The sequence below is a fragment of the Cellulomonas sp. Root485 genome (genome assembly GCF_001426705.1).
In the GTDB taxonomy this organism is placed as follows: Bacteria; Actinomycetota; Actinomycetes; order Actinomycetales; family Cellulomonadaceae; genus Cellulomonas.
This window is the reverse complement of sequence record NZ_LMFC01000001.1, coordinates 54,782-168,011: the sequence shown is the minus strand read 5'-3', so window position 1 is coordinate 168,011 and position 113,230 is coordinate 54,782. Positions and strand designations below refer to the sequence as shown.

At 73.1% G+C, this 113,230-nt stretch carries 105 protein-coding genes (1 of these 105 only partly in view); 40 read left to right on the top strand and 65 right to left on the bottom strand.

The features are described 5' to 3' along the window. A protein-coding gene (locus ASD16_RS00820; protein WP_235523179.1) for a DEAD/DEAH box helicase crosses the window boundary here: on the top strand, positions 1-472 show its end. 2,234 nt of this gene lie to the left of the window's left edge; only the last 472 of its 2,706 coding nucleotides appear in the window; the start codon falls outside the window, past its left edge; its stop codon occupies positions 470-472. 120 nt (positions 473-592) lie between these two features. Here ASD16_RS00820 and ASD16_RS00815 read toward each other — a convergent pair whose 3' ends face one another. The 5 genes from ASD16_RS00815 to ASD16_RS22125 all read right to left on the bottom strand — a co-directional run bounded on the left by ASD16_RS00815 (position 593) and on the right by ASD16_RS22125 (position 2,936). After that, complete coding sequence (locus ASD16_RS00815; RefSeq protein WP_055911882.1) at positions 593-1,057, bottom strand: GyrI-like domain-containing protein; 465 nt, start codon at positions 1,055-1,057, stop codon at positions 593-595. A 50-nt stretch (positions 1,058-1,107) separates the two neighbouring features. Continuing rightward, the gene (locus ASD16_RS00810) at positions 1,108-1,551 is read right to left on the bottom strand and encodes a hypothetical protein (RefSeq protein WP_157453747.1); all 444 of its coding nucleotides are present in this window, start codon (positions 1,549-1,551) and stop codon (positions 1,108-1,110) included. 535 nt (positions 1,552-2,086) lie between these two features. Continuing rightward, a complete protein-coding gene (locus tag ASD16_RS00805) occupies positions 2,087-2,458 on the bottom strand; it encodes an Rv3654c family TadE-like protein (RefSeq protein ID WP_055911879.1) in 372 nt (123 codons plus the stop codon). Continuing rightward, complete coding sequence (locus ASD16_RS00800) at positions 2,458-2,808, bottom strand: TadE family type IV pilus minor pilin (protein WP_055911877.1); 351 nt, start codon at positions 2,806-2,808, stop codon at positions 2,458-2,460. Before ASD16_RS00800 ends, ASD16_RS00805 begins: the two co-directional genes overlap by 1 nt. Further along, complete coding sequence (locus ASD16_RS22125; RefSeq protein WP_156374122.1) at positions 2,805-2,936, bottom strand: DUF4244 domain-containing protein; 132 nt, start codon at positions 2,934-2,936, stop codon at positions 2,805-2,807. Before ASD16_RS22125 ends, ASD16_RS00800 begins: the two co-directional genes overlap by 4 nt. A 755-nt stretch (positions 2,937-3,691) precedes the next feature. Here ASD16_RS22125 and ASD16_RS00790 point away from each other — a divergent pair. Further along, a complete protein-coding gene (locus tag ASD16_RS00790; RefSeq protein ID WP_235523059.1) occupies positions 3,692-4,867 on the top strand; it encodes a VOC family protein in 1,176 nt (391 codons plus the stop codon). A gap of 230 nt (positions 4,868-5,097) precedes the next feature. Here the strand turns inward: ASD16_RS00790 and ASD16_RS00785 are convergent, their stop codons facing one another. Genes ASD16_RS00785 through ssd form a run of 4 tightly spaced genes read right to left on the bottom strand, consistent with a single transcriptional unit; the run spans position 5,098 to position 8,307 of the window. Further along, complete coding sequence (locus ASD16_RS00785) at positions 5,098-5,649, bottom strand: type II secretion system F family protein (protein WP_055911868.1); 552 nt, start codon at positions 5,647-5,649, stop codon at positions 5,098-5,100. Continuing rightward, positions 5,646-6,350 carry a type II secretion system F family protein gene (locus ASD16_RS00780; RefSeq protein ID WP_157453746.1) on the bottom strand — a complete coding sequence of 235 codons (705 nt, stop codon included), beginning with the start codon at positions 6,348-6,350 and terminating at the stop codon, positions 5,646-5,648. The genes ASD16_RS00785 and ASD16_RS00780 overlap by 4 nt, the downstream gene beginning before the upstream one ends. Beyond that, positions 6,347-7,546: a TadA family conjugal transfer-associated ATPase gene (locus ASD16_RS00775; protein WP_055911865.1), complete on the bottom strand. Its 1,200-nt coding sequence runs from the start codon at positions 7,544-7,546 to the stop codon at positions 6,347-6,349. The genes ASD16_RS00780 and ASD16_RS00775 overlap by 4 nt, the downstream gene beginning before the upstream one ends. Then, complete coding sequence (gene ssd / locus ASD16_RS00770; RefSeq protein ID WP_082570529.1) at positions 7,543-8,307, bottom strand: septum site-determining protein Ssd; 765 nt, start codon at positions 8,305-8,307, stop codon at positions 7,543-7,545. The genes ASD16_RS00775 and ssd overlap by 4 nt, the downstream gene beginning before the upstream one ends. A gap of 339 nt (positions 8,308-8,646) precedes the next feature. Here ssd and ASD16_RS00765 point away from each other — a divergent pair, with 339 nt between their 5' ends. Then, complete coding sequence (locus ASD16_RS00765) at positions 8,647-9,453, top strand: HAD family phosphatase (RefSeq protein WP_055911862.1); 807 nt, start codon at positions 8,647-8,649, stop codon at positions 9,451-9,453. 555 nt (positions 9,454-10,008) lie between these two features. Here ASD16_RS00765 and ASD16_RS00760 read toward each other — a convergent pair. Beyond that, the gene (locus ASD16_RS00760) at positions 10,009-10,845 is read right to left on the bottom strand and encodes a Fic family protein (protein WP_055911859.1); all 837 of its coding nucleotides are present in this window, start codon (positions 10,843-10,845) and stop codon (positions 10,009-10,011) included. A 72-nt stretch (positions 10,846-10,917) separates the two neighbouring features. Here ASD16_RS00760 and ASD16_RS00755 point away from each other — a divergent pair, with 72 nt between their 5' ends. After that, on the top strand, positions 10,918-12,312 hold the full coding sequence (locus tag ASD16_RS00755) for an NAD-dependent malic enzyme (protein WP_055911856.1): 1,395 nt from the start codon (positions 10,918-10,920) through the stop codon (positions 12,310-12,312). On the opposite strand, the gene ASD16_RS00750 is transcribed toward ASD16_RS00755, so the two are convergent. Beyond that, positions 12,309-13,484 (bottom strand): epoxide hydrolase family protein, encoded by a 1,176-nt coding sequence (locus ASD16_RS00750; RefSeq protein ID WP_055911853.1) that lies wholly within the window; start codon positions 13,482-13,484, stop codon positions 12,309-12,311. The genes ASD16_RS00755 and ASD16_RS00750 overlap by 4 nt on opposite strands. An 85-nt stretch (positions 13,485-13,569) precedes the next feature. Between ASD16_RS00750 and ASD16_RS00745 the strand changes: the two genes are divergently transcribed. Further along, positions 13,570-14,160: a TetR/AcrR family transcriptional regulator gene (locus ASD16_RS00745; RefSeq protein ID WP_055911850.1), complete on the top strand. Its 591-nt coding sequence runs from the start codon at positions 13,570-13,572 to the stop codon at positions 14,158-14,160. Positions 14,161-14,182: 22 nt separating this feature from the next. On the opposite strand, the gene ASD16_RS00740 is transcribed toward ASD16_RS00745, so the two are convergent. Further along, the gene (locus tag ASD16_RS00740) at positions 14,183-14,917 is read right to left on the bottom strand and encodes an IclR family transcriptional regulator (protein ID WP_055911847.1); all 735 of its coding nucleotides are present in this window, start codon (positions 14,915-14,917) and stop codon (positions 14,183-14,185) included. 72 nt (positions 14,918-14,989) lie between these two features. Between ASD16_RS00740 and hutH the strand changes: the two genes are divergently transcribed. Genes hutH through hutI form a run of 5 tightly spaced genes read left to right on the top strand, consistent with a single transcriptional unit; the run spans position 14,990 to position 21,834 of the window. Beyond that, entirely contained in the window at positions 14,990-16,516 is a 1,527-nt protein-coding gene (hutH, locus tag ASD16_RS00735; protein ID WP_055911844.1) for a histidine ammonia-lyase, read from the top strand. Next, entirely contained in the window at positions 16,513-18,174 is a 1,662-nt protein-coding gene (gene hutU, locus ASD16_RS00730; protein ID WP_055911840.1) for a urocanate hydratase, read from the top strand. Before hutH ends, hutU begins: the two co-directional genes overlap by 4 nt. Next, positions 18,171-19,382, top strand: a complete 1,212-nt coding sequence (locus ASD16_RS00725) for an allantoate amidohydrolase (RefSeq protein ID WP_055911836.1) — start codon at positions 18,171-18,173, stop codon at positions 19,380-19,382. Before hutU ends, ASD16_RS00725 begins: the two co-directional genes overlap by 4 nt. Then, the gene (locus ASD16_RS00720; protein WP_055911833.1) at positions 19,379-20,695 is read left to right on the top strand and encodes a formimidoylglutamate deiminase; all 1,317 of its coding nucleotides are present in this window, start codon (positions 19,379-19,381) and stop codon (positions 20,693-20,695) included. Before ASD16_RS00725 ends, ASD16_RS00720 begins: the two co-directional genes overlap by 4 nt. Beyond that, the gene (gene hutI / locus ASD16_RS00715; RefSeq protein ID WP_200942791.1) at positions 20,692-21,834 is read left to right on the top strand and encodes an imidazolonepropionase; all 1,143 of its coding nucleotides are present in this window, start codon (positions 20,692-20,694) and stop codon (positions 21,832-21,834) included. Before ASD16_RS00720 ends, hutI begins: the two co-directional genes overlap by 4 nt. Here the strand turns inward: hutI and ASD16_RS00710 are convergent. Further along, positions 21,831-22,901 (bottom strand): NADH:flavin oxidoreductase/NADH oxidase, encoded by a 1,071-nt coding sequence (locus ASD16_RS00710; protein WP_055915508.1) that lies wholly within the window; start codon positions 22,899-22,901, stop codon positions 21,831-21,833. The two genes, hutI and ASD16_RS00710, sit on opposite strands and share 4 nt — an antisense overlap. Positions 22,902-22,988: 87 nt before the next feature. On the opposite strand from ASD16_RS00710, the gene ASD16_RS00705 reads away from it, so the two are divergent. From ASD16_RS00705 to acs, 3 genes are all read left to right on the top strand, one after another. After that, the gene (locus tag ASD16_RS00705) at positions 22,989-23,834 is read left to right on the top strand and encodes a formate/nitrite transporter family protein (protein ID WP_055911828.1); all 846 of its coding nucleotides are present in this window, start codon (positions 22,989-22,991) and stop codon (positions 23,832-23,834) included. A 57-nt stretch (positions 23,835-23,891) separates the two neighbouring features. Then, positions 23,892-24,998: a hypothetical protein gene (locus tag ASD16_RS00700; protein WP_055911825.1), complete on the top strand. Its 1,107-nt coding sequence runs from the start codon at positions 23,892-23,894 to the stop codon at positions 24,996-24,998. Positions 24,999-25,092: 94 nt separating this feature from the next. Further along, positions 25,093-27,093: an acetate--CoA ligase gene (gene acs, locus ASD16_RS00695; protein WP_055911822.1), complete on the top strand. Its 2,001-nt coding sequence runs from the start codon at positions 25,093-25,095 to the stop codon at positions 27,091-27,093. 3 nt (positions 27,094-27,096) lie between these two features. Here the strand turns inward: acs and ASD16_RS00690 are convergent, their stop codons facing one another. Both ASD16_RS00690 and ASD16_RS00685 read right to left on the bottom strand, forming a co-directional pair. Further along, a complete protein-coding gene (locus ASD16_RS00690; RefSeq protein ID WP_055911819.1) occupies positions 27,097-27,387 on the bottom strand; it encodes a hypothetical protein in 291 nt (96 codons plus the stop codon). 540 nt (positions 27,388-27,927) lie between these two features. Continuing rightward, positions 27,928-29,619 (bottom strand): bifunctional lysylphosphatidylglycerol flippase/synthetase MprF, encoded by a 1,692-nt coding sequence (locus ASD16_RS00685; protein ID WP_055911816.1) that lies wholly within the window; start codon positions 29,617-29,619, stop codon positions 27,928-27,930. Between the two features lie 256 nt (positions 29,620-29,875). Here ASD16_RS00685 and ASD16_RS00680 point away from each other — a divergent pair, with 256 nt between their 5' ends. Then, on the top strand, positions 29,876-31,303 hold the full coding sequence (locus ASD16_RS00680) for a cellulase family glycosylhydrolase (protein WP_055911813.1): 1,428 nt from the start codon (positions 29,876-29,878) through the stop codon (positions 31,301-31,303). Between the two features lie 90 nt (positions 31,304-31,393). Here ASD16_RS00680 and ASD16_RS00675 read toward each other — a convergent pair whose 3' ends face one another. Continuing rightward, positions 31,394-32,617 (bottom strand): FAD-dependent oxidoreductase, encoded by a 1,224-nt coding sequence (locus ASD16_RS00675; RefSeq protein ID WP_082570527.1) that lies wholly within the window; start codon positions 32,615-32,617, stop codon positions 31,394-31,396. Between the two features lie 70 nt (positions 32,618-32,687). Between ASD16_RS00675 and mshD the strand changes: the two genes are divergently transcribed. From mshD to ASD16_RS00660, 3 genes are read left to right on the top strand one after another with little or no spacing between them, the layout of a single operon-like run. Continuing rightward, positions 32,688-33,671 (top strand): mycothiol synthase, encoded by a 984-nt coding sequence (gene mshD, locus ASD16_RS00670; protein ID WP_055911807.1) that lies wholly within the window; start codon positions 32,688-32,690, stop codon positions 33,669-33,671. Continuing rightward, on the top strand, positions 33,668-35,905 hold the full coding sequence (locus ASD16_RS00665) for an RNA degradosome polyphosphate kinase (protein WP_055911804.1): 2,238 nt from the start codon (positions 33,668-33,670) through the stop codon (positions 35,903-35,905). The genes mshD and ASD16_RS00665 overlap by 4 nt, the downstream gene beginning before the upstream one ends. Then, the gene (locus ASD16_RS00660; RefSeq protein WP_055911801.1) at positions 35,902-36,879 is read left to right on the top strand and encodes an NUDIX domain-containing protein; all 978 of its coding nucleotides are present in this window, start codon (positions 35,902-35,904) and stop codon (positions 36,877-36,879) included. The genes ASD16_RS00665 and ASD16_RS00660 overlap by 4 nt, the downstream gene beginning before the upstream one ends. A gap of 21 nt (positions 36,880-36,900) precedes the next feature. Here ASD16_RS00660 and ASD16_RS00655 read toward each other — a convergent pair whose 3' ends face one another. From ASD16_RS00655 to ASD16_RS00645, 3 genes are all read right to left on the bottom strand, one after another. Further along, positions 36,901-37,905, bottom strand: a complete 1,005-nt coding sequence (locus ASD16_RS00655) for an inorganic phosphate transporter (RefSeq protein WP_055911798.1) — start codon at positions 37,903-37,905, stop codon at positions 36,901-36,903. 5 nt (positions 37,906-37,910) lie between these two features. Then, positions 37,911-38,531, bottom strand: a complete 621-nt coding sequence (locus ASD16_RS00650; protein WP_055911795.1) for a DUF47 domain-containing protein — start codon at positions 38,529-38,531, stop codon at positions 37,911-37,913. A gap of 350 nt (positions 38,532-38,881) precedes the next feature. After that, positions 38,882-39,481, bottom strand: a complete 600-nt coding sequence (locus tag ASD16_RS00645) for a hypothetical protein (protein WP_055911792.1) — start codon at positions 39,479-39,481, stop codon at positions 38,882-38,884. Between the two features lie 174 nt (positions 39,482-39,655). Between ASD16_RS00645 and ASD16_RS00640 the strand changes: the two genes are divergently transcribed. The 4 genes from ASD16_RS00640 to ASD16_RS22120 all read left to right on the top strand — a co-directional run bounded on the left by ASD16_RS00640 (position 39,656) and on the right by ASD16_RS22120 (position 44,162). Beyond that, the gene (locus ASD16_RS00640; protein ID WP_055915507.1) at positions 39,656-41,137 is read left to right on the top strand and encodes a sugar porter family MFS transporter; all 1,482 of its coding nucleotides are present in this window, start codon (positions 39,656-39,658) and stop codon (positions 41,135-41,137) included. A gap of 132 nt (positions 41,138-41,269) precedes the next feature. Continuing rightward, complete coding sequence (locus tag ASD16_RS00635; protein WP_055911788.1) at positions 41,270-41,758, top strand: MarR family winged helix-turn-helix transcriptional regulator; 489 nt, start codon at positions 41,270-41,272, stop codon at positions 41,756-41,758. Between the two features lie 43 nt (positions 41,759-41,801). Next, the gene (locus tag ASD16_RS00630) at positions 41,802-43,469 is read left to right on the top strand and encodes an MDR family MFS transporter (protein WP_055911783.1); all 1,668 of its coding nucleotides are present in this window, start codon (positions 41,802-41,804) and stop codon (positions 43,467-43,469) included. Between the two features lie 111 nt (positions 43,470-43,580). Continuing rightward, the gene (locus tag ASD16_RS22120) at positions 43,581-44,162 is read left to right on the top strand and encodes a DUF2510 domain-containing protein (RefSeq protein WP_055911779.1); all 582 of its coding nucleotides are present in this window, start codon (positions 43,581-43,583) and stop codon (positions 44,160-44,162) included. A 21-nt stretch (positions 44,163-44,183) separates the two neighbouring features. Here the strand turns inward: ASD16_RS22120 and ASD16_RS00620 are convergent, their stop codons facing one another. The 3 genes from ASD16_RS00620 to msrB form a co-directional block, all read right to left on the bottom strand. Further along, a complete protein-coding gene (locus ASD16_RS00620; protein ID WP_055915506.1) occupies positions 44,184-44,633 on the bottom strand; it encodes a MarR family winged helix-turn-helix transcriptional regulator in 450 nt (149 codons plus the stop codon). Positions 44,634-44,739: 106 nt separating this feature from the next. After that, positions 44,740-45,522 (bottom strand): nuclease-related domain-containing protein, encoded by a 783-nt coding sequence (locus ASD16_RS00615; RefSeq protein ID WP_055911776.1) that lies wholly within the window; start codon positions 45,520-45,522, stop codon positions 44,740-44,742. 169 nt (positions 45,523-45,691) lie between these two features. Then, complete coding sequence (gene msrB / locus ASD16_RS00610; protein ID WP_055911773.1) at positions 45,692-46,105, bottom strand: peptide-methionine (R)-S-oxide reductase MsrB; 414 nt, start codon at positions 46,103-46,105, stop codon at positions 45,692-45,694. Between the two features lie 288 nt (positions 46,106-46,393). Here msrB and ASD16_RS00605 point away from each other — a divergent pair, with 288 nt between their 5' ends. The 4 genes from ASD16_RS00605 (at position 46,394) to ASD16_RS00590 (ending at position 50,110) form a co-directional block, all read left to right on the top strand. Continuing rightward, positions 46,394-48,406 carry a bifunctional diguanylate cyclase/phosphodiesterase gene (locus ASD16_RS00605; protein WP_235523058.1) on the top strand — a complete coding sequence of 671 codons (2,013 nt, stop codon included), beginning with the start codon at positions 46,394-46,396 and terminating at the stop codon, positions 48,404-48,406. A gap of 73 nt (positions 48,407-48,479) precedes the next feature. Then, complete coding sequence (locus ASD16_RS00600; protein ID WP_055911768.1) at positions 48,480-49,178, top strand: TasA family protein; 699 nt, start codon at positions 48,480-48,482, stop codon at positions 49,176-49,178. 4 nt (positions 49,179-49,182) lie between these two features. After that, positions 49,183-49,920: a signal peptidase I gene (locus tag ASD16_RS00595; protein ID WP_082570524.1), complete on the top strand. Its 738-nt coding sequence runs from the start codon at positions 49,183-49,185 to the stop codon at positions 49,918-49,920. Then, positions 49,901-50,110, top strand: coding sequence for a hypothetical protein (locus ASD16_RS00590; protein ID WP_055911764.1), 210 nt, complete (start codon positions 49,901-49,903; stop codon positions 50,108-50,110). The genes ASD16_RS00595 and ASD16_RS00590 overlap by 20 nt, the downstream gene beginning before the upstream one ends. A 39-nt stretch (positions 50,111-50,149) precedes the next feature. Here the strand turns inward: ASD16_RS00590 and ASD16_RS00585 are convergent, their stop codons facing one another. From ASD16_RS00585 to ASD16_RS00550, 8 genes are all read right to left on the bottom strand, one after another. Next, the gene (locus ASD16_RS00585) at positions 50,150-51,553 is read right to left on the bottom strand and encodes an FAD-binding oxidoreductase (RefSeq protein WP_055911761.1); all 1,404 of its coding nucleotides are present in this window, start codon (positions 51,551-51,553) and stop codon (positions 50,150-50,152) included. Positions 51,554-51,684: 131 nt separating this feature from the next. Then, positions 51,685-53,466, bottom strand: a complete 1,782-nt coding sequence (locus ASD16_RS00580) for a cell wall metabolism sensor histidine kinase WalK (protein ID WP_055911759.1) — start codon at positions 53,464-53,466, stop codon at positions 51,685-51,687. Between the two features lie 7 nt (positions 53,467-53,473). Further along, a complete protein-coding gene (locus ASD16_RS00575; protein WP_055911757.1) occupies positions 53,474-53,824 on the bottom strand; it encodes a response regulator in 351 nt (116 codons plus the stop codon). Further along, positions 53,821-54,006, bottom strand: coding sequence for a hypothetical protein (locus ASD16_RS00570; protein ID WP_055911753.1), 186 nt, complete (start codon positions 54,004-54,006; stop codon positions 53,821-53,823). The genes ASD16_RS00575 and ASD16_RS00570 overlap by 4 nt, the downstream gene beginning before the upstream one ends. Beyond that, entirely contained in the window at positions 54,003-55,487 is a 1,485-nt protein-coding gene (locus ASD16_RS00565) for a glycosyltransferase family 2 protein (protein ID WP_055911749.1), read from the bottom strand. Before ASD16_RS00565 ends, ASD16_RS00570 begins: the two co-directional genes overlap by 4 nt. Continuing rightward, the gene (locus ASD16_RS00560) at positions 55,484-56,200 is read right to left on the bottom strand and encodes a PHP domain-containing protein (RefSeq protein WP_055911745.1); all 717 of its coding nucleotides are present in this window, start codon (positions 56,198-56,200) and stop codon (positions 55,484-55,486) included. The genes ASD16_RS00565 and ASD16_RS00560 overlap by 4 nt, the downstream gene beginning before the upstream one ends. After that, entirely contained in the window at positions 56,197-57,165 is a 969-nt protein-coding gene (locus ASD16_RS00555; protein ID WP_055911742.1) for an ATP-grasp domain-containing protein, read from the bottom strand. The genes ASD16_RS00560 and ASD16_RS00555 overlap by 4 nt, the downstream gene beginning before the upstream one ends. Beyond that, positions 57,162-58,241: a response regulator gene (locus tag ASD16_RS00550; protein ID WP_055911740.1), complete on the bottom strand. Its 1,080-nt coding sequence runs from the start codon at positions 58,239-58,241 to the stop codon at positions 57,162-57,164. Before ASD16_RS00550 ends, ASD16_RS00555 begins: the two co-directional genes overlap by 4 nt. Positions 58,242-58,448: 207 nt before the next feature. On the opposite strand from ASD16_RS00550, the gene ASD16_RS00545 reads away from it, so the two are divergent. Both ASD16_RS00545 and ASD16_RS00540 read left to right on the top strand, forming a co-directional pair. Next, a complete protein-coding gene (locus ASD16_RS00545; RefSeq protein ID WP_055911738.1) occupies positions 58,449-59,603 on the top strand; it encodes an LLM class flavin-dependent oxidoreductase in 1,155 nt (384 codons plus the stop codon). Between the two features lie 20 nt (positions 59,604-59,623). Beyond that, positions 59,624-60,244 (top strand): FMN reductase, encoded by a 621-nt coding sequence (locus tag ASD16_RS00540; RefSeq protein ID WP_055911735.1) that lies wholly within the window; start codon positions 59,624-59,626, stop codon positions 60,242-60,244. 139 nt (positions 60,245-60,383) lie between these two features. On the opposite strand, the gene ASD16_RS00535 is transcribed toward ASD16_RS00540, so the two are convergent. Next, positions 60,384-60,734: an adhesin gene (locus ASD16_RS00535; RefSeq protein WP_369817886.1), complete on the bottom strand. Its 351-nt coding sequence runs from the start codon at positions 60,732-60,734 to the stop codon at positions 60,384-60,386. A 115-nt stretch (positions 60,735-60,849) separates the two neighbouring features. Here ASD16_RS00535 and ASD16_RS21630 point away from each other — a divergent pair, with 115 nt between their 5' ends. Both ASD16_RS21630 and ASD16_RS00525 read left to right on the top strand, forming a co-directional pair. Beyond that, a complete protein-coding gene (locus ASD16_RS21630) occupies positions 60,850-61,239 on the top strand; it encodes a nitroreductase family deazaflavin-dependent oxidoreductase (RefSeq protein WP_055911732.1) in 390 nt (129 codons plus the stop codon). Positions 61,240-61,247: 8 nt separating this feature from the next. Next, on the top strand, positions 61,248-61,622 hold the full coding sequence (locus ASD16_RS00525) for an iron chaperone (protein ID WP_055911729.1): 375 nt from the start codon (positions 61,248-61,250) through the stop codon (positions 61,620-61,622). Between the two features lie 9 nt (positions 61,623-61,631). Here ASD16_RS00525 and ASD16_RS00520 read toward each other — a convergent pair whose 3' ends face one another. Both ASD16_RS00520 and ASD16_RS21625 read right to left on the bottom strand, forming a co-directional pair. Next, positions 61,632-62,387, bottom strand: coding sequence for a M15 family metallopeptidase (locus ASD16_RS00520; protein WP_082570523.1), 756 nt, complete (start codon positions 62,385-62,387; stop codon positions 61,632-61,634). A gap of 121 nt (positions 62,388-62,508) precedes the next feature. Continuing rightward, the gene (locus tag ASD16_RS21625) at positions 62,509-62,790 is read right to left on the bottom strand and encodes a hypothetical protein (protein WP_157453744.1); all 282 of its coding nucleotides are present in this window, start codon (positions 62,788-62,790) and stop codon (positions 62,509-62,511) included. Between the two features lie 144 nt (positions 62,791-62,934). On the opposite strand from ASD16_RS21625, the gene ASD16_RS00510 reads away from it, so the two are divergent. Next, positions 62,935-64,416 carry an HNH endonuclease signature motif containing protein gene (locus ASD16_RS00510; protein WP_157453743.1) on the top strand — a complete coding sequence of 494 codons (1,482 nt, stop codon included), beginning with the start codon at positions 62,935-62,937 and terminating at the stop codon, positions 64,414-64,416. Positions 64,417-64,710: 294 nt separating this feature from the next. On the opposite strand, the gene ASD16_RS00505 is transcribed toward ASD16_RS00510, so the two are convergent. After that, entirely contained in the window at positions 64,711-66,060 is a 1,350-nt protein-coding gene (locus tag ASD16_RS00505; RefSeq protein WP_055911720.1) for a ricin-type beta-trefoil lectin domain protein, read from the bottom strand. A gap of 225 nt (positions 66,061-66,285) precedes the next feature. Between ASD16_RS00505 and ASD16_RS00500 the strand changes: the two genes are divergently transcribed. Next, the gene (locus ASD16_RS00500) at positions 66,286-66,639 is read left to right on the top strand and encodes an MmcQ/YjbR family DNA-binding protein (RefSeq protein ID WP_055911717.1); all 354 of its coding nucleotides are present in this window, start codon (positions 66,286-66,288) and stop codon (positions 66,637-66,639) included. A gap of 7 nt (positions 66,640-66,646) precedes the next feature. Here the strand turns inward: ASD16_RS00500 and ASD16_RS00495 are convergent, their stop codons facing one another. Beyond that, positions 66,647-66,988 (bottom strand): YnfA family protein, encoded by a 342-nt coding sequence (locus ASD16_RS00495; protein WP_055911707.1) that lies wholly within the window; start codon positions 66,986-66,988, stop codon positions 66,647-66,649. 269 nt (positions 66,989-67,257) lie between these two features. Here ASD16_RS00495 and ASD16_RS00490 point away from each other — a divergent pair, with 269 nt between their 5' ends. Then, positions 67,258-68,535, top strand: a complete 1,278-nt coding sequence (locus ASD16_RS00490) for an alpha-amylase family glycosyl hydrolase (RefSeq protein WP_055911705.1) — start codon at positions 67,258-67,260, stop codon at positions 68,533-68,535. 92 nt (positions 68,536-68,627) lie between these two features. Here the strand turns inward: ASD16_RS00490 and ASD16_RS00485 are convergent, their stop codons facing one another. After that, positions 68,628-70,655 (bottom strand): glycosyl hydrolase family 28-related protein, encoded by a 2,028-nt coding sequence (locus tag ASD16_RS00485; RefSeq protein WP_055911702.1) that lies wholly within the window; start codon positions 70,653-70,655, stop codon positions 68,628-68,630. Between the two features lie 271 nt (positions 70,656-70,926). Beyond that, on the bottom strand, positions 70,927-72,408 hold the full coding sequence (locus ASD16_RS00480; protein WP_055911699.1) for a glycosyltransferase family 39 protein: 1,482 nt from the start codon (positions 72,406-72,408) through the stop codon (positions 70,927-70,929). 59 nt (positions 72,409-72,467) lie between these two features. Between ASD16_RS00480 and ASD16_RS00475 the strand changes: the two genes are divergently transcribed. After that, positions 72,468-73,244: an aldo/keto reductase gene (locus ASD16_RS00475; RefSeq protein ID WP_200942787.1), complete on the top strand. Its 777-nt coding sequence runs from the start codon at positions 72,468-72,470 to the stop codon at positions 73,242-73,244. A 9-nt stretch (positions 73,245-73,253) separates the two neighbouring features. Here the strand turns inward: ASD16_RS00475 and ASD16_RS00470 are convergent, their stop codons facing one another. The 6 genes from ASD16_RS00470 to ASD16_RS00445 are packed head-to-tail and all read right to left on the bottom strand — an operon-like array spanning position 73,254 to position 80,825. Further along, the gene (locus ASD16_RS00470; protein ID WP_055911697.1) at positions 73,254-74,741 is read right to left on the bottom strand and encodes a PQQ-binding-like beta-propeller repeat protein; all 1,488 of its coding nucleotides are present in this window, start codon (positions 74,739-74,741) and stop codon (positions 73,254-73,256) included. Positions 74,742-74,762: 21 nt separating this feature from the next. After that, positions 74,763-76,247: a PQQ-binding-like beta-propeller repeat protein gene (locus tag ASD16_RS00465; RefSeq protein WP_055911695.1), complete on the bottom strand. Its 1,485-nt coding sequence runs from the start codon at positions 76,245-76,247 to the stop codon at positions 74,763-74,765. 28 nt (positions 76,248-76,275) lie between these two features. After that, positions 76,276-77,733 carry a PQQ-binding-like beta-propeller repeat protein gene (locus ASD16_RS00460; RefSeq protein ID WP_055911691.1) on the bottom strand — a complete coding sequence of 486 codons (1,458 nt, stop codon included), beginning with the start codon at positions 77,731-77,733 and terminating at the stop codon, positions 76,276-76,278. 53 nt (positions 77,734-77,786) lie between these two features. Beyond that, positions 77,787-79,265, bottom strand: coding sequence for a PQQ-binding-like beta-propeller repeat protein (locus ASD16_RS00455; protein WP_055911688.1), 1,479 nt, complete (start codon positions 79,263-79,265; stop codon positions 77,787-77,789). 16 nt (positions 79,266-79,281) lie between these two features. Next, positions 79,282-80,490 (bottom strand): RNA polymerase sigma factor, encoded by a 1,209-nt coding sequence (locus tag ASD16_RS00450; protein ID WP_082570520.1) that lies wholly within the window; start codon positions 80,488-80,490, stop codon positions 79,282-79,284. After that, entirely contained in the window at positions 80,487-80,825 is a 339-nt protein-coding gene (locus ASD16_RS00445) for a YciI family protein (protein WP_055911685.1), read from the bottom strand. Before ASD16_RS00445 ends, ASD16_RS00450 begins: the two co-directional genes overlap by 4 nt. A gap of 141 nt (positions 80,826-80,966) precedes the next feature. Here ASD16_RS00445 and ASD16_RS00440 point away from each other — a divergent pair, with 141 nt between their 5' ends. After that, positions 80,967-81,743, top strand: a complete 777-nt coding sequence (locus ASD16_RS00440; protein ID WP_055911681.1) for an alpha/beta fold hydrolase — start codon at positions 80,967-80,969, stop codon at positions 81,741-81,743. Here the strand turns inward: ASD16_RS00440 and ASD16_RS00435 are convergent, their stop codons facing one another. Together ASD16_RS00435 and ASD16_RS00430 are read right to left on the bottom strand one after the other, a co-directional pair. Beyond that, entirely contained in the window at positions 81,744-82,283 is a 540-nt protein-coding gene (locus ASD16_RS00435) for a hypothetical protein (RefSeq protein ID WP_055911678.1), read from the bottom strand. A gap of 147 nt (positions 82,284-82,430) precedes the next feature. Further along, the gene (locus ASD16_RS00430; protein WP_082570519.1) at positions 82,431-84,086 is read right to left on the bottom strand and encodes a glycosyl hydrolase family 18 protein; all 1,656 of its coding nucleotides are present in this window, start codon (positions 84,084-84,086) and stop codon (positions 82,431-82,433) included. Between the two features lie 386 nt (positions 84,087-84,472). On the opposite strand from ASD16_RS00430, the gene ASD16_RS00425 reads away from it, so the two are divergent. Continuing rightward, entirely contained in the window at positions 84,473-84,724 is a 252-nt protein-coding gene (locus ASD16_RS00425; protein WP_055911675.1) for a hypothetical protein, read from the top strand. Here ASD16_RS00425 and narI read toward each other — a convergent pair. From narI to ASD16_RS00400, 5 genes are read right to left on the bottom strand one after another with little or no spacing between them, the layout of a single operon-like run. Continuing rightward, the gene (gene narI / locus ASD16_RS00420; RefSeq protein ID WP_055911671.1) at positions 84,721-85,464 is read right to left on the bottom strand and encodes a respiratory nitrate reductase subunit gamma; all 744 of its coding nucleotides are present in this window, start codon (positions 85,462-85,464) and stop codon (positions 84,721-84,723) included. The two genes, ASD16_RS00425 and narI, sit on opposite strands and share 4 nt — an antisense overlap. Further along, positions 85,461-86,069: a nitrate reductase molybdenum cofactor assembly chaperone gene (gene narJ / locus ASD16_RS00415; RefSeq protein ID WP_055911668.1), complete on the bottom strand. Its 609-nt coding sequence runs from the start codon at positions 86,067-86,069 to the stop codon at positions 85,461-85,463. Before narJ ends, narI begins: the two co-directional genes overlap by 4 nt. Next, positions 86,066-87,727 (bottom strand): nitrate reductase subunit beta, encoded by a 1,662-nt coding sequence (gene narH / locus ASD16_RS00410; protein WP_055911665.1) that lies wholly within the window; start codon positions 87,725-87,727, stop codon positions 86,066-86,068. The genes narJ and narH overlap by 4 nt, the downstream gene beginning before the upstream one ends. After that, positions 87,727-91,419: a nitrate reductase subunit alpha gene (locus ASD16_RS00405; protein WP_055911662.1), complete on the bottom strand. Its 3,693-nt coding sequence runs from the start codon at positions 91,417-91,419 to the stop codon at positions 87,727-87,729. Before ASD16_RS00405 ends, narH begins: the two co-directional genes overlap by 1 nt. 9 nt (positions 91,420-91,428) lie before the next feature. Next, positions 91,429-92,637 (bottom strand): nitrate/nitrite transporter, encoded by a 1,209-nt coding sequence (locus ASD16_RS00400; protein WP_055911659.1) that lies wholly within the window; start codon positions 92,635-92,637, stop codon positions 91,429-91,431. Positions 92,638-92,768: 131 nt separating this feature from the next. Here ASD16_RS00400 and ASD16_RS00395 point away from each other — a divergent pair, with 131 nt between their 5' ends. Then, entirely contained in the window at positions 92,769-93,455 is a 687-nt protein-coding gene (locus ASD16_RS00395) for a rhomboid-like protein (protein ID WP_157453742.1), read from the top strand. Here ASD16_RS00395 and ASD16_RS00390 read toward each other — a convergent pair whose 3' ends face one another. Genes ASD16_RS00390 through ASD16_RS00345 form a run of 10 tightly spaced genes read right to left on the bottom strand, consistent with a single transcriptional unit; the run spans position 93,456 to position 105,506 of the window. Further along, on the bottom strand, positions 93,456-94,262 hold the full coding sequence (locus ASD16_RS00390; protein WP_055911653.1) for an FHA domain-containing protein: 807 nt from the start codon (positions 94,260-94,262) through the stop codon (positions 93,456-93,458). Beyond that, the gene (locus ASD16_RS00385) at positions 94,259-95,536 is read right to left on the bottom strand and encodes a VWA domain-containing protein (protein ID WP_055911648.1); all 1,278 of its coding nucleotides are present in this window, start codon (positions 95,534-95,536) and stop codon (positions 94,259-94,261) included. The genes ASD16_RS00390 and ASD16_RS00385 overlap by 4 nt, the downstream gene beginning before the upstream one ends. Positions 95,537-95,549: 13 nt before the next feature. After that, on the bottom strand, positions 95,550-96,614 hold the full coding sequence (locus ASD16_RS00380; protein WP_235523057.1) for a PP2C family serine/threonine-protein phosphatase: 1,065 nt from the start codon (positions 96,612-96,614) through the stop codon (positions 95,550-95,552). Continuing rightward, positions 96,599-98,890, bottom strand: coding sequence for a serine/threonine-protein kinase (locus ASD16_RS00375; RefSeq protein ID WP_055911645.1), 2,292 nt, complete (start codon positions 98,888-98,890; stop codon positions 96,599-96,601). The genes ASD16_RS00380 and ASD16_RS00375 overlap by 16 nt, the downstream gene beginning before the upstream one ends. After that, a complete protein-coding gene (locus tag ASD16_RS00370; RefSeq protein WP_055915491.1) occupies positions 98,887-99,996 on the bottom strand; it encodes a hypothetical protein in 1,110 nt (369 codons plus the stop codon). The genes ASD16_RS00375 and ASD16_RS00370 overlap by 4 nt, the downstream gene beginning before the upstream one ends. Continuing rightward, entirely contained in the window at positions 99,993-100,964 is a 972-nt protein-coding gene (locus tag ASD16_RS00365) for a glutamate ABC transporter substrate-binding protein (protein WP_055911642.1), read from the bottom strand. The genes ASD16_RS00370 and ASD16_RS00365 overlap by 4 nt, the downstream gene beginning before the upstream one ends. After that, positions 100,961-102,253: a hypothetical protein gene (locus ASD16_RS00360; protein ID WP_055911639.1), complete on the bottom strand. Its 1,293-nt coding sequence runs from the start codon at positions 102,251-102,253 to the stop codon at positions 100,961-100,963. Before ASD16_RS00360 ends, ASD16_RS00365 begins: the two co-directional genes overlap by 4 nt. Continuing rightward, positions 102,250-103,728: an AAA family ATPase gene (locus ASD16_RS00355; RefSeq protein WP_082570518.1), complete on the bottom strand. Its 1,479-nt coding sequence runs from the start codon at positions 103,726-103,728 to the stop codon at positions 102,250-102,252. Before ASD16_RS00355 ends, ASD16_RS00360 begins: the two co-directional genes overlap by 4 nt. Then, entirely contained in the window at positions 103,725-104,249 is a 525-nt protein-coding gene (locus ASD16_RS00350; RefSeq protein ID WP_055911636.1) for a hypothetical protein, read from the bottom strand. The genes ASD16_RS00355 and ASD16_RS00350 overlap by 4 nt, the downstream gene beginning before the upstream one ends. Before the next feature lie 39 nt (positions 104,250-104,288). Further along, positions 104,289-105,506 (bottom strand): toxic anion resistance protein, encoded by a 1,218-nt coding sequence (locus tag ASD16_RS00345; RefSeq protein WP_055911633.1) that lies wholly within the window; start codon positions 105,504-105,506, stop codon positions 104,289-104,291. 226 nt (positions 105,507-105,732) lie between these two features. On the opposite strand from ASD16_RS00345, the gene ASD16_RS00340 reads away from it, so the two are divergent. After that, on the top strand, positions 105,733-106,164 hold the full coding sequence (locus ASD16_RS00340) for a hypothetical protein (protein WP_055911630.1): 432 nt from the start codon (positions 105,733-105,735) through the stop codon (positions 106,162-106,164). Here ASD16_RS00340 and ASD16_RS00335 read toward each other — a convergent pair. Next, positions 106,161-107,864 carry a SulP family inorganic anion transporter gene (locus ASD16_RS00335; RefSeq protein WP_055911629.1) on the bottom strand — a complete coding sequence of 568 codons (1,704 nt, stop codon included), beginning with the start codon at positions 107,862-107,864 and terminating at the stop codon, positions 106,161-106,163. The genes ASD16_RS00340 and ASD16_RS00335 overlap by 4 nt on opposite strands. Positions 107,865-107,943: 79 nt before the next feature. On the opposite strand from ASD16_RS00335, the gene ASD16_RS00330 reads away from it, so the two are divergent. The 3 genes from ASD16_RS00330 to ASD16_RS00320 are packed head-to-tail and all read left to right on the top strand — an operon-like array spanning position 107,944 to position 110,073. Further along, positions 107,944-108,762 carry a dienelactone hydrolase family protein gene (locus tag ASD16_RS00330; protein WP_055911627.1) on the top strand — a complete coding sequence of 273 codons (819 nt, stop codon included), beginning with the start codon at positions 107,944-107,946 and terminating at the stop codon, positions 108,760-108,762. Beyond that, entirely contained in the window at positions 108,759-109,253 is a 495-nt protein-coding gene (locus tag ASD16_RS00325; RefSeq protein ID WP_055911624.1) for a GNAT family N-acetyltransferase, read from the top strand. The genes ASD16_RS00330 and ASD16_RS00325 overlap by 4 nt, the downstream gene beginning before the upstream one ends. A gap of 4 nt (positions 109,254-109,257) precedes the next feature. After that, entirely contained in the window at positions 109,258-110,073 is an 816-nt protein-coding gene (locus ASD16_RS00320) for a VOC family protein (protein ID WP_055911621.1), read from the top strand. Here the strand turns inward: ASD16_RS00320 and ASD16_RS00315 are convergent. Genes ASD16_RS00315 through ASD16_RS00300 form a run of 4 tightly spaced genes read right to left on the bottom strand, consistent with a single transcriptional unit; the run spans position 110,057 to position 113,089 of the window. Continuing rightward, a complete protein-coding gene (locus ASD16_RS00315) occupies positions 110,057-110,422 on the bottom strand; it encodes an HNH endonuclease (protein ID WP_200942784.1) in 366 nt (121 codons plus the stop codon). The genes ASD16_RS00320 and ASD16_RS00315 overlap by 17 nt on opposite strands. 14 nt (positions 110,423-110,436) lie before the next feature. Continuing rightward, a complete protein-coding gene (locus ASD16_RS00310) occupies positions 110,437-111,984 on the bottom strand; it encodes an AarF/UbiB family protein (RefSeq protein WP_157453741.1) in 1,548 nt (515 codons plus the stop codon). Next, on the bottom strand, positions 111,981-112,679 hold the full coding sequence (locus ASD16_RS00305; RefSeq protein ID WP_235523056.1) for a hypothetical protein: 699 nt from the start codon (positions 112,677-112,679) through the stop codon (positions 111,981-111,983). Before ASD16_RS00305 ends, ASD16_RS00310 begins: the two co-directional genes overlap by 4 nt. 35 nt (positions 112,680-112,714) lie before the next feature. Next, positions 112,715-113,089, bottom strand: a complete 375-nt coding sequence (locus ASD16_RS00300) for a hypothetical protein (protein ID WP_055911608.1) — start codon at positions 113,087-113,089, stop codon at positions 112,715-112,717. Positions 113,090-113,230 lie beyond the last annotated feature (141 nt).

Genomic DNA, 113,230 nt, shown 5'->3' with positions numbered 1-113,230 from the left:
GGTGCTCGGCACCGAGGAGCTCGACCTGCCCGCCCGCACCCTGCGCACGACCGCCGTGTGGTGGACCGCGCCGGCCGAGGTCCTCCTCGCCGCCGGGGTCACCGTCGAGGCCGCCCCGGGTGCCCTGCACGCCGCCGAGCACGCGTCGATCGGCCTCCTCCCGCTGCTCGCGACGTGCGACCGGTGGGACCTCGGCGGGCTGTCGACCGCGCTGCACGTCGACACCGAGCACGCCACCGTGTTCGTCCACGACGCCTATCCCGGCGGGGCCGGCTTCGCAGAGCGCGGCTTCGCGCTCGGAGCGACCTGGTTGCGAGCCACCCGGGACGCCATCGCCGCCTGCCGCTGCTTCGCCGGGTGCCCTGCGTGCGTGCAGTCGCCCAAGTGCGGCAACGCGAACAACCCGCTGGACAAGGCGGCCGCGATCCGCCTGCTCACCGCGGTCCTCGCCCACGCACCGACGGCCTCCTGAACGTCCGAGGGCGGCGGCCCTCGCGCGCCCGGGCCGGTGCGGCGTTCGTGCCTCGCTTCTGCGCGATCGCCCCCCGCGCCACGCGCGACGCCGCGGGCGCCCGCGAGAGCGGCCGTCAGCTCACCGGACGATAGGCAGCACCAGGCGCGTCTCGTTCTGGCTCGCGTCGGCAGCCTCCGCCGGGTCCGTGACGTACACCTCGAGGAAGTCGCCCCGCATCTGGGCGGACTGCTCCGACATCCACGTGCGGAGCTCGTCCCACGCTCCCGCAAGGCCGTCGTAGCTGCCGACATGCATCCCGACCGCCGCCGGGCCGCCCGGCAGCTCGACGACCTCGACCCCGCCCCCCAGCGAGCGGACGCCGTCCGCGCCGACCCAGAAGCCCGCGGCGAGGTCGACCGAGTCCGTCGGCATGTCCCGGTACCAGCCGAACGCGGGGCCGGTGACGGCCAGCCCTGCCGCCGTGACCTCCTCGAGCACCGCGCGGTAGGCGCGGTCGTAGAAGGCTGCCAGGGCGTCCATGGCGACGCGCTCGCGTACGACGGCGACCAGATCGGTCGGCTGGTCCTCGACGGTGATGTCCACGGTGCTCCTCGGGTCGGTCTGGTCTGGTCCCGGTCGACGACGGGCGTGCGTCAGGAGGTGCCGTGGCACCTCGCCACCACCTTCACCGAGCGCGCGTCGTCGGCGTACTCGACGAGGGTGTTCTCGTCCATGATCACGGCGGACACCTCTGCCGCGCCACGGGTGAACTCCGCGGTGCCCGGAGGAGCGCTGACCGGGAGGACGACATGCACCAGGTGCCGACGTCCGTCGCAGACGAGCGGGAGTCCCGCCCAGGCGAAGACGTCACCCTGGGTGGCGTTGACGAAGCCTTCCCACTGCACACCGTCGACCGGCCGGCACCGGACGAGAAGCCGGACCGTGATCGCAGCGCCTCCGTCGGTGAGGTGCGCTGCCGGCAGGACCGTCACCTCAGCGACGGGTTGTCGTGTCGCCGCTGCGGCCGGCTGAGCCGCGAGCCCCGACATCGCTGCCACGAGAAGCGCGATGAATCCGAGAGCCATCTTGCGCAACATCTTCTTCCTCCTTCTCCTTCTCCTTGCTCACTGTCGTGTCCGCGAGCTCCTTGCTCACTGTCGTGTCCGCGAGCCGTCGCAACGCTCGGCGGAGCCTCGGCGCGACGGTGCACGCACGCGGCTCTCACCCGTGGTCGTGGCGAGGGCTGCCGGGACTGCCGGGACCTTCCTGAGTCGACCGCCGAGCGCCTGCCACTCGGGCGACGTCTCCCAGCGTGACCGCTGGCGAACCGCGACTGCGCGCCCTCGATCGGTACCGGCGCGTTGCCTCACGGACCTCGCGCCGTTCAGCTCGCACCGAGTCTGCGGCGGCCAGGTCGTGGACCGCGGGACGAGCGCGCGCCGGCGGCCAGGTCGTGGACCGCGGGACGAGCGCGCGCCGGCGACCTGCTCGTGCCGCGCGGGGTCCGCCCATGGCTCCTCCCAGCTCAACCGTCCGCCGGGCGGGGTCGACGCGCTAGGGACCAAATGCCCTGGTAACCGGTACGCGCGGGCGATCAGGTGCCGTGATCACCAGCAGATCAGGGACCACCCGTCACCGGCGGGCCGACGTCGGACCGGCCCGAGCGGACGCCGTCGCGGAACCGGCTGGTCCCCGCACTGCGACTCGCACGGTGACCACACCGGCTCCCTCGTCCGTGCACGACGAGAGCCTCGCTCCGTTGCGGCGCACGACCTCCGCGGCGGTCGGGCACGGGTCGCCGGGCTGCCCGGCCAGCAGCCGCGACGCTGCGGCGAGCGCGCCGAGGTCGGCCGCCGTCTGCGCGCGGCCCCGACCGAGCTGTGCGGAGCCCAACAGCCCGAGCAGGGCCGCGACGACCAGGGTGACCGCGACGAGCGCGAGCAGCAGCACCGTGCCCGAACCCTGGTCGTCCCCGCGCCCGAGGAACCGGCGGCGCCGGACCATCACGGCTCGACCCGAGCCACCGCGGTCGCCCGGGCCTGCAGCGGTGAGCCGCCCCACGACGCCGGACCCACGGGCGACGACACCGCGACGGTCACCCACTCGTCGGCGCGGGAGACCGCGACCGTCGCATCTGCACCCGCCAGCCGGCGCGCCGTCGTCGTGACCTCGACGTCCGGTTCCCCGAGGGCGGCCGCCCGCGCGCCGGCTCGTGCGGCGTCGGTGCACCGCGTCTGCGCGATCGCCGCCGACGCGACCGTGAGCAGCGCGACCAGCAGGAGGACCACCGCGGGCAGACCGATCGCGAGCTCGGCGGTGACGCTGCCGCGGTCCCACCGGCTCGCGGCGGTCACAGCGACAACGCCTGACGGATGATCCCGAGAAGCAGCCCCTTGACCTCGTTCCCCTTGAGGATCACGACGAGCAGCCCCGCGAAGCCGACCGCCGCGAGCGTCGCGATCGCGTACTCGGCGGTCGCCATCCCCGCATCCGCCAGCCCGGCCCGAGCGCGCCGACCCCGGTCGTGCCACGCCAGGATGGTCCGCGGGAGCCTCCGACGACGTCGACCGGCCGATGTGTGCCGACCGTCAGGCCGTGCGCTCGAAGGCCTCGTCTGGTCGGTCGTGCTCGGCGGATCGGCCTCCTCCGGTGCGGCACCGAGCGGTGGGACCAACCGCAGCGCGGCACCGCCAGGTGTCGGGTCGTCGTCGTGCGGGTGCGTGCGGTCCGCCTCAGGAACCACCGTGTGGTGCGTCATGACCTCTCCTCTCACGTCGCGCCACGGACTGTCCGGCGCCCTGCCAGCGTCGACGGCGGCGTGGGCGCGCAGGGGGCACCCCGACACATCGGTGGGCCGGGCACCGATCGACGGGGCTGTGGACGTCTCGACCGGCGCCGGTTGCCCCGCGAGCGCGTCCGAGTAGCGCTCCGGCAGTTCGGCACGTCGCGAACGACGCGGGCGATCCTGCGCGAGCGCGTCCGAGCCGCGCTCCAGCCGTGCGGCACGTCGCGAACGACGCGGCCGTCCTGCGCGAGCGCGTCCGAGCCGCGCACTCCAGTCGTGCGGCACGTCGCGATCGACGCGGGCCGTCCTGCGCGAGCGCGTCCGCGAGGTGCATCAGTGGCGCGGTTCGGCGGCGGCCCGTCCGCTCGGCAGCGGCGACCTGCCACGGCCCGGTCGGCACAGGAGCACCGACCGGACGGGCGGTGTCCGAGGCGGGTCCTACAGTGCCGGGTATGTCACAGATCGGGGCGGACTGGCGGATGGTCGACGGCGTTGCGACGGCATGGTTCGAGGCGCCGTCGCTGATCGAGGGGGCTGCCCTGGCCGGGCGCGTCGTGGAGCTGTCGGCCGAGATCCTGGTCGACCTGCGCGCGACCGGACTGCGGGTCCGGCTCGACTCCGACGAGCATGCCGAGGCGGTCTCTGCGGCAGCGCGGGAGCTCGGGCTGGCAGCGAACCCTGCGCTGCTGCAGCACCTGAGCGTCGTGCTCGAGTCCGCGGACCCGTCCGTGGTGAGGCCGTTCTGGCAGCGCGCCCTCGACTACACACCTGCCGAGGACGGCGGTCTGGCGGACCCGTTGCGGCGCGACCCCACGATGCGGATCCGGCAGTCGCCGGAGCCGCGGCCCTTGCGCAACCGCATCCACCTCGACGTGGTGCGGCCTGCCGTCGCAGTTGAGCAGGCCGGCCTCGGTGAGGCGTTCGGTGCGTTCGGGGTCTGTCACAGCGACGCCGACGGCAACGAGGTCGACCTGGTGCCGGGGGACGCACTCAGCGAGACGCCCGGGACCGCCGACTGGCAGGCGGTCTTCAGCGCGATGGCGTGCTACCGCGTCACGTCGGTGGCACAGCAGCGTGACCTGACCGTCGCAGCGGCCGCGCTGGCCGCCGACGTGGGCTTTCCGCTGGTGGTCGACCTGCGGCCCGGCCTCGTGATCCTCGACAGCGGCAAGGACCAGTGGGTGGACGACGCACACGGCCTCGATCTCGACTTCACCGTTCTCGCCGGGAGCATCCAGACCGCTGCCCGCGAGCTCGGGGCCACAGCGGACCCGGGGCTGCCGCGCTTCGCGCAGCTCTTCCTCGACGCCGCCGACGTCGTTGCGGTCCGCGCGTTCTGGGCCGCCGCACTCGGCTACGTCCCCGACCGGCGGGCCGAGGCCACCGACATCGTCGATCCGCGCCGGCTGAACCCGGTGCTGCTGTTCCAGGAGCTCGACACGTCAGAGACGGAGCGGCGCCGGCAGCGCAACCGCATCCACGTCGAGCTCGAAGTGCCGTCGGACCTCGCTCCGTCGCACGTCGCCACGACCCTCGCAGCCGGCGGCCGGCTCCTCGACGAGTCCGAGGGTCGCTGGCGGGTCGCCGACCCCGAAGGCAACGAGCTCGTGATCGTCAGCGGGGCGTGAGCGCGTCGTCGACTTGAGCTCCACGCTTGCGTTCAGCCCCACACGTCGCGCACGGCCCGGCCGCAGCCCTGACACCCACGGCGGTGGCGGCGAGAGCGCCAGCGCGGCGGCACGGTTCGCGGCTGCCCGTGCAACAGCCGCCAACTGTGGCAGCGAGAGCGCCGGCAGCGGTGGCACCGTTGGCGGCTGCCCTGCGGACGGACGCGCAGCGGCCGCCCTGGCGGACGTCGTCACCCGAACAGGTCGCCCGCCAGGCTGAGGAGCATCGGCACGAGCCCGAGCAGGACGAACGCGGGCAGGAAGCACAGCCCGAGCGGCAGGACGAGCTGCACCCCGAGCGCGCCCGCAGCGGTGCGGGATCGGGTGCGGCGGTCCCGTCGCAGCTGGTCCGCCCGCCCGCGCAGCGCCGGCCCGGGTGCTGTCCCGGTGGTCCAGCTCGCCTCGAGGGCACTGACGACCTCCGTCAGTGCCGAGCCCGCCCACGCCGACGGCCACGACGCTCCCAGCAGCAACGCGGCGCCACCTCGCGCGAGGTCGTCCCCCTGCTGACCGCCGACGGCCGCACCGACTGCGGACAATGCCCGCGGCAGGGATGCCCCGGTGCCGATCGCGACATCGAGCAGGTCGAGCAGGAGCACCGCGTCCATCGGCCCGGGCGCGAGCGCGGGATCCTCCGGGCGAGACGTCTCTTGCGCGGACGGCGCCCCGGCGACCCACCACCACGGGCTGGTCGCCGCACCGCACGAGAGGGCGACGAGCGCGGCAAGCACGGCGGGGGTCACGACCCGCCCGCCGGGGACCTGCGTGCGCGGTCGTCGCCGGCTCGACCCGCCCTCTTGAGGAGCGTGGCCGTCCACCAGCGCCCCAGCAGGAGCAACGTCACACCGAGCATCGCCGACGCCGTCCCGAGACCGCCCGACAGGACCACCGCGACGGGGTCAGCGCCCAGCAGAGCGCCGAGCGCGACGCCGAGGAGCGGGAGCCACGCGAGCACCTGCGCTGTGGAGCGCGGTCCGGCCAGGGCCGCTCGGCGTTCGCCGTCGGCCTCCTCGTCGGCCGCGACGGCGGACGCGATCCGTTCGAGCACACCCGCGAGCGGTGCGCCGAGCTCGTCGGAGAGCCGGGCCGCCGCCAGCGCCGCACGGACGCGCTGCACCGCTCCCTCGTCGCTGCGCCTGGAGGGGTCAGCGCGCCGACGGAACCGCGACCGAGGTCGGGAGGTTGCCGTGAGCAGCGCGTCGAGGGTCGGCACCGAGCCGACCGGTACTCCTCCGCCCGCTCGGGACCAGGCCTCGCCGGGCGTCGCCCCCGCGCGGAGCTGAGCGCACACACCGAGCAGGACCGCCGACAGGTCGGGCACCGACCGCGCACGCGCCGGCTGGTCGAGCGGTCGTTCCCGCGCGCGGAGTCCGACCGGGCGGCCTCCGCTGCCGGCGGCCGCCAGGACAGCCAACGCCACGAGCGCCCCGACCACACCGCTCACGGCGGCGGCCTGAGCTCGGCGCGGGCGCCCGACAGGCCGAGACGGTCCGCGAGCGCCGACCAGGCCGGTCCGGGCGTGGTGACGCCCGACGGCTCGACGCGGATCGCGCACGCGACCTCGAGCTCGCCCGACACCGCCCGTCGCACGACGCCGACCTCGGAGACGTACCGTCGGTCCGCGCGACGCAGGTGCAGGACCGCGTCGAACGCGCTCGCGGCCTGCGCCGCGACTGCCTCGCGGGACATCCCGGCCAGCGCCGCGAGCGCCTCGAGCCGCGCGGGCACGTCAGCGGCGGTGTTGGCGTGCACGGTGGCGCACCCACCGTCGTGTCCGGTGTTCAGGGCGGCGAGCACCTCCCGGACCTCGGCGCCCCGGCACTCCCCGAGGACGATCCGGTCGGGCCGCATGCGCAGCGCGTGCCGGACCAGGTCGGTCAGGTCCACGCGTCCGGCGCCGTCGACGTTCGCGTGCCGCGCGAGCAGCCGGACGACGTGCGGGTGCGCGGGAGCGAGCTCGCCGGCCTCCTCCACGACCACGAGGCGTTCGTCGTGCGGGACCAGCGAGAGCAGTGCGGCGAGCAGGGTCGTCTTACCCGAACCCGTCGCACCGGAGACCAGGATGTTCGCCCGGGTCGCGACGAGCGCGCGGACCACGGGCACCAACGGCGGTGCGAGCGTCCCGGAGGCGACGAGCTGCTCCACGGTGAACGCGCGGGACCGCACCACCCGCAGGCTGATCAGCGCGCAGGCGCCCGCCACAGGCGGCAGCACCGCGTGCAGCCGGGTGCCGTCCGGCAACCGGGCGTCGACTGCAGGGGACGCGTCGTCGAGTCGCTGCCCACCCGCTGCCGCGAGCCGGACCGCGAGCGCTCGGACGTCGTCGGCGCCGCCGAGGTCCACGTCCGCGCGGCCCAGGCGCCCGGCCCGCTCCACCCAGACGTCGCGGGGACCGTTGACCAGCACGTCGGTGACGTCGGGGTCGTCGAGGAGCACCTGCAGCCGACCGGCCCCGAAGAGCTCGTCACGCACCGTCCGGGTGACCGAGCGCAACGCACTGGAGCCGAGCACCGCCCCCGCGTCGCGCGCCGCCGCCTCGACGGCGACGCCGAGGGAGCCGTCGGGCGCGGCGTGCGAGCCGAGCCGGGCCCGGACCGCGTCGAGGAAGTCGGGCCCGACACCGCGGACCAGGGTGCTCACGTCAGGGTCCTGTGCAGTGCGGCGACGACGCGAGCCGCGTACCGAGCCGTGCGGCCGGCGTCGGGCACCCCGCCGCGCTCGAGGGCGGGCACCAGCCCACGGTCGGCCGGCAGGCTCATCAGGACCGGCAGGTCGACAGCCGCCGACAGCTCGGCCGCACCGAGCCCTCCGGGCGCCGGGCCGCGGACGAGCAGCCAGGTCGGTACGACCGGTGGGCCGAGGTGGGGTCGCATCGCGAGAACGCCGGCGACCGTGCGCAGGTCCGGCGGCGTCACGACGAGCACCGCGTCGCACGCACCCACCAGCGACTCGCCCGCGACGACCGCGGCGCGGTCCAGGTCGAGCACGAGCGCCCCGGCCTCCGCGGTCAGAGCGTGCAGCACGTCGGCGACGACGGCCGGTTCGGGTGCCCCCGGTCGTGCCCGGTCCGCGCTCAGCACCGCGCACGCGCCCCACCGCGGCAGCAGCGCGAGCACGTCGGCACCGGACACCTCGCCCCGCGCGTCCGCCAGGTCCGGCCAGCGCACCCCGTCGGCGGCCTCGAGCCCGAGCAGCACGTCGATGCCCGCGGACGCTCGGTCCAGGTCGACGAGCGCGGTCGCGGTGCGTCGGGCGAGGTGGCGGGCGACGGCTGCGGCGAGGGTCGACGCCCCCGCGCCACCGCGCCCGCCGACGACGCCGACGACGAGCGCGCGCTGCGGGGTCGAGGCGACCGACGGCCAGGTCGGGTGGACGGGACGGGCTCCGGCGAGGGGGGTCATCGGTACCGCCTCTCCGTCGTTGTCCGACCTGACCGCCGGCGCACGACGAACACTGCCCCGGCCCACCGGCGCGACGAGCACGGCCGTGTCGTTCGGTGGACGTCGATGCGGCTCGCTGGGCTGTGGGCGGCTCGGCACGGGCGGCCGGGCACCCCTCCCAGCGCCCGGCCTGCCGGGCACCGGCCCGTCGTCACGCCCCGTCGACCCGTCACGGCGGCCTCATCCGCCCGGCCCGCCCTTCGCCCCCGCACTGTCAGCCTCGCCCACTAGGCTCGCGCCGAGCCGCCAGGCACCCCGACACGGGCCCGCCTCCATCGACGACGACCGCCCCGGAGCAGCATGGACGAGGACCTGACGCAGCACGACGTGCCGCGCGAGGCCGCCTTCTTCGACCTCGACAAGACGATCATCGCGACGTCGTCCGCCACGGCCTTCTCCCGCCCGTTCCTGGCCGAGGGCCTGCTCACGCGGCGGTCCGTCCTGCGCACGGCGTACGCGCAGCTGCTCTACCTCGTGGGTGGGGCCGACGAGGACCAGACGGAGCGCCTGCGCGCGCAGCTGTCCCGCATGGTCGCGGGCTGGGACGTGTCGCTGGTGTCCTCGATCGTCGCCGAGACGTTGCACGAGTCGATCGACCCGACCGTCTACGCGGAGGCCGTCGCGCTCATCGAGGCGCACCACGCCGCGGGCCGGGACGTCGTGGTGGTGTCCGCGTCGGGTGCCGAGGTGGTCGAGCCGATCGCCGCGATCCTCGGAGCGGACCGCGTCATCGCGACCCGGATGAACGTGGTCGACGGCCGGTACACGGGCGAGATCGACTTCTACGCGTACGGGGAGAACAAGGCGTCGGCCATCCGGGACCTCGCGGCGGTCGAGGGCTACGACCTCGAGGCCAGCTACGCGTACTCGGACTCGATCACGGACGCGCCGATGCTCGGCACGGTGGGGCACGCGTTCGCCGTGAACCCGGACCGCGCGCTGCGCCGGCTCGCGGTCGAGCGCGGCTGGGGGACGTTGTCGTTCGTCCGCCCGGTGCCGCTGTTCCCGCGCCGGGCACGCATCGCCACGGCGGGCGTCGTGACGGTCGTCGTGGTGGCCGTGGCGGTCGTCTGGGTCGCCGTGCGACGGCGCCGTCGGAGCCGCTGAGCTCGTCCCGCATCACGGACACTCGTCCCAGCATCCGGCGGGTGGGTGGACGTGGCCTGCGGCGTCGTCGCCCTGGGTTCCGCTCGTCCGGGAACTGCGGTACGACAGGGGTCACAACTGCATGACCGAGAAGGCACCCACGCGCAGGAGAGCCCACCTATGGGCAGGTCGACCGGGCTGGACCCGTCGCGACCGACACCGGTGCACGCTTGATCACCTTCCCGGTCGGCTGTTGGCGACGGCGCCCCCAGGGGCGCCGTCGTTCGTCGTGAGGGGCGACGGACGCGGCCCCGACCAAGCCATGAGTGACGCGCACAGGCGAGGAGACGTCACCCATGGCTTTCGACGCAGAGGACGCGCGGCCCGCGGCCCCGACCAAGCCATGAGTGACGCGCACCGGCGACGAGACGTCACCCATGGCTTGTTCGACGCACGAGGACGCGGGACGCGGGACGTGAGGCGGGGCCGCGGGACGTGAGGCGGGGCCGCGCGACGTGAGGCGGGCCGCGGGGCGACGCCGGACGCGCGATGCGACCTGCGACGACGCCGGCTGGGCTAGGGCGATCCCAGCGATCCCAGCGAGCCCGCCAGCACCCCGTCCGCGATGACGCGTGCCTCGGCCGCACCGGCCTCCACCGCGTTGCCGTAGCCGCGCACCCAGGCGGCCACCCCGTCGGGCGAGCCCGTTGCGAACCCCGCCGCCGCGCCCAGGTACGGGTTCAGGGCCGCGGCCCAGGCGCCCTCGGGAACCAGGGACCCCGTCGGGTCGAGGCCCCGCGCGGTCAGCAGCAACCGCGCCACCGCGCGGGCGACCACCCCGTTCGCGGCGGCGAAGGGCCGCAGGGTGAGGAGCTCGCCGTGCACGACGGCAGCGACGACGAGCGCCGGCGCCGACGACTCCCGCACGGTCCGGCCGAGCAGCTCGACGCGGGCGGCCAGCTCGTCGGCGACGGGTGCGGGACCCAGACCCCGCAGGTCGCCGGGCTGCTCGGTCGACCGCAACCGACCCACCGACTCGTCGGGCAGCCAGCCGCCGGTCGCGGCGGCGTGCACCTGCGCGAGCAGCTGGCCGAGCGGCGGGAGGGCGACGGAGCCGCGGTCGCCGAGCGCCGGCATCCAGCGCTCCACCAGGGCGGTCGCTCGGAGCGCACCGACGACGACGGGCTCGTTCCCGCCCTCGGTGGCCAGCGACCGCACCAGCGACAGCGGCACGCGCACGCCCTCCATCTCGCAGGACGCCCGGGTCGCCCGCAGACCTGCCTCGGCCCGGACCTCGCGCCAGCGGCGCCGGAAGGCCTCGTGCCAGCGCAGCTCCTCGCAGGCGACCCGGGCACGGTCGACGGCGTCGGCCACCCCGGGCAGGTCGAGCAGCGGTGCGAGAGGGTCGGTCACGCCGTGACTCTAGTGAGCCCGCACCCGGCCGCGACGGCCCCTCATCCGCCCGGCACACGTCACAATGTCCGGATGGTGTCCCCCTCCGTCTCCTCGTCCATCACGGCGCGCCTGGAGGTGCAGGCCCGGCCGACCGCCGTCAGCGAGCTCACCACGGCGATCGAGAAGGCCGGCGGCATCGTCACGGCGCTGGACGTCACGGCGTCGGGGCACGAGCAGATGACGGTCGACGTGACGTGCGCGACGCGGGGTGAGCAGCACGCGGCGGACATCGTCGAGGCGCTCAAGGGCCTGCACGGCGTGGTCGTCGAACGGGTCAGCGACCGCACGTTCCTCATGCACATCGGCGGCAAGCTGTCGATCGAGTCGAAGGTGCCGCTGCGCAACCGCGACGACCTGTCGATGGCGTACACACCGGGCGTCGCGCGCGTCTGCGAGGCCATCGCCGCCCACCCGGAGGACGCGCGCCGCCTGACCATCAAGCGCAACACGATCGCGGTGGTCACGGACGGCACGGCGGTGCTGGGCCTCGGCAACATCGGTCCGCTGGCCAGCCTGCCGGTGATGGAGGGCAAGGCGGTGCTGTTCAAGCGGTTCGCGGGGATCGATGCGTTCCCGATCGCGCTGGACACCACGGACGTGGACCAGATCGTGGAGACGATCTGCGCGATCGCGCCGGTGTTCGCGGGGATCAACCTCGAGGACATCTCGGCGCCGCGGTGCTTCGAGATCGAGCGGCGCCTGCGCGAGCGGCTCGACATCCCGGTGTTCCACGACGACCAGCACGGGACCGCGATCGTCGTCGTCGCGGCGCTCACCAACGCGCTGAAGGTCGTCGGCAAGGACCTGGCGACGGTGCGGATCGTGCTGTCGGGCGCGGGTGCGGCAGGTACCGCGGTGCTCAAGCTGCTGCTCGCGGCGGGCGCCAAGGACGTCGTCGTGGCGGACATCGAGGGCGTCGTGCGCGCGGACCGGCCGGGGCTGGACGAGTCCCTGTTCTGGACGGCGTCGATGACGAACCCGCGCGGCATCTCGGGCAGCATCCCCGACGCGCTCCGGGACGCCGACGTGTTCATCGGCGTCTCCGCGCCGGACGTGATCACGGGTCACGACGTCTCGACGATGGCGAAGGACTCGATCGTGTTCGCACTGGCCAACCCCCGGCCCGAGGTCGACCCGGACGACGCGGCCCAGTACGCGGCGGTCGTCGGCACGGGCCGCTCGGACTTCGCCAACCAGATCAACAACGTGCTCGCGTTCCCGGGCGTCTTCCGCGGGCTGCTGGACGCGCAGTCCCACCGGATCACCAGCGCGATGCTGCTGGCGGCGGCGTACGCGCTGGCGTCGGTGGTCACGGACGACGAGCTCAACCCGACGTACATCGTGCCCAGCGTGTTCAACCCGGAGGTCACGACGGTGGTCGCGGCGGCCGTGACGAAGGCGGCGCAGACGCCTCTCGAGGTCTAGCCCGTCCGTCGCTGGACGCGGAGGCCCCGCAGACCGGCACGAAGCTCGTCGACGAGGATCTCCGGCTGCTCGAGCGCGGCGAAGTGCCCGCCACGCTCGGCGTCGCCGAGGTGGACCAGGTTGCTGTAGGCGGCTTCGATCCAGCTTCTCGGCAACCGCGGGATGTCTCGCGGGAAGACGGTCACGGCGACCGGCAGCGTGAGCTTCGGACCGGCCATGGTCGCCGAGCGGTTCTCCCAGTAGATCCGGGCGGACGACGCGGCACTGTTGGTGAACCAGGAGAGCGAGATCGCGTCCAGCATGGTGTCGACGCCGAGGGCGTCCTCGGCGAGCCCGTGGTTGTCCGTCTTGGACTGGAACTTCTCGTAGATCCAGGCTGCCTGACCGGCCGGAGAGTCTGCCAGCGCGAATCCCACGGTCTGCGGCTTCGTGCCCTGCACGTGGTTGGACCCGCCCAGCGGGCCGGCATAGAGGGCCAGCCCGTCCACCGCACGGCGCTCGTCGGGAGTCAGCGTGTCGGGGATCTGCTCCGGGAACGCGTACGGGGTGCTCAGGTGGATCCCGAGGAGACCCTCCGGCTGCATCGCGCCGAGGGCCGTGGTGACAGCCGCCCCCCAGTCGCCGCCGTGGGCCGTCCAGGAGGTGTAGCCGAGCCGGCGCATGAGCTCCGCCCACGCCCCGGCGATGCGGGTGACGTCCCAGCCTGCGGCGGTCGGCTTGCCGGAGAACCCGAATCCCGGGAGGGACGGGATGACGACGTCGAAGGAGTCGGCGACCTCCCCTCCGTGCGCGGCGGGATCCGTGAGCGGTCCGACCAACCGGAGGAAGTCGGCGATCGAGCTCGGCCATCCGTGCGTCATGAGCAGCGGCAGCGCGTCGGGGTTCCTCGACCTGACATGCAGGAAGTGGACGTCGAGACCGTCGATCGCGGTCAGGAACTGCGGCACGGCGTTGAGCTCGGACTCGAAGCGGCGCCAGTCGTACTCCCTCTCCCAGTACGAGACGAGCGATCGTGCGCTCTCCACGCGGACGCCCTGCGACCAGTCGGCGACCGTCTCCGGATCTGGCCAGCGGGTCCTGGCGAGTCGTGCCGTGAGGTCGTCGATCTCCGCGTCCGGGACGGCGACGCGGAACGGGCGGATGTCCTCCGGTGCAGGACTGGATGCGGTCATCGTGTGCTTCCTCTCGTCTCCGGTGCACGTTGCACACCGGTGTGCAGACTAGGCCCATTGCACACTAGTGTGCAATGATGTCGCCGTGCAGAAGGAGTCCTCAGGACCTCGTGGCGGCGACACGCGGGAGCGCCTGCTCGACGTGGCGATCGAGGTGCTCGGGAAGACCCCCGACGCGGGCATGGGCGAGGTGGCCGCGGCTGCCGGCGTGGTCAGACGGACCGTCTACGGGTACTTCCCGTCCCGGTCCGAGCTCGTCGTCGCACTCGCCCGGCGTGCCGTGGACGAGATCACGGCGGTCCTTGCCGAGGCGGCCCCGGTCGACAAGGCGGCCGACGTGGCGTGGACCGACTTCATCGCCCGCCTCTGGCCCTTGACGCACCGCTATCGGGTGCTCGTCGCACTCCGGCGCGGCGAGTTCGGAGCCGACATCCACGCCCTCCTCGGGACGGTCGAGCAGTCGCTCGCCGCCCTGGTCGCACGAGGCCAGGAGAGTGGGGCGTTCGGGCGCCACCTCCCCGCCGGCAGCCTCAGCCAGGCGGCCTGGTCGGCGGTGTTCACCCTCGCCGACGACGACCTGCACCGGACGGAGATCGACGTCTCCGCGGTCATCACGACCAGCCTGCTCATGCTGGGCGTTCCCGGACCGCGCGCGAAGGTCCTGGCCGAACGGTGACCACCCTGCCCGGGCAGGACCTCTAGACCCGGCGCGACAGCTCGGCCGCCGCCCGCTGGGTGGCCCGGACGAACGCGTCGGGCTCGGCGCCCTGCGCGAACGTGACGGCGAGGCCGGCGATCGGGTGCCCGGTGTGATCCCGCACGACCGACGCGACGGACGCGAACCCGGCGGTCACGTCCCCGGACTCGGAGGCCCAGCCGATGCGCCGCACCTCGGTGAGGAGGGTCCGCAGCTCGGACAGCCGCCGCGGCCCCACGCCGGTGCGGTCGACGAACGACTCCCGCCCGGGGAACAGGGCGCGCACCTGTGCCGGAGGCAGTCCGGCGAGGATCGCCCGCCCGCTAGCCGTCAGATGGGCGGGCAGGCGCACGCCGACGTCGGTGACGAGCGCCGGGCGCCCGGCGGCGCGCTCCTCGACGACGTAGAGGACGTCGCGCCCGTGCAGGACGGCCAGGTGCGCGCTCTCGCCGACGTGGTCGACGAGCCGGGCGAGCACCGGGCGAGCGGCGCGAGCGAGCGGCGCCTGCCGGGAGTAGGCGGAGCCCAGCTCGAACGCGCTCAGGCCGAGCCCGTACCGGCGTTCCTCGGGCAGGTGGACGACGAAGCCGTGCTCGGTCAGCACCGTGAGCAGGTGGTAGGTGGTCGAGCGCGGCAGGTCGAGCGCGAGGGCGAGCGCGGCGGCGGGCATCGGACCGGTCCGCGAGAGGTGGTGCAGCAGCCGGAGGGTCGCGTCGGCCGCAGGGACGGAGGTCATGGTGTCTGGGATACCAGACGGAATCGCCCCTAGCACCCTAGGAGCGGCGAGCGAGCGGGGGTGTCATGAACCATGAGCACCACGACCGCCATCGACACCGTCGTCGTCGGCACCGGCCCCGTCTCGATCGCGGACATCGTGGCCGTGGCCCGGCACGGCGCCGGGGTCCGACTGTCCGAGGAAGCGATCGCAGCGCTGTCGCGAGGCCGCGCGGTCGTCGACGAGCTCGCCGCCGACACGAAGCCCCACTACGGCATCTCCACGGGCTTCGGCGCGCTGGCCACGCTGTCGATCCCGCCGGAACGGCGTCGCGACCTGCAACGCAGCCTGGTCCGCTCCCACGCTGCCAGCACCGGCCCGGAGGTCGAGCGCGAGGTGGTCCGCGCGCTCATGCTCCTGCGCCTGTCCACGCTGGCCACGGGCCACACGGGCGTCCGACCGGAGACGGCGAGCGCGTACGCGGCCCTGCTCGACGCGGGCCTGACGCCGGTCGTCCGCGAGTACGGCTCGCTGGGCTGCTCGGGCGACCTGGCGCCGCTGGCCCACTGCGCGCTGGCGCTCATGGGCGAGGGCGAGGTGCGCGACGCCACGGGCGCACTGGTGACTGAGCCCCGAGAGGTGCACACCCTGACCGAGAAGGAGGGCCTGGCCCTCATCAACGGGACCGACGGCATGCTCGGCATGCTCGCGCTGGCGCTGCACGACCTGGTGATCCTCCTGGACACGGCCGACGTCGCTGCGGCGATGAGCGTCGAGTCGCTGCTCGGCACCGACGCGGTGTTCGCCGCCGACCTCCAGGGTCTGCGCCCCCACCCCGGACAGGCCACCTCCGCCGCGAACATCCGTGCGGCCCTGCACGGCTCGGGCATCATGGCCAGCCACCAGACCCCGGAGTGCACCCGCGTGCAGGACGCGTACTCGCTGCGCTGCGCCCCGCAGGTGCACGGCGCGGCCCGGGACACCGCGCAGCACGCGCGGGACGTCGCGGAGCGTGAGCTGGCCGCCGCGATCGACAACCCGGTCATCACCGACGACGGTCGCGTCGAGTCCAACGGCAACTTCCACGGCGCCCCGGTCGGCTACGTGCTCGACTTCCTGGCGATCGCCGTCGCGGACGTCGCAAGCATGTCCGAGCGCCGCACCGACCGGTTCCTCGACGTCGCGCGCAGCAACGGCCTGCCCCCGTTCCTGGCGCACGACCCCGGGGTCGACTCCGGCCTGATGATCGCGCAGTACACGGCTGCCGGGCTGGTCTCCGAGCTCAAGCGGCTCGCGGTGCCGGCCAGCGTCGACTCGATCCCGTCGTCGGCCATGCAGGAGGACCACGTGTCGATGGGGTGGCACGCGGCCCGCAAGCTCCGTCGCGCCCTCGACGGCCTGACCCGGGTGCTCGGCATCGAGATCCTCACGGCCGCGCGCGCGATGGACCTGCGCGCCCCACTGACCCCGTCGCCCGTCACGGGTGCCGTCCGGGACCTGCTCCGCGCGGCGGGGATCCCCGGCCCCGGCCCGGACACGTACCTCTCCCCCGACCTCGAGACCGCGGCGGACGTCGTCCGCGAAGGACAGATCGCCGCAGTGCTAGGAGCCCACCGATGACCGGTCCCCGCCCCGTCCGCGCGCCCCGCGGCACCACGCTCACGGCCCGCAGCTGGCAGACCGAGGCCCCGCTGCGCATGCTCATGAACAACCTCGATCCCGAGGTGGCCGAGCGGCCGGACGACCTGGTCGTCTACGGCGGAACCGGCAAGGCGGCACGGTCGTGGGACGCGTACGACGCGATCGTCCGGACGCTGACCACGCTGGGCGACGACGAGACGCTGCTGGTCCAGTCGGGCAAGCCGGTCGGCGTGCTGAGGACGCACGAGTGGGCGCCGCGCGTCCTGATCGCCAACTCGAACCTCGTGGGCGACTGGGCGACCTGGCCGGAGTTCCGTCGGCTCGAGCAGCTCGGGCTGACCATGTACGGGCAGATGACGGCCGGCTCCTGGATCTACATCGGCACGCAGGGGATCCTCCAGGGCACGTACGAGACGCTCGCCGCCGTCGCCGCGAAGCGGTTCGGCGGGACGCTCGCGGGCACCCTGACCGTCACGGGCGGCTGCGGCGGCATGGGTGGCGCGCAGCCCCTCGCCGTCACGCTCAACGGGGGCGCGTGCCTGATCGTCGACGTCGACGGCGACCGCCTGCACCGCCGGGTCCGCGAGCACTACCTCGACCAGGTGGCGGGGAGTCTCGACGAGGCAGTTGCGCTGGTCAGCGAAGCGAGAGCTCAGAAGACCGCGCTCTCCGTCGGCGTCGTCGGCAACGCGGCCGAGGTCCTCCCCGAGCTCCTGCGCCGCGGCGTCGAGGTCGACGTCGTCACCGACCAGACGTCCGCGCACGACCCGCTGTCCTACCTCCCGGTCGGCGTCGACGTGGCCGACTGGGCGTCCTACGCCGCCGCGAAGCCCGAGGAGTTCACCGACCGCGCGCGCGAGTCGATGGCCCGGCACGTCGAGGCGATGGTCGGGTTCATGGACGCGGGCGCCGAGGTGTTCGACTACGGCAACTCCATCCGCGACGAGGCGCGCCAGGGCGGCTACGACCGGGCGTTCGACTTCCCCGGGTTCGTCCCCGCGTACATCCGGCCGCTGTTCGCCGAGGGCAAGGGGCCGTTCCGCTGGGCCGCGCTGTCGGGCGACCCGCGCGACATCGCCGTCACCGACCAGGCCGTGCTCGACCTGTTCCCCGACGACGACCACCTGCACCGCTGGATCCGTGCGGCGCAGGACCGGGTCGCGTTCCAGGGCCTGCCGGCGCGCATCTGCTGGCTCGGGCACGGCGAGCGCGACCGCGCGGGCCTCCGGTTCAACGACCTCGTCGCGTCCGGCGAGGTCACCGCACCGCTCGTCATCGGTCGCGACCACCTCGACGCCGGGTCGGTCGCGTCGCCGTACCGGGAGACCGAGGGGATGGCCGACGGGTCCGACGCGATCGCCGACTGGCCCCTGCTGAACGCGCTGGTCGCGGCGTCGTCGGGGGCAACGTGGGTGTCGATCCACCACGGCGGGGGCGTCGGGATGGGCCGCTCGATCCACGCGGGGCAGGTGTCCGTCGCCGACGGCACGGAGCTCGCCGCGCGCAAGCTCGCCCGCGTGCTGTCCAACGACCCGGGTATGGGGGTCCTGCGGCACGTGGACGCCGGCTACCCGCGCGCCGAGGAGGTCGCGACGGCCCACGGCCTGCGGGTGCCGATGCGGGAGGGCGGCGCATGACGACGTCCGCGCCGGGCACGCCGAACCTCGCGACGGCCACCGCCACCACGTTCCGCCGCGCCTGGTCCGACCTCGCGCCCGTCGGCCGCGCGTCCGACGGCGGCTACCGCCGGTTCGCCTGGACGCGTGAGGACCACGTCCTGCGTGAGTGGTTCGCGGGCGAGGCGGAGGCGCGCGGGCTCTCGCTGACGACGGACCGTGCGGGCAACCAGTGGGCGTGGTGGGGCGACCCGGACGCGACGCCCGGGATCGTCACCGGCAGCCACCTCGACTCCGTGCCGGGCGGCGGTGCGTTCGACGGGCCGCTCGGCGTGGTCAGCGGCTTCGCCGCGCTGGACGCGCTCCGGGCGAAGGGCGTCGCTCCGAGCAGGCCGCTCGGCATCGCGAGCTTCGTCGACGAGGAGGGCGCCCGGTTCGGCGTCGCCTGCGCCGGCTCACGGCTCATCACAGGCGTCCTCGACCCGGACAGGGCTCGGGGCCTGCGCGACGCGGACGGCACGACGATGGCCGATGCGATGCACGCCGCAGGACGGAACCCCGGGAGTCTCGGCCCCGACCCTGAGACGCTCCGCCGCGTGGCGTCCTTCGTCGAGCTGCACGTCGAGCAGGGTCGCGGTCTGGTGCACACGGGCGACCCGGTGGGCGTCGGCCGGATGATCTGGCCGCACGGCCGCTGGCGGGTCGAGCTCCGCGGCCAGGCCAACCATGCCGGCACCACGCCGCTGGCCGACCGCCGCGACCCGATGCTCGACCTCGCGGCGTTCATCGCGCACGTGCGACGGGCCGCCCACGACGCCGGTGCACTGGCGACCGTGGGCAAGCTGCACGTCGACCCCAACGGCGTCAACGCGATCCCGTCGCAGGTCACGGCGTGGCTGGACGTCCGCGCCGAGGACGAGTCGGCGGTCCGTGCGGTCCTCGCGGCACTCCAGGAGTACGCCCCGACCGAGGAGTCGTGGAGCCCGGTCACGGTCCTCGACACCGACCTCGCCGACGTCGTCGCGGGAGCGCTCGGGAACCCGGCACGCCTCGGCACGGGTGCCGGCCACGACGCCGGGATCCTCGCCGCCGCGGGCATCCCCACCGCGATGCTCTTCGTGCGCAACCCGTCCGGCATCTCGCACGCCCCCGCGGAGGACGCCGACGAGGCGGACTGCCTGGCGGGCATCGACGCGCTGGCCGCCGTGCTGGGACGGTTGCTGACGTGACCACGTACTGGGCGGCGCACGTCTGGCTGCCGGACGGCCTCGCACAGGACGTCCGTATCGGCACCGCCGACGGCCGCATCACGACGGTCACCACGGGGGTGCCCGCCGCCGGAACGGATCACCGCCTGCCGGGCGTGGTCCTGCCCGGGTTCGCCAACACGCACTCCCACGCCTTCCACCGGGCCCTGCGCGGACGCACCCACGACGGCGGCGGCACGTTCTGGACCTGGCGCGAGCGTATGTACGCGCTGGCGGCGACCCTGACCCCCGACACCTACCTGGACCTGGCGCGCGCCACCTACGCCGAGATGGTGCTCGCGGGCGTCACGGCGGTCGGCGAGTTCCACTACCTGCACCACACCCCGGACGGGACCCCGTACGACGACCCGAACGTCATGGCCGAGGCACTGCGCACGGCCGCCCGCGACGCCGGCCTGCGGATCACCCTGCTGGACACGGCCTACCTGACGGGGGGCATCGACGCCCCGCTCGAGGGTGCCCAGCGCCGGTTCGGCGACCATGACGCCGACGCCTGGGCCCACCGGGTTGCCGCGATCCGGCCCGACGACACCCTGACGGTCGGCGCCGCGATCCACTCGGTCCGTGCGGTCCCCCTCGACGCGATCCCGGTCGTCGCCGCGCACGCCACCGGGCGGCCCCTGCACGTGCACCTGTCCGAGCAGCGCCTGGAGAACGAGCAGTCGCTGGCGACGTTCGGGGTCACGCCGACGCGGCTCCTGGAGGATGCGGGCGCGCTCGGCCCGGACACCACCGCGATCCACGCGGTCCACGTATCTCCGGAGGACGTCGCGATCCTGGGCTCCACGCGCACGGGCGTGTGCCTGTGCCCGTCCACCGAGCAGGACCTCGGCGACGGGATCGCGCCGGGTGCGCTGCTGCACGCCGCGGGCGCCCGCCTGAGCGTCGGCAGCGACCAGCACGTCCGCACCGACCTGCTCGCCGAGGCGCGGTCGGTCGAGCTCCATGAGCGGCTGGCGAGCGAGGAGCGCGGCGCCTTCACCCCCGCGCAGCTGCTCGAGCTCCTCACGTCCGGTGGTCACGCCGGCCTGGGCGACCCGACGGGTGGCCGTCTGGAACCCGGCGCGCCGGCCGACCTGGTCGCCGTCCGCACCGACACCCCGCGCACCGCCGGCGCGGACCCCGCGCAGCTGGTGCTGGTCGCGGGCAGCGCCGACGTCGACACGGTCGTGGTCGGCGGTGTCGTGCGGGTCGAGGGCGGCCGGCACGCGCTGGGCGACGTCGGCGCGATGCTGGGGTCCGCTGTCCGCGCAGCATGGGAGGGGGCTCGATGACGTCGCACCTGGTCACGGGGATCGGCGAGCTGGTCACGCACGACCCGCGGTTCGACGGGCCGCTGCGCGACGCGGCACTGGTCGCGCAGGACGGTCTCGTCGTCTGGGTCGGGCCGGCCTGCGAGCAGCCCGCCGCCGACACGCGCACCGATCTCGCCGGCGCCGCGGTGGTCCCCGGCTTCGTCGACTCCCACACGCACCTCGTCTTCGCGGGCGACCGCGCGGCCGAGTTCGAGGCCCGCATGGCGGGCACGGCGTACACGGGCGGCGGCATCGCGACGACGGTCGCAGCGACGCGGGCGGCGTCCGACCAGGACCTCCGCCGGAGCCTCGCGGCCCTCGTGGCCGAGTCGCGCGCCCAGGGCACGACGACGATCGAGGTCAAGAGCGGGTACGGGCTCGACGTCGCCACCGAGGAGCGCCTGCTCCGGCTGGCCGGCGAGGTCACCACCGAGACCACGTTCCTGGGCGCGCACGTCGTCCCGCCCGGCGTCGACCGCGCGGAGTACGTCGCCCTGGTCGTCGGCCCGATGCTCGCGGCCTGCGCACCGCACGCCCGCTGGGCCGACGTCTTCTGCGAGCCCGCCAGCCCGATCGCGTTCGACGGCGACGAGGCCAGGGAGGTGCTCGTGGCCGCCCGCGCGGCGGGTCTCGACCTGCGCGTGCACGCCAACCAGCTCACGCCAGGCCCGGGCGTGCGGCTGGCGGTCGAGCTCGGTGCCGCGAGCGTCGACCACTGCACCTACCTGAGCGGCTCCGACGTCGACGCACTGGCCGGTTCCGGCACGGTCGCCACCCTGCTGCCCGGCGTCGAGTTCTCCACGCGGTCCCCCTACCCCGACGCGCGCCGCCTGCTGGACGCGGACGTCGAGATCGCCCTCGCGAGCGACTGCAACCCCGGCACCTGCTACTCCACGTCGATGCCGCTGATGATCGCGCTCGCCGTCCGCGAGATGCGGATGACCATCACGGAGGCGCTCCGGGCGGCCACGCTCGGCGGCGCCCACGCGCTGCGTCGCGACGACGTCGGCCACCTGCGCCTGGGCGCCCGCGCCGACCTCGCCGTCCTCGACGCCCCGACCCACCGCCATCTGGCCTACCGCCCGGGCGTCCCGATCGCGCGAGCGCTGAGCCTCTAGGCCCAGGTCGCCCGCGCATACTGCGGCTGCCAGGCCGCGTCGTCGGCGACGCCCAGCTCGTGCGCGGCGCGCAGCGGCCAGAACGGGTCGCGCAGGCCCTCGCGGCCCAGCAGGATCGCGTCCGCCGACCCGTCCGCGAGCACGGCCTCCGCCTGCGCCGGGTCCGTGAGGAGCCCCACGGCCGCGACCGGCAGCGCCGACGTCTCGCGCACCTCGCGGGCGGCCGGCACCTGGTAGCCGGGTCCGACGGGGATGTCCGCGGGCGCGTTGCCGCCGGTCGAGACGTCGACCAGGTCCACGCCGTGGCCGCCGAGCTCCTTGGCCACCTGCGCGACCTCGTCGACCGTGAGCCCGCCCTCCACCCAGTCGGTCGCGGACAGCCGGACGAACAGCGGCTTGTGGTCGGGCCAGGCGGCGCGGACGGCGTCGGTCGTCTCGACGAGCAGCCGGGCGCGGTTCTCGAGCGGGCCCCCGTACTCGTCGTCCCGCTCGTTGGACAGCGGCGAGAGGAACTGGTGCAGCAGGTAGCCGTGGGCGGCGTGCAGCTCGACGACGTCGAAGCCGGCGTCGTCGGCCCGTCGGGCGGCCGCCGCGAACGCCGCGGGGATGCCCGCGATCTCGTCGAGCGTGAGCGCGTGGGGTGTCGCGAGGCCGGGGAACGCCGTGGCCGACGGACCGACGGTCGTCCAGCCGCCCTGGTCCGGCGGGACGGAGCCACGTCCGGCGGCGAACGGGGCGAACGTCGACGCCTTGCGGCCCGCGTGCGCCAGCTGCACGCCGATCTGGGTGCCGCGCTCGTGCACGAAGTCCGTGATCCTCCGCCACTCGGCGATGTGCAGGTCGTGCCACAGGCCGGTGTCCTGCGGTGAGATGCGCCCCTCGGGGACCACGGCCGTCGCCTCCGCGATCAGCAGCCCGAAGCCGCCGGCGGCCCGCGAGCCGAGGTGCACCAGGTGCCAGTCGTTCGGGCTGCCGTCGACGGCCGAGTACTGGCACATCGGCGCGAGCCAGGCACGGTTGCGGAACGTGGTGCCGCGCAGGGTCAGCGGCGAGAAGAGGAGGGTCACGTGCGGTCGCAACCGCGGTGAGGCGTCACGGATTCCCTGGGCCCTTCGGCCCTCCACACGGCCGCGGGCCGGCGCGACGATGGACGGGTGCTGAGCATCCCCGACACGGTCGACGCCCAGGCGACCGGCGCGCGCCACAAGGTCGACCTCCTGGACACGCCGGGCCTGTTCCTGGTGCGGACCATGCTCGCCGGGGCGTACATCGGCATCGGCGTCCTCATCATGGCGACCGCGGGCGGCCCCCTGGCCGTCGCAGACTCGCCGTTCACCCCCCTGGTGCAGGGGCTGGTGTTCGGCGTGGCGCTGACCGTGGTCCTGGTCGCCGGGGCCGAGCTGGCCACCTCCGCGATGATGATCCTCACCCAGGGCGCGCTGCGCGGCGTCATCGGCTGGGGCCGCGCCGGGCTGACGCTCCTCGCCTGCCTCGGAGGCAACCTGATCGGCGCGATGCTGTTCGCGTTCCTCGTGCACGTCTCCGGGGTCCTCGCGCCCGGCACCCCCGGCGGGACCGTCCTGGCGGCGATGATCGAGCACAAGGCCGGCGCGACGTCGATGCAGCTGTTCACGCGCGGGATCCTGTGCAACCTGCTCGTCTGCCTGGCCGTCTGGGGAGCGGCGCGGCTGCGCAGCGAGGGTGCGCGGCTGGTCGTCGTGTTCGGCTGCGTGATGGTGTTCATCACGTCCGGCTTCGAGCACGTCGTCGCCAACATGACGACGTTCTCGCTCGGCCTCTACGGCGGTCTGCCCGGTGCCGATCTCCTCGAGATGGCCAGGAACCTCACGCTCGTCGGCCTCGGCAACCTCGTGGGTGGCGCCCTCCTCGTCGGCGCGGCCTACGCGTACGGCAGCAGGCCGGCACCGCGGATGCCGGATGCGGAGGAGTCCGGCTCGGGCGCGCTGCCCAGCGACCGGGTGCCGCTGGCAATACGGTGACTCGGAACAGCGGCGTCACCCGACGCCGCCCGACGTCGCCAGCTTCGAGGAGCACGCATGAGCACCTCCGACCCGCACCGTCCCGGCGGCGCAACCGACCGCCCGGACGACACCGCCGAGACGGACACGACCAGCGAGCCGAGCACGTCCATCGACGAGACGACACCGGCCGTCGACGACTCCGACGCCCACCAGGTCGCGCCGACCGTCGAGACCCTCGACCCGCCGACCCCGACCGAGCCCGAGACGCCCCCCGTCACCGCGGCTGAGCCCGTGAAGGCCCCCGTGGCACCGCCGGCGGAGCACGTCGAGCCGTCCGAGCCCGTCGCAGGCACGGTCGACGCCGAGCTGCCCTCGACCGCGACCGCCGCGGGCGCGGGCGCCGTGGCCGGCGCGGGCGCGGCGACCGCCGCGACCCGGAGGTCGAGCACGAGCGAACCGGCCGCGGACACCGGCCGGCACGCGGTCGTCCGACCGGCTCCCACGCCTCCGGACGAGCCGTCGACGACGGCCGCGGCCCCCGTCGAGACCCCGCCGGACCCGGTCCGGTCCCCGACGCCGACGCCTGAGCCCGCCGCCGCGGCACCCGTCGCACCCGTCGCAGCAGTCGCAGCCGTGCCTGCGCCGACGGAGCCGACGCCCCCCGCCGCCGAGGACGACGACCGGCTCTTCCCGGACCCGAACGCCCCGCGGAGCACGTCGGTCGGGTCCCACATCCTGGGCGTCATCGTCGGTCTGATCCTCGCCCCGATCGGGGTCGCGGTGCTGCTGCTGGGCGAGTCCCGGATCCTGCAGGCGCAGGTCGACGGCTGGGACGCATCCACCGAGGTGCTCGGCATCGTCCTGGTCTCGCTCGGCCTGCTGATCCTCGGGTGCGTGCTGCTGCTGGCGCTCTGGACCCCGGCGGTCCCCATCACGGGCGGTGCGGTGCTGACGCTCGCCGGCATCGTGTACCTGTACGTGCCGTCGATCGCCCGCGAGCAGACGCTCAACATCCTCACGTCGTCCGGCTGGCGGCTCACGGTCACGCAGGTGACCGTCGCGGGGACGTCGGGCATGGTCCTCGCGGTGGGATTCCTGCTCCTGCTGGCGGGCATCGTGGCCGGGTCGGCCCGTCGCCGCGGGGCCCGGCTCGGGGAGTTCCGCGAGCGCCACCGCGTCTGAGCCGAGAGCATGGGCAGGCCGGGTGTCCGGCTAGAGTGCGGTTCCGGACCCCGGTCCACCTGCATCGACGTCGCTGCTCAGGAGGTGGTCCTTCGTGACCGACACCACGCCCGAGACCCACGAGCCCGGGCTCGAGAACCTGCTCACGGAGGACCGCCGGTTCCCACCGAGCCCGCAGTTCGTCGCCCAGGCCAACGCGCAGCGCGGGCTGTACGCGTGGGCCAACGCCGACCGGCCCAGCTTCTGGGCGGAGCAGGCCCGGGAGCTGCTGAGCTGGGAGAAGCCGTTCGAGGAGGTCCTCGACTGGTCGAAGGCGCCCTTCGCCCGCTGGTTCGCCGACGGCACGCTGAACGCGGCCTACAACGCGGTGGACCGGCACGTCGAGGCGGGTAACGGCGACCGGGTCGCGCTGCACTTCGAGGGCGAGGGCGGCGACACCCGCACACTCACCTACGCCGACCTGCAGCGCGAGGTGTCCAAGGCCGCGAACGCGTTCGCGGCGCTGGGTGTCGGCACGGGCGACCGCGTCGCCATCTACCTGCCGCTCATCCCGGAGGCCGTCGTCACGATGCTGGCGTGCGCGCGCATCGGCGCCCCGCACTCGGTCGTCTTCGGCGGGTTCTCCGCGGAGGCGCTGAGCACCCGGATCAACGACGCCGAGGCGAAGCTCGTCGTGACCGCGGACGGCGGGTACCGGCGGGGGTCGGCCAGCGCGCTGAAGCCCGCCGTCGACGAGGCGCTGACCAAGGGCACCCCGTCGGTGAAGCACGTGCTCGTCGTGAAGCGGACCGGTCAGGACGTGGCCTGGAACGACGAGGTCGACGTCTGGTGGTCCGACGTCGTCGACACCGCGAGCGACCAGCACGTGCCGGTCGCGGTCGAGGCGGAGCACCCGCTGTTCATCCTCTACACCTCCGGCACCACCGGGAAGCCCAAGGGCATCTTCCACACCACCGGCGGCTACCTGACCCAGGCGGCGTACACGCACCGCAACGTCTTCGACCTCAAGCCGGAGACGGACGTCTACTGGTGCACGGCCGACGTCGGCTGGATCACCGGCCACACCTACGTCGTCTACGGGCCGCTGATCAACGGCGCCACGCAGGTCATCTACGAGGGCACGCCCGACACCCCGCACCGCGGCCGCTGGTGGGAGATCATCCAGAAGTACAAGGTCTCGATCCTCTACACCGCGCCCACGGCCATCCGGACCTGCATGAAGTGGGGCGAGGAGATCCCGAACCAGTTCGACCTGTCGAGCCTGCGGGTGCTCGGGTCGGTGGGTGAGCCCATCAACCCGGAGGCGTGGATGTGGTACCGCCGGGTCATCGGCGGGGACAGCGCACCGATCGTCGACACGTGGTGGCAGACCGAGACGGGCGCCATCATGATCAGCCCGCTGCCGGGCGTCACGGAGACCAAGCCCGGTTCGGCGCAGGTGCCGCTGCCGGGGATCGCGGCGGACGTCGTCGACGACGAGGCGCACTCCGTGCCCGACGGCGGGGGCGGCTACCTGGTGCTCACCGAGCCGTGGCCGTCGATGCTGCGCGGTATCTGGGGCGACCCGGACCGCTACGTCGACACCTACTGGTCCCGGTTCCAGGGCCTGTACTTCGCCGGCGACGGTGCCAAGAAGGACGCCGACGGCGACATCTGGCTGCTCGGCCGCGTGGACGACGTGATGAACGTGTCGGGCCACCGGCTGTCCACCACGGAGATCGAGTCCGCGCTGGTGTCGCACCCGTGGGTCGCGGAGGCCGCGGTCGTGGGTGCCGCCGACGAGACGACGGGCCGGGCGGTCGTGGCGTTCGTGATCCTGCGCGGCGACGCCGGTGGCGGCGACCAGGACGCCGACGCGGTCCAGACCGAGCTGCGCAACCACGTCGCCAAGGAGATCGGCCCGATCGCGAAGCCGCGGCAGATCCTCGTCGTCGCGGAGCTGCCCAAGACGCGGTCCGGCAAGATCATGCGCCGCCTGCTGCGGGACGTCGCCGAGAACCGCCAGGTCGGCGACGCGACGACGCTCGCGGACTCCTCGGTCATGGACCTGATCGCCCGCGGGCTCTCTGCACCAGGGGCCAAGCAAGAGGACTGAGGTCTACGCGGGAGCCGGCTCCGTGCGCGGAGCCGGCTCCCCCTCTGCCACCTCGTTCGCCGGGCTCATCGCCAGCACCACGCACCCGGTGATCGCCAGGACGAGCCCGACGAGGACGCCGGGCAGCATGCCGTTGGCGACCGTGTCTCCGAGCACCAGCACACCGACGGCGCCGGGCACGACGACCTCGATCACGGACAGGATCGCGGCGCTGGGTCCGACGGCCAGCCGTTCCAGCGCACGCAGGTACCAGAGCGCACCGACGATCCCGCCGACCACGATGCAGACCGTCATGGGCTGCCAGATCGTCTCCCAGATGCCGTCGTGGTGGTGCGATGCCCGGGCTGCGATCGCTGCACCGGAGAAGCCGAGACCGGCGATCGCGGCCAGCAGCCAGCCGGGTCCGGGACCGGTAGGACGCGAGGGCCACGACGACGAGCACGCCGGTCGCGACGAGCATCGCCCGCTCGAACGACTCCGGGGGCGCGACCGCCGGCTGCTCGCCGGAGCCCAGACCGATGAGCACGAGCGCGGCGATCACGACACCGACCGCCGCGACGTCCAGGCGACGCATGCGCGCGTGCAGGAGGAACCGGGCCCCGACGACGACGACCACCAGCATCGACGCCATGATCGACTGGACGACGAACAGCGGCAGGTTGTCCAGCGCCAGCAGAGAGAGCACGAACCCGAGCCCGTCGACCACGAACGCACCGATCACCAGGGGCGTGAGGACGGCGGCGAGCCCCTGGGTGCGTCGCGTCGCTACTGCCTGCATGAGGGTGCTGGCGCCGTACGCCAGCGCCGACCCGATCGCGCACAGCAGCGAGAGGGTCACGACGGTGCGCCGATGTTCCCGAGGAACCGTCCGATCACCGGGATCTCCGTGACCCCTTCCGCGCCGGCCAGCACGAGGGCCTGCGTCGCGACGAGCTCGACCGAGTCGAGCACCACGTACCGCGGCACCCAGCCGGGGTCGAACTTCTCGTTGAACGTGCTGAGCGACCCCATCTGGGTGCCCTGCGAGAGCCGCTGCAGGATGGGCTTGGTCAGCGCCTCGATGCGCGAGGCCTCGGCGGGATCGCCCTCGAGGACCTCGCGCATCATCGCGAAGTTCAGCCCGAGCCCGTGCTGGCCGTCGCCGGCGAGGCGGGTGATCGTGGCGACGATGTTCGCGTCGATGAGGCCGTTGGGCAGCCCTTCGGTGTCGGTGCGCCGCCGCATGACGTCGAGCGACCAGCCGCCGATCGCGGTCGCGGGCACCCACTGGCAGAACGCGTCGACGCGACCGGCCGGATCACGGGTGACCGAGAGCAGCAGGCCGGTGTCCTCGGGCTGGAACAGGCGCGACAGCGTCATCGAGAAGCCGCGTTCCGTCTCGCCGTGCCGGGACTCCTCGCTCATCTCCTCGATCTGCGCGCGCAGCCCGGGCTCGATCGCTGACGGGTCGTGGAAGGTCGTCGTGTAGCCGGCGCGCTGGATGCGGTTCACCGCCTGCCGCAGGGACTTGTGCGACCGGCCCTCCAGGCTGAACGTCGGGCAGTCCACGATGGCCTCGTCGCCCAGGTAGACCGTGCGCAGTCCGCTCGACTCGTAGACGGGGAGCCAGTCGGCGGCTGCTCCGATGACCGCGACCGACCAGCCGAAGTCGTCGGCGAAGTCGAGGAACTCCGCCCACGCGAGCCCGCGCTCCTCGGGCGGGCCGATGGGGTCCGGCGACACCAGGCACACTCCCCCGCGCACCGAGTGCGCGATCACGGTCGCGCCGGTGAAGAACCAGTCCTTGTCGTCCCGCAGCGCGAAGTAGTCGAGCGTGCCGCTGCCGTGCTCCTGCACCACGAGCCGAGCCCGCTCCCGCTCGTCGCGATGATCCGCCGGGCTGAGCGTGCGCGGTCGGCGCGGTGAGAGCAGGGACCAGAGCAGGGCGACGACGAACACCACCGCCAGTGCGTACGTGACGGGCGCCAGGATCTGGCCGAGCCGCTCGACCTGCGCCTCGGTGGCGTCGGCGGCGACCGCCCAGACGGCCAGACCGACGACGAGCACGACGAGGAACACGACGATGGCGACCGTCCAGACGACCGCCCACCGGACGGCGCGGCGCGTGGGCAGCACCGGGAACGCTTCGGCCTGCGCGGCGAGCCACACGATGACGACGGCGATGACGAGGGCAGGCAGGAGGTCGGGGCCCTTGGCGAGATGGATCGCCACGGAGACGCCCAGCGCCGCCAGGGTGCCCAGCCACGCGAGCCGGTTCCCGCGCCGCAGGCCCCGGGCGGTGAGCAGGAGGACCACGGCGACCAGCCCGAGCGCGGGCCGCGCGGTGTGGACCACGAGCTCCGGGGCGATGTCGCGCACCAGGCCCATCCGCTGCCAGAGCGGCTCGATCGTCGCCGACAGGAGGCTCAGCACGGCCAGGATCAGCGCCGCCCGAGAAGCGATCTCCCTGACCCGACCGCGCCGGCGCTGCTCCTCGATCGCCGACGCCCCGGGCGTGCGCGGTGGGCGGGCGCTGCTCGTCGTCATCCGTCCAGTCTGCCCGGTCCCCGGTCGGCCGGGGCGTCGCCACACCCGCCCGGCAACGCGTGAGGTCAGGTGGGGGTTCGCGTGCGGTGTGAAGCGTTTCGGGCCGTGGAGAGCGCCTCCCTGACCTGGTTGTGTGACCACGCACCCGCCCGTCGGCCGGCCGGCGGAACGGCGGGCGGGTGCTTCCACCCACGAGAACCCTCGAGGCCGCCGCGTGCCCGCGGCCGGTCCGATGCCCCAGGAACGAGGAAGTCCCATGAGGTCTCGACTGTCCCTGCTGTCCGGCGCCGCCCTGGCTGCCGCCGTCGTCGCGCTCGGTGCGACGACGCTGATCTCGACGTCCGCGCAGGCCGCGACGCCACCCGGCCTGCACGTGTCCGGCACCCAGCTCGTGGAGAAGGACGGCACGCCGTTCGTCGCCCGCGGCGTCAGCCACGCCCACACCTGGTACACGTCCCAGACCGCGACCGCGATCCCCGCGATCCGCGCAGCCGGCGCGAACGCCCTGCGCGTGGTGCTGTCCGGCGGTGACCGCTGGACCAAGAACGACGCCACCGACGTCGCGAACATCATCAGCCTCTGCAAGGCCAACAAGCTGATCTGCATGCTCGAGAACCACGACACCACCGGCTACGGCGAGCAGAGCGGCGCCGTCACGCTCGACACGGCCGCCAACTACTGGGTGAGCATCGCCTCGGTCCTGCAGGGCCAGGAGGACTACGTCCAGATCAACATCGGCAACGAGCCCTTCGGCAACAACGCGACGACCAACGCGACCTGGGCGTCGGCGAGCTCCGCGGCCATCCAGAAGCTGCGCAACGCCGGGCTGCACCACAACATCGTGATCGACGCCCCCTCGTGGGGTCAGGACTGGGCCGGGATCATGCGGGACAACGCCGCGACCGTCGCCGCGTCCGACCCGGACAAGAACGTCCTGTTCTCCGTCCACATGTACGGCGTCTACAACAACGCCTCGACCATCAACGCCTACCTCGACGCCTTCAAGGCGAAGGGCCTGCCGCTGGTCATCGGCGAGTTCGGCAACATGCACTCCGACGGCGACCCGGACGAGGACACGATCATGTCCGAGTCCGTGAAGCGGGGCCTCGGCTACTACGGCTGGTCCTGGTCGGGCAACGGTGGCGGTGTCGAGTACCTCGACATGGTGACCAGCTTCAACCCGTCGTCCCTGACGTCGTGGGGCACCCGGATCTTCACCGGCACGAACGGCATCAAGTCCACGGCCGTGACCGCGAAGATCTACGGCGGCGTCCAGCCGACCCCCACCCCGACGCCGACCCAGACCTCGACCCCGACGCCGACGGTCACCCCCACCCCCACCGCCACACCGACGCCCACGGTGACCCCCACCACGCCGCCGAACAAGGGTTGCACGGCGGCCCTCGTGGTCAGCAACACGTGGCCCGGTGGCTACCAGGCCGCCGTCACCGTGAAGAACGGCAGCGCGATGATCAGCAGCTGGAAGACCTCCTTCGCCCTCCCCTCGGGCGGCGCGGTCCAGAGCGGCTGGTCCGGCACGTACGCGCAGTCCGGCTCGACCGTGACGGTGTCCAACGCCGCCTGGAACGGGCTGCTGGGTGCCGGGGCGTCCACCACCTACGGCTTCGTGGGCAGCGGCACCGCGCCGAGCTCCTCGACCACGGTGAGCTGCACCGCCGCCTGACGCACTGACGGACGAGGGGCCGGGTCACACGACCCGGCCCTTCGTCGAACCCGCGGGTGTCGGCACCCAGGGCGGGTTCGACGGCGAGAGCTACCCCTCCCAGAGGCTGCGGAGGTTGCGGGTCGCCTCGCGGCCCGCGCGGTTGGCGCCCACCGTCGACGCGCTCGGTCCGTACCCGACGAGCTGGATGCGGGGGTCCGCGACGACCTGCGTGCCGTCCATGACGATGCCCCCGCCGCGGGCGCGCAGGCCCAGGGGTGCGAGGTGGTCGAGCGACGCCCGGAACCCGGTGCACCACAGGATCGTGCGCGCCTCGACGTGAGCGGGCCCGCCGACCCAGCCGTCGCCCGGGCTCTCGGGGGAGTCCCACTCGACACCGTCCGGGGTGATGCGGTCGAACACCGGACGCGCGCGCAGGACCCCGGCGGCGATGCCCGTGCGGGAGGCGGGCGTCAGGGGCAGCCCGGTCACGCTGACGATGCTCTGCGGCGGCAGGCCGGCGCGCGTGCGCTCGTCGACCTGGGCGACCGCGTCGCGGCCGACCTCGGGGGTGAACGTCTCGTCCCGCCAGGCCGGGGGCCGACGGGTGACCCAGGTCGTCGTGGTGACGCGCGCCAGCAGGAGGGTCAGCTGGACGGCCGACGTGCCGCCGCCGACCACCACGACGTGCCCGTCGGCGAGGTCCTCGGGGAGCCGGAAGTCGTGCGAGTGCAGCTGCCGCCCGCGGAACCCGCCACGACCGGGGTAGGCAGGCCAGAAGGGCTTCTTCCACGTGCCGGAGGCGTTGATCAGACCACGGACCCGCCAGACGACGGCCTCCCCGGTGCGGCCGACGCTGCGGGAGCGGACCAGGAGCCGCCCGGAAGGCTCCGACTCGACGCGGTCGACGAGGACGGGACGCTGGACGCGCAGCTCGAACGCGTCCTCGTACTGCGCGAAGTAGTACGGGACGGCGAAGGCCGCGGGCTCGGCGGGGTCCGCCACCACCAGGGGCATCCCGGGCAGCTCGTGCACCCCGTGCGCGTCGGCCATGGTCAGGCCGGGCCACCGGTGCTGCCACGCGCCGCCGGCCTGCGGGTTGTCGTCCAGCACGACGAACGTCGCCGCCGCCCGTTCCCACCCGCGCTCACCGACCGCGACGAGGCCCGCGCGCCGCAGGTGGTAGGCCGCGGACAACCCGGCCTGTCCCGCGCCGATGACGGCCACCGTCACGTCGACCGGGCTCGTCTCCTCCGCCGACCGTCTCGCCCGCCTCGACCGGCGGGTGTCCTGCGGGCGGTCGTCGTGCAACGAGGCGTTCCCAGGGGCATCCATCGCCCGCCAACGTACCCGCTCACCCGACCGGAGCCATCCGCCGCGGGCCTCCCCGTGGTGGGATGGGACCATGCCCGACGACGTGTCCGCGCAGGTCATCCTCAGTGCGACAGCCGGGCCGCTGCCTGCCGGTTCCGCCGACGCCGTGCGCTCCCTCGCGGACCGGGCGGCGGCCGCTGACGGGGTGCCTCCCCTCTCGGAGCAGCCGCTGCTGTGGCTCAGCGCCGCGGAGGCACCGGTGATCCACCTGTGCGCAATGGTCGGGGGCGAGCTCGTCGGCTACGCCCAGCTCGACGTGGGCACGCAGACGTCCACGAAGGCGGAGCTGGTGGTGGACCCGGCGCACCGGCGCGCCGGCGTCGGCCGGGCGCTGCTGACCCGCGCGCTCGCCGAGACCGAGGTCGTCCCCGGGCGCACGCTGCGGGTGTGGGCGCACGGGGACCTGCCGGCGGCCCGACGGTTCGCCGAGGACCAGGACATGGCCGTCGTGCGCGAGCTGCTCCAGATGCGCGTCGACCTCACGGCGCGCCCGACGAGCACGCCCAGCCTGCCGACGGGCGTCACGGTGCGGGCGTTCGAGCCGGGGCGCGACGAGGAAGCGTGGCGCCGCGTGAACTCCCGCGCGTTCGCGTACCACCCGGAGCAGGGGCGCATGACGTCGGCGGACCTGCGCGCCCGGGAGCAGGAGCCGTGGTTCGACCCGGCGGGCTTCCTGCTCGCGGAGCGCGACGGGATCCTGCTGGGCTCGGTGTGGACCAAGGTGCACCCCGCAGGCGCGCAAGCGCCCGGGCAGAGCGCGGAACCGGTCGGCGAGATCTACGTGGTAGGGGTGGACCCGGACGCGCAGGGACTGGGCCTGGGTCGAGCCCTGACGGCGCTCGGCCTCGACCACCTGGCGAGTCTCGGCCTCGGGGCCGCCATCCTCTACACGGGCGCGGAGAACACCGTCGCGGTGCACACGTACGAGCGCGCGGGCTTCGTCCGGTCGGCCGTGGACGTGATGTTCGGTTCAGATACCCCGAGTTCACCTGCGGGTGTCACGATGGGCGCATGACGGACGCCACCGCCCTCGACCCGGCCCTGGCCGCGGCCATCGCCGAGCACATGGCCCAGAGCGAGATCGACGAGCACGTCGACACCGCCGAGCCCCTGCCCGACGGGCGGTTCCTCGACCGTGAGCTCTCCTGGCTCGCCTTCAACCAGCGCGTGCTGGAGCTGGCGGAGGACGGGGACATCCCGCTGCTGGAGCGGGTGCGGTTCCTGGCGATCTTCGCCTCCAACCTCGACGAGTTCTTCATGGTCCGGGTGGCCGGCCTCAAGCGCCGCATCGCGACGGGCATCGCGGTCACGGCCGCGTCGGGGCTGTCCCCGCGGCAGGTCCTGGAGGCGATCAGTGAGGAGGCGCACAGGCTCACGGCCCGCCACGCGGCGGTGTTCGCCGAGCAGGTGCAGCCGGCGCTGGCGCACGAGGGCATCACGCTGGTCCGCTGGGACGAGCTGGGCGAGAGCGAGCAGGACCGGCTGCGCAAGTTCTTCCGCCGGCAGATCTTCCCCGTCCTGACCCCGCTCGCGGTGGACCCGGCGCACCCGTTCCCGTACATCTCGGGGCTCTCGCTGAACCTGGCCGTCGTGGTGACCAACCCCGCGACCGGCAAGGAGCACTTCGCCCGCGTCAAGGTGCCGCCGCTGCTGCCCCGGTTCATCGCGGTCGACGCGTCCGGCCGGCCGAGCGCACCGGACATGCAGGCCGCCTCGCCCGAGAAGGGCCCGATGTCGTTCGTGCCCGTCGAGGACGTCATCTCGGAGCACCTCGAGCAGCTGTTCCCCGGCATGGTCGTCCAGGAGCACCACACGTTCCGGGTGACGCGCAACGAGGACGTGGAGGTCGAGGAGGACGACGCCGAGAACCTCCTCAAGGCGATGGAGAAGGAGCTGCTGCGCCGCCGCTTCGGCCCGCCGGTGCGCCTCGAGATCGCCGACGGCATCAGCCCGCGCATCCGCAACCTGCTCATCCGGGAGCTCGACGTCGCGGAGGACGAGGTGTACCAGCTGCCGGCGCCCCTGGACGCGACCGGACTCAACCTCATCGCCGACCTGGACCGGGCGGCGCTGCAGTTCCCCCGGTTCGTGGCCACCACCCCCCGCCAGCTGGCCGAGGTGGAGAGCGCGACCCCCGCGGACATGTTCGCCAAGATCCGCGAGCGCGACATCCTGCTCCACCACCCGTACGACTCGTTCTCGACCTCCGTGCAGACGTTCCTGCAGCAGGCCGCGGCGGACCCGCAGGTGCTGGCCATCAAGCAGACCCTGTACCGGACGTCGGGCGACTCCCCCATCGTCGACGCCCTCATCGACGCCGCGGAGGCCGGCAAGCAGGTGCTGGCGCTGGTGGAGATCAAGGCGCGGTTCGACGAGCAGAACAACATCTCCTGGGCACGCAAGCTCGAGCAGGCCGGCGTGCACGTCGTCTACGGGATCGTCGGCCTCAAGACGCACTGCAAGCTCTCCCTCGTCGTCCGCCAGGAGTCCGACGGGCTGCGCCGCTACTGCCACATCGGCACGGGCAACTACAACCCGAAGACGGCCCGGCTCTACACCGACCACGGGCTGCTCACCAGCGACCCGGAGGTCGGGCAGGACCTGACGCGCCTGTTCAACCAGCTGTCGGGCTATGCCCCGAAGTCCCGGTTCCACCGGCTGCTCGTGGCGCCGCGCTCGGTGCGGGCGGGTCTCATCGAGCGGATCGACCGGGAGGCCGACGCCGCGCGGATGGGCCAGCCCGCGTGGATCAAGATCAAGGTCAACTCGATGGTCGACGAGGCCACGATCGACGCGCTGTACCGGGCGTCCCAGGCGGGCGTCGCCATCGACATGGTCGTGCGGGGCATCTGCGCGCTGCGGCCCGGGGTCCCAGGCCTGTCCGAGACCATCCGGGTGCGCTCGATCCTCGGCCGCTTCCTCGAGCACTCCCGCATCTTCGCGTTCGCCAACTCGACCGCGCAGGCCGACGCCCCCTTCGAGGGCCCCGAGGTCTACATCGGCTCGGCGGACCTCATGCACCGCAACCTGGACCGCCGCGTCGAGGCCCTGGTCCGCATCGCCGACCCGGACCAGGTCAGCGAGCTCATCGAGCTCATGGACGAGTCGACCGACGACGGCACCTCCTCGTGGCACCTCGAGCAGGACGGGACGTGGCAGCGGCACCACCGCGGCCCGGACGGACCGCTCGTGGACCTGCAGGCCGCCCTGATCTACCGGCAGCGACGCCGGCCGGGCACGGGCCGGTGAGCCCAGTGGCCGCACCGGTCGTCGTCGAGGCGGCCGGGGCCCTCGTGTGGCGCGTCCGGCTGGGCACGCTGCAGGTCGCGCTCGTGCACCGCCCGCGCTACGACGACTGGTCGTGGCCGAAGGGCAAGGTGGACCCCGGCGAGACGATCCTCGCGGCGGCGACCCGTGAGGTCGCCGAGGAGACCGCGCACGACGTGGTCCTCGGGATCCCGCTGCCGGGGCTCGAGTACGCGCTGTCCGACGGCCGCCGCAAGCGCGTCCACTACTGGGCCGCCCAGGTGGCCGGCCGCCCGGACGCCGCCGCCTTGCGAGCCCGCCCGCCCGTCCCGCCGGTGTCGCCGAAGGAGATCGACCAGCTGCGCTGGTTCGACGTGGTGACGGCCGCCAAGCGGCTGACCCGCGACGACGACCGGGCTCCGCTGGCGGAGCTGGTCGAGGCGTACGAGAAGGGCCGTCTGGACACGCGCGCGCTGGTCATCGCCCGGCACGGGACGGCCCGACGGCGGTCGGACTGGAAGGGCACGGAGCTCGACCGGCCGCTGACCCCGGAGGGCCAGCGGCAGGCCCGTGCGCTGGTGCCGGTGCTGTCGACGTTCGGCGTCGCCCGGGTGGTCACCAGCGCGTGGGCGCGCTGCGTGAGCACGGTCGCGCCGTACGCGGCGGCGGCGCAGGTGGCTGCCGAGGTCCTGCCTGTCCTCACCGAGGCGGAGCACTCGACGTCGCCGGCCCGGGTGGCCGCGGAGGTCCTGCAGCTCCTGGAGCAGACGGGGGACGCCGTGCTGTGCACGCACCGGCCGGTGCTCCCGACGGTGGTCGACGTGCTGGCGCAGCACGCCCGCCGCAGCGTGGCCGACGCCCTGCCGGCCGCCGACCCGTTCCTCCACCCGGCGCAGGTGCTCGTCGCGCACGTCGCGCAGACCCCCAAGGGCCCGCGCGTGGTCGCCACGGAGACGCACCGCCCGGGCGAGCACTAGACCGAGAGCGGCCAGGAGCGCTCAGGTCAGGATCGGGTTGAGGATCCAGTAGACGCAGGCGGCGACCAGGGCCGCCATCGGGATGGTCAGCACCCACGCGGTGCCGATGTTCTTGGCGACACCCCAGCGGACGGCGGACAGGCGCTTCGTGGCGCCGACGCCCATGATCGCCGAGGTGATCGTGTGCGTGGTCGAGATGGGCGCGTGCAGCCAGTAGGCGCTGGCGTACAGGACGGACGCGGCGACCGACTCGGCGACGAAGCCGCGCGCGGGGTCGAGCTCGATGATCTTGCGGCCGAGGGTGCGCATGATGCGCCACCCGCCCGAGTAGGTGCCGAGCGAGATCGCCGTGGCTGCGGACAGCTTGACCCACAGCGGGATGGCGTCGCCCTGGTTGTAGAAGCCGCCGGCGATCAGGGCCAGCATGATCACGCCCATGGTCTTCTGCGCGTCCTGCAGGCCGTGCCCCAGGGCCATCGCGGCGGCGGACGCCGTCTGCGCCAGCCGGAAGCGGCGCATCGTGCGAGCCGGCGCGGAGTTCCGCACGAGCCAGAGCACGCCGACCATCAGCGCGAACGCCAGCGAGAAGCCGACGAGTGGGGAGAAGATCATCGGGATGACGACCTTGTCCAGGATCGCTCCCCAGTAGACGGTGACGTTCGCGGCGATGCCGGCGCCCGTCAGACCGCCGATGAGGGCGTGCGTCGACGACGAAGGCAGACCCAGCCACCAGGTGATGAGGTTCCACGAGATCGCGCCGATCAGCCCGGACAGGACGATGATCAGCGCCTCCTGGGAGGAGACTCCGCCGACGTTGATGATGTCCTCGGCGATGGTCGTGGCCACCTGGGTGCCCAGCAGGGCGCCGACGAGGTTGAAGACGGCCGCCATGATGAGCGCGGCGCGGGGCGTCAGCGCGCGGGTCGACACCGAGGTGGCGATCGCGTTGGCCGCGTCGTGGAACCCGTTGGTGTAGTCGAACCCGAGCGCGAACGCGACGACGATGATGACGAGCGCGAGTTCCACCGAGCTCAGGACTCCTTGAGCGCGATGGTCTCGACGGTGTTCGCCACCTTCTCGAACGCGTCGGCGGCGTCCTCGAGCTTCTCGACGATCTCCTTGACCTTCATCAGCTGGATCGGGTCGGTGACCTCGTCGAACAGCTGGGCCAGGAGCTTGCGGTGGATCTTGTCGGCCTGGTTCTCGAGGCGGTTGACCTCGACCCAGTACTCGGACAGCGAGTCCATCGAGCGCAGCCGGGGCATGGCCTCGGCGGTCAGCTCGGCGGCCCGCTGGAGCACCTGGACCTGGTCGGAGACGCGCGCGGGCAGGGCGTCGACCTTGTACAGGACGATGAGGTCCGCGGCCTCCTCCATGAAGTCCATGCAGTCGTCGAGGCTCGAGGCCAGCGTGTAGATGTCGTCCCGGTCGAACGGGGTGACGAACGTCTGGTTGAGCCGGCGCATGATCGAGTGCGTCGCGTCGTCCGCCTCGTGCTCGGCGTCGGCGATGCGCTTGCCGATCTCCTTGCGGGTGGAGCGGTCGGCCCCGAGCATCTCGCCCAGCAAGTTGGCGCCCGTGACGAGGTGGATCGCCTGAGCGGCGAAGAGGTCGAAGAACGTGGTGTCGCGCGGGGTGAGGCGCAGGCGCACGGCGGGCTCCGGGGGACAGGGTGGAGGGAGGGAGGTGCCAGGGGAGAAGGGCGGGATCAGGCTAGGACACGGTGGCTCGGATGCCTAACGCACGGCGACGCGCGCATGGACACATGGTGACAGCCCGGCGACGTCCGTGGGGGCACGCTCCTGCGAGGCGACGCCGGACCGCGGAGCGCCTCTCGGCGCGAGGCCGCTCGAAGCGGCTTGAGATGGAGCCCGGGGCTACCGCGGCCCGACGTCGCCGCTCATCGTACGCCCGCCCACCCGTCGCGACCGGGTGATCGATGTCCGTCGTCGCGCCCGTCCGGCCCGGACCTGCGCGTTCACCCGACCGTACGTGGGCGACGTCACTCCAGCCGGTCGGCCCGCCAGAGCGAGGCGGCGTGCTCGAGCTCCTCCGCGGTGCGCACGAGGGACGCGGCCCCGCGGGTCAGCCGCTGGGCGGCGGGCGGGTCGACGTCGTCCAGGTGGTCGGCGTCGAACGCCGCGCCGGTCGCGAGCACCCGGCTGAACGCCGCCGCCCGCTCGAGGGCGACGTCGAGGTCACCCGTGTAGACGCCGGACAGCACCTCGTCGGCCACTTTCAGGACGTCCGCCGGGCCGGGGGCGTCGGCCACGCCGGCGACGACGTCGTGCACGGGGGCGGCGGCGACGCCGAGGCGGTACCGGTCGGCGACCGTCGCGGGGTCCCGCCGGACCCACTCGCGCAGCACGTACAGCCGCCAGAGGGCTCCCGGCAGGCTGTCCGCCTGACTGTCGGACCACAGGGCGGCGACGACGTCGAGGCCCTCCCGCTCGACCAGGGACACCAGGCGGGCGACGACGTCGGGGTCGGTGTTGGCCCGGCCCTGGTGCACGAGCGCAGCCGCGGTGGTGTGCGCCGCCTCGTTGCGCAGCGCCGGGTCGTAGCCGCCGGGCAGCTCCTCCGCCTGTGCGGGATCGAGCATGGCGGGGCGACGAGGGCGCTTCGCTCCACCGGTGCCGTCCATCGGACGATCTTGCCTCCCCCGCACCGCCTCGGCCAACAGCCACACCCGCCCGAGGTGCGCGCCCACCCGGTGGGGGCCAAGGTGGGGGTGATCTCCCCGGGAGCGGCTCGGGGTCCGACGGAGGTGCAGATCATGTCCCAGGCAGCGTCGCCGCAGGGGGCGACAGGCGGCTCGGCCGTACCCCCGCACCCCTACAAGAACAAGGCCATCGGTCTCGCGGTCGCCGCGGCGGTCGGTGGCTTCCTCTTCGGCTTCGACAGCTCGGTCATCAACGGCGCCGTCGACGCGATCGAGGGCGAGTTCGAGATCGACCCCGCCGTCACCGGGCTCGTCGTCGCCATCGCCCTGCTGGGCTGCGCCTTCGGCGCCTGGCTCGGCGGCAAGCTCGCGGACCGCTGGGGCCGCACCCGCGTGATGTTCCTCGGGGCGGTCCTGTTCTTCGTCTCCTCGATCCTGTCCGGCCTCGCGACCGGCGTCTGGGACCTGGTGCTGTGGCGCATCATGGCCGGCATCGGCATCGGCATCGCGTCGGTGATCGCACCGGCGTACATCGCCGAGATCGCCCCGGCGGCCATGCGTGGCCGCCTGGGGTCGCTCCAGCAGCTGGCCATCACGCTCGGTATCTTCGCGGCCCTGCTGTCCGACCAGCTGCTGGCGACGGCGGCGGGCGGCGCGTCCGAGGAGCTGTGGTTCGGGCTCGAGGCGTGGCGCTGGATGTTCATCGTCGCGGTGATCCCGGCCGCGGTGTACGGCATCCTCGCGCTCCAGATCCCGGAGTCGCCCCGCTACCTCATCGCGACGGGCAAGCGCGAGGAGGCCAAGAAGGTGCTGGCCACGACGCTGCCGGAGAACGACGACGTCGAGGCGCACGTCGTCCAGATCGAGCACACGATCGCCACGGACAAGAAGCTCGCGTCCCAGGCCAGCCTGAAGGGTCCGCGGTTCGGGCTGCTGCCGGTGGTGTGGATCGGCATCCTGCTGTCGGTGTTCCAGCAGTTCGTCGGCATCAACGTGATCTTCTACTACTCGAACACGCTGTGGCAGGCCGTCGGGTTCGAGGAGAGCCAGTCGTTCATGATCTCCACGATCACGTCGGTCACCAACGTGCTCGTGACGTTCATCGCGATCGCGCTCATCGACAAGATCGGTCGCCGGCCGCTCCTGCTCACCGGTTCCTTCGGCATGGCGGTGACGCTGGGGCTCATGGCGCTCGCCTTCACGCAGTCGACGGGCACGGGCAAGGACGTGACCCTCGACGGCTCGTGGGCGGTTATCGCCCTGGTCTCCGCCAACCTCTTCGTCGTGTTCTTCGGGGCGACCTGGGGCCCGCTCGTCTGGGTCCTGCTGGGCGAGATGTTCCCCAACCGCATCCGTGCGGCTGCGCTCGGCGTGGCGGCGGCGGCTCAGTGGATCGCCAACTTCCTCATCACGGTGACGTTCCCGCCGCTGCTGGACACGTTCGGGGCGTCGATCCCCTACCTGATGTACGCGATCTTCGCGACGCTGTCCTTCTTCTTCACGCTCTGGAAGGTGCCTGAGACCAAGGGCATCGAGCTGGAGGACATGGAGGGCGTCAAGGTGGAACGCACCCGCCGGGGGGCCCCGACGGCCTGAGATCTGCCACCGCACGCGGCCGGACCACTCCACGGGTCCGGCCGCGTCGCTGTGTGCGGGAATACTTCCGGACCTCAGTTGCTTGAAGCAAGCATTAGTTCTATGGTTGCGTCGAGCAACAAAAGGAGTGCCATGCCGTCCGTCCAGCCCGAGGCCCCGCCGCAGCAGCTGCTGCGGTCCGTCGAGGCCTTCAGCCGCGCCCTGCGCGAGTCGTCCCTCGGCGTCGCCCGCGAGGTCGGCTGCTCGAAGGGGACGTTCGCGATCGTCCGGATCCTGGAGCGTCGCGGGTCCCTCCAGGTGAGCGACATCGCCCACATCCTGCGCGTCGACATCTCGGTCGCCAGCCGCCAGGTCAGCCAGCTCGTCGACGACGGCCTGGTCGAGCGCGCGGTCGACGACGGCGACCGACGCGTCCGCACCCTCCGCCTCTCCCCCGCCGGCCGCTCGCTGGCGCTCGAGATCGGGACGGTCCTCGACCACCGCGCCGGCGAGGTCTTCGCCGACTGGTCCTCCGAGGACCTCGCGACCGCCACCACGACGCTCGACCGCCTGACGACGACGATCACGCGACTGGCCGCCCCGGCCGACGCCGACCGCGCGCCGGCACCCGCGCACGCCTGACCCCACCTGACGCACGACCTCCCAGCACCACGAGAGCGAGACCATGTCCAGCACCACCACGCCAGCACCCACCAGCACCGCTGAGCACACCCCGAAGATGAGTCACCGCGAGGTCCTCGAAGCGCTCTCGGGCATCCTGCTCGGGATGTTCGTCTCGATCCTCGCGACGAGCGTCGTCTCGTCGTCGCTGCCGAGGATCATCTCCGACCTCGACGGCACCCAGTCGGCCTTCACCTGGGTGGTCACCGCGACCCTGCTCACCACGACCATCTCGACGCCGATCTGGGGCAAGCTGGCCGACCTCGTCGACCGCAAGCTGCTCATCCAGCTCGCGCTCGGCATCTCCGTGGTCTCCTCGGCCCTCGCCGGGCTGTCCCACGGCACGGGGATGCTCATCGGCATGCGTGCCCTGCAGGGCATCGGCGCCGGTGGCCTCACCGCGCTGGGCACGGTCCTGATCGCCGACATCATCAGCCCGCGCGAACGCGGCAGGTACATGGGCCTCATGGGCGCCGTGATGGGCATCGGCATGGTCGGCGGGCCGCTGCTCGGCGGTGTCATCACGGACAGCGCGGGCTGGCGCTGGAACTTCTTCCTCGGCCTGCCGTTCGCGGTGGCCGCGATCATCGTGCTCCAGCGCACGCTGCACCTGCCCGCCCGCACGGCCCGCAAGGTCAAGATCGACTACGCCGGCGCGACGCTCCTGTCCGTCAGCATCGCGACCCTGCTGCTGTGGATCACCTTCGCGGGCACCTCGTTCGACTGGGCCTCGTGGCAGACCGCCGCGATGGTCGGCGGCTCCCTGCTGACCCTCGCAGCCGCGATCTGGGTGGAGTCCCGCGCGAGCGAGCCGATCATCCCGCTGCACCTGTTCAGGAACCGCACCCTCGTCCTGGCCGTCGTCGCCAGCATCGCCGTCGGTGTCGCCCTGTTCGGCACCTCGGTGTTCCTCAGCCAGTACATGCAGCTGGCGCGCGGCAAGACGCCCACCCAGTCCGGTCTGCTGACCATCCCGATGATCGTCGGCCTGCTCGTCTCGTCGACCATCTCCGGGCAGATCATCAGCCGCACCGGCAAGTACAAGAACTTCATGATCGCCGGCGCCGTCCTGCTCACCACGGGCCTCGCGCTCATGGGGACCATCCACTTCGACACGTCGTTCACGCTGGTCGGCCTCTACCTCGTCATCATCGGCGCGGGCGTCGGCATGCTCATGCAGAACCTCGTGCTCGCCGTGCAGAACACCCTGGACGTCCGCGAGATCGGCTCGGGGACGTCGACCGTGGCGTTCTTCCGGACGCTCGGTGGCGCGCTCGGCGTGTCCGCCCTGGGCGTCGTGCTCTCCCACCGCGTCACCGACCTCATGGTCCGCGGCCTGGTGGCGATCGGCATCGACCCGTCCGCCATGGGCTCCGACGGGGCGATCCCGGACCTGTCCACGCTGCCCGAGAACGTGCGGATCGTCGTCGAGCAGTCGTTCGGCAACGCCATCGCGGACCTGTTCCTCGTCGCCGCACCGGTCGCGCTCATCTCCCTGATCGCGGTCCTGTTCCTCAAGGAGGTGCCGCTGGGCACGCGCTCGGGCATCGAGCAGCTCCTCGAGCAGGAGGGTCAGGCGCTCGCGCCGGCCACGTCGGAGGCCTCCGTCGACCCGACCGACGCCGAGCTGGACGCCCTCACGGCGCAGGAGCGGGTCTCCGCCCGCGACTGACGCCTCGCGACGGCGCCCCGCACCCTCCGGGTTGCGGGGCGCCGTCGTCTCAACTGTCCGGCGACCGATGCCGATGACCAGGGCAACTCATCTGCCGGAAAGGGCTCCCCCATGTCGTCGACCACCCCGGGCTGGTACCCGGACCCTGACCCGACCGCGAGCGCCGGACGCCAGCGCTGGTTCGACGGGACGGGCTGGACCGAGCACGTGTCGTCGCCGCCCGCCGAACAGTTCGCCCCGGTCTACGCGGCTGCTCCGGCCCAGGCTCCGGTCTACGGCTCCGCAGCGCCCGCGACCATGCCGTACGCACCGGCCGTCTCGACGTGGGGCGCAGCACCGGCGACAGGCGGCCGCATCGTGGTGGGCTCGATGTCGAAGGCCGACGTCAAGGCGCTGCCCCGCGCGGAGCGCAACTCCAAGGACCGTCCGGACCTCGACCTCGCCCGGGGCCGGAACCAGCTGTCGTACAACGCCGTGCTCTTCGGCGCCGTCAGCCTGCTCATCAACCCGTTCCTGGTGTTCTCGATCATGGCGATCGTCTGGTCGGTCCGGGGCAGGAAGCGCGCCGAGGAGTTCCAGCGCCAGGGCTACCCGCCCCTCGGCAGCGGGCAGGCCGCTGCCGGCCTCACGCTGGGGATCATCGGCACCGTGCTCGGCGTCCTCGTGCTGCTCGTGCGGCTCAGCGGGATGTGAGCCGCCGGACGCCGGGCGCCCTCAGTGCGCCCGGCGGGCCGCCGCGAGATCCTCGTTGAGCCGGCCCAGCTGCGTGGCCAACCCCTCGATGTCGGTCTCGCTCCAGCCCGCCAGCGCGTGCCGCAGGAACGCGCGTCGCGCCTGCTGGGCGGTCTCGAAGCGGTGCCGGCCCTCGTCGGTGAGCTCGAGGAGCTGGCCGCGGTAGTCGTCGGGGTCGGGTCGCCGCGACACGAGCCCCAGGGTGCCGAGCCGGGCGAGCTGGCGGGACATCGTGCCCCGCCCGACCCCGATGGTCAGGGCCAGGTCGCTCGCCCGCACGCCCGGCGACGCCGCGATGAGCGCCAGGAGCGAGTACGCGGCAGGTTCGAGGTCCGGGTGCACGTCCCGCGAGATCGAGGCGGAGGAGGCCTGCGCACGGCGCAGGAGGAGGCCGAGCTCGCGCTCGAGCTGGCGGAACTGTTCGTCGACCACGGTCACATCCTGACGGGACCCCTACGAATATCGCCGCATCGCCACCCGAGCAGATGGATGCGTTTCAGCAGATCACCGCGGGGAATGGGTGTCAACACCCAGTCGCTCAGCGCGACCAGGTCGCCCGCTGGCGCGCGACGTGCGCGATCGCCATGATCCGGGCCGGGTCGAGCCGGACGGGCATCGCGCGGAAGACCGTCTGCACGTCCTGGCGGGCGATCGCGAACGCGTCGTGCTGCGGCTGGACCGTGCGCACCTCGAGATCGCCGTGCACGACGACGACGCCGCGCACCGTGATCGCCGCGCACGCTGCCGCGAGCAGGGCGCCCTGCACCCGCGTGGCCTCGAGCCGTGCGTCACGCAGGTAGGACATGGACCGACCGTCGACGGCGAGCGTGCGCCCCTCGACGACGATGTGCTGACCGGGGTGCCGTCGCTCGGCGACCGTGAAGATCCCGGCCGGGCCGATGAGCAGGTGCTCGACCATGCTGCCCTGCCGGCCGAGCGGGACGTCGTGCACGACCTGCCAGCCCTCGTCGCCCATGCGGTCGAGCCGCGTCCGCACGGAGCTGCCACGCTCGCCGCGGATCGCGGCGAGGTTGATCGAGTCCCAGTCGTCCCCGCCGAGCCACGCCTGCAGCGCCGACTCGTCGACGGGGTCGAGGGCACCGACGCCGGGCGTCGGGAGCGTCATGGCGAGCTCGGCGACGTCGGCGCGGAGGTACGCCTGAGCGGCGCGGCGCAGCCCGGCCTCGTGCTGGGGATCGTCGACGACGACCTCGCCGGACTGGAGGTCGACCGAGCCGACGCGGGCACCGCTCTCCTGCGTGACATAGAGACGGTCGGCGCCGTAGCGCCTCCACCGCCGCACAGTCAGAACATCTTCCACGTGTGCATTATCGGCACCCGCGGGCCTCGACTTCACACGTGTCGACCATCTGGACGTCACCCGTCCGGGGTGTCCGTCCCGGCGCGCCGCCCGACGCCCCGCACGAGTGACGGAATCGTCCTCGATGTCGGGCGGGAGCGCTGACGCACCCCCGCCCGACCACCCGCACTCAGGCCGTGGGCGAGTCCGCCGGCTCGAAGGTCAGGCTCACCGAGTTCATGCAGAAACGGTCGCCCGTCGGGGTCTGCGGCGCGTCGTCGAACACGTGCCCGAGGTGCGAGCCGCACCTCGCGCAGCGCACCTCGGTGCGGACCATGCCGAGGCTGCGGTCGGAGATCAGCTCCACCCGGTCCCCGGCCAGCGGCGAGAAGAAGCTGGGCCAGCCGCAGTGGGAGTCGAACTTGGTGTCGGAGCGGAACAGCTCGTTGCGGCACGCCCGACAGCGGTAGACACCCTCCCGCTTCTCGTCGAGCAGCTCGCCGGTCCACGCGCGCTCGGTCCCGGCGCGGCGCAGCACCGCGAACTCCTGCGGCTCGAGCTCCAGGGCCCACTGCTCGTCGGTCTTGGTCACCTCGTATGTCATGTGTCCCCTCCTGGGAAGTGTGTGCGTCCGGTGCAACCGTCGGACGATCCCGGACGTTCCCGACGCGCCGGGGCGTCGCTCTGACCTGGCGTGTCGCTGCGCGGCGCCACTTCCGCATACTCTCGGCTCAGCACGGCCCCCTTCCGAGCCGCGCTCGCCCCAGCTCGTGAGGTCCACGTGCCAAGAGCCGTCCGTCGACGCTGGCCGCTGACGCGGTCGTTCGCTGTCATCAGCAGCGTCGCCATGCTCGTGCTCGGTTGCGCCTTGGTCTGGGTGACGTGGAGCGTCATGAGCCAGCAGTCGGTGCGCGACGGGATCGCGACCGCCGAGACCGTCACGACGTACGCCACGGCGACCGTGCCGACCGACTCCTTCGTGCTGCCGGACAACCTGGACCAGGCCCAGAAGGACGCCGTCGAGAAGGCGACCTCCGGGTTCGGCGACCGGCTGGTCGAGCTGCGGCTCTGGGCGCTCGACGGCTCGCTCATCTACAGCTCGGCCGACCAGACCGAGACCGGGTTCCCCGACGGGGACCGGCTCGACCTCGTCACCACGGGCGGCGAGCCGAGCGCGCGCGTGATCACGGACGTCCGGGGTGCCGACGCCGGCGACGAGGGCGGTACCGAGCGGCCCGTCCTCGACGTGTACGTGCCGGTGCAGGCCGGCGACGTGGTCGATCCCGACCCGGCGCGCGAGGACTCCGACGTGATCGGCGCCGCCGAGGTGATGCTCGACCACACCGCCGCCGGAGCCGCGCTCGCCGACGCGGTCCGCACGCTGGCGCTCGTCGTGGCGATCGGCCTGCTCGCCCTCTGGATGGTGCTGTTCCGGACGGTGTGGACGGCGTCCCGCCGGTTGCAGGCCACGGCCCTCGAGAACGCCCGCCTCGCGCTCCTCGACTCGCTCACGGGGCTGCCCAACCGGCGCATGCTCGCGGAGCGGATGCGCCGCACCATCCTGGAGGCGGAGGAGACCGGGTCTCGCGTCGGGCTCATGCTCCTGGACATCGACCGGTTCAAGGACATCAACGACTCGCTCGGCCACGACCGTGGCGACGAGCTCCTGGAGCAGGTCGCGGAACGCCTGCGCGGTGCGCTGCGGGACGACGACGTCGTCGCGCGCCTCGGTGGCGACGAGTTCGCGATCCTCCTGCCCGACGTGCGCTCCGTCGCGAACGCCGAGCGGCTGGCCCGACGCGTGCGCGGGCTGTTCGTCCCGCCGTTCATGCTCGGCGAGCTGCCGCTGCACGTGGACACCTCGGTGGGCGTCGCGTGCCTGCCCGACCACGCGTCGGACCCGTCGTCGCTCATGCGTACCGCGGACGTGGCGATGTACGCGGCGAAGCACCACCGCACCGGCGTCTCGGTGTACTCGGCCGACGAGGACGACTCGTCGCCCGCGCGCCTGGTCCTGCTGGGCGACCTGCACCGCGCGCTGACCCCGGCGCCGGGCGCTCCTCGCGAGCTGCGGATGCACTACCAGCCGAAGATCGAGCTGAAGACCGGGCGGACCGTGGGCCTCGAGGCGCTGATGCGCTGGGTGCACCCCACGCGCGGGGTGCTGCCGCCGACCACGTTCATCCCCCTCGCCGAGCAGTCGGGGCTCATCCACGACGTCACGCGGTACGCCCTCACCGAGTGCGTCACGCAGCTCGCGGCTTGGCGTGCCGAGGGACGCGCGACGCCCGTGGCGGTGAACCTGTCCGCCCACGACGTCACGACCCTGGCCGTCGTCGACCTCATCGAGTCGCTCCTGGAGGAGCACACGGTGCCGGCGGACCTGCTCGAGGTCGAGATCACGGAGACCGCGCTGGTCGCCGACCCGTCCCGGGTGGTGCCGGTCCTGGAGCGGCTCGGCGCCCTGGGGATCCGCGTCGCCATCGACGACTTCGGCATCGGGAACACGTCGATCTCCCAGCTGCGGGACCTGCCCGTGGACGAGCTGAAGATCGACCGGCTGTTCGTCTCCGACCTCGGCGTCGACGGCCGCGAGGGGTCCGAGGTCGTCGTGCAGGCCATGGTCGACCTCGCGCACTCCTTCGACCTGCGGGTGGTCGCCGAGGGCGTCGAGGACGAGCCCACCGCCGTCATCCTGCGCCGGCTCGGGGTCGACCAGGCGCAGGGGTTCCTCTACTCGCAGGCCGTCCCCGCGGACGACCTGAGGCTCACCCCGTCCGTGCCGCGACCGCGGCGGGACCGGGGTGCCGGCCGCGGCGGTGTGGCGGTCGCCGGGACGCGTCCCGCGGCGACACGCCACGCACGTCCTCCGAGGTCACCTGGCACGGACGACTCGAACGGGTGAGTATCGTGCGTTCGGCTCAAGTCGGGCGCGGGGATGCCGATAACACTCTTTTACCACCTAGGGGGTTCCCACCATGATGGACGACCTGCTGCAAGAGATGATCGACCCGGCGCCCGTGCACCACGACGCACCGCGACGACGGCGGCTGTGGACCACGGTGGCGATCGTCGGTCTCGCGGCCGTCGGCGCCACGACGCTGACGACGTCGGCCATCTTCACCGACAACGACGCGACGTCCGCCACCATCGAGAGCGGCACCGTCGACCTGGCGATCGGCCAGACCGTGCCCTTCACGTTCTCGCCGCAGAACCTGGCACCCGGCGACTCGACGTTCGTCCCGCTGCAGATCAACAACAATGGTTCGCTCGCGCTGCGGTACTCGATCTACTACTCGGCCGAGCCGGCGGCGGACCCGGGCACCGACCCGGTGCTGGACCCTCCGGTGACCACGCCCGGTGACCTGCGCGACGTGCTCGTGCTCAACGTGTACAGCATCGCCGACGAGCTGGGCTGCTCGGCAGCCGCCCTCGGCGCCACCCCGGTGGCGCTCAACGCCGCGCCGGCGACGCCGTGGCCGAGCGCGTCCACGAGCCTGGTGGGCGACACCGCCCAGGGCGCGGACAGCGGCGACCGTGACCTCACGGTGGAGGACTCGAGCGAGTGGCTCTGCTTCCGCGTCGACTTCCCCGACACGGCAGGCAACGACTACCAGAACACCGGGGTGGACCTTGCCGTGACCTTCCACGCCGAGCAGACAGCCAACAACGACTGATCTGATGCCCTCCTGGTCGGACGGGCGACGAGACGCCCCAGCGGTCGACCGACGCGCGCCGCGCGTGATCGGTCGGCGGCGTTCTCGTGCCCCGAAGCCCACGTGGCGCCGGCTCGTCGGCGTCGCGCTGTGGACCGTCGTCGTCGTCTGCGGTGCGGCGTACGCGACGTCACTGGCCGTCCCGCTGTGGTTCCAGGCCCACCAGCAGCGGATCCTCATCGTGACGTCGGGCTCGATGGCGCCGAAGTTCGACGCAGGCGACGCTGTGGTGCTGCGGGCGATCTCCGACGAGTCCGACCTCAAGGTCGGCCAGATCATCTCGTTCTGGCCGATGGGCTCCGACGAGCTGGTCACGCACCGGATCGTGGCGCTGCGCAAGCTGCCCGACCTCCGGCAGGACGAGGCGACCGGCAACATGGTGCCGAAGCGCGACGCCAACGGGGAGCCGCTGACCAAGTCCTACGTGGTGACCAAGGGCGACGCCAACCAGGACGCCGACGCGAACGCGACGCCGATCGGCCGCATCCGCGGGGTCCAGCTGGCCGTGCACAAGGGCTGGGGCTGGGTGCTGCAGTGGGCGGGCTCCCCGCAGGGACGCGCGGTGATGCTCGTGCCTCCGCTGCTCGCGCTCGCTACGCTCGAGCTGCTCGCGATGGGGGATGCCCGCCGCGAACGCCGCGATCGCCCCGTCGCCCGGACGGACAGCGCAGACAGGAGGGTCGATGAGCTCCTCCTCGACTGAGCCTGGCGACCCGGACGTCCGCCGGCGCACGTTCCTGACCGTGGAGCGCAAAGGCCTGGTGCGGCTGGGGGTCGCGGTCGCGTTCGCCGTGGCGGCGCTGCTGAGCCCGCTCGTCGGGTCGACGTCCGCGCAGTTCACCGACACCGCCGAGGTGTCGATCACGTTCTTCGTGCCACCCGAGCAGCCGTAGGACGAGGGCCGGCCCCGTGCGGGACCGGCCCGTCGCCGGTCAGGACCGGACGCCGCGGGCGGCGAGCAGGACCGCGTCGGGGTCGTACACCATCGACAACGTCTGCAGGCGTCGCGCCACGGCCGGCGTATACACCCGCTCCGCCCACAGCGGACCCGCGGAGTCGGTGAAGTTGGGCAGACCGCCGTCGCGCGCCCAGGCGGCGAACCCGTCGTGCACGCGTGCGGTGTCCCGGGTGACCACCTGCGCGATCTCCGGGATCATCACGCCGATCGTGAAGAGCGAGAACGCCGCGTCCCGGTACGGGAACGCGCTGGGCACCCCGCCGTCGTCGAGGACCTTGCCACCGAGCTGGCGGACCTCCACCATCGCCTGCGCGGTCTGCGCGCCGGGGCCCACGAGCTCGAGCAGGCGGTCCGCGGCCTCCAGGGGGAACGCGTCGAGCAGGCTGTGGTGCTCGTGCAGCGGCATCGGGTCGACGGGGTCGGAGTGCACGGCGCCGAGCGCCGCGTAGGGCATGACCTGCACGGTGTCGATCAGCGGCGTCGCGACTGAGCGGATCGCGCGGATCATCTCCTCGCCGGTGGCCGGGTCGCCCGTCCACGCGAACCGCACGGAGACCGTGGTCGTGCCACGCAGCGGCTCGGGGAACACGTCCAGGTCGGGCAGACGCATGACGGCGATCGACGTGGTGCCCTCCTCGGGTAGCACGTCGCACCACCGGCTCCACGTGCGGACCACGGCGGCGGCGTCGGCACCGGCGAACCAGAGGGCGCCCGCGTAGAGCTCCGCCTGCTCGACCAGGTCGATCTCGACGGCGGTGACGATGCCGAGCGTGCCCTTGCCGCCGCGCAGGCCCCAGAACAGCTCCGGGTGGTCCGTCGCGGTGACACGACGCGCGACGCCGTCGCCGGTGACCACGTCGAAGGCGCGGACGGTGTCGGACGCGAGCCCGTGGGTCCGGGCCACCGGGCCGAGCCCGCCCCCGGTCAGGTAGCCGACGACGCCGACGTCCGGTGAGGAGCCGGCCAGAGCGGCGAGCCCGTGCGGGGCGCACGCCTCGAGGACCGCCGCCCACCGCACGCCCGCACCGATGCGGGCCCAGCGCTCGTCGGCGTGCACCGTGAGCTCGTCGAGGGCTGCGGTGCTCACGAGGATCGCGTCCTGCATGGTCTCCGTCGCGCCGTGCCCGGTGCTCTGCACGCCGACCCGCAGCCCCGCCGCGGCCGCGACGCGCACCGTGCGGCCGATGTCCGCGGCGTCGCGCACGGGGACGACGGCGACCGGCTGGATCGCCTTGGTCAGGTTGCTGGTGCCGGTGAGGGCGCGGTACGCCTCGGTGCCCGGGAGGTGCACGGGGACGCCGGCGTTCGCGAGCACCGAGACGGCTGCGGTGGTGGCGGGACGGTAGTCCGCGCCGATCGGGGAGCTGAGGATGGTCATGAGGGGTGTCCTTCGTCGTCCTGTCCTGCGCCGTCGTCGGCGCACGGGCAGGAGGGGACGCGGGTCACCCCGTCTGATACATCCCGGGATGTCCGAAGTTACCGGGGAGTACCTCCGGCAGGGCGGCCGGGTCAGCCCGGCGGGGTCGGCGGGAGCGTGATCGTGAACGTGGTGCCCTCGCCGAGCGCGCTCGTGATCGCGAGCGACCCGCCGTGCGCGTCGACGACCGCCTTGGTGATCGACAGCCCCAGGCCCACCCCGGGGATGGCGCGGCGGGTGGCCGTCGACGCCCGGAAGAACCGGGTGGTCAGCTGGGACAGCTCGTCGGGCGGGATGCCGATGCCGGTGTCCGCCACGACGACGTCCGCTCCGGCGGACGCGTTCGGCGTCACGCCGACCCGGACCGTGCCACCCGAGGGCGTGAACTTGATCGCGTTCGACACCAGGTTGTCGACGGCCTGCGCGAGCCGCACCGGGTCGCCGTCCAGCGGGGTCGCGACGGCCGACGCCTCGAGCCGGACACCCGCGGCGTCGGCCACCGGGGTCGCAGCCTCGACCGACGCGCGCACGATGTCGGCCACGTCGATGCGGTGCGGTGCGATCGAGAACCGTCCGGCGTCCACCTGCGCGCTGAGCAGCAGGTCCCCCACCAGCCGCAGCTGCCGGCGGGCGTTGCGCTCGATCACCGTGAGGTACTCACGCTGCTCGTCGGTCAGCGGGTCGGTGCCGTCGGTGAGCAGCTCGAGGTAGCCCAGCACCGAGGTCAGCGGGGTCCGCAGCTCGTGGCTGACCAGGCTGACGAACTCGTCCTGGAGGCGCGCCGCCTCGCGCTCGGAGGTCACGTCGGTGGCGACGACCACGTACCCGGTCGTGGTGCCGTCCGACTCGGACCGGCGCGTCACGGCGAGCCGGACGGTCATGCGTGCGCCGTCGCGGGCGACGTAGGTCCAGTCGCGGACCTCCGGTCGACCGGCCAGGGCGGGCGCGACGAGCGCGTCGACGAGCGCCTGCGGGTTGTCGACCGGGGAGTCGTCGGCGAAGAGCAGCGTCCGGCGGGCCTCGAGCTCCGCCTTGTCGTGGAAGTCGGTCAGGCGCATACGGCCGACCACCTCGCCCTGCCCGTACCCGAGCAGCCGTTCCGCGCCGGCGTTGAACACCTCGACCATGCCGGTGGCGTCCGTCGCGATGATGGCCTGCTCGGTCGCGGAGTCGATCACGGAGACCAGCGCGTCGCGGGCGGCGCGGCGCTGGTCGGCCACGCGGGCCAGCGAGAGGGCATCGGCGCGGGCGCGGTCGAGCAGCACCGCCTGGTCCATCTGCAGCGACAGGAGCGCGTTGCTGCGGGCCCGCAGGCGTGCCGTGATCTCGTGGACCGTGGCGGCGACGACCACCGCGACGAGGGTGACGAACAGGGTGCGGACACCGGTGTCCACCGTGAGCGTGACCGTGGACGTGAGCAGGACGGGCGAGAGGACCACCCCGGCCACGCCGAGCGCCGCCAGCACGATCCCCCGCCGGTCGCGCTGCGACGCCAGGGTGATCACCGGGAAGAACACCAGCGTGGTGTACGCCGAGCCGGGTCCGCCGGTACCCGTGCGCAGGAACGCCACGGCGAGCAGCTGGATCATCGGCAGGATGTCCTGCCGGCCCTCCGGCCACCGCGCCCACGGCAGGTAGCGTGCCGCCACCAGCTGGCCGACGGTGAGCAGCGTGGCGATCACCACGTCGGCCTGGCTCGCGACCTGGACGCCGGGGATCAGAAGGGTGAGCAGCGCGACCAGGTACACCCCGACGAACGGCAGCTGGCGCTCGACCACGCCGCCGTCCGGCCCGAGGTGGCGGGCCAGCCGGCGCAGGTAGCGCGACCCCATGGTGATGAGGTCGGCACGCTCGTTCGACCAGAGCTCTGTCATGGACGGCTCACGGCGCCTCGCCCAGGGCCCGGGCGAGCGCCGCCTGCACGCCGTCGCCGGAGAACGGCTTCGGCAGCCAGGCCTCGACGTGCGGGTAGTCGTCGGCGTCGAGGACGGACGTCACCACCACGGGCAGGTCCGGCCGGCGGACGCGCAGGACCTCGATGAGCTCCCAGCCGCCCATGCCCGGCAGCCGCAGGTCCACGATCGCGACGTCCACGGTGTCGAGCTCCGGGGTGGCCAGCGCCTCCTCGGCGCTCTTCGCGGGCACCACGTCGTGGCCGAGGCGGCGCACGTGCCGGGTGATCAGGGCGAGCTCGTCGGGCTCGTCGTCGACGACCAGCACGCGGGGGGTCACGCCGCACCGCCGTGCAGCAGGAGCGCCGCGACCGTGATCGCCAGCGAGACCAGGGCGACGACCACCAGCAGGCGTCGCTCCGAGCGCCGGTTGGACCGGATCTCGTCCTGCAGGGCGTCGGGCGACAGGGTCGCCCACCAGCGGGCGTCGTCGCCCGGGGCCGCCCGGTGCGAGCTGCTCATCCCATCACCCGTCCCGTCTTCTCCGTCTTGTCCCACACCGCGCTCGCCCCCCGCGCCTGCTTGACGTACGCGTCCAGCGTGATCGCGCACAGCACTGGACCGAAGCCCACCACGTAGAGCAGCGGCGTGGCGAGCCACCGCACCGCACGGGTCCGCTCCAGCAGCTTCACCACCCAGGCCAGCGCCATCGCGAGCACCGACCACGAGTAGAGCGTCAGGGTCCAGACCATGCGGCCCGTCGGCGACATCTCGAGCCCGAGCAGGCTGGGCAGGCGCACCTCCCACAGGTTCGGGAACCAGGCGGCGCTCATCACGACGAGCGCCCCGATCCCCGGGAACAGCAGGCCCTGCAGCCAGGAGCGGCGTGCGGTCTCCCGGTCGAGCAGCAGGGTCGCAGCGGTGATGAACACGTACGCGGTCACCGCGACCCACCAGAAGCCCTGGAACACCTGCGTCGCGGTCAGCTCCGCGACGAAGTACAGGCCGACCAGGCCCACGGCCGCGAACCCCATCGCGACGGGCAGCAGGTAGATCGCGAACCAGATGATCCCGAAGTCGAGGTTGCCCAGGTGGTGCGTCCGGGACGGCCGGAACCAGACGCGCCGGAAGTTCCGTGTGATCTGCACGTTCCCGCGCGCCCAGCGCACCCGCTGCTTCCACAGCGCGGTCACCGAGTCCGGCTCCTCGGCGAGCACGACGGCGCCCGGCTCGAACACCACGCGGCGCCCGTTCAGCTGCGTGAGGAAGGTGGTGTAGGTGTCCTCGGCGAGCGTGGAGGTGTCCACCTGGCCGCCCACCGCCTCGAGGTTCTCGCGCGAGTGCAGCTGCGCACCGCCCGCCAGGCAGGCCATCGCACCCATGATGTTCTGCGCGCGCCGGGCCGCGGCCTGCGCGGTCACGTACTCGTAGCCGATGAAGCGCGCGACGCTGCCCGGCCGGCCGCTGCCCTCGCGGATGAAGGCAGTGACGGCCCCGACCCGCTCGTCGGCGAGGTGCCGGGCCATGCGGCGCAGGGAGTCCGGCCGGTAGATGACGTCGGCGTCCATGATGAGCAGCGCCTCCATCCACTCGTCGGACAGGGCGTACCGGATGCCGTGGTTCAGGGTGTGCGCCTTGCCCTGCCCACCCTGCTCGCGGCGCAGGTGCACGATGCGGTCGTCGTACTGGGCGGCCTTGGCGCGGACCACGTCGGGGGTGTCGTCGGTGCTGGCGTCGTCCACCACGAACACCTTGAGCCGGTCCGGCGGGTACTCCAGGCCCATCAGCCGGTCCAGGGAGGCCGCCAGCACGGCGCCCTCGTTCCAGGCGGGGACGATGACCACGACGCGCGGCAGGTGCGGCGCGGCGTCGCGCAGGTGGTTGCGGAAGGCGTGCACGGGGACGAGCAGGTACTGGTAGAGCCCGGCGAGCACCGGGATCGCGCCGATGCCGACGAGGGCGACGAGGATCGCGACGAGGACGTCCCGACCGACCTCGCTCATCCGTGCACCCAGTCGTACACCCCGACGTCGGCGGCCTCGTGCGCGTCGGTGGACGCCACCAGCAGCACCCCCGCCGCGCGCAGGCGACCCGCGACCCGCGGGCCGGGGCAGTGCCACTTCTCGTTGACCTCGACGGGGGTGCCGGTCGCGACCGCCGCGTCGGCGAGCGCGTCGAGAAGCTCGTCCGGCACGGCGTCCTCGGTCAGCCCGATCTTCGGCAGGACCGAGAACGGGTGCGCCAGCTGTGCGCGGCCGACGGCGTGCATCGCGCGGATCGTGGCGGTGACCAGCATCTCGACCACGTCGGCCGCGTCGAGGCCCGCCTCGATCCGCTGCCGTGTCGACCGCGGGCTCCACGGACCGTCCGTGCCGGGGACCTGGTGGTCGGCGAGCAGGACCCGGTCGGGGCCGCGCGGCGTGCCGAGCGCGGCGAGCACCTCGGGCGGTGCGTCGACCGCGCCGGACGCGTCGAGGATCTTCGCCTCGACCCCGGTGAGCACGGTGAGGCCCTCGACGGTCGGCAGCGCACGGACCGTCGCGAGGAACTCCGGCACGTACGTGGTGGACACGCGGACGTGGTCGACCATGCGGACCTCGCGCAGACCCGCGGACTGCGCGGCCGCGAGGTTCTCGGCAGGGGTGCTGACGGCGTCGTCGGAGAACGTCGAGTGGACGTGGTGGTCGCCGGCGAGGAGGGCCGATCTCGGCGTCATGGCGCGGGCAGCACGTCGGCGATCGGGAGGAAGACGTCCTCCAGGTACCGCACGTTCGCGATCTCCTGGAAGTCGACGTGGTCCGGCACGGGCCGGCCGAGCACGGCGTCGAGCGTCAGGGACGGCATGTCCACCCCCGCCGCGATGGTCAGCGGCATGGCCCCCGGGAACCTCGGGTTGACCTCGAGGAGCGCGGGCCGGCCCTCGGCGTCGCGCTTGAGCTGCACGTTGGCGACCGTGGTGAGGCCGATCGCGCGCGCCACCGCCGAGGCGGTCTCGATCAGCTCGTCGTCGTGCACGGTCACCCCGGCGACCGCGACCCCGGAGTCCACCCGCAGGCGGGCACGCGGCACCGCGGCGATCACCCGGCCGTCGAGGCCGGCCAGGACGTCGACCGAGTACTCGTCGCCGGGCAGGAGCTCCTGGACCAGCAGGTCCTCGTCGGCGTCGTGCACGGCGTCGAGCTCGGCCTGCGTGCCGACCAGCCGGACGCCGCGGGAGCCGGCGCCGCGACGGGGCTTGACGATGATCGGGAAGTCCCAGCCGGAGACCGCCTGCGGGGTGCCCAGCAGCTCGGTGCGCGGCACCCGCACGGTGCGCGCGCACGCGGCCGCGAGCGCGAGCTTGTCCAGGCACGTCTCGAGCGTGTGCAAGGCCGGGGACGCCAGGATCGTGCCGTCGGCCAGCAGCGCGTCGCGCGCGGCGGCGAGCTTGGGCAGCTCGACGTCGACCGTCGGGAACAGGACGTCGACGCGCTCGTCGCGGCAGATCCCGCGCACGACGTCGACGAAGCTCTCGGCCCGCCCGGCGGGCACCAGGTGCCGCCTCCCGGCGTCCACCAGGTAGAGGGCGCTGGCCCAGCGGTCCATGTCGGCGGCGAGCACCTCGACGTCGCCGCGGCGCAGCAGCGACCGGATGACCGCGACCCCTGCGGGGCCTCCGGCACCCGTGACCAGGACCCTCATGCGTGACCTCCGTGCTCGTCGACGTCCGACGCGACGGCGGCCGCGACCCCGGCCGCCTTCGCCTTGGTGCTGAGCATCGCGGCGGCGCGCACCATCTCCAGCGGCTCGGCGTACTGCTGCCCGCCGCCGAACCGGGACCAGTAGCGGGCCGTGGCGCGCACGAGGTCCGGCTCCATGTAGTCGCGGTGGGCCTGGGACTCGAAGGCGGCGAGCATCTGCAGCTTGGCCTCCATGAACCCGTCCACCGGGACGAAGCGCGTGGGCCGGAAGTCGATGGTCGATGACGGGCTCTGGAAGCACGCGAGGGACGGGACGCGGCGGGCGGCGACGTCGACGGCCTGCCGGACCGCGCGGTGGTCCTGGTGCCGGTCGTGCTCGCTGTGCGTGTAGACGACGGTCGGCTCGACCTCGCGGATGAGCTCCTCGATCGTCGTGATCAGGCCACCCGCGGGGTCGAGCCGCGTGTCCTCGAAGTCGTGCAGGTACAGGCGGGCCCCGATGATGCCGGCGGCGGCGAGCGCCTCGTGCCGGCGGAGCTGGACCTCGCCCCCGATCGCCCCACTGGACAGGGTGAGGATGACGACGGTGTCACCGACCGCGCGGTGGGACGCGAGCGTCGCGCCGACCCCGATCTCGACGTCGTCGGGGTGCGCCCCCACGGCCAGCACCGTCTCGGTGGCGCCCTCGGCGGCGCGCTTGGCGCGACCCTCGACCGCGAGCGCGGTGATGCGTTCCAGCAGGGTCGCGGCGGCGACGGGCTTGACCAGGAACTCGTCGGCGTCGCGACGCAGCGCCTCGACGGCGTAGTCCACGCTCGCGAAGGCCGTCATGACGGCCACGGGCGTGCCGGCCGCGCGGGAGCGCAGCTCCCCCAGCAGGTCGAGCCCGCTCATCCCGGGCATCTGGATGTCCGTCAGCACGACGTCGAACGTGTTCGCCGCGACCTCGGCCAAGGCCGACATCGGCTCGTGCGCCACGGTCACGTGCATGCCGCCCCGGCGCTCCAGCACCGTACGGACGTACTGCGCGGTGTCGGCGTCGTCCTCGACGACCAGCACCCTGATCTGTTCGCTCACCCCGAGTCGCCCTCCCCAGCCGGCCGGTGTGGCACCCACGCTATAGGTCGCCCCGGGCGACGGCTCATCAGGGCTGGCTCATGGCCTCGCAGGACCCGGACCTGGACAGGCGCCTGGTTGCGGGCGTGGGAATAGGTGAGGGAGTGGCCCTGTTGAGCGGCAAGTACATGCAAACGCATGGACCTCATTCCCTTAGCGAGGCGCGAGATGCAGTTCGGGATCTTCACCGTCGGCGACGTCACCACCGATCCGACCACCGGCCGGACGCCGGACGACACGGAGCGCGTGCGCGCGATGCTCACCATCGCCCAGCACGCCGACGAGGCGGGGCTGGACGTCTTCGCGACCGGCGAGCACCACAACCCGCCGTTCGTCCCCTCGTCGCCCACCACCATGCTCGGCTACCTCGCGGGCACGACGAAGAACATCATCCTGTCGACCGCGACGACGCTGATCACCACCAACGACCCGGTGCGACTGGCCGAGGAGTACGCGATGCTCCAGGTCATCTCCGACGGCCGCATGGACCTCATGATGGGCCGCGGCAACACCGGTCCCGTCTACCCGTGGTTCGGCCAGGACATCCGCCAGGGCATCCCGCTGGCCATCGAGAACTACGCGCTGCTCCGCCGCCTCTGGGAGGAGGACGTCGTGGACTGGCAGGGCAAGTTCCGCACCCCGCTGCAGGGCTTCACGTCGACCCCGCGGCCGCTCGACGGCGTCCCGCCGTTCGTGTGGCACGGCTCGATCCGCAGCCCCGAGATCGCCGAGCAGGCCGCGTTCTACGGCGACGGCTTCCTGCACAACGCGATCTTCTGGCCGCTCGAGCACGCCGCGCAGATGGTCAACTTCTACCGCCAGCGCTACGAGCACCACGGGCACGGCCAGGCCGACCAGGCGATCGTCGGGCTCGGCGGGCAGGTGTTCATGAACAAGAACTCGCAGGACGCGGTCACGCAGTTCCGGCCGTACTTCGACAACGCGCCCGTCTACGGGCACGGTCCGGCGATGGAGGACTTCATGCGCGACACCCCGCTGACCGTGGGCAGCCCCCAGCAGGTCATCGACCGCTACGGGAAGTTCCGCGAGCAGGTCGGGCACTACCAGCGCCAGATGTTCCTCATGGACCACGCGGGACTCCCGCTGAAGACCGTGCTGGAGCAGATCGACATCCTCGCGACCGAGGTCGTCCCGGTGCTGCGCGCCGAGGCCGAGTCCGCGCGTCCCGCGCACGTGCCGGCGGACCCGCCGTCGCACGCCTCCCGTGTCGCGGCCGCCCTCGCCGCGGGTACGGTGCACGAGCAGGTCGTCGCCGAGGACACCTTCACGGGCCTCCGGGCCGAAGACACGCTCTCTTCTTGATGTTGGGGAAAGGCTTCACGATGAGCACCCGCTCCATCGTCGTCATCTCGGCCGGGCTGTCCCAGCCCTCGTCGACGCGTCTGCTGGCCGACCGCCTCGCCGACGCGACCGTCACCGAGCTCGCCGCTCGCGGCATCACCGCGAACGTCGAGCACGTCGAGCTGCGCGACACCGCCCACGAGGTGGTCAACATGACCCTCTCCGGCTTCGCCTCCGGCCCGCTCAAGGACGTCCTCGAGAAGGTCGCGGCCGCCGACGGCGTCATCGCCGTCACGCCGATCTTCTCCGCGTCGTACTCGGGGCTGTTCAAGTCGTTCGTCGACATCCTCGACAAGGACGCCCTCGTCGGGCGGCCTGTGCTCGTCGGCGCGACCGGTGGCACCGGCCGGCACTCGCTGGCGCTCGAGTACGCGCTGCGGCCGCTGTTCGCGTACCTGCGGGCCGACGTCGCCGGGACGGCCGTGTTCGCGGCAACCGACGACTGGGCCGACGGTGGCGGCGACGACGTCAACCCGCTCCCCCAGCGCATCCGTCGCGCCGGGCGCGAGCTCGCCGAGATGGTCGCCGACCGGGAGCCGTCCGCGCCCGTGGGCCTCTACGACGCGGTGCCGTCGTTCGAGCAGCTGCTCGGCGGCGCCTGACCACTGACAGACCCGATGGCCCGACGCGCTCGCGTCGGGCCATCGGTGTTGCTGCACGCACGACGACGGCGAGGACCTCGGAGGGGGAGGGGTCCTCGCCGTCGTTCTGTCGCGCGGCGCGCTTGCCGCTCTGGCGGGCTTACTGCTGCGGGCCGAGCGTGAACATCGTGCCGTCGGCGGCGGGCTCGACGTCCAGGCGCTGGTCCGCCAGGGTCACGGACGCCTCAGGGTCGACGTACACGCGGGTCGACCCGTCGGTCACGACGTCGTCGCCGGGGAACGGCTCCGGGACGAGCGCCAGCGCGAAGCCGCCGGCCTCCTGCTGCGCGATCCGCAGGCCCCCGGTCTCGTCGGGAAGGCCGGCCTTCGTCGTGAGCGTGTGGACGGCGGTACGGGCGGTGTCGGTCAGGGTGAGCACGAGGCTCTCCTCTCGGTTGCCGGTGGCGCCACCCTCGCGGGCGGCTCGATCGGACGCCTCCACCGTGCTCATGCCCGCGAGGTGCGTGCAACTCCGGGTCCGCTGGGCGAGACCACGGGTGTCCAGACCGCCCCTGGGCTCGCTCACCCCGTGCGGTCCCCCTACCCTGCGCACTACCGTCGAGGTCATGCCGATCCCGCTCTGGGTCACGCGGGTCAACCGCCGGGTGACGAACCCGTTGCTGGGGACGATCTCCGACCGGGTCTGGCCCATGGCGACCCTCCACCACGTCGGGCGCAGCAGCGGTCGCCGGTACCGCACCCCCGTCTTCGCGTTCACCACGCCACGAGGTCTCGTCATCGCGCTGACCTACGGCACGCAGGTCCAGTGGCTGCGGAACCTCGAGGCCGCGGGCGGGGCGCGGATGGTGCGACGAGGACGCGTGCTCGTCCTCAGCACACCCGTCCGGCTGCACGGGGACGACGGCGCCCGGCTCGTGCCTGCTGTCATCCGCACCGGTCTGCGCGTGATGCGGGTCGACGACTTCGTCGAGGTCACCGTTCGAACCCACCCGTAGGAGGAGCCATGGTGCGCGAGGGCTACCCGGCCAGCACGGTCGACGAGTACCTCGATGCTGTCCCGCCCGAGCAGGGAGCTGCCCTGCGCCTGGTGCGCGACCGGCTGCTCGACGTCGTCCCCGACGCCGAGCAGGTCATCTCCTACCAGGTGCCGACCATCCGATACCGCGGCACCGGGCTCGTCGCCCTGTCCGTCGCGCGGACCCACTGCAGCCTGCACCTGATGAGCCCACCGCTGGCGAAGGCGCTTGCCGACGTGCTCGACGAGGGGAAGATCTCCGGGGCGACCCTGCAGTTCGACGCCGGGTCGCCGCTCAGCGCCGAGACCGTGCGGATCGTCGCCGAGCGACGCATGGCGGAGGTCGACGCGCGGCTCGGCTGAGGGGCGCCCTCACCGGCCCGACGGCGAGAAGTGCTGGTAGTCGACCGGGGAGTCCCAGTCGCCACCCCAGAGCCACCCCACCGCGGCGAACGCCCGGACCACCTCGTCGCCGTCGTGGATCACGCCCGGGCGGTCGGGACGGCTCACGAACGCCCGCCCGGCGCTCGGCCCCACCGACGAGCCGGACACGTACGGGTTCTCCACCGGGTTGACGTCGATCGCCCGCCCGTACGCATGCTCCGACCAGCCCGTGCCGCCCGTGATCGCCCGGCAGTTGAACGCCGACGTGTTGTCCGCGTCCATCGAGGCGTCGTCACTGGCTCCGAAGTCGTCGACCAGCCGCATCGACCGGACCGGGTAGCCCGCGTCGAACAGCGCCCGGAACACCGTCACCATGTCCTCCGCCGCATCCGCGTGCACCACCAGCTCGCCCTGCGCCTTCTCCCCGTCGAAGTCGCGGTGGGTGACCGTGACGTAGCGGAGGTCCTCCAGCGGGACCGGGCACCCCGGGCGCCACGACGGCTCCATGCGGGTTGCCAGGTCCGGGGTGATCTCCGAGATCGTGGACGTGAAGTCCGGCGGCGGCACGACGACCACCGGCGCATCCGCGACGTCCGCCACCGCCGGGGCCGTCACCGGTGCCGAGCTGGGTGTCACCGTCGCCGGCGCGGCCGTCGGGGCGCGGCTCGCCTGCGACGACGCACAGGACACGCAGGCCGCACAGAGCAGCGCGACGCCCATCACGACGATGCCCCGCGGACCCATGCCATCCACTATCCCGCGACGCACCGCACGGAGGCCCCGCATCGTCCTGCGCGCCTCTCGCGCTCGAAGCCTGCTGCCCGCACCCCACCCTCATGCGCTCGGAACCCCCCGCCCAGCTCGCTCACACCAGGCCGCGGCGGCTGCCGATGATCCCCGACGACACCGTGGTGCCCGCCCAGAGCTCGGTGTCCGTGCACCCCTCCGCGCAGTGCATCCCGCACGTCGGGCAGACCCAGAGCGTGTGGTGCCGGTCGACGGTGCACCCGCACGTGACGAACCGCTCCGACGGCCGGCCCGGCCCGCTCGTCGTCCACCGATGACCGGCGGGGCAGCCGCTCGGGGGCACCCGCACCCAGCCGCGTGGCGTCCGCTGCCACTTCGACCAATCGATCTCCCGAGCCATCGAACAAGTGTACGAGTCGCTTCCGCGCCGCCCTCCGGTGCTGTTCGCGTTTGTGCAGGTCAGCGGCGAATGTCAGTGGTCGATCGTACAGTTGTTCTATGCCCGAACGGGTGAACTCTCCGGACGAGATCGGCGGTGGCGGCGGTGACAGCAGTGCTCGAGGACCGACTCGACGCCACGGATCTCGCGTGCGATCTCGCCGGCGTCGCGGCCTCACCGGGCGGCGCGCAGGCGGCAGCCTCGCGCGTCGTGAATCTCCGGGAGGTTCCCGCGTTCCCGATCCCAGCCGTCGAGATCGGTGCGCTGGCCTCGATGCTGTCCACGGTGCCGGTCGCGGACGTCTCGGACGTGGCCCTGGTGAACATGGTCTCGGCGTGGCAGCAGGTCCTGAACATGGCCCAGGCCGCGCAGGCCGAGGTGATCCGCGAGATCGAGGCTCGCACCACCGACGCCCTCGCTCGGGTCCCCGACGAGGTCGCCTGCGCCCTGGCGTGCACCCGGCGCGCCGCGACCGACCTGTTCCTGCGCGCCTGGGGCGCCGGGCAGCACCCCTCGCTGACGGACGCGTGGGCCAGAGGCGCCGTCGACGCGCGCAAGGTCGACGTCATCCTCGCCGAGACCGTGCACGCCGCCCCGGATGCCGTCGGCGCGGTGATCACCGACGCCGTGGCCCGCGCCGGGGACCTGACCGCTCCGCAGCTCACCCGGCACGTGCGCGCAGCAGTGATTGCGACAGGCCCGCACGTCGCCGAGAGACGCCGCGTGGCCGAACGAAGCAGGCGCTCGGTCGAGCTGGTCCTGGCGCCTGACGCGATGGCCCGCCTGGTCGCCTATCTGCCCGCCGAGCACGCCACTGCCGCGTTCACCGCGATCGACGCCCTCGCCGGGCACGCCGCAGTGGACGGTGACGACCGCACCGTGGACCAGCGCCGTGCCGACGCGTTCACCGACATCTTCACCAGCATCCTGGACCGGCAGACGACGCCCGACGGCACCCCTCTGCCTCGGCGGCACGGACAACGCGCCAGCATCCAGGTCACGGTCGCCGCCACCACCCTGCTCGGCCTGGACGACCACCCCGCGACCCTCGGCTCCTACGGCCCCATCCCTGCCCAGGTCGCCCGCGAGCTCGCCCAGGACGCCACCTGGCGCCGCATCGTGACCGACCCCACCGGACAGGCCGCCCACCTCAGCACCGCCACCTACCGCCCCGGCGCCGACCTGACTCGCACGGTGGCCGCGCGCGACCGCACGTGCACGTTCCCCGGCTGCCGCCAACCCGCTGCACGGTGCGAGATCGACCATCGCGAGCCCTACGACCACGCCCGAGCTCCGGGCCGGCCCGCCGACGCACCCCCTGGGGACGGAGCCGACGCACGACCGGGTGGACCATCCCCGACCTCTCTGGAGAACCTGCACGCCTTGTGCAAGCACCATCACCAGGCTAAGACCAGGCGGTGGTGGAAGGTGACCTGGGACCCCATGACCGGAGTGTCGACCTGGACAGATCGCCACGGCCTGACCTACGCCCGCCAACCCGAACGCATCCACACCACCCCGGACGCCTTCGAGCACCGACCACCCCCGCCGCCCGGCCTGGGCGACCTCGGCGACCCACCCTTCTGACGAGCGACCTGACGCCTGACGCCTGACGCCCTGGCGCCCTGACGCCCTGACGCCCTGACGCCCTGACGCCCTGAGTGATTCTGCCCATCGTGGCGTACGCCGCCGTGGCGCCGGAGTGTTCACGGTAGGTCTGTCGGGCGACGAGGTGGCGACGACGTGCAAGGTCCTGGCTGTCCCCACAGAGGGCTCGCGATCGCGGGGGGGACGAGCGTGGTGGCGAACGGGCTCACGCCACAGTCCGGGGGTCGAGGCTTGTCTGCCTCGACCCCCGAGCTGTGCCCTAGCCGGGCGTGCTCAGACGCGCAGGCTCCACTGCTGGTTGGCGGCTCCGGTGCAGGACCAGAGCTGGAGCTTCGTGCCGTTGGCGGTGCCGAGGGCGGAGGCGTCCAGGCACAGCCCCGACAGCACGCTGGTGATCGTGCCGTTGGAGTTGACGTTCCACTGCTGGTTGTTCTGACCGTTGCAGTCCCAGATGATCGCGGCGGTGCCGTTGGCGGTGCCGCGGCCGGACGCGTCGAGGCACTTGTTGCCGTACACGGTCAGCTGCTTGCCCGAGGTGTACGTCCAGCGCTGGTTGGTCCGGCCGTTGCAGTCCCACAGGGTGGTCTGCGTGCCGTTGGTGGTCACCGCGCCCGGGACGTCCACGCACCGGTTGGACTGTCCGCCGACGATCGTGACGTTCTGCTGCGTCCCGCCCGTCGGGGTCGGCGTCGGTGTCGGTGTCGGCTGCGGCCCGGACTGGAACTGCGCGAAGAAGTCCCACACCACCTGCCGCGTCCACGACTTCTCACCCGGGGCGTAGCCGTCGGCGGTCCCGTCGACGGCGTTGGGGGCGTGCGGGCCGTCGAAGGCTCCCCACACCACGGGGTACCCGGCACGGCAGCCGGAGTAGGCCGTGACGACGTGCGTCAGGCTGCCCGCCGCGGGCTCGCGCGGGTTCTGAGGCGTGCAGCCGTTGTTCCGCACGAACCGGTCACGCAGCGCTCGGCCCTGCGAGATGTTGAGCACGTTGTCCCGCAGGCCGTGGATGCCGATGTAGGCGATCGGTTCGGTGCCGCCGCTGCACCCGCTGAGCTGGCCACCGGCGTAGACCGCGACGGCCCGGAAGACCGACGCCCGGCTGCACGCGATGGAGTAGCTCATGCCGCCGCCGTAGCTGAAGCCCATGGCGAAGAGCTGCGTGGTGTCGACGCACAGGCCGTTCTGGATCGTCCGGACCATGTCGTCGACGAACGTCAGGTCCCGGTTGTTGGTGTTGGCCCAGCCGGCGTTGAGGCCCTGCGGTGCGACGAAGATCGCGCTGTTGTTCGACAGGGCGCGGATCCCGTAGTACGACCAGGGGTACCCGCTCGTCCCGCCGGAGTCGACGTCGTTGGCGGAGCCGCCGTTCCAGTGGAACCCGAAGACGAGCCGGTACGGGCGGTTGGGGTCGTAGTTCTCGGGCACGCGCAGGATGTAGGTGCGGTTCTGGCCGCCGCTCTGGATCGTCTTCGTCCCGCTGGTCAGCGTCGGCGCCTTGCCGCATCCGGCGGTCGGTGCCGCCGACGCGGCCGTGACGCTGCCGCTGGGGCCGCCGCTGATCATGCCCAGCACGACGAGCGTCACGACCGCGACCGCGCCGGCCACGGATCTGAGTCTCAACATGGCTACTCCTTGTGCCGCCCTCAGGGTCGGCCTACGTCGATGGTTCCGGGGGCGGACGTCGATGTCCGCCATGGAGAATCCGCAAAGGTATGACGTGCGACGTCAGACGTTAGGACGCGCACGGAGGACCGTCAACGCAGGTCACCGCCGAAAGGTTTAGACGGCCGGAGCGGTGGCAGGGGGCCTCGATGGCTCGGTGTCGGTCCCCTCCGACAGGATGGGCGGATGAACCTGGAGGACGCCCGGCGCTCGGCGCTCGCGCTGCCCGAGGTCACCGAGAGGCAGAGCTGGGGGCAGCCGGCGTGGTTCCACCGGAACCTGGTGGCCCGCCTGTGGGACGAGGACCGGCTCACGGTCCGGGTCGAGGACGACGGCGAGCGGCTCGCCCTGGTGGAGCAGGAGCCAGCGCTCTACTCGACCACCGACCATCACGCGGGCACCAACCTGGTGCTGATCACGATGGACGTGGTGGACGCCGAGACGCTGCGGGCACACCTCGCGGAGTCGTGGTGGTGGGCGGCACCGCCGGTACTGCGGCGCCGGTACCCGCACCTCGGGCCACCGGAGGAGACCTCCTGACGCGAGGTCAGCTGCCCGAGGGCCTCGGCCCGTACATGATCAGGGCGACGCCGACCATGCAGACCAGGGCGCCGATGATGTCCCAGCGGTCGGGGACGAAGTCGTCGGCGACCATCCCCCAGGCCAGCGACCCGACGACGAACACACCGCCGTACGCGGCGAGGATGCGGCCGAAGTGGGCATCGGGCTGCAGGGTCGCGACGAACCCGTACACGCCGAGCGCGATGACGCCGGCACCGATCCACGCCCAGCCCCGGTGCTCCCGCACGCCCTGCCAGATCAGCCACGCACCGGCGATCTCGAGCACCGCGGCGGCGGCGAAGAGCACCACGGACCGCGCGACGGTCATCGGTTCCTCCAGCCGAGTGGGGTGCCGGGACGCAGGTCCGGCGCGATGGCCCGACCCTATCCGGGGCGAGAGCACGCGAGGTGCGCACCGGGCACCGGCAGGGATGAGCCTGCCGCACGAGGCGCTCGGCGAGCCGGAGGCGGGTCGACCGCCACTCCGACGGCACGAGCCCTGCAAGGGGCACCGCCACGTCCGGCGGCACGGGCACTGCGGTCGGCACCGCCACGGCCTACGCTCGACGACGAGCTACGACGGGGACGAGGGAGCAGATGACCGAGCCCGACTGGGTCCGACACGCGATCTGGTGGCACGTCTACCCGCTCGGGGCCGTCGGCGCGTTCCCGGGCGAACCGCCCGGTCCCGAGGAGCACCGACTTCGTCGCCTCGTCGCGTGGCTCGACCACGTCGTCACGCTCGGCGCCTCGGGCATCCTGCTCGGTCCGGTGTTCGCGTCGACCACGCACGGCTACGACACCGTGGACCACCTGCGCATCGACCCGCGTCTCGGCGACGACGACGACCTCGACGACCTCGTCGCGGAGGCACACGGCCGTGGCCTGAAGGTCGTGCTCGACGGGGTGTTCAACCACGTGGGCCGAGACTCGGCGATCGCCCGGCGCTCGGTCGACGCGATCGAGGGCCGGTCCGACGACGAGGTCTGGCTGCTGCGCGACGACGCCGGCGGGTTCGTCGGCTTCGAGGGGCACGACGCGCTGGTCACCCTGGACCACGGGCACCCGTCGGTCGTGGACTACGTGGTCCGCGTCATGAACCACTGGCTTGACCGCGGTGCGGACGGGTGGCGACTCGATGCGGCGTACGCGGTGCCGACGGCGTTCTGGGCGCAGGTCCTCCCCCGCGTGCGTGCCGAGCACCCGGACGCGTGGTTCGTCGCGGAGGTCATCCACGGCGACTACCCCGCGTTCGTGCAGGACTCGACGGTCGACTCGGTCACGCAGTACGAGCTGTGGAAGGCGATCTGGAGCTCCATCAGCGACGCCAACCTGTGGGAGCTGGCCTGGTCGCTGACGCGCCACGACGAGTTCCTGGAGTCGTTCGCGCCGCAGACGTTCGTCGGCAACCACGACACCACGCGCATCGCGAGCACCATCGAGGACCCTCGCCACCGGGCGCACGCGGTCGTGGTGCTGTGCACCGTGGGCGGCACCCCGACGGTCTACGCGGGCGACGAGCTCGGGTTCACCGGGGTCAAGGAGGAGCGGGAGGGTGGCGACGACGCCGTCCGGCCCGAGCTCGCTCCCGACGGTCCCGGCGACGGCGACGACCACGTCCTGCGGGTCCACCAGGAGCTGATCGGGCTGCGCCGTCGCCACCCGTGGCTGCACCGGGCGCGGACCACGCAGGTCGAGCTCACCAACACCACGTTCGTGTACGAGGTGCGCGACGGGGACGACGCGCTGCTCGTGGCGCTGAACCTGGGCGACGAGCCGTTCGCCCGGCCGGGCGGCGAGGTGCTCGCGGCCGATGACGACACGCGCGGACGGTCCGACGTCGCACCGCACGGGTGGGCGATCGTCGCCCCGTAGCGCGCCCCCCGTCGCGCCGGCGCGGCGAGGCGGCGTCCCGGTACCCAGCCGGAACACCGCCTCGCCTCACCGCACCCCCAGCGGTGGTCCTGCTACCAGGGCGACGGCGCGGGGGGCGCCACGACCGGTGGCCGGTCGTCGCAGGTGATGGTGTTCGGCAGCTGCCACGACCCGAACCACGGACCGGTGGTGCCGCCGCCGTCGTTGCCGCTGAGGTCGATCGACGACCACTCGGACCCCGTGGGCGGGAAGTTGAACGACCCACAGTTGTTGATGCCGACGGCACCGACGTTGCGGGCGTCCACGTTCTCGAACGTGGCGGACCCGGCGGCCCGCGCGCTGAGCACCGACGTCCCGGTGCCGTCGACGCGGATGTCCTTGAAGTGGACGTTGGTGACCGACCAGAGGTCCTTCACCGGCCAGTCGGCGACGACCATGATCGCGTTGTAGGTGCTGTCGAGGAAGTGGTCGCCGACCACCTGGATGTCCGCGTCGATGTTCCCCTGGAGTGCGTAGAACCAGATCGCCCCGAGCCCGATGTTCCAGTTGAGCTCGTAGGTGCCGGCGCGGACGGTCGTGTTGTCGGTGATCCACAGGCTGCCCGAGAAGGGCTCGGCGCCGAACCGGGACCCGACCTGGATGCCGCTGCCCTCGCGGACCGGGTCGGCGACGAGGTTGCCGACGAGCGTCGTGTCGTGGCCGCCGTAGATGGCGATGCCGTTGGCGAGCGTCGGCGTCTGGACCGTGTTGTTCTCGAACCGGTTGCCGGAGTTCGTGGTGGTCTCGGCCCACATGGCGAGGCCGTCGTCGCCGGTGTTCCGGACGACGTTGTTCGACGCGACGGAGTTGGTGACGCCGGTGTGGAAGTTGAGCCCGTCGGCGATCTGGTCGACGAGATAGCTGTTCTTCACGACGAGGTTGTCCATCGGGCCGTCCACCCACACGCCCACCTTGGTGTGCTGGATGTAGAGCCCGTCCACGGTGGAGTCGCTCAGGGCGCCGCCGATGCCGTTGACCTGGTCGGTGTCGATGCGTTCGCGCACGTCACCCTGGATGGCGAACCCGGACAGGTGCACGTTGCTGCTGCCACCCTCGGCGGCGGGCTTCCCGTAGAAGCCGACGCCGGTGTGGACGGAGCCGTCGGGTGCCGGGGTGGACAGCGCCACCTCGCGACCGCGGATGGTGGTGTACCAGGACCCGGCGCCCTCGATCGTCACGTCGTCGACGACGATGTGGCGGTTCACCTGGTAGACCCCCGGCGGCACGTAGACCGGCAGGTCCTTCTTCTGCGCGAACGCGATGGCCTTGTCGAAGGCGTTCGCCGAGTCCTTCTTCCCGAACGGGTCGGCGCCGAACAGCAGCACGTTCGCCGCCTTGAGCCGGACGTGCGGCAGCCCGACCAGCTCGGAGTCGAGCAGGTCGATGACCGTCCACGCGGCGTTGGTCCCGGCGGGGGCCGTGAGACGGACCGTGTCGCCGGCCCGGGCTGTCTTCCCGAGCAGCAGGCGTTGCTCGTCGTAGAAGTGCATGGGCCGGAACGGGGTGGTGACCGTCGGCGTGGGCGTCGTCGCCGCGGGCACGCACGCGCACTCCGTGATCCACCAGTCGGGGTGCAGCAGCCCGGCGTTCGGGTCGTTGCTGAACGGGTACTGGTTGTAGAGCCACGAGTACTGCGAGGTCAGCGTCATCGTCCGCTTGCCGGAGCCGTTGACGGTGACGTCGAGCGGGGCGGTGATGCCGCCGCCCGTGGCGGAGTCGGGGATCGAGTAGCGCACGGTGAGCGCGTTCGCCGCCTTGGGCAGCGTGAACTCGACGTACTGACCCGGCGCCAGCTGGACGGCCGAGCGTCCCGACGCCTCCGCGGGCAACGTGTACGCGGTCCGGTCGGGGCCGATGACCGTGCCGGTCGTGGCCGCCTTCTCCGCCTCCTGCTCCAGGAAGCCGACCGTCGCGCCGCGCCCGCTGACCAGGGCCGGGTCCAGGGCCGCCCGGGTGACCGGGGTCGGCACCGGGGCTGGGGGACGCCCGTGAGCGTGCGCGGTGCTGCCCGTCCCGACGACGACGGCGGCCGCGAGCACGAGGGCGAGACCGCGTGCCGACCAGTGGACTGTGTTCCTCACGGAGCGCCTCCTTGCGCAGCCGGGACGGCGCCGGCCGACAGGGGGGCACGGTGCCGCGTGGACGGGACACACCGTACGTTCTGGACAATCCGATAGACAAGATCGGATGGGAGAAAGCAAGAACTTACTCACATCGACGCAAGAGGCCGTCGGAACCAGGCGGTCCGGGGAGTCGTGCACGGCAGGAAGGCAGTGCAACACCCCGATCGGAGCAACCGGACGGGTTCCGGGTCGTCGGCCACGGGTCCGGCGCGCGCGCAGCCGCAGGCCGTCAGGCGTCCAGGTGGCTGACCTCGTCCCACACGTCGGCCCACGAGCCCTGCGGCCCGTCGCACACCTGGACCAGACCGCCCTGCTCCTCGTTGTCGACGTCGACCCCGTTGTCGACGCGCCCCACGTCCCGGCACCCGACCGCCCAGTCCGGCGCGGCCTCGTAGCCGACGAGCACGACCGGACCCGTCAGGTCCGTGGCCGGCGGTCCCCATGCGGCGTACCCGTTGTGCCCGCTGAACACCGGCGCGTCGGACCCGTACCACTCGAGCGCGCCGGCCTCGCCGTAGTTGCGTGTCACGACGAGCTCGGCACCGCTGTCGGCCACCGCACGGTCCACGGCGGCGGCGAGCGCGGGCCAGCCGATCATCTCCGCCTGGTCGTCGTTGAGCTCCGGGTAGACCGAGGCGCCGAACGCCTGCTCGGGCAGCAGCGGGAGGGCGGCCGGCCACGCGACGAACGCGCTCAGGGCCAGCACCGCACCGGCCACCACGAGCCCCCGTCGCGACCAGCGCTCCGCCAGCCCGCACGCACCCGCCGCCAGCAGCACCGGCACCGCGCCGACCACGTAGTACGCCTTGCCGCCGGTCACCAGGATCACGACCACCAGCACGAGGAACGCCCACGCCAGCGGCTTGGCACGCACCAGCGCCGGCACGCGCAGCAGCCGCACGAGCCCGTAGATCCACAGGGCCGCGGCCACCGGGCTGAACTGCACGAGCAGGAGGCCGACGAACTCCAGCCGCGGGCCGACCCCGGAGTACTCGTCGCGGATGTCGGCGGCGAGCTCCAGCTGCGGCCACCCGTGCGTCGCCTGCCACGCCAGGTTCGGCAGCCAGAGCAGCACCGCCAGACCGACCCCCGCCCAGGCCCACGGCGAGCGCAGGTGGTGCCGGACCTGGGGGGTCAGCGCGATGCCGACGACGACCGCCGCGAGCAGGAACGCGACGAGGTGCTTGTCCAGCAGCCCGATCCCGGTGAGCAGCCCGACCAGCAGCCACCCGCGGGGGGTGTCGCGGGACAGGGTCCGCAGCACCACGTAGACGATCGCGACCCAGAAGAGCGTGTCGATCGTGGTGGTCGACAGGATGTGCCCGAGGGTCACCACCACGACGCCGGTCCCGGTCGCGACGGCCGTGAGCAGCTGCGCCCCGGTCCCCCCGCCCAGCTCCCGGGCGGTCAGAGCGGCCAGCACGACGACCGCAGCGGCCGCGAGCGCACTCGGTAGGTGCAGGGCGACGAGCGAACCCGGTGCGAGCAGGTCCGTCACGCGCGCGATGAGCGGGGTCAGCGGCGGCTGGTCGGGGTAGCCCCACGCGAGGTGCCGGCCCGCGGCGACGAAGTAGAGCTCGTCGCGGTGCGGCCCGTACCGCCCCGACAGCGCGACGAGCGCCGCGAGCAGCACGCCCGCGGCAGTGAGCACCCCTGACCAGGCCACAGCGGGGAGCTCGCCGCGACGCCGGCCGACGTCGGCGACGACCACCCGGGGAGCGTAGCGAGACCGCCGGGCGCGGCGGGAGATGCCGAGCGAGACTGGAGCCCATGATCAACGCACCGATCCCCACCCTGGCCCTCCCGGGCGGGCAGATCCCCGTCGTCGGGCTCGGCACCTGGCAGTCGGAGGGCGGCGCGGCGGAACGCGCGGTCAGCGCGGCCCTGCAGCTCGGCTACCGGCACATCGACACCGCGACCGGCTACGGCAACGAGGCCGAGGTCGGCCGCGCCCTGGCCACCGTCGGCGTCGACCGCGACGACGTGTTCGTCACCACCAAGCTCCCCCCGGACCACGCCGGTCGCGCCCGCCGCACGCTCACCGAGTCGCTCGCAGCCCTGGGCACCGACCACCTGGACCTGTGGCTGATCCACTGGCCGCCGGGACGTCAGGCCTCCCCGGAGACGTGGCAGGTGTTCCGCGAGGTGCGCGACGAGGGTCTGGTCCGGTCGATCGGCGTGTCCAACTACTCGGTCGCGCAGCTCGACGAGCTCATCGCCGCCACCGGCGAGGCACCCGCCGTGAACCAGATCCCGTACAGCCCGCGCGACCACGACCCCGACCTGCTGGCGGCCCACCGCGAGCGTGGCGTCGTCGTCGAGGGCTACAGCCCGCTGAAGCGCACGGACCTGGGCGCGTCGGCACTCACGCAGGCTGCGGCCGCCCACGGCGTGACGCCCGCGCAGGTGGTGCTGCGCTGGCACGTCCAGCACGACGTCGTGGTCATCCCGAAGTCGACGACGCGGGAGCGCATCGCGACCAACCTCGACATCCTCGGGTTCGTGCTGACCGACGAGGAGATGGCGGCGATCGACGGGCTGGGATGACGGGCCGGGTCACCCGAGGAGGGTCACCTCGTCGGACACGTCCGACCAGCCCACGAGCAGGCCGTTGAGCAGCTGGACGTCGGCCACGCCCTGCGGGTACGGGATCGTGCGCAGCTCGTCGCCGGTCGCGAGGTCGAGGACCGTCACAGCGCCGTCGTCGGCGCCGTCGTACGACGGCGACAGCAGCAGCAGGTCGCGGCCGTCGGTGGCGAGCGAACCCGTGCCCGACGACGGCATCGGGATCCGCCAGACGACCGCGCCGCTGCGGCCGTCGACCGCGAGGACCTCGGTCGACGTGGTCACGTACACCCGACCGCGGATCACCAGCGCGTTGTAGCCCGGCTGCACCTTGGCCTCCCACAGCTCCTCACCGGTCTGGCGGTCCCACGCGTACGCGTGGGACAGGTAGGTCAGCACCATCCCCGGCAGGCTCCCGTCGTCGACGGTCACCTGCAGGGGCTCGCCCCGGAGCACGACGTCGCCGGCGGGGTCGGCGTCGCGGGCCAGCAGCGTCGTGGTCCGCGCGGTGCCGTCCGAGTAGCTGGTGATCACGAAGGTGCCCGTGACGGGGTCGGTGGTGAAGCCGGCGTTCCGGCTCGCGGCCCGGAGGTCGTCGCGGATGACGTCCCCCGTCGGCGACAGGAAGGTGAGCCCGTCGTCGTCGTACATGGCCACGGCGTCACCGGCGGCCACGAGCCCCCAGTACTCCCCCGAGGGGTCCCGACCGAGATCGCCGGCGTCGACGGGCTCCTCGTAGCGCCACCGCTCGTCGCCGCTCGTCGGGTCGTGCGCGACGACCACCACTCCGTGCTCCGCGTCCCGGGTCCCGACCACGACCAGACCGTCGACGAGGACGAGCTGCGAGGTCTCCTCGACGTCCCACCCGGTGATCACGTGCCCGTCGACCGTGTCGAGGACCACCACCCGGCTGGTGGTCGCGGGGAACCGCTCCTGCGTGCCGTCGTCGCCGTAGCGCACGAACCCGTCGGTGACCACGCAGGCCGCGACCGTCGCCGGCCTGCCTCGTGCCCCGTCGCCCTGGCAGCCGCCGCCGTAGCCGTCGTCCATGGCGGCGGCCCGGTCCGCATCCGGCCCCAGCAGCGGGGTGGACCACAGGCGCTCGCCGGTGCGCTCGTCGATCGCACTGAACGACTGCGACCCGTCCTGCGCGACCAGGATGCCGGCCAGCCGCGACCCGCCGATCTCGATGCCGGCCCAGATGCTGGTGACGTCCGCGCGACTGAGCGTGCGCAGCACCTCGAGCTCGTCGCCGAGCGGTGGGAAGACCCCCGGGACGGCGGCGAGCCGCGCGACGGCCGCGTCCTCGCGGGCGTCGAGGACCAGCTGCGCGCCGACGAGCGACAGCGCCACCGCCGCGGCACCGACCGGGACCCACCACAGGCGCCGTCGGTTCCGCGCAGGCGGCGCCGGCTGCTCGGCGACGTCGTCGTCACCGTCGAGCAGCTCGACCTCCTGCATGTCGCTCCCGCGCGCCATGGCGGGACTGTACCCGCCCGGTCACCCCAGGACGGCGACCTCCTCGAACGTCCGCGAGAACCCCACGAGGTGCCCGTGGAGCGTCCCGAGCTGGACGACGCCCTCCGGGAACCCGAACCGTCGCGTGACCTCGCCGGTGGCGAAGTCGAACCCCGTCAGGCCGCCGGGTCCGGTGGTGCCGGTGGTGAGCGAGCTGACCAGGAGGTCCTGACCGTCGGTCGCCACGCCCGCGTAGGAGCAGGATGCCGCATCGGACTCCCACACCGGCTCTCCGGAACGGCCGTCGAGCGCGATGACCGATGTCGGGCCGCACACGAAGACGTGGCCCCGCACCACGAGCACGTTGGACGCGACCGCCGCGAGGTCGCGGTCCCACCTGGGCCGGCCGGTCTCCAGGTCCCACGCGTACAGCCGGTCGCGCGAGGACAGCACGAGGCCGGGCACGCTCCCGTCGTCGACCGTCACCTGCAGGACGCGACCGAGGAGCACGCGGTCACGGGCGGGGTCGGCGTCGGGCGCGAGGAGCGTCGTCGACTCCGTCAGAGCCTCGCCGTCGGTCGACGCGCGCGGCAGGGCGGGCAGGCCGGTCCCGAGATCGGTGTACAGGGTCTCGCCCCGGACGGACTGCAGGTCCGTGCGGACGACCTCACCGCTCGCGGAGAGCACGGTCAGCCGGTCTCCGTCGAGGTACGCGGCGACCTCGCCGGCGGTGGAGAACGACCAGGACCCGGTCGGACGGGCCAGGTTGTCGGCGGGCGAGTCCTCGTGGCGCCAGAGCTCTGCCCCGGTGCGGGCGTCGTGCGCGACGATCTCGATGTCCTCATCACGGCGGAGCCCGACGAGCACCATGCCCGGCAGCACTCCGATCACGGCGTCGTGCTCCACGGGCCAGTCGGCGAGCAGGTGCCCGTCGCCCGTGTCGAGGACCGCGACCCGGCTGGTCGTCGCCGGGACGTGCTCCTCGCCCCCCGCGACGGAGAACGTGCTGTAGCCGTCGGTGATCGCGCAGACGGCCCACGTCACCGCTGGTTCGTGGGCGTCGGTACCGGGCTGGCACTCGCCTCCGCTGCTCTTCTGCCGACCGGCCGCACGGCCGGGGTTCGGCCCGAGCAGCGGTGTGGACCAGACGGCCTCGCCGGAGCGGAGGTCGGTGGCGACGAAGGCCTGGGACCCGTCCTCGCCGACGCGGATGCTCGCCCACGTCTGGTCCGGCAGCGGGATCGAGGTCAGCAGGGACCGGGTCTCCTCCTCCCCGAGCGCCCGCACGACCTCGAGCTCGTCCCCGAGCGGTTCGAGCACCCCGGGCACGGCTGCCAGCCGCGCCGCCGCCGCGTCAGCACGGGTGTCGACCACCCACTGCACACCGGCCAGCACGAGGACGAGGAGGGCCGCACCGGCGACGAGCCACCAGCGCCGCAGGCGTGGCGTCCGGCCGGCGACCGGCACGCCCGGATCGACCGGGCCGTCGACCAGCTCGACCTGCTGCGTGCTCCCGTCGCGCGCCATGTCGGGACCTTACGCGCCGGCGCGCCGGCTAGCCGAGGACCACCAGCCGGCCGTCCCGGCCCCACCCGATCAGCAGGTGCCCGACGGCGGCGCTGGACCACAGGTCGTCGGGGAACGAGACCCGCCAGAGGGAGCGGCCGTCGTCCAGGGCGACGGCTGCGAGGTTGCTGATGTTCCCCCCGCCGACGGGCTGCTCGGTCGTGACCAGCTGCCGGCCGTCCGTGACGAGGAACCCGGGCACGGTGCTCGCCACCGTGCTCGCACGCCACAGCAGGTCGCCGGTGCGACCGTCGAGCGCGGCCACCCCGCCCCGGGTGCTCACGTACACCCGTCCGTCCAGGAGGAGGGCGTTCACCGACGCGACGACGTCGGACCTCCAGCGTGCCTCGCCGGTGGCCGCGTCCCAGCCGCGCACGTCGCCGCTGGACGTCAGGACGAGGTCCGGCACGCTCCCGTCGTCGACCGTGAACGGGAGGACCTCGCCCGGCACGTCGACGTCCGCGCGGCCGCGCTCGACGAGCGTCGACAGCAGGGTGCCTGACCCGGTGGTCGAGAGCAGCACGAGGCGTCCGGCGACCGGGTCGAGCAGGTGGTCGGCGTCCCCCGGCCGGCTCTCGCGGAGCACCTCGCCCGACGACGAGAGCACCGTGGCGGTCCAGCCGGGGACCGTGACGGCGACCAGGCCGTCGACGGCGAACAGCCGCACCTCGCCCGCGAACACGCGCCGGTCGGCGCCGGGTCGCGGCGGGCTGAACCGCCAGCGGATCTCCCCCGTGAGCAGGTCCCTGGCGACCACCTCCGTCTGCGCGTCCTGCCCGGGGACCGTGACGACCGCCAGCCCGCGCAGCGCTGCGAGTGCCGTGGCACCGGGCGCGGGCGTGTCGGCGACGACGTGCCCGTCGCGGGTGTCGAGGACGACGACCCGGGTGGTCGTGGCGGGCTTGCGGGTCTCGACACCCTCGTCGCCGTACTGCACGAAGCCGTCGCTGACCAGGCACGCTGCCTGGTCCGGGGGCCCCTCGTCGACCGGCACGGCGACGCACGTGCCAGCCGCGGTCCGGTCCAGCGACCGCGCGCGGACGGGATCCGGACCGAGCAGCGGGGTGCTGAAGCGTTGCCTGCCGGTGCGCTGGTCGAGCGACACGAACGCCTGCGAGCCGTCGTCGCCGACGGCGAGCCCGAGCACCGCCCCGTCGACGTCGATGCGCTGCACGATCACCGCGGTCGCTGCCGGGTCCGGGCGCCACAGCACGCCGACGTCGGCACCGATCGACCGCACGACCCCCGGCGTCGCGTCGAGCCGCTCGGCGGCCGCCCGCTCCCGCGCGTCGAGGACGACCTGCGTGCCGGCGAGCACGGCGACGACGACGACGACGGTGCCGACGACCCACGGCCACGCGGCCCGGCGGCGGGCAGGGGGTTCCGGGGACGGGACCGGAACCTCCGACTCGTCGAGCTCCACGTGCTGCATCGCACCGCGCGACATGGCCGGACACTAACCCCGCGGCGGCTCGGCGGCGCGCGCAGACCGGGTGAGACTCAGGGGCTGCCCAGCACGACGGACGCCGTCGGGTCCGCACCCTCGCCGGCGACGAGCACGTGCCCCTGCGCCCACGCCGCGTCGAGCCCGTCGGGCAGGGACGCGTGCCAGAGCCGCTGGCCGTCGGCGAGCGACAACGCGACGAGCGACCCCGCGGCGGCGCCGTCCGTCGGCGTGAGCCCGACCAGCAGGACGCGGCCGTCGGTCATCAGCCGGGCCAGCTGGTCGTATGTGCCGACGTTCGCCGACCAGACGACGGACCCGGTCCGGCCGTCGAACGCCACGAGCTCGCCGGGGCTGTCGCCGCTCGTGCAGTAGACCAGCCCGCGCAGGACGAGGACCGGCCCGCTGGTGTGCCGGTCCGCCTGCCACAGGCGGTCGCCGCTCGACGCGTCCCGCGCCTGCATGCGCGACCCCTCGACCAGCTCGACGCCCGGCAGGCTGCCGTCGTCGACGGTGCGGGTCACCAGGCGGCCCGGGATCCGCCGGTCGGCCCGGCCGGGCTGCACGATCGTGGTCACCGGCTTGAACACCAGATAGCCGGACAGCACCTCCAGGCGGGTGGCGGCCTCGTCCTGGGAGAGCCGGTCGTACTGCTCACGCTCGCGCGCGACCGTGCCGTCGGCCGCCAGCAGCGTCACGTTCGAGCCGACCTCGGCCACAGCCACCAGGTCGTCCAGCGCGGCCACCCCGAAGCCCGCGACGTCGCCCACCGGGTCGAGCGCGGGCCGCGGGGAGCTGTAGTGCCACCGGACCTCGCCGGTGAGCGGGTCCTGCGCGGTGACCTCGGCGTGGCCGTCGTGACCGGGCAGGCCGACGACGACGAGCCCGGGCAGCACCGTGAACGCGATCGCGGGCGGTGCCGTCCGGTCGGCGACGACCCGCCCGTCCGCGCCGTCGACCACGACGACCCGGGACGTCGTGGGGGGCCTCGTGACGGTCAGCCGGCCTCGGATGCCGATGCTCAGCAGGGCGTCGGACACCAGGCAGGCGACCAGCGGCTCGGCACTCTCCGCCCCGGGCACCGGGAGGCACGACGAGACGGAGGACCGCGCGCCGCGCTGCGCCAGCACCGTGTCCGCGTCGGTCAGCGGCGTCGTCCACCGGTCGGCGCCGGTCCGCGGGTCGAGCGACACGACGCTCTGCGCCCCGTCCGACGCCGTGCGCACCCCCACGAGGTCTCCGTCGACCTCGACGCCCTCGGAAAGCACCTGCACGTCAGCCTCGTCGACGCGCCAGAGGGCACGCACGTCCGCCTCGACCGGCGGGAGGACACCGGGCAGCTCGGCGAGCCGGGCCGAGGTGGCGCGGTCCCGGGCCGCCAGGACGAGCTGCGCTCCGACGAGCACGAGGGCGACGACGAGCAGCACGGCGACCCACCGGCGGACGCGTGCCGAGGTCCGCGACCCGTCCGCAGCGGCGATCAGATGGCCGTCGTCGACCACCTCCACCTGCTGCATGCGACGCGCCGGCCCCATCCCGCGACAGTAGGCCTCAGGCGCGCAACCTGCGCTCGAGGTAGGCCCGCTCGGCCTGGTTCTCCGTGCGCGTGAGCGCCTCCCGGTACGCATCGGCGGCATCGGTCGCACGGCCCAGCCGACGCAGGAGGTCCGCGCGGACGGCCGGGGTGAGCGGGTGGTCCGGGGTGGCCGCGAGCGCGTCGAGGCCGGCCTGCGGGCCGCGCGCCATGCCGATCGCGACCGCCCGGTTGACCTGCACGGCGGCCGACGGCAGCACGGCCACGAGCTCGTCGTACAGGGCGACGATCCTGACCCAGTCGGTCTGGGCGGCCGTCGGTGCGGTCGCATGGCACGCCGCGATCAGTGCCTGGAGCTGGTACGGGCCGACGCGCTCGCGGCGCACCGCCCGACGCAGCTCGGCCAGCCCGGCCTCGATCGCCGCGTGGTCCCATGCCGCGCGGTCCTGCTCCTCGAGCGGGACGAGGACGCCGTCGGCATCGGTGCGGGCCGACGTCCTGGCGTGCTGGAGCAGCAGGAGCGCGTGCAGGCCCGCGGCCTCCGGGTCGTCCGGCACCAGCCCCGTCAGCGCCCGTGCCAGGTCGATCGCCTCGTGGCACAGGTCCACCCGCACCAGGTGCGGACCGGCGGTCGCCGCATAGCCCTCGGTGAACATCAGGTACAGCACCGCGAGCACGGCGGGGGTGCGCTCGGGCAGCCGGGCCGCCGACGGCACCTGGTACCCGATGCCCGCGACGGCGATCTTGTGCTTGGTCCGCACCAGCCGCTTGGCCATCGTGGGCTCCGGCACCCCGAACAGGCGGGCGATCTCGGCGGTCGTCAGGCCGCACAGCGTCCGCAGCGCCAGCTCGACCCGCGACGACAGCGCCAGCGCGGGGTGGCAGCAGGTGAACAGCAGCCGGAGGCGGTCGTCGACGATCCCGCTGTCCAGCACGTCCAGGTCGAGCTCGCCGGGGGGCACGACGAGCGACCGCACCTTCTCGGCGCCGACCCGCTCGCGCCGGATCCGGTCGATGGCCCGGTTGCGCGCGGTCGTGGTGAGCCAGGCGCGCGGAACGTCGGGGATGCCGTCGCGACGCCAGGTGCGCAGAGCCGCGGCGAACGCGTCCTGGGTGCACTCCTCGGCCAGGTCCCAGTCGCCGGTCAGCCGGATCAGCGTGGCGACGAGCCGCCCCCAGTCCTGCGCGAACGTGTCCGCGAGCACCCGCTCGACGTCGTCGGTCACGAGACGCGCACCGGCCTGACCTCCACCTGCCCGAACGCCGCCGCGGGGTGCGCCGCCGCGATCGCGACCGCCTCGTCGAGGTCGGCGCAGTCCACGACCGCGAGCCCGCCCACCTGCTCGCGCCCCTCCGCGAACGGGCCGTCGGTCAGCAGGACCTCGCCGTCGCGCAGCCGCACGGTCGTCGCCGTCGCGCTCTCGTGCAGCCCGACGTGCGCGCGCAGCACCCCGCGCTGCTCCAGGTCGGTGATCCAGGTGTCGAACGAGGCGAACGCCCCCTCGCGCATCCGCGTCACCGCGGTCTCCTCGTCGGCACTGATGAGCAACAGGTACTGCATGACGGCTCCTGACTGTCGACGGGTGGTCCTCCCCCTGGACGAGCAGGCAGCGCCACGATGGACAGCATCGCGCGACCTGTCCATCGGTGGCAGCCCACTTCGTCCCCCTGGTGACAGCACCCCGACCACGAAGGAGTCCCGATGCAGACCCTCACCTCCGCCGACGGCACCACGATCGCCTACGTGCGCGCCGGCACCGGCCCGGCCGTCGTCTTCGCGACGGGCGCGTTCAACGACCACACCACGTGCGCCGACCTCGCGGCGCTGCTCGAGCCGGACCACACGGTCGTCACCTACGACCGCCGCGCTCGCGGGCGCAGCGGCGACACGGCCCCGTACGCGATCGAGCGGGAGATCGAGGACCTCGCCGCCGTGATCGACGTCGCGGGCGGCAGCGCGGCGGTGTTCGGGTTCTCCTCGGGCGGCAACCTGGCGCTCGCGGCGGCCGCGGCCGGCGTCCCGATCACGCACCTCGCGCTCTACGAGGCGCCGTTCGCGCTGGGCACCCTGCCCCCACGACCGTCCGACCTGCCCGCGCGGCTGACGGCGCTGATCGCCGACGGGCGGCCCGGCGACGCGGTCGCGCTGTTCCAGACCGAGGGCGTGGGCATCCCCGCGGCCGTGGTGGAGCAGTTCCGCAGCTCGCCGGGCTGGGACTCGCTCGTCGCGATCGCGCAGAGCACCGTCTACGACGCGACGATCACCTCGGTGCTCGGCGTGCCGACCCCGGCGATGCGCACGGTCGACGTCCCGACCGCGGTGGTCACCGGCGCGCAGACGTGGCCCGGCCTGCCGGAGTCCGCGGCCGCCCTGGCCGCGCTGCTCCCGCACGCCCGCCACGTCGTCGTCCCCGGGGGTGCCGACCACGGCATCCCCGCGGAGGCCACCGCGGCGGTCGTGCGGGACCTGCTGGCCTGATCACCAGCGGTGCGCGACGTCCACCACCAGACGCGAGGACGTGCCCGGTCCGTCGAGCGTGAACACCCGGAACGGCAGCCGCGCCCGGACACCGATCCCGACGCTCGTGTAGCCCTCGAAGGAGCCCGCGAACACGACCTGACGGAAGGTGCGGTAGCCGCTGACGTTGCGCAGCTCGAGCGGGTTGGCGGGGCTGTACGTCGCCTGGTAGTTCGCGTCGTAGGACGGGTCGTCGACGGTGACCTGCAGGGCAGCACCTCCGCGGGTCGGGATCTCGAACCCGGAGCCGTCCTGGACCACGACCGGCACGTAGCCCACGGTGTACCCGCCGACGTCGCCGGCCACGTCGATCACGAGCCGGTCGTAGCAGGAGTGCCGGCCGGTGCGGACGTTCACCACGGGCGCCTGGGACAGGTAGGGCGCCGACTTCTCGAGCGACCCCCACACGATCCCGCAGTAGGGCGCCGCCGTGGCGGGCGACGCCGGGACGATCAGGAACGCGCTCACCAGCAGCACGACGGACAGGAATGCACGCCTCATCGCACGACCCCCTCTGCATCGCGCGGGCCCCGGGGATCGACGCCCGATCGTCCAGTTTAGGACCGCGGAACCAGGACAGATGGGGTGAAAAGGTGTGACGCCCGGCCGCCGGGGAGGGGACCGGCAGCCGGGCGTCAGCGTTCGGGCCTACTTCAGGCCGGTGGACAGAGCGCTGATCAGCTCGCCGTTCGACGTGTCACCCGACAGCTCCCAGAAGAAGGCGCCGCCGAGTCCCTTGGACTTGGCCCACGACGTCTTCCCGGCCAGGGTGCTGGGGGTGTCGTAGCCCCACCACTCCGAGCCGCACTTCGCGTACGCGGTGCCGCCGACCGTGCCCGTGACCGGGCACTTGTTCTTGAGCACCTTGTAGTCCTCGATGCCGGCCTCGTACGTGCCCGGAGCGGCGCCCGTCGCCGAACCCCCGGGTGCCGTCTGCGTGACCCCGGTCCAGCCGCGGCCGTAGAAGCCGACGCCGAGCAGGATCTTGTTGGCGGGGACGCCCTTGGCGATGAGCTTGTTGACGGCAGCCTCGGTGTTGAAGCCTGCCTGCGGGATGCCCGCGTAGGACGTCAGCGGCGAGTGCGGTGCCGTGGGACCCGTCGGGTTGAACGCCCCGAAGTAGTCGTAGGACATCGGCATGATCCAGTCGAGCTTCTGCGCTCCACCGGCGTAGTCGGCGGCGTCGATCTTGCCGCCGGAGCTGCCGTCGGCCGTGATGGCCGCGGTGATGAGCTTGCCGCTGCCGAACTTGTTGCGGAGCGCCGTGATGACGTTGTTGAAGGACGCCGGGCCGCTCGAGTCGCACGACAGGCCGCACGCGTTCGGGTACTCCCAGTCGATGTCGATGCCGTCGAACAGCCCGGCCCAGCGGGAGTCGTTGAGCAGGTTGTAGCAGGAGTCGGCGAACGCCGTCGGGTTCGCTGCCGCCTGCGTGAAGCCGGACGACCAGGTCCAGCCCCCGAACGACCAGATGACCTTGAGGCCGGGGTTCATGGCCTTGAGCTTCTTCAGCTGGTTGAAGTTGCCGCGCAGGGGCTGGTCCCACGTGTCGGCGACGCCGTCGACCGAGTCGGCCGCGGTGTACGCCTTGTCGTAGGCCGCGTACGAGTCACCGATCGAGCACTGGCCGCCGGTCGTGTTGCCGAACGCGTAGAGGATGTGGGTCAGCTTCGAGGCCGAGCCGCTCGTCTGGATGTTCTTCACGTGGTAGTTGCGCCCGTACACGCCCCACTCGGCGAAGTAGCCGACGAGCTTCTTGCCACCGGGCGGCGTGGTCGTCGTCGGCGTCGGGGTGGGCGTGGGGGTGGTCGTCGGCGTCGGGGTGGTGGTCGGAGTCGGCGTGGTGGTCGGGGTGCTGGTGGGGGTCCCACCGGTACAGGCCACACCGTTGATGCTGCAGGTCGTGGGCGTCTTGAACGGACCCGTCGCGACGTAGCCCCACGTGAACGAGGCCCCGGGCGCGAGCGGGCCGGCCCAGCTCTTGTTCTTGGCCGTGTAGTGGTTCCCGGACCGCGTCACGTCGGCGTCCCACGAGCTGCTGATCGTGTCCCCGGCGGGGAGGTCGAACTCGAGGGTCCAGCCGGTCACGGGGGCGGACCCGGAGTTGGTCACCTTGACGTTGACCTGGTGGCCGGTGCCCCAGTCGCCGGCGGAGGTGAAGGTGGCGCCGATCGAGCCTGCTGCGAACGCCGGCTGGGTCACGACCAGCGCGGTGAGCAGCGTGATCACCGCGGCGAGGGCCGTGGTGATCAGGACGGGACGTCGTCGGCCCGTCGGAGTCGTGCGGGAGTGTCGGAAAGCCATCGTGCGGTTCCCCTGTCCATCGTCGGAGCGTCGAATATGTAAGGAGTGTGTACTAATGGTTCACAGCGACGCTAACAACCGTCACAGGGTGAAGTCAACGGTCCGGCCACGGCCTCCTCGAACGTCTTCCGCGGTACAGACCGGCCGGAAAGCGCAGTCTCCGACCTGCATGGACGCGCTTCCACGGCACCGTCGGAAAGGCTCAGAAACGGCGCCAGGAATGCCGAGGTACAGGGGGTGGCGGCGTCATTTCTCGGGGCGGTCGGCGAATGTACGTGAGCGACCTCGACGCGCTCTTTGTGGGTAGCGCAGCGCGTGTCGGCACAGTCGTGTGGGTGGCGGCGAGCAGCATGGGAGAGCACGGAGACGACGAAGGAGTCGAGGACATGACTGTCATCGATCAGCACCATGACCAGTACCGCTCGATCGCGCCGGAGACCGAGGCGCAGGTCCGCCGGGAGGTCGCCGGGGCCTCCTGGTTCCGGCTCGCGTCAGCCACCAGCCAGGCCCACCACGCCGTCGACGACGCGCGCCGCGGGCACGACGACGACGCGCTGCTGCGCGCCCTGGACCGGCACGCGGTGCTCGAGCGCCTGCTGGCCGAGGCGACCAACCGGCTGCACCCGCCGAAGGGCTAGCGGCGCACCCGGTCGTCGGACGGGCTCCAGCCCGGCCGGGCAGCCCGGTTGCCCGCGCGGTCAGACCGGGTCCGGTAGACCACGTACGGGCGCCACAGGTAGAAGACCGGCACGCTCAGCACGTGCACCAGCCGCGTGAACGGCCACAGCGCGAACAGCAGCATCGCGACCATCGCGTGCGCCTGGAACCCGAACGGCGCGTCGACCATCAGCTCGGGCTTCGGCTGGAACAGGAAGATGCCGCGGAACCACTCGGACACCCCGGTCCGGTAGTCGTACTCGCCGTTGAGGTTGAGCACCGAGCCCGCCACCGTGTTCCAGACGCCCAGCAGGATCACCAGGGCGAGGAACAGGTACATGACCTTGTCCATCCGCGTCGTCGCGCTGAACACCGGCCCGACCGTGCGCCGCCGGTAGATCAGGAGCGTGAGGCCGACGAGGGTGCAGAACCCCGCCACGGCCCCGATCGTCACCGCCATGACGTGGTACAGCTCCTCGGAGATCCCGACGGCGGACGTCCAGCTCTCCGGGATGCCCAGACCCATCACGTGCCCGAAGAACACCGCCAGGATGCCGAAGTGGAACAGCGGGCTCCCCCACCGCAGCAGGCGGCTCTCGTAGAGCTGCGACGACCGCGTGGTCCAGCCGAACTTGTCGTACCGGTACCGCCACACGTGCCCGAGCACGAAGAACGCCAGGCACACGTAGGGGATGACCACCCAGAGCAGCACCCCGCTCATCGCGGCGCCGCCGCCATCGCACCGTAGGGTTCGAGGCCCACCTGCTCCCCCGGAGGGCCCTGTGCGGCCAGCCGTGCCACGGCCTCGCGCTCGTCGCCACGCAGCGGCGGGAGGGTCGAGCAGACAGCGGTCAACGCCGCGGCCCACGGGGAGCCGCGGTCGACCAGGGCGAGCCGGAGCAGCTCCAGCCCGGCGCGGTGCTCCAGCAGCAGCCGGGTGCCCGCCTCGACGTCCCCGGTGGCGCTGAACTCCAGCACGACGCACAGGTGGTCGGGCAGCTCCTCGGCGCTGACCTCCAGGCCCGCCGCCCGGTACGCCCGCTTGAACGCGAGCAGTGCCATCCCCCGCTCCCGGGTGTCGCCGAACGCGTAGTAGGTCAGGTACAGGCAGACCTTGCGGCGCAGGTCGAACGTGTCGACGTACTCGGCGGTCAGCGCGGTGAGCGGGGTCGCGCCCAGGTGGTCGAGCAGGGGATCGAACGCCGGCGTCGGGGCGGCGGCGCGCAGGTCGGGCACCTGCGCCACCAGCTCGCTCGTCGGGTACTCCAGCAGCAGCGCGGCGATCCGGTGGGTGAGTGCTCGGGTGCGGGCGTCGTCGCGCTTCACGACGGGTCCTTCCGCTCGGGGAACAGTCCGGGCGGCGGGGAGCCCTTGCCGTCCCAGTTGAGCAGGTTCACGCGGCCGCCCTGGCCGCCGGTGGGCGTGACCTCGTCGGCGGTCTGCCGGTCCTTGAGCGCCAGGAAGTTCTCCACCGCCAGCGGGGTGTTCGACCCCGACCCCTCCCCGAACGGTCCCGAGCCGCCCATGCCCGGGCCGCCCTCGTAGTCGAGGCTGCACTCGGTCGCGATCTCCTCCAGGCCGTGCGCGGCCTCCGCGTGCGCGGCAGGGATGACGTACCGCTCGTCGTACTTGGCGATGGCCAGCAGCCGGTACATGTCGAGCATGTCCTGCTCGCTCATGCCGACCGCTGCCGGGATCGACGGGTCGGCGTCGCGACCCATCGAGATGTCCCGCATGTAGGACCGCATCGCGGCGAGCTTCTTGAGCACGCCCGTGACCGGGACGGTGTCCCCCGCCGTGAACAGCTCGGCCAGGTACTCCACCGGGATGCGGAGCTGGTCGATCGCCGCGAACAGGTTGCCCTTGCCCTCGGCGTCCTCGCCCGTCTCCGCGACCGCGTCCACCACCGGCGACAGCGGCGGGATGTACCAGACCATCGGCATCGTGCGGTACTCCGGGTGCAGCGGCAGCGCCACCTTGTACGTGCTGATCAGCGACCAGATCGGGGAGCGTTGCGCGGCCTCGATCCAGTCGCGCGGGATGCCCGCCCGCTCGGCCTCTCGGACCACCGCGGGGTCGTGCGGGTCGCAGAACACGCCGCGCTGCGCCTCCAGCAGGTCGTGCTCGTCGGTGACGGAGGCCGCCGCCAGCACCTTGTCGGCGTCGTAGAGCACCAGGCCGAGGTAGCGCAGCCGGCCGACGCACGTCTCGGAGCACACCGTCGGCAGGCCCACCTCGATGCGCGGGAAGCAGAACGTGCACTTCTCGGCCTTGCCCGTGCGGTGGTTGAAGTAGACCTTCTTGTACGGGCACCCGGTGACGCACTTGCGCCAGCCCTTGCACTGGTCCTGGTCGACCAGCACGATCCCGTCCTCGGCCCGCTTGTAGATGGCGCCCGACGGGCACGACGCGGCGCAGGACGGGTTGAGGCAGTGCTCGCAGATGCGCGGCAGGTAGAACATGAACGTCTGCTCGAACTCGAGCTTGATCTTCGTCGACACCCTCGCCAGGATCGGGTCGCTCACGGCCGTCGCGGCGCTGCCGCCCAGGTCGTCGTCCCAGTTGGCGCTCCACCCGATCTGCATCGGCTCACCGCTGATCAGCGAGCGCGGCCGCGCCACCGGGGTGTGCTCCTGCAGCGGCGCCGTCGTCAGCGTCTCGTAGTCGTACGTCCACGGCTCGTAGTAGTCGTCGAGCGACGGCATCTTCGGGCTGACGAAGATCGTCGCCAGGTTCTTCAGCCGGCCGCCCGCCTTGAGCTTGAGCCGGCCGCGCTTGTTCAGCGTCCAGCCGCCCTGCCAGCGCTCCTGGTCCTGGTACGTGCGCGGGTACCCCTGCCCGGGCCGCGTCTCCACGTTGTTGAACCAGACGTACTCGGTGCCGGCCCGGTTGGTCCACGCCTGCTTGCAGGTCACCGAGCAGGTGTGGCACCCGATGCACTTGTCGAGGTTCATCACCATCGACATCTGCGCCATGATCCGCATCAGTACTGCACCTCCTGCGAGCGTCGGCGGATCACGGTGACCTCGTCCCGCTGGTTGCCCGTCGGGCCGAGGTAGTTGAACGCGAAGGTCAGCTGGGCGTAGCCCCCGATGAGGTGGCTGGGTTTCATGAGGATGCGGGTCAGCGAGTTGTGGATGCCGCCCCGCTTGCCCGACGTCTCCGAGCGGGGGACGTCGATGAGCCGGTCCTGCGCGTGGTGCATGTAGACGGTCCCTTCCGGCATCCGGTGCGAGACGATCGCGCGGGCGACGACGACGCCGTTGCGGTTGACCGCCTCGATCCAGTCGTTGTCCGTGACGCCGATCTTGTCGGCGTCCTTCTGGCTCATCCAGATGCCCGGGCCGCCCCGCGACAGGCTGAGCATCAGGAGGTTGTCCTGGTACTCGGAGTGGATCGACCACTTGTTGTGCGGGGTCAGGTACCGCACCGCGATCCCGAGCTCCCCGTCCGACCCCACCTGCGGCTCCCCGAACAGGGCCGCCATGTTCAGGGGTGGTCGGAACACCGGCAGGTTCTCCCCCAGCTCGGTCATCCAGTCGTGGTCGAGGAAGAAGTGCTGCCGGCCCGTCAGGGTGTGCCAGGGCTTGAGCCGCTCCACGTTGATGGTGAACGGCGAGTACCGCCGGCCCCCGGACTCCGAGCCGGACCACTCGGGGGACGTGATCACCGGCGTCGGCGCCGCCTGCGTGTCCGCGAACGTGACCTGCTTGCCCTCGTGCTCGGCCGCGAGGTCCGCCAGCTTGCGGCCCGTGCGCCTCTCCAGCGTGTGGAACCCCTCGGTGGCCAGGTGCCCGTTGGTGGTGCCGGACAGCGCGAGGATCGCCTCGCAGACGTGCACGTCCCGCTGCAGCGACGGCCGCCCGTCGCCCGCGCCTCCGCGGACCAGCCCGTTCTTGTGGCCGAGGTAGTCGATGGGCTTGGTCAGGTCGAACGTGATGCCCTTCGTGGTGGCACCCAGCGACGACGCGAGCGGCCCGAGCGCGCCCAGCTTGTCCGCGACCGCCGGGTAGTCGCGCTCGACGACCACCAGCTTCGGCATCGTCACTCCCGGCACCGGCTCGCACTCGCCCGCCTTCCAGTCGCGCACGATCCCCGACGGCGTCGCCATCGCGTCCGGGGTGTCGTGCGTCAGGGGCACCGCGACGAGGTCCTGACGGACACCGAGGTGCGTGGCCGCGAGCGCGCTGAACGCCTTGGCGATCTCGTGGAACGCGTCGAAGTCGGTGCGGGTCTGCCACGGCGGCGCGATGGCCGGGTTGAACGAGTGCACGAAGGGGTGCATGTCGGTGCTGCTCAGGTCGTACTTCTCGTACCAGGTGGCCGCCGGCAGGACCACGTCGCTGAACACCGTGGTCGACGTCATCCGGAAGTCGAGAGTCAGCAGCAGGTCGAGCTTCCCGCGCGGAGCCTCGTCCCTCCAGACGACGTCGCGCGGCCGGTGCTCGGGCGGTGCCTCCTGCGCGCGCAGCGACGAGTCCGTGCCCAGCAGGTGCTCGAGGAAGTACTCGTTGCCCTTGGCGGAGCTGCCCAGCAGGTTGGAGCGCCAGATGGTCAGCACGCGCGGGAAGTTCTCCGGGGCGTCCGGGTCCTCCCCCGCGAACCGCAGCGACCCGTCCTGCAGCGCCGCCGGCACGTACTCCCCCGCGGGGGTGCCCGAGGCGGCCACGTCGTCGGCGAGCGTCAGCGGGTTGCGGTCGAAGGTGGGGTAGCTCGGCATCCAGCCGAGGCGGGCGGACTGCGCGAGCACGTCCGCGGTGGTCATGCCGGCCCACAGCCCGCCGGCCTTGCTCGCCGCGAGCGCGTCCGCGCCGAAGTGGTCGTACCGGAACTGGTCGGTGTGCAGGTACCAGTAGGCGGTCTGGATCATGTTGCGCGGCGGTCGGGACCAGTCCAGGGCGTTGGCGTACAGGCCGTACCCGGTGATCGGGCGGACCTTCTCCTGGCCGACGTAGTGCGCCCAGCCGCCGCCGTTGACGCCCTGCGTCCCGCACAGCGTGGTGAGCGTGAGGAACGCGCGGTAGATGGTGTCGGCGTGGAACCAGTGGTTGGTGCCGGCGCCCATGAGGATCATGGACCGGCCCTTCGACTCCTGGGCGTTGGCGGCGAACTCGCGGCCGATCTTCTCCGCCTTGGCGGCGGGCACCCCGGTGATCCCCTCCTGCCAGGCGGGGGTGCACGGGGACGACGCGTCGTCGTACCCGCTGGGCCAGGTGCCGGGCAGCCCCGGGCGGCCGACGCCGTACTGCGCGAGCAGCAGGTCGAAGACCGTGGTGACGGTGCGACCGGCCACCTGCCGCGTCGGGACCCCGCGCACGATGCTCCCGGCGGACCCGTCGACCGCGTCGAACCGCGGCAGCGTGACGGCCGCCGTCCCGGACCCGGCGCCCGCGGCGCTCAGCTGCGGGGACACCGACGCGAGGTGGAGGTTCCAGCGCCCCTCGCCCTGCGCGCCGAACCGGAAGCCGAGCGAGCCGTTGGGCACCTCCGGCTCCCCGGTCGTCTCGTCGAGCAGGACCGTCTTGAACTGCGCGTTCTCCGACGTCTCCCCCAGGTCCGCGGCGGTCAGGAACTTGCCGGGCACGAACCCGTCACCGTCCGGCTCCAGGGCGACGAGGAACGGGAGGTCCGTGTACTGCTTCACGTACCGGTCGAAGTACGGCGTGCTGCGCTCGACGAAGAACTCGCGCAGGATCACGTGGCCCATCGCCATCGCGAGCGCACCGTCGGTTCCGGGTGCCGGGGCCAGCCACTCGTCCGCGAACTTCACGTTGTCGGCGTAGTCCGGGGACACCGCGACGACCTTCTGCCCGCGGTACCGCGCCTCGACCATCCAGTGCGCGTCCGGCGTGCGGGTCACGGGCACGTTCGAGCCCCACATGATCAGGTAGCCGGCGTCCCACCAGTCTCCCGACTCGGGCACGTCGGTCTGGTCGCCGAACACCTGCGGGGACGCCACCGGCAGGTCCGCGTACCAGTCGTAGAACGAGAGCATCGGGGCGCCCAGCAGGGCGTAGAACCGGGCACCGACCCCGTGCGACACCATCGACATCGCGGGGATCGGCGAGAACCCCGCGATCCGGTCCGGGCCGTGCTCCTTGATCGTGTGCACGTGCGCCGCCGCGACCATCTCGACGGCCTCGGCCCACGACGCCCGCACCAGCCCGCCCTTGCCGCGCGCCGCCTTGTACCGGGCGGACCGGACGGGATCGCCGACGACGTCCGCCCACGCCAGCACCGGGTCGCCGAGTCGCGCCTTGGCCTCGCGGTACATCTCCAGCAGCAGACCGCGCACGTACGGGTACCGGACGCGCGTCGGGGAGTACGTGTACCAGGAGAAGGCGGCTCCGCGCGGGCAACCCCGCGGCTCGTACTCCGGGCGGTCCGGGCCGGTCGACGGGTAGTCCGTCTGCTGGGCCTCCCACGTGATGATGCCGTCCTTGACGAACACCTTCCACGAGCAGGACCCCGTGCAGTTCACGCCGTGGGTGGACCGCACCACCTTGTCGTGGCTCCACCGGTCCCGGTAGAACGTGTCCGCGTCGCGGCCGCCGATCTGGTGCAGGGTGCGCAGGTCCGCCGACACCTCGTTCTTCTGCAGGAAGCGCCGCGTCCGCAGCAGCGCCTCGACGACCCCCTCGTCCAGGCCCGGCCGGCGTCCCTGCTCGATCGTCATGCTGGCTCCTCAGGCGGTAGTGACCTCGGCGGCACGTGCGAGGGCGGCCCGACGGACCGGTCCCCAGGTGAACAAGGCGACGCCCAGCGCGCTCGCGGCGAGCAGCACGTACCCGAGGCTGTAGTCGCCGACCTGGTCGTAGACGGCCCCCATGACCAGCGGCGGGAAGAAGCCGCCCAGGCCACCGGCGGCTCCGACGATGCCCGTGACGGCCCCGACCTTGTCCGCGGGGGCGACCTGCGCGACCAGCGCGAACACCGCGCCCGAGGACGCACCGAGCGCTGCGGCCAGGCCGAGGAACGCGACCGTCGCGACGGGCACCAGCGGAAGCTCGAGCGCGGCGAGCAGGGCCAGGACCGCTGCGGCGACGAACGCCACCATGAGCACCGGGACCGGGCCGACCTTGTCGGAGAGGGTTCCCCCGACCGGTCGCATCGCCACGGCCAGCACGACGAACCCGGCGGTGCGGGCCGCGGCGTCGCTCGCGCTGAGGTCGTACGCGTTCACCAGGTACGTGGGCAGGTAGACGCTGAACGCGACGAACCCGCCGAAGCCCATCGCGTACAGCAGCGAGAGCTGGCCGGTCGCGGGGATGCGGGCCGTCGCCCACGTCCGCGCGACGAACGAGCCCTGCGGGGTCGGGCGGCCCGGCTTGTCCCGCAGCAGCAGCGCCGCGGCCACCGCGTACACGGCCAGCACGCACGCGACCAGCACGAACGGGGCCTCGGGCCCGTACGCGTCGGTGATCCGCACCGTCGTGAACGCGGAGATCGCCGTGCCGCCCATGCCGAGCCCGAAGATGCCGAGCGCCGTCCCGCGCCGCTCGGGGGCGAACCACGCGTTGACCGCCGGCACCCCGATGGCGAACGCCGTGCCGCCCAGCCCGAGGAAGAACCCGCCCACCAGCATCGCCGGGTACGTGTCCGCCACGAACCCGATGAACAGCACCGGCAGGATGGTCAGCAGCGTGACCGCGGGGAACATCGTCCGCGCGCCGATCCGGTCCGTCAGGGCGCCCACGGGGATCCGGCCCAGCGACCCGACGATCACCGGCACCGCCACCAGCACCGACTGCTGGACCCCCGTCAGGCCGAGCGCCTTCCCGTAGGAGCCGCCGAGCGGGCTGATCAGCGCCCACGCCCAGAAGTTGACCAGGAAGCCGATCGTGGACACCACCAGCACCCGCACCGCGGTGCGTCCGTCGGTCTGATCAGCCACGAGACCCCCCGAGGCCGGTCCGGCGGCGATGCTCGGACAGGCGCTCTTCGGAAGTTAGCACCGGCGCCCCGGCGGTGGCGATCACCGTGGCGACGAGGCCGGGCACGCGGCACGGCGCTAGCGTGACCGGCATGACCGACGGGCGGCCCGCGCCGAGCAGGCGAGACACGGGCGACACCGTCCGCGCGGTCCTGCGGGACGTCGGCCGCACCGTGGCGCACGCCGACCTCGCCATCGCCTACTGCGCGACCGTCACCGCGGTGACCCTCGTCGTGATGCTCCAGCCCGAGGAGCGCACCGCCGAGATCCTCGCCCGCGTCAGCGCCAACCTCGACAACCTGCGGGCCGAGCCGCTCGTGTCGATGCTCGGCAGCGCGTTCGTCGTCGAGAGCCTCTGGGGCCTCGCGCTCGTCGCGCAGCTCCTGGTGGTGCTCGCGTACCTGCAGCGGTTCGTCGGCCGGCTCGCATCGCTGGTCGTCGGCCTCGCCGGCCACGTCGGCGCGGGGCTCGTGGTGGCCGCCGGACTGGCCACGGGGATCTTCCACGGGTTCGTCGACGAGAGCGTCGCGGCGGCCACCGACGTCGGCGTCAGCTACGTCATGGCGGCGTCGATGGGGTTCCTCGTGCTCGCCGTCCCGCCCCGCTGGCGCTGGTGGTACCTGGGCGCGACGGCGGCCTACTGGCTGGTGCCCGGTGCGATCACCCGGACGTTCACGGACGCCGGCCACGCGAGCGCGCTCGCCATCGGACTCCTGCTGGCCCTGGTCTCGGCCCGGGTGGTCGCCGCGGACCACCGCTCGCGGGCCGGGACCGCGTGATCAGACCTCGCCCGGGAGCGCCGTCCGGATCACGATGCGCGTCCACGCCCCGATGTAGAGCCGGTCGCCGTCCTCGATCTCCCGACGCTGGCCGGCGGGGATCGGGGTGGTCGGCAACGGGTCGCCCGCGCGGCTGACGTACGTGCCGTTGGCGGACTGCAGGTCCTCCACCCACCAGCGCTGGCCGTCGGTGTTGAGCTGGCAGTGCCGGCGCGAGACGCCCGAGTCCGTCCCGCAGTCGACCGCGGGGTGGATGTTGCGGGACGCCGACGGGCGACCGACCAGCACGCTGCGCTCCCGCAGCGGCACCAGCCCCGGCAGCCCGGCCGACGGCATCGGGTCCTCGGCCTTCTGCACCGCGTACCAGTCGGGGTCCACCCAGATCTCGGCGACCCAGGAGTCCTCGCCGGCGGGGGCCGGGGTGGGCAGGGCCGCGCCGCTGCTGCCCGCGACCGCCGCGGAACCCGGGTCGGAGCCGGACTGCGGCGCGGGTGTCGCCACGGGCACGGGTGCCGAGACGGGATCGGACTCCACGGACCCCGCAGGCGGCGTCGCCGGCGCAGGCCGCGCGATCGGCGTCGCGATCGGTGCCGGGGCGGTGCCCGTCGTGAAGTCGTACCCGCACACCTCGCAGAACAGGGCCAACGACGACGCCGGGGCTCCGCAGTGCGGGCAGGTCGTCGCGGTGCCCGCCGCCGGCGCGACGGGTGCCTCGACCGTGACGGCCGCCTCGATCGGCGAGCCGCAGACGTCGCAGTAGTCGGTCGAGGTCGACGGGTGGCCGTTGGGGCAGGTGACGGTGCTCACCGGCGGACCCGGGTGGTCTTCGTCGAGGCCGTGTCGAGGGCCATCTCGTCGAGCTTGTCGGTGTTGCGCTTGAGGCGCACGGTGCCCTGCTCCTCGTCGTCGATCTCGACCACGCGCCGCAGGCGGGAGGTGGCCTCCTCGTTGCCGGTCTCGGCGGCCAGCTGGACCGCGCGGCCCAGCTTCACGGTCGCCGTGGCCTCGTCACCGGACGCCTTCGCGGCCAGACCCTCCTGGATGACCGACGCCAGCTCGGCCTGGCCCGTGTAGTGCGCGACCTCGGGGTTGATGCGGGCGGTGAGCGAGCTGTCGTCGGACCAGCGGGCCTTGACCAGCCCGGAGGCCAGCACGTCACCGCCGACCGCGATCTGCACGCGGGCGGCCAGCTGCTCCGAGCCCACCGGCTTCGACGCCACCCGGATCGCCACGTGGTAGTCGCGGGACTCGTCGCCCCACGCGCCGGTCGGGTACGCGCCGGTCAGGGCGTTCACCTCCGTGCGCCGTGCGGTGAGGTCCTCGACGGTCGGTGCGACCCGGCGCACGAACAGCACCTGCGCGCCCTGCGGCGCCCAGACGCGCAGCTCGGCGTCGGCGACGCCCTTGGACATGGACTCGGCGACCAGCGCCTTGAAGTCCGCCGCGATGTCCGCCGGGTTACGGATCAGGTCCACGGTGCCCAGCAGCGCGGTCGCGATCTCGCGCAGCTCGGCGACCTCCCAGCTGGAGCCCACGCCGCGAGCGTCGCACTGGAAGTGCCCGGTGACGTCGTAGATCGCGCTCGACAGCTCGGCGCGCGGCTCCGACTCGTTGCGGCCGTCGGTGAGCAGGATCGCGTGCTTCTGGGCCACCTGCGGCACCTCGGCGAAGATCGCGTCGGCCAGCCGCAGCCAGGTGCTCATCGCGGTGCCGCCCGAGGGCCGCATGTACGAGATGGCGCGCTTGGCCTCCTCACGGGCGCCCGGCTCCATCTGCACGATCGCGACCGGCGCGTTCGGGTACGGGAACGCGCGGTTGGCCACGTGGCTGCCGCCGATGACCGCGAACCAGGTGCCGTCGGCGATCTGGTCGACCGCCACCTGCGCCGCGTACTTGGCGGCGTCGATGTTCGGTCCGCTCATCGACCCCGAGGTGTCGATGATGACGATCTCCGCGACGCCCCCGCTGCTCGTGGCGGCGGTACCCGCGCCGGAGCTGGTCACCGTGACGATCGCGTGCACGTCCGTGGCGCCGTCGGAGAGGAACTCGTTCTGGAACACCTCGGTACGGAAGTCGGCCACTGTGGCTCCTCGATCAGGCTGCGGTCGGTGCCGGTTCGGCCGGGACGGCCTCGTCGGTGTGGACAGTATCGACGGGTGCTGCGACGCGGGCCAGCGCCGCGGTGATGTTGTCGTGCCCGCCCTGCTCGTTGGCCCAGCGGACCAGCTCGCCGGCGATGACGTCGGGGGCGGTTCCCACCTGCGCGATGGTGCGGTGCAGCAGGTCCGCGACGTCGGTGGCCTCGGAGCAGTAGTTCCACAGGCCGTCCGAGCAGGCGAGCACCCAGCCGGGACCCGATGCCCTGGTGGTGGCGGTGCCGGGCACCACGGTCTCGGCGTCAGGACCGAGCCACCGCGTGATGGCGTGCCCCTCGCGCGACGCCTCCGCCTTGGCCCGAGGCACGCCGCGCGCGATCATCTCGTTCGCCGCGGAGTCGTCGACGCTGACCTGGTGGGCGGCCCCCTCGTCCGGCAGCCAGTACACCCGGGAGTCCCCGAGCCAGCCCGCGACGACCGTCGGGCCGTCCACGACCGCCGCGACGAACGTGCACGACGGCGGCTCGGCGCGGTGGCTCGTGTCTCCGACGGCGTCCTTGATGGCCTGGTCGGCCGCGGCCGCGGCCGTGAGCAGGAGCGCCGACCACGAGCCGACCGTGCTGCCCGCCGGCCCCGTGACCAGGACGTCCCGCGCCGCGCGCGACGCGGCCAGGCTCGCGACGTCGGAGTCCGGCACGTTCGACACCCCGTCGCAGACCACGAGGACGGCCGTCGGTCCGCTGGTCGCGAGCGCCATCGCGTCCTCGTTGCGGGTCTTGCGCCGGCCGCGGTCGCTGACCCCGCCGACCAGCGCGGACGGGAGCTCGCTCCAGTGGTCCCGCTCGCTGACGGCCTTCTCCCCGCAGCTCTCGCAGTACCCGTCGTCGGCGATGGTGCCGCCGCACGCGCGGCAGACCGCGGCCGGCACGGGCTCCTCCGGTGCGACGACGACCGCCGGGGCGGGCGCGGTGACGGCCTCGAGGCGCGCGCCGCAGTGCTCGCAGAACGTCGAGCCGTCCTCGGCGATCGTGCCGCACGCCGCACAGGTCACCACGTGGTCCACCGACGGACCGCGTTGGCCTGGTCGACCAGCGCGATCCGTTCGTCGTGGTCGTCGTTCAGCACGGCGGACTCCCGCAGCGCCGCCTCGAGCGCGTCGCGCAGCTCCGGCTCCTGCGCCGGCACGCCACCCACCTGGACGGTCGTCGACGGGCCCTTGTCGAGCACGACCGCGAGCGCCGACCCCAGCACGTCGACCCGCAGGGCGGCCCGGACCCGCGGCTCGATCGACACGGCCTGCACGCTCGCGAGCGCGTCGGACAGGGACGTGAGGTCGCCGCTCGACGTGGCCAGCAGCTGCGCGCGCATCATCCGGGCGTCCACGTAGGAGCTGCGGGTGGGGGTGACCAGGTCGAGCGCGGCGAGCGCCCCGCGCAGGTCGCCCCGCGCGCGGCGGATGCGGGCCAGCCCGAACGCGGCCGGGGCCGTGTAGTTGGCGTCGGAGCGTGCGCAGATGATGTAGAGCGACTCCGCGATGTCCGGCTCGCCGCTCAGCTCGCACGCGGTGGCCAGCGCGAGCTTCGGCGCCAGCTCGCCGGGCACCTGGCCGTAGACGGCGTTGAACGACGCGCGCGCCGCGACCGGGTCGTTGGTGCTCAGCTGCGCGAGCCCGCCCAGCCAGGCGGCGCGCCACTCCCACGGGTCCTCCTCCAGGATCTGGGCGATCGTCTGGTCGACGAGCTGCTGCTCCCCCGCCTCGATGGCCGCGGTCGTGCGCCGCAGCCGGACCTCGACGGTCTCCTGCGGCGCGTCAGCCAGGGCGGCGATGCGCTGCTGCGGGTTGCTCACGTTGACGCCCGCCAGCCAGCTCGCGGCCGGGTCGCTCGCGTCGACCTTGAGGGCGGGCAGCTGGTCCCAGGCCAGCGGGTGGCCGGCCTCGTCGGACGTGGGCGCCTCGAACAGGACCGAGGCGGCCGAGTGCAGCGCCGGGCTGCCGGGCCCGCGGTCGGTGGCGACGACCTCGCGCAGCACGCCGAGGACCTGCGCGCGCAGCTCGTCGACCGTCGCGAACCGGTCCGACGGGTCGACCGCGCACGCCTTGGCCAGGAGCCGGTAGAACGAGTCGTACGTCTGGAACACCGGGGTGTCCGACACGGCCGGCAACGATGCCACGTAGGTGCTCGTGTTGCCGCGGAAGTCGAGCACCAGCGTGGCCAGGGTGCGGCCGATCGTGTAGATGTCGGAGGCCACCGACGGCCCCACCTCGGGCACCTCGGGCGCCTGGTAGCCGACCGTGCCGAAGATCGCCGAGTCCAGGTCGTCGACCCGGCGCACGCCGCCGAGGTCGATGAGCTTGACCGCGTCGCCCTGCTGGATCACGTTGTCCGGCTTGAAGTCGCAGAACAGCAGCCCGACGTCGTGCAGGTACGCGAACGCGGGCAGGATCTCGAGGACGAACGCGAGCGCCTGGTCCACCGGCAGGGGCGTGTTCACACCACCCGCCGCGTCCCGGCGGTCCTGCAGGATCTGCTTGAGCGACCGGCCGCCGACGAACTCCATGACGGTGTAGCCGGCGCCCTCGTGCATGGCGAAGTTGTAGATCTCGACGATCAGCGGGTGCTCGACCTCCGCCAGGAACTGCCGCTCGGAGATCGCCGCGGCGTACGCGTCCGGGTCCCCGGAGTTGAGCAGGCCCTTGAGCACCACCCAGCGGCCCGAGACGTTGCGGTCGCGCGCCAGGTAGATCCAGCCGAGACCACCGTGCGCCAGGCAGCCGACGACCTCGTACTGGCCACCGACCACGTCGCCCGGGTTCAGCGACGGCGTGAAGTCGAACCGGTTGCCGCACTTCGGGCAGAAGCCGGCCGTCCGGCCGGGCACGCCGTCGCGCGACCGGCCCACCTCGGCGCCGCACGCCGGGCAGAACCGCTTGCGCTCGGGCACCTCGGCGACGGCCATGACCGCCTGCAGCGGGTCCTGCACCGGTGCGGGCGGGACGGTCGTGAGCCCGGCACCCAGCCGGGCGCCGCGCAGCCGGGTCGACGACGTGCCGACCCGACGCGTCGGCCGCGAGCCGCCCGTCGCCATCGTGCGCGCCGAGCCGAGCGCGGCCGTGGCCAGCCGGCTGGAGCTGGTCCGGCCGGTGCGCGTCGAGCGCTCGGCGTCGGGGTCGGCGGCCGCCGCCGAGCGGTCCGGGCTCGCCTGCGCGACCCCCGTGCCCAGGAGCGAGGTGGCGGACGCAGGGGCCCCGGCTGCCGTCGCCGTCTGCGGTGAGCCGCAGACGTTGCAGTAGCCGTCCTCGTAGGTGCCGGTGCAACCCGGTTCGGTGCAGGCGATCATCGTCGTCCCTCCTGACCCACCGTGGGCAGGTCTCGGGTGAGGTACTCGTACTGCTCCACGAGGAAGCGGGTCAGGGTGAGGTCACAGGGTGTCTGGGCGACGACCTCGCGGGCCTCGTCGTAGCCGGAGCGGACCGTCGGGGAGGAGCTGCGGCCGTTCGCGTCGGCCGCGGCGCGTGCGCCCTCCAGCCGGTAGCGCAGCTCCGCCCGCTCGCGCAGGGGCGCGCTGTAGGCGTCGGCGACCGTGTCGAACGCCCGGCCGACGGCCGCGAGCCGGTCCACGAACGCGTCGAGCTCGGTACGCGTGCCCGGCACCTCGCCCAGCCGGGAGACGTCCGGCACCGCGAGCCTGGGCGGGTGCGCGATCTCGCGGCGGCAGCGGTCGGCCAGCTGGTGCAGCGTGGGCTCCCGCAGCTCCAGGGCCGCCATCGTGGCGCGCGCGTCGGCGCGGCCCTTCTCCAGCGTGCGCCGCTGGGACACCTGCACGATGAGGTCGCGCTCCGCGAGCGCCGCGCGCGCCTCGAGCTCGGCCAGCGGGCCGGAGATGTCGGCGCCGCGGGCCGCCTGCGCGACGAGCTTCTGCTCGCGCGTCCGCAGGGTCGCGACGAGCTCGCGCGCGGCGGAGTCGACGCCCGCGAGGTCCTCCGCCCGGACCAGCCCCGCGCGCAGTCCGCGCAGCCGGGCGGCCTGGTCGGCGGTGTCCGGGTCGAACGACAGACGCGCCCGGACCTGGGAGATCATCGCGTCGCACAGGGTCACGGCCTCGACCAGGGACACCAGCGCGGCACCGAGACCCGAGTCCAGGCGCCCCCAGACCAGCTGCGACATCTTCTCGCGGTCCACCGCGTCCGCCCGGCCCGAGTCCCACACCGCGACCAGCTCGTCGGTGCGGGTCCGGATCGCCTGCCACATGGTCAGCGCGAGCAGCACGTCGTCGGTGTAGCTCTCGGAGGCGGGCGACGCCTGCGCCGCCTGGTCCAGCCGGTCCAGCTCCGCGCGGCGGTGCGCCAGCCACGCCTCGAGCCCGCTGAGGTACCGGAGCAGCTGCGGCGCGGGGATGGGCTCCCCGAGCCTGCCGGGCGCCTCCGGCGCGTCAGGTCCGCTCACGGGCTGCCGACCCGCCCGTACACCGAGACCGGCGGCGCGGGCGCGGCGCCGAGGGCGCCGAGCCACGTGGTGTACGAGGCCGCCCAGGAGCCGTCCGCCTTGGCCTGGTCGAGCACGCCGTTGACGAACTGCACGAGGTCGAGCTGGTCCGCCGCGACCCCGATGCCGTACGGCTCGGCGCTGAACGCCTCCCCGACGACCTTCGCGTAGGGGTCCTGCGCGACGAACCCGGCGAGGATCGTGTCGTCACCCGTGATGGCCTCGACCTTGCCCTGCTGGAAGAGCACCAGGCAGCCCGTGTGCGTCGGGGCGCTGACCGCCTCGACCCCGGGGTACGTCTCCTGGAGCCGCTCCAGGGTCGTGGTGCCCTCGGGGGCGCAGACGCGCTGGTCGCCCAGCGCCTCGAGGTCCTCGATGCTCGCCGCCTCCGAGTCCCGCGTGACCAGCACCTTCTGGCCGGCGGTCAGGTACTCGGCGGAGAACGCGATGGTCTCCCAGCGCTCGCAGTTCATGGTGAACGTGCGGGCCACCAGGTCGACCTCATGGTTCTCCAGCACCTCGAGCCGCTGGGCGGACGTGATGACGCGGAACTGCAGAGGGGTCGGCTTGCCGAAGATCGCGGTGGAGACCGCGTTCAGCATGTCGATGTCGAAGCCCTCGATCTGCCCGGACAACGGGTTGCGGGAGCCCATCAGCAGGGTGTCGGCAGAGACGCCGACCCGCAGGGCGCCGCGGTCACGGATCGCCTGGACCGAGCCGCCGCCCGGCCCCGGGTCGTAGGACGCCGTGGGGAGGAGTCCGTTCTCGCACGCCGCCACGGGAGGAACGGCGACCGGCGCCGCCACCTGCTGGGCAGTCACCTCCTGCTGGGACACCGGCGCTGCGGCGGGTGCACCGGCACAGCCGGCGAGCAGGGCGAGCGCGGCGACGGCCGCCCCGAACGTAGTTGTCGATCGGGTCCTGGTCATCGGTACTCCTCCACTCGCTTCGAGATGCCGCGCCAGGACAGGACCGCCGCGAGCAGACCGACGATCAGCATCAGCCAGCCGATGCGGACCACGGACCCGCCTGCCCCGGACAGGCCCTCGTTCGTCAGCTGCGCGCTGGCGTCGAGGCTGCTCTCCGCGGCCGCCGAGAACGTCGCGAACACATCGTTGGGCGCGTTCGGCTCGTCGCTGATCGCGAGGGCGACGGCGCCGTCCCAGTCGCCGCCGTCGTCGAGCGCCCGAATCTGGGCGTGCGCCGCGAGCCAGTCGTCGAACAGCGGCGCGAGCGCCGGGTCGACGGTGTCGCGGGCGAGCAGCTCCGCGGCCTGGGTCGTCTCGGCGACGAACTGCTCCTCGTACGCCGCGCCAGAGCCGCGCTTGATCAGCGTGAACGACTCCATCGACTTCGCGTTGTTGGCCAGCGAGTACGCGCTGGAGACCGACACCGTCTCGTCGTACGGGCCGTTGCGGACGTCGGCGGCGCGCTGCGCGGTCGAGCCGAGCACGAAGGCTCCCGCGATCGTCGCCGCGAGCGCCAGGACCGTGGACCAGAACAGGCCCGAGTTCAGCCGCCGGTGCGTGCGGCCCGCCAGCCAGACCTGCACCACGACGAGCGCCGCGAGCGCGAGGATGCCGAGCGCCAGCAGCCACGGCACCGAGCCGACGGAGTCGAACGATGCGTCCACGCGGTCGCTGTTGGCCTGCACCAGCTCGTCGAGCTGCGGGAGCACGTCGCTGCGCAGGACCGCGGACGCCTGGTCGAGGTACGCGGCGCCCACCGGGAAGCCCTGGCGGTTGTTGGCGCGGGCCTGCTCGACCAGCCCCGTGTACGTGGTCAGCCCGGCGGTCGCCTGGCCCAGCAGCTCGGCGTCGGCGGCGTTGGACCCCGCCAGCTGCGCGAGCCCGTTCGCGGCGGACGCGACGGCCTCGTCGTACCGCGCGCGCTGCTCGGACGGTTCCAGACCGCCCACCAGGAACGCGTTCGTCGCCGTCGCGTCGGCGATCACGAGGTCGTTGCGCACATCCTGGATGCCGACGAGCTGCGTGGTGTCCGCGTCCGCGTCCGACAGGGCCTGCGACTGCGCCAGGCCGGCGTTCAGGCCGACCACGCCCACCGCGGCGGCGGCGATCACAGCGACGACGCCCGCGACGCGCAGGCGTCCCGGGGTGCGACTCAGCGCGCCGCGCAGCCCGGTCCGGTGCACGGGCGCGGGCGCCGCGGTCGGCACCGCGGCGGGAGGTGCCGCATTCGGGGCGATGGTCTGCGTCACGCGGACTCCTCGATGTGGTCGTGCTCGTTCTCGGCGTTCTCGACGGGCTCGGCGGGCTCGGCGTTCTCGACGGGCTCGGCGGCCTTCTCGGTCACGTCCGTGCTCGCGGTCTCGTCAGGCGCCGGGACCAGGTCCTCCGGGAGGATCAGCCGCAGCTGGTCCACCGTCGGTTGCTCAACGTCCCGCAGCCGCCAGGCGTGCCGGGTGATCGCCTGGTCCAGCACGTTGCGGGCGTAGCGGCCGTTGCCGAAGCCCTCGTCGCGGATCTGCAGCGACGCCAGCTCCTCGAACCGCGCCAGGCAGTCGGGGGTCGGCTCGAAGTCGGCCTTGCTCGCGGCGCGGGCGAAGATCTCGCGCAGCTCGGCGTCCGTGTAGTCGTCGAACTCGACGGTCGTGGAGAACCGGCTCTCCAGCCCGGGGTTGGTGGCGAGGAACGTGGCCATCGGCCCGGGGTAGCCCGCGACGATCACCACGAGGTCGTCGCGGTGGTCCTCCATGTCCTTGACCAGGGTGTTCACGGCCTCGGCGCCGTACTGATCCTCCGCCAGGCCGTACGCCTCGTCGACGAACAGGACGCCGCCCAGGGCCGTCGCGACGACCTCGGACGTCTTCACGGCGGTCTGCCCCAGGTACCCCGCGACGAGCTCGGAACGGTCGACCTCGACCAGGTGGCCCTTCGAGAGCAGCCCGAGCGCGCGGTAGATCCCGGCGACCAGCCGCGCGACCGTCGTCTTGCCGGTCCCGGGGTTGCCCAGGAACACCAGGTGCCGGGTCAGGGTCGGCGCGGTCAGCCCGGCCTCGGTGCGCAGGCGTTCGACGCGCAGCAGCTGCGTCTGCTGCCGGATCTCGGCCTTCACGCGGTTCAGGCCGACGAGGGCGTCGAGCTCGGCGAGCAGCTCCTCGAGGGTCTTGGCGGGCTTCTCCTCGGGCACGAACGTGGTGCCGGCGGCGGGCGTCGCATGGACCGGGACAAGGCCGGGCTCCCCTGCCTCCGGGAGCGGCGGCAGCGACAGCGCGGACAGGTCGAACGCCGACGGGTCGACGCGCGGCAGGTCGAACGCCGACGGCGGCTCGGCGGGCCTCGCGACGGTCCCGTGCACCGCGGCCCGCTGGACCGCGGCGGTGGCCGACGCGCGCGCGATCACGTCGATCGGGGCCGGACCGAGGTCGCACGCCGCGGACACCACCTCCGCGAGCGCCGCCGCGTACGGCTCGGCGTGCGGGGTGCCGACGAGCCCGGTCAGCAGGTCGGTGGGCGCCGACCGCCAGCGACGCGCACTGGACGCCGCCGCGAAGAACGCCCCGAACGTCGCGTCCGGTGCTCCGACGGCGGCGAGCCAGCCGGTCGCGGCCCCCGGGATCGACTCGGCGACGGCGGCTGCGAGGCGTGCGCCCTCGTCGCGGACGGCGGCGCCCTCCAGCCCGGCGGCCGCGCCGGCCGTCGCGAGGGTGTCGAGCGCGTCGGTGAGCGTCACGGGTGGTCCACCTGCGGGGTGTCGAGGCCGGCCTCCGGGGCCAGCGCGAGGGACGAGCCGCCGAACTTCTCGGCGAGGAACGCGCCGTGCGCCACGAGGGCGTTGGCGTCCTCGCGCGAGACGGCGTCGGAGATCTTGTCCAGCGTGACCCCGAGCAGGTCGAGCTGGTCGCACAGCACCATGAGCGACGTCTTCCCCTTGGACACCACACGGCGGTCGGCGAAGTCGCGCGGCAGCCGCAGGTACCCGCCCACGGCCTCGGGCAGGTACGACGTGGCGGTGGCGACGACGGTGTGCGCCTGCCTGCTGCCGGCCCCGAGCCGGTCCAGGCGCGGCGCCATGTCGTCGACCGTGCGGGTGATCCGCAGCACGCGCGCAGTGACCGCGGCCGGGACCTTGCCCGCGATCTGCTGCTCGACCTGGTGCGCGGACGCCAGGATCTCGGCCGTCGTCGGCGCCGGGGGTGCCGCGGGGACGTCGGGCTCCTGACGCCGCCCCAGCAGGCGTGCGATCCAGCTCATGTGTGGCGCCTACCCGAGCCTCTGCCCACCCAGGCCCACTCAGCTCGTGCCGAGGTCGAGCGAACCGCTGGCCACGTCCGTGGTGTCCGCACGCTTGACCCGGTCGAGGTAGCTGCGCGCCTTGGTCGTCTCGGTCTCGAGCACGCCGATGGTCGTCGCCATGGAGTCGAGCGCCTTGACCTTGAACGTGTCGATCGAGTCCATCGTCGCGTAGATGTCCGAGAAGGCCTGCTGCAGCTGCGGCAGGCCGACCGTCGCCTGCGCCGCCTGCTCCTGGATGCCCGCCGACTGCTCCTTGAGCATCTTGGCGGTCGACGCGATGAGCCCCGTCGTCGTGGTGTTCAGGGCCGTGATCTGGTCGAGGACCAGCCGCTGGTTGTTCAGTGCCTGGGCGACGATGACGGCGGTGCGCAGGGCGGCGACCGTGGTGGTCGTCGCCCGGTCGACGCCCTTGATGAGCTCGATGTTGTTCTTGATGATGATGTCGATCGCCAGGTAGCCCTGGATGGAGACGGCCAGCTGGGTGAGCAGGTCCTGGTGCTTCTGGCGCACGTAGAACAGGACGTCCTCGCGCAGCGCCTTGGCACGCGCCGGATCCGTCGCGTCGAGCTCCGCGACCGTCGTCGCCAGGCGCCGGTCCAGCGACTCCGCGACGTAGATGTACTGGTGCAGGCGGGCCATCGTGTCCCAGAGGTGCTGCTTCTCCAGGTTCAGCGCCGCGTTGTCCTTGCGGAGCTCGTCCTGCCCGTTGTAGAGCGCGCGGACGATGGCGTCGATCTGCTTCTGCGAGCTCTCGTACCGGCGGAAGTAGTCGGTCAGCGAGTCCCCGAACGGGATGAGCCCGAGCAGCTTCTTGCCGATCGTGGCCTCGCTGGGGTCCAGGCTCTCGACGGTCTTGCGCAGGTCCAGGAGCGACTTGCTGACCTGCGACGTCCCGGACACGCCACCCTCGCGGAGCTCCTTGACGGGCATCTGGAGCAGCCGGTTCGACGTGTCCGCTGCGGCGCGGATGTCGGAGTCGCCCATGAGGCGGATGTCGTCGGCCTTGCCGGCCATCTCCGGGGACCCGATCTGGGCGGCCATGAGTCCGTCGACGTAGGCGTTGACCTTGGCGTCCAGGCCCGGCAGGGCTGCCTCGGGGATCTGCGGGGCCATCGCGGGGGCAGCCGTCGTCGCGACGGGCGCGACCGGCGCGGGCGCCTCCAGGGCGAACACCGACTGGGGTGCGGGGGGCTGCAGGGGGGCTGCGTCGGTCATCGTCGTCCTTCACGTCCAGCTCGGCGCAGAGGGCGGTTCGCCCGCGTCCTCAATGGTCATCAACGAAGGTCATGGAATGGTCAAGTCGTCCTCACGCGGACACTAGCACGGGGGGTCGACGGCGAGGCCGGTCCGCTCGACCGGGTGGTCGATTTCGCCTCTCGGCGAACGCGCGGCGCCCGCTGGGTGCAGGATGGACGACCGACGACGAGCACGGAGGTCCCCTGTGTCCACTGACGACCCCACCGACCGGCCCGACAGCAAGGCGCCCATCGACGAGCGGCTCCGGCGCCTCGGCATGGCCAAGGACCTGCAGCGCGCGATGGCAGCAGGCATCAGCAAGCTGCCCGTGAGCGAGACCACGAAGAGCTCGCTGACGTCGAAGAGCGCCACCGCGGTCGTCGTCGTCGGGGAGACCGGCGTCGCGCTCGCCAAGGGTGCGGTCGAGGCCGGGAAGGGTGCCGTCACCGCCGCGAAGGACGGCGGAGAGGCGTTCCAGCGGACCCGCCAGGAGCAGGCCACCGTCTCCCACGTGGTGCCGGAGCCTCCGGTCGACGTGACCAGCCGGCTGGAGCGGCTGAGCCAGCTGCACCGCGACGGGCACCTCGACGACGTCGAGTACGCCGAGGCGAAGGCGAAGGTCATCGCCGGGGACTAGGGCACGTCGCGCGCCTGCGCCCGGTGGGCCTCGACCGCGCGGTGCACGCTCCCGTGCAGCCGGTCCGCCCCCAGCCGGTCGACCACGCCGTCGCGCGTGAGCGTCGCGCGCACCGACGGCTTGACCCGGGCCAGCCGGACCGTCACGCCGTGGTCCTCCGCCAGGGCGAGGATCTCGTGCAGGGTCGCGGCCCCCTGGGCGTCGACGATGGTGATCGCGCCGCAGTCGATCACGATCGCCGACAGCCCGGGGTTGGCCTCGGAGACCTCGCGCACCCGGTCCTCCAGGGCGTCCGCCGTGGCGAAGAACAGCCCGCCGTCGATGCGGATCACCGCGATGTCGGGCTCCGGCTCGTCGTCCTCGTGCTCGCCGAGCTCGCGGAACACCTGCGTGCCACGCTCGCGGACCATCAGCGGCAGGGACGGCCGGGTGGTCACGGAGATCAGCCACAGCAGCGACAGCCCGATCCCGACGAGCACCCCCGCCAGCACGCCGACGAGCACGGTGCTGACGAGCGCGACGATCGCGATCCAGAAGTCGAACCGCTGCACCCGCGCGAGCCGGCGCAGCGCGGCCACGTCCATCATCCCCATGACGACGGCCTCGATGATGATCGCCGCCAGCACCGCCGTCGGCAGCCCGGAGAACAGCGGCGCCAGGAACACCAGCGTGAGCAGCACCATCGCGCCGGAGGTCAGCGACGCGACCGGCGAGCGCGCTCCGGTGCGGTCGTTCAGGGAGCTCGCGGACAGGCTGGTGGAGACGGGCATGCCCTGGAGCAGACCCGCTCCCACGTTCGCGGCCCCCTGCGCGAACGACTCCTGGTCGATGTCGACGCGGTAGCGGTGCCGCGCGGCGAACGTGCGGGCGTCCCCGGCGGTCTGCGAGAACCCGATCATCACGAGCGCCACGGACGCGAGCGCGACGGTCGCGACGTTGTCCAGCAGCAGCGCGACGTCGGGCACCTCGACCGACGGCAGGCCTCGGGGCACGTCACCGACGAGGGCCACCCCCCGCTCCCCCAGGTCGAGCAGCCAGGTGGCGAGCAGGCCGCCGACCACCAGGACGAGCGCGCCGGGCACGCGCGGCGCGACGCGACGCAGGCCGAACACCGTCACGAGCGCGACCGCGCCGACGACGACTGTCGCGCGGTTCACGTCGCCGAGCGTCCCGAGCCAGGACCACAGCTCCTGCGGCGGCGTCTCCCCCTCGGCGCTCGTGCCGGTGAGCTTGGGCAGCTCCCCGACGACGACGTCGATCGCCGCACCGAACAGGAACCCCGTCACCACGGCCCGGGACAGGAACTGCGCGATCCAGCCCATCCTGAGCACCGCGAGGAGGAGGAACACGACGCCCGACACGAGCGTGATCCCCGCGACGAACGGCGCGGCCTGCGCACCCGTCAGGCCGACGGCGAGCACGGCGCTCGCAGCGACGGCGGCCAGCCCGGAGCTGGGGCCGGTGGAGATCTGCTTGCTGGTGCCGAAGATCGCGTAGAGGAGCGCCCCGGCCGCGGCGGCGTACAGGCCGTTCTGCAGCGGGATGCCCGCGATCCCCGCGTACCCGAGGTTCTTCGGGACGATCAGCGCCGCGACGGCGACGCCCGCCGCCACGTCGGCACGCAGCCACCGACGGTCGTAGGTGCGCAGCACGCCGATGATCGGCACCCGGTCCGACCAGCGACGACGCTTCGCACCCATGTCCGGACACTAGCGACGGACGCTCCGCGCCGTCTGCCCTCCGCGGGTACGTTCGTCCTGGCACCGATCGGGAGACACCATGGGCGCACGCACCTTCGGCTGGGAGCACGTCGACCACGACGTGGCGCTGCCGGGCGTGCCGCTGCCCTGGCCGGTGCACCGCGTCGGTGCCGGGCCGCCGGTCATCGTGCTGCACGAGCTGTTCGGCATGACCGAGATGTACCTGTCCTTCTGCTACCGGCTGGCCGACGACGGGTTCACCGTCTGGATGCCGCAGCTCCTCGGCTCGTTCCCGTCCCGCTCGGTCGTGCAGCAGGCTGCCGCCGTCGGCGCCCTCTGCATCTCCCGCGAGATCGACGTCCTGCGCAGCGGGCGCAGGAGCCCGGTCGTCACCCCGCTGCGGGAGCTGTCGAGCAGGGTGGCCGCGACGCACAGCGACGACCGGGTCGGCGTCGTCGGCATGTGCCTCAGCGGCGGCTTCGCGCTCGCGCTGGCGGCGGCCCCGAAGGTGGTCGCGGCCGTCGCCGCACAGCCGGCGCTGCCGGTGCGCCCGTTCTGCGGACGCGCGCTCGGGCTGTCGTCGCAGGACGTCGACGACATCCACGACCGGCTCGTCGCGGGCGAGGTCGAGGTCTTCTACACCCGGTTCGCGCGCGACCCGATCAGCCCTCGGAGCCGGATGGTCGCGACCGTCGCGGCGCTCGACGGCGGCGCCCGGGTGCATGCCGCGCAGCTGCCGGCCGAGCCGTTCGGGGTCCTCGACCACGCGGTCCTCACCGCGGCGCCGGAGAAGTACGCGAAGCGCGAGGGCCCCGACGCGGAGCTCGCGCAGGAGCGCCTCGCCACCGCCGCTGCTGCCGTCAGCGCGTTCCTCACCAACCGGCTCCCGGGCCCGTGACTGCCGACCTCCCCCTGCCGGCCACCCCGGCCGACGTCGACGACATCCATGCGCTGCGCCGGTCCCTCGAGGACTGGATGGCCGCGAACGGCACGGTGCAGTGGCCGCCGGGTTCGCTCCCGCGCGAGCGCATCGCCGCCCAGGTCGGCGCCGGCGAGTGGCACGTCGTGCGCGACGCAGACCTCGGCCTCGTCGCGACGGTCCGGCTCCTGTGGACCGATCCCGACTTCTGGGGCGACGACCACACCCCGGCGGTCTACGTGCACGGTCTGATGGTCGACCGCCGGGCGACCGGCCGCGGTCTCGGCACGGCACTGCTCGACTGGGCGGCCGCACGAGGGCGCGACGCCGGGGTGGACCTGTTCCGGCTCGACTGCCGGACCACCAACCCCGTCCTGCGCGCCTACTACGAGCGGTACGGGTTCCGGGCGGTCGGGCAGCGGGACTTCGACGACTTCTCGTGCACGCTGCTGGAACGGTCCCTACGTTAGAACCATGCAGCGGACCTATCCCCACGGCGTGACGTCCTGGGTGGACCTCGAGCAGGCCGACGTCGACGCGGCACTGGCGTTCTACGGAGCGGTCCTGGGCTGGACGTTCCACGACGCGGCACCGCCCGACGCACCGTTCCGGTACGTCATCGCGCAGGTCGACGGGCTCGACGTGGCGGGCATCGGCAGCGGCGCCACGGACGGCCCCGGCTGGCAGACCTACGTCGCCGTCGACGACCTGCAGACGACCCTCGACGCGGTCGTCGCGGCCGGCGGGACCGTCACCACCGGGCCGACCGTGGCCGGCGAGGGCGGGACCTGGGCCGAGATCGTCGACCCGTCGGGCGCGGTCCTGCGGCTGTGGAAGGCGAATCGTCGACTGGGCGCGCAGCTCGTCAACGCCCCCGGCACCTGGAACTTCAGCGACCTGCACGCCGACGACCCGGCCACCGGGTTCTACCAGGCGCTGTTCGGGTGGGAGTTCTCCGACATCGGGTTCGCCACGCTGATCCGGGTGCCCGGCTACGGCGACCACCTGGCCGCGAGCACCGACCCGGACCTCTACGAGCGTCAGGCGAGCGTCTCGGCCCCGCCGGGGTTCGCGGACGCGATCGGCTGGGTCGCCCCCGCCGACGACGATGGTGGGCCGCACTGGCACGTGACGTTCGCGGTCGCCGACCGGGACGAGACCGTGGCACTCGCCACCGCGCACGGCGGCGAGGTGCTGACCACCGAGGAGTCGCAGTGGGCGCGCACGGCGACCCTCCGGGACCCGCAGGGCGCGGTGTTCACCGCGAGCCAGTTCACCCCGCCGGAGTGAGCGGGAACCGCTGCGCCAGCTCCGCCTGGACCCGCACGTGCTTCTCGAGGAACCCCCGCTCGTCCAGCCGCTTCCGGCGCAACCAGCCGGTGACCTCGTCGTTGCACTTGCTCGCGTTGCACGACCCGCACGCCGGAGCGATGTTGTCGAGGGTGTAACGACCGCCGCGGGAGATCGGCAGGACGCAGTCGCGCTGCAACGGCCGGTCCGTGGCACCGCAGTACGCGCACCCGCCCCAGGCCGACGTGAGCGCGGCCCACTGCTCGGCGCTGAGGTCGTGCTCGACGGCGGCCATGCGGCGCTTACGGCGCGCCGCGTACCGCGCCTGGCGTGTCCCCTTGGCCGGCATGGTCGCCACGCTAGTCAGTGGTCGGCGGTACCCGGGGCAAGCGCGAGGGCGGGTCGCTCGCACTCGAGCGCGAGGAGGAGCCCGGCCCAGCCGCCGGTGAGCACGTCGACCGGCTCGGGCGTGTGGGCCTGCGCGCACAGCTGCGCGGCGACGTCGCGGGCCACCTGGAGCAGCGCCGGCCGCCCGGTCCGTGCGTGCGCGGCGAGCGCGCGGTGGGCGCGGCCCAGCGGGCTGCGCGGGTCGGGGGCGGGGGGCGGGACGTGCCCGCAGCGGCTCGCCCAGACGAGCGCGAGATCGTAGGCGTACGGGTCGCCGGTGAGGGTCGCGACCCGGCCGGCGAACCAGGCGACGTGGGCCGCGCGGGCGTCGTCGGCCGTGGCCCAGACCGACCCGGTGACGTCGAGCGCGGCGAGGGCGTCGGCCAGGTCCGGGGCACTCGTGCGCGGTTCGACGGGTGCGCCGACGAGCGCGTCGCGCAGCGCCCGCACCGAGCGGTACCGGCGCTGCGGGTCGGTGGACAGCGCCCGGCGCAGCACGCGCTCCCCGGTCGGCCAGGGTGTGGCCCCGACCGCGACGAAGGGGCGTGGCCGGTCCTGCGCGATCCGCCGCAGGGCCTCGTCGCGCTCGCACGCCAGGTCCAGCGGCGCTGCGCCGGTGAGCAGCCGGTACACCACGGCCGCGACCGCGAACTGCTCGGCGGACGCGTCGAGCGCGGGGGTGGGCGTCCCGGACCGCAGCGCCGCGGCGCTGGCCGGGTCGAGGTACTCCCCACCTCCGGGGCGCGGGGGCGGCTCGCTCGCGGTCCCGGCCAGGCCGAAGTCGATCAGCGTCACCGTGCTGTCGCGGCCGACGAGGACGTTCCCCGGGTGGACGTCACCGTGCAGGACGTCCCGCTCGTGCAGGGCGACGTAGGCGTCGAGCACGGCCACCGCGATCCGCCGTCGCCCGTCGGCGTCGGCCACCAGGGCGGCCAGGTCGGCGGGGTCGCCGTCGACCTCGTCCAGCACGAGCGTGCCGCCGGTCGACGACCGCTCGTGCCACACGAGCCGAGGCGCGACGGAGCCGTCGAGCCGGGTCAGCGCCGCGAGCTCCCGGGAGACGAGGCCGGGGCCCTGGGCCTCGTCGTCGACGACCTTGACGACGACCCGGGTGCCGTCCGCCAGCACCCCGCGCCAGATCTCGCTGTCCCGCAGCACCCGGATGCGCCCGGTGATCGTCGCGGGTCCGACCACCTCGCCGATCCGGTGCCGGTCCTCCAGCGACCGCGCGGGCGCCGTGCCGTCCGCGACGAGGACGTCGGTGCGGGTCAGCGCGACCAGCACGCCGAACGACGCGTCGAGCGTGGCCATCGGGTCGGCGCCGACGTCCGCGCAGTACGCCAGGATCGCGTCGACCAGCGTCGACGGCTCCCGGAAGTGCTCGAGCAGCGCCATCGCGTCGCTCGAGATCAGCTGGGGCGGGACGCGGCTGCCGCGCCGTGCGACGAGCACCTCGTCCTGGTCCGGCATGGGCACCGCCTCGACGTCGGCATGCAGCAGGTACTGCACCTCGGGGGCGCTCATGCCGGCACCCGGGCGTCGGGGCGCCACGTCACGACGTCGTACTCGTCAGCGAGCGCATCCAGCGCCGAGTCGGCGACCGCGTGCGGCTGTACGTCAGGACCCAGGTGGGCGCGTTGTCGGTGGAGCTCTCCGGCCACCGCGCGGCACAGGACGGCCCGCCAGCTCTCCCGCTGCCGGTCCTGCCCCCGGGACACGATGCCCGTCGCACCGACCTGCCCGGTGAACGGCACCCCCTGCGCGGCGAACCCGTCGAGCACGTCCGCGAGGGCGGCGGCGACGGCATCGGCTCGCGGCGCCGACGGGAGGTACAGCACGATCTTGTCGGCGCGGTGCAGCCCGGCCGCGTCGGCGCCGACCTTCCACGACGGCACGTCGAGGGCCACCGCGGTCGCGAAGACCAGCGGCAGCGCGGCGGGCAGGCAGGGCGGCGTCGGGCTCACGTACACCTTGTGCACCTGCGCGGACGTCTCGACGCCGGGGGTGGTCCACCCGTTCCAGTGCTCCGTGCGGGAGCGGTCGTAGCGCTCGATCCCGGGAGCCGACCGTTCCGCGAGCTGGACCAGGTGGTGCGGCCAGCGGGGGTCCTGGCGCGGGTCGGCGGCGGTACCGCCGGACCGGTAGAGGACGGCGGCCAGCTCGTCGGGTCCCACCCGTCCGGCGAGCGCCGCCACACGGACGACCACCGTGCGGGTCATCTGTGCGAGGCGACCGCCGGACGGCTGCGACATCGTCAGCCCTTGAGCACGGACTGCGCGTACGCGATGTCCTCGGCCGACCCCTGCAGCGCGTCGATCTGCTGCTCGACCGCCTTCAGCGTCACCGCGAGGCTCTCCCGCACGGTGTGCAGGTCGGCCTCCGCGAGGCGCCGGGCCGGGTTCACGATGGGGGTGAGCCACGACGGGATCGTGTAGAAGGTCGTGTCGTCGGCGGGCAGGAAGACGCCGCCGCCGCCCCCGCCGGCACGGACCTGGGCGATCTGCGGCGACAGTGCCGCGATCTCGATGATCGGCGACGTCTCGGGGATCGTCGGCGGATTGGTCAGCTTGTCGTGCCACTGGAACTTCGGCACGCGCTGGACGTACAGGTCTTTCACGTAGAAACCCATGGCTCCCCCTCCAGAGATGCCCCCGCCGTGCGGCGTGAGGCCGAGCGACCCGGGCTGGGCCGTACGGACGGGAAGAGGGTGGGTCGGGACCTGGTGATACGGACATATCGGGTGTATCCGGCGTAACGTGCGTGTCCTCCT

Excerpts from the sequence above, each read along its gene's own strand:
- ASD16_RS00585 (WP_055911761.1), bottom strand. The coding sequence starts at position 51,553 with ATGACCATCCTCAGCTCCCCGATCGGCGCGGACTACCGTCCCGCCACC.
- ASD16_RS00645 (WP_055911792.1), bottom strand. The coding sequence starts at position 39,481 with ATGCTCGATCCCGCACAGGCGGAGGAGCTGCCCGGCGGCTACGACCCG.
- ASD16_RS22120 (WP_055911779.1), top strand. The coding sequence starts at position 43,581 with ATGTCGTCGACCACCCCGGGCTGGTACCCGGACCCTGACCCGACCGCG.
- ASD16_RS00560 (WP_055911745.1), bottom strand. The coding sequence starts at position 56,200 with ATGACGCCGAGATCGGCCCTCCTCGCCGGCGACCACCACGTCCACTCG.
- ASD16_RS00740 (WP_055911847.1), bottom strand. The coding sequence starts at position 14,917 with ATGACCTCCGTCCCTGCGGCCGACGCGACCCTCCGGCTGCTGCACCAC.
- ASD16_RS00445 (WP_055911685.1), bottom strand. The coding sequence starts at position 80,825 with ATGCAGTACCTGTTGCTCATCAGTGCCGACGAGGAGACCGCGGTGACG.
- ssd (WP_082570529.1), bottom strand. The coding sequence starts at position 8,307 with ATGACCCCCCTCGCCGGAGCCCGTCCCGTCCACCCGACCTGGCCGTCG.
- msrB (WP_055911773.1), bottom strand. The coding sequence starts at position 46,105 with ATGACATACGAGGTGACCAAGACCGACGAGCAGTGGGCCCTGGAGCTC.
- ASD16_RS00520 (WP_082570523.1), bottom strand. The coding sequence starts at position 62,387 with ATGGGTCCGCGGGGCATCGTCGTGATGGGCGTCGCGCTGCTCTGTGCG.
- hutI (WP_200942791.1), top strand. The coding sequence starts at position 20,692 with ATGACGTCGCACCTGGTCACGGGGATCGGCGAGCTGGTCACGCACGAC.
- ASD16_RS00535 (WP_369817886.1), bottom strand. The coding sequence starts at position 60,734 with ATGAGCACGGTGGAGGCGTCCGATCGAGCCGCCCGCGAGGGTGGCGCC.
- ASD16_RS00685 (WP_055911816.1), bottom strand. The coding sequence starts at position 29,619 with ATGACGACGAGCAGCGCCCGCCCACCGCGCACGCCCGGGGCGTCGGCG.
- ASD16_RS00570 (WP_055911753.1), bottom strand. The coding sequence starts at position 54,006 with ATGAGCAGCTCGCACCGGGCGGCCCCGGGCGACGACGCCCGCTGGTGG.
- ASD16_RS00750 (WP_055911853.1), bottom strand. The coding sequence starts at position 13,484 with ATGACCGCATCCAGTCCTGCACCGGAGGACATCCGCCCGTTCCGCGTC.
- ASD16_RS00630 (WP_055911783.1), top strand. The coding sequence starts at position 41,802 with ATGTCCAGCACCACCACGCCAGCACCCACCAGCACCGCTGAGCACACC.
- ASD16_RS00470 (WP_055911697.1), bottom strand. The coding sequence starts at position 74,741 with ATGGCGCGCGGGAGCGACATGCAGGAGGTCGAGCTGCTCGACGGTGAC.
- ASD16_RS00430 (WP_082570519.1), bottom strand. The coding sequence starts at position 84,086 with ATGGCTTTCCGACACTCCCGCACGACTCCGACGGGCCGACGACGTCCC.
- ASD16_RS00300 (WP_055911608.1), bottom strand. The coding sequence starts at position 113,089 with ATGGGTTTCTACGTGAAAGACCTGTACGTCCAGCGCGTGCCGAAGTTC.
- ASD16_RS00440 (WP_055911681.1), top strand. The coding sequence starts at position 80,967 with ATGCAGACCCTCACCTCCGCCGACGGCACCACGATCGCCTACGTGCGC.
- ASD16_RS00640 (WP_055915507.1), top strand. The coding sequence starts at position 39,656 with ATGTCCCAGGCAGCGTCGCCGCAGGGGGCGACAGGCGGCTCGGCCGTA.
- ASD16_RS00595 (WP_082570524.1), top strand. The coding sequence starts at position 49,183 with ATGCCCTCCTGGTCGGACGGGCGACGAGACGCCCCAGCGGTCGACCGA.
- ASD16_RS00365 (WP_055911642.1), bottom strand. The coding sequence starts at position 100,964 with ATGACCAGGACCCGATCGACAACTACGTTCGGGGCGGCCGTCGCCGCG.
- ASD16_RS00790 (WP_235523059.1), top strand. The coding sequence starts at position 3,692 with ATGTCACAGATCGGGGCGGACTGGCGGATGGTCGACGGCGTTGCGACG.
- ASD16_RS00320 (WP_055911621.1), top strand. The coding sequence starts at position 109,258 with ATGCAGCGGACCTATCCCCACGGCGTGACGTCCTGGGTGGACCTCGAG.
- ASD16_RS00700 (WP_055911825.1), top strand. The coding sequence starts at position 23,892 with ATGAGCACCTCCGACCCGCACCGTCCCGGCGGCGCAACCGACCGCCCG.
- ASD16_RS00690 (WP_055911819.1), bottom strand. The coding sequence starts at position 27,387 with ATGACGGTCTGCATCGTGGTCGGCGGGATCGTCGGTGCGCTCTGGTAC.
- ASD16_RS00405 (WP_055911662.1), bottom strand. The coding sequence starts at position 91,419 with ATGACGATCGAGCAGGGACGCCGGCCGGGCCTGGACGAGGGGGTCGTC.
- ASD16_RS00555 (WP_055911742.1), bottom strand. The coding sequence starts at position 57,165 with ATGAGGGTCCTGGTCACGGGTGCCGGAGGCCCCGCAGGGGTCGCGGTC.
- ASD16_RS00330 (WP_055911627.1), top strand. The coding sequence starts at position 107,944 with ATGGGCGCACGCACCTTCGGCTGGGAGCACGTCGACCACGACGTGGCG.
- ASD16_RS00545 (WP_055911738.1), top strand. The coding sequence starts at position 58,449 with ATGCAGTTCGGGATCTTCACCGTCGGCGACGTCACCACCGATCCGACC.
- ASD16_RS21625 (WP_157453744.1), bottom strand. The coding sequence starts at position 62,790 with ATGGCTCGGGAGATCGATTGGTCGAAGTGGCAGCGGACGCCACGCGGC.
- ASD16_RS00315 (WP_200942784.1), bottom strand. The coding sequence starts at position 110,422 with ATGCCGGCCAAGGGGACACGCCAGGCGCGGTACGCGGCGCGCCGTAAG.
- ASD16_RS00475 (WP_200942787.1), top strand. The coding sequence starts at position 72,468 with ATGATCAACGCACCGATCCCCACCCTGGCCCTCCCGGGCGGGCAGATC.
- ASD16_RS00810 (WP_157453747.1), bottom strand. The coding sequence starts at position 1,551 with ATGTTGCGCAAGATGGCTCTCGGATTCATCGCGCTTCTCGTGGCAGCG.
- narH (WP_055911665.1), bottom strand. The coding sequence starts at position 87,727 with ATGCGGATCATGGCGCAGATGTCGATGGTGATGAACCTCGACAAGTGC.
- mshD (WP_055911807.1), top strand. The coding sequence starts at position 32,688 with ATGCCCGACGACGTGTCCGCGCAGGTCATCCTCAGTGCGACAGCCGGG.
- ASD16_RS00635 (WP_055911788.1), top strand. The coding sequence starts at position 41,270 with ATGCCGTCCGTCCAGCCCGAGGCCCCGCCGCAGCAGCTGCTGCGGTCC.
- ASD16_RS00675 (WP_082570527.1), bottom strand. The coding sequence starts at position 32,617 with ATGGATGCCCCTGGGAACGCCTCGTTGCACGACGACCGCCCGCAGGAC.
- ASD16_RS00395 (WP_157453742.1), top strand. The coding sequence starts at position 92,769 with ATGACCGACGGGCGGCCCGCGCCGAGCAGGCGAGACACGGGCGACACC.
- ASD16_RS00755 (WP_055911856.1), top strand. The coding sequence starts at position 10,918 with ATGGTGTCCCCCTCCGTCTCCTCGTCCATCACGGCGCGCCTGGAGGTG.
- ASD16_RS00305 (WP_235523056.1), bottom strand. The coding sequence starts at position 112,679 with ATGACCCGCACGGTGGTCGTCCGTGTGGCGGCGCTCGCCGGACGGGTG.
- ASD16_RS00375 (WP_055911645.1), bottom strand. The coding sequence starts at position 98,890 with ATGATCGCCTGCACCGAACCGGGTTGCACCGGCACCTACGAGGACGGC.
- ASD16_RS21630 (WP_055911732.1), top strand. The coding sequence starts at position 60,850 with ATGCCGATCCCGCTCTGGGTCACGCGGGTCAACCGCCGGGTGACGAAC.
- ASD16_RS00805 (WP_055911879.1), bottom strand. The coding sequence starts at position 2,458 with ATGGTCCGGCGCCGCCGGTTCCTCGGGCGCGGGGACGACCAGGGTTCG.
- ASD16_RS00490 (WP_055911705.1), top strand. The coding sequence starts at position 67,258 with ATGACCGAGCCCGACTGGGTCCGACACGCGATCTGGTGGCACGTCTAC.
- ASD16_RS00590 (WP_055911764.1), top strand. The coding sequence starts at position 49,901 with ATGAGCTCCTCCTCGACTGAGCCTGGCGACCCGGACGTCCGCCGGCGC.
- ASD16_RS00350 (WP_055911636.1), bottom strand. The coding sequence starts at position 104,249 with ATGAGCTGGATCGCACGCCTGCTGGGGCGGCGTCAGGAGCCCGACGTC.
- ASD16_RS00725 (WP_055911836.1), top strand. The coding sequence starts at position 18,171 with ATGACGACGTCCGCGCCGGGCACGCCGAACCTCGCGACGGCCACCGCC.
- ASD16_RS00765 (WP_055911862.1), top strand. The coding sequence starts at position 8,647 with ATGGACGAGGACCTGACGCAGCACGACGTGCCGCGCGAGGCCGCCTTC.
- ASD16_RS00525 (WP_055911729.1), top strand. The coding sequence starts at position 61,248 with ATGGTGCGCGAGGGCTACCCGGCCAGCACGGTCGACGAGTACCTCGAT.
- ASD16_RS00580 (WP_055911759.1), bottom strand. The coding sequence starts at position 53,466 with ATGACAGAGCTCTGGTCGAACGAGCGTGCCGACCTCATCACCATGGGG.
- hutH (WP_055911844.1), top strand. The coding sequence starts at position 14,990 with ATGAGCACCACGACCGCCATCGACACCGTCGTCGTCGGCACCGGCCCC.
- ASD16_RS00600 (WP_055911768.1), top strand. The coding sequence starts at position 48,480 with ATGATGGACGACCTGCTGCAAGAGATGATCGACCCGGCGCCCGTGCAC.
- ASD16_RS00500 (WP_055911717.1), top strand. The coding sequence starts at position 66,286 with ATGAACCTGGAGGACGCCCGGCGCTCGGCGCTCGCGCTGCCCGAGGTC.
- ASD16_RS00505 (WP_055911720.1), bottom strand. The coding sequence starts at position 66,060 with ATGTTGAGACTCAGATCCGTGGCCGGCGCGGTCGCGGTCGTGACGCTC.
- ASD16_RS00605 (WP_235523058.1), top strand. The coding sequence starts at position 46,394 with ATGAGCCAGCAGTCGGTGCGCGACGGGATCGCGACCGCCGAGACCGTC.
- ASD16_RS22125 (WP_156374122.1), bottom strand. The coding sequence starts at position 2,936 with ATGGCGACCGCCGAGTACGCGATCGCGACGCTCGCGGCGGTCGGCTTC.
- ASD16_RS00540 (WP_055911735.1), top strand. The coding sequence starts at position 59,624 with ATGAGCACCCGCTCCATCGTCGTCATCTCGGCCGGGCTGTCCCAGCCC.
- ASD16_RS00665 (WP_055911804.1), top strand. The coding sequence starts at position 33,668 with ATGACGGACGCCACCGCCCTCGACCCGGCCCTGGCCGCGGCCATCGCC.
- ASD16_RS00495 (WP_055911707.1), bottom strand. The coding sequence starts at position 66,988 with ATGACCGTCGCGCGGTCCGTGGTGCTCTTCGCCGCCGCCGCGGTGCTC.
- ASD16_RS00425 (WP_055911675.1), top strand. The coding sequence starts at position 84,473 with ATGACTGTCATCGATCAGCACCATGACCAGTACCGCTCGATCGCGCCG.
- hutU (WP_055911840.1), top strand. The coding sequence starts at position 16,513 with ATGACCGGTCCCCGCCCCGTCCGCGCGCCCCGCGGCACCACGCTCACG.
- ASD16_RS00435 (WP_055911678.1), bottom strand. The coding sequence starts at position 82,283 with ATGAGGCGTGCATTCCTGTCCGTCGTGCTGCTGGTGAGCGCGTTCCTG.
- narI (WP_055911671.1), bottom strand. The coding sequence starts at position 85,464 with ATGAGCGGGGTGCTGCTCTGGGTGGTCATCCCCTACGTGTGCCTGGCG.
- ASD16_RS00345 (WP_055911633.1), bottom strand. The coding sequence starts at position 105,506 with ATGACCGACGCAGCCCCCCTGCAGCCCCCCGCACCCCAGTCGGTGTTC.
- ASD16_RS00335 (WP_055911629.1), bottom strand. The coding sequence starts at position 107,864 with ATGGGTGCGAAGCGTCGTCGCTGGTCGGACCGGGTGCCGATCATCGGC.
- ASD16_RS00460 (WP_055911691.1), bottom strand. The coding sequence starts at position 77,733 with ATGTCGCGCGGTGCGATGCAGCACGTGGAGCTCGACGAGTCGGAGGTT.
- ASD16_RS00465 (WP_055911695.1), bottom strand. The coding sequence starts at position 76,247 with ATGGCGCGCGACGGGAGCACGCAGCAGGTCGAGCTGGTCGACGGCCCG.
- ASD16_RS00680 (WP_055911813.1), top strand. The coding sequence starts at position 29,876 with ATGAGGTCTCGACTGTCCCTGCTGTCCGGCGCCGCCCTGGCTGCCGCC.
- ASD16_RS00565 (WP_055911749.1), bottom strand. The coding sequence starts at position 55,487 with ATGAGCGAGGTCGGTCGGGACGTCCTCGTCGCGATCCTCGTCGCCCTC.
- ASD16_RS00310 (WP_157453741.1), bottom strand. The coding sequence starts at position 111,984 with ATGAGCGCCCCCGAGGTGCAGTACCTGCTGCATGCCGACGTCGAGGCG.
- ASD16_RS00455 (WP_055911688.1), bottom strand. The coding sequence starts at position 79,265 with ATGGGGCCGGCGCGTCGCATGCAGCAGGTGGAGGTGGTCGACGACGGC.